The organism is Candidatus Brocadia sp., assembly GCA_021646415.1.
Taxonomy (GTDB): domain Bacteria; phylum Planctomycetota; class Brocadiia; order Brocadiales; family Brocadiaceae; genus Brocadia.
Map to the genome: position 1 here is coordinate 57,672 of SOEU01000008.1, position 99,683 is coordinate 157,354.

The following is a 99,683-nucleotide window of genomic DNA, read 5'->3' on the forward strand; positions in this document are numbered from 1 at the left end:
TGGGACGTACATGGGTTTCGGTGTGTGGACACAACCGAAACAGCGAGGCAGTTGACCCTATTTTTGCAACATGAAAGAATGTTATCTTATCTTGAAATTTTCTATCTTCATTCTTCATTTTCCACTTTATCAATCTCACCTGATCTACCCTCCTGGTTAACTTTTCTTTTCCCTTTGGCAAAGGGAAAAGAATTTGACTTATTTCTCCAAATTTAATAAAGTAAACACCCGTAAATATTTGTTCTACAAAGGGCATAAAATCTCCCTTAAAAGTAGTCCGCCTTTGGCAGCGACTTTTAGATACACGACAAATGCCGGTTAAAAACAACCCCCTCACCCCCTTTATTAGGGGGGATTTTTTAGTAGAGACGACCCGGCGGGTCGTTTCTACCGGCCTCCTATAGGAGGCCAGGGGGGGATTCAGGGGTTGTCTGTTATGCTATGATACAAATTTTGAAATTTCTAAACATGAACACGACTACCATTAAAAAGTCAAAAACAACCGAATTAACAAATGAGCTAAATCGGCTCATCGGAAAGGAAAATGTGCTTCACAAACTGGAAGACCGGATATGTTATTCATACGATGGCTCCAAACAAAAATGCGTACCGGATGTTGTTGTGCGGCCACAGTCTACCCAGCAAGTCTCCGACACATTACGATTTGCAAACGAACACGAAATCCCTGTTTATCCACGTGGTGCCGGCTCAGGGCTTACCGGTGGCGCTGTACCGGTAAAAGGCGGGATTGTGTTAGATTTCACCAGAATGAATCACATGCTGGAGATCATTCCTGAAGACCTCACAGCTACCGTGGAACCGGGAGTTGTCACCCAAACATTACAAAATGAGGTAGCAAAATACAAACTCTTTTATCCACCGGACCCTGCAAGTGCTCCATTCTCCACTATAGGCGGCAATGTCGCTGAATGTTCAGGCGGGATCACAGGTTTAAAATATGGGGTTACCAGGGATTATATTCTATCACTGGAGGTTGTCCTTGCCGACGGAAGTATTATCCATACGGGCCGCAAGACCTTGAAGAGTGTTACGGGTTACGACCTCACTCGTCTTTTCGTAGGTTCAGAGGGTACGCTGGGTGTTTTTACAAAGATCACGGTAAAACTGATTCCACTTCCGGAAAAAATTGAAACACTTTTGGTCTTTTTTGCGGAGCCACAGGACGCAGTTTTAGCCTCAAACCGGATCATCTCCAATAATCTCTTGCCTCGAGCACTTGAATTTATTGACAAATCAAGTATCGACTGTGTGAAGGGGTATAAGCAGGAAATCCAAATCCCTGCAGAAGTAAATGCCATTTTGCTCATAGATATCGATGGAAAAGATACCAGTGTTAAAACAGAAGTTTCTCGCATAGAGAAAATTGTCGCAGAAAATCATGCACTGAAGATAAGTTCCGCAAAAAACCCTCAGGAGCGGGACGCACTCTGGGAGGTGAGGCGCGCCATCTCTCCGGCACTTTATCATATAGCCCCTTATAAGATCAATGAAGATATCTGCGTTCCACGGAGTCAAATATTAGAAATATTGCACAGAATAAATGATATCAACAAACGATATCCTTCTTTAAAAGTTGCTTCCTTTGGGCATATTGGAGACGGCAATATTCACGTGAATGTTATGTACCACGAAGGAGAGCAACAACGGTTATCGGCAGAAAGGATGATCGAGGAGATTCTCCGCAATACTGTCGAACTTGGTGGAACAATTTCCGGCGAACATGGCATTGGGAATGTAAAATCGGCCTTTCTCTCCCTTGAGATTCCGCCCATGGAATTAGGAATCATGAAGGATATTAAGCACATCTTGGATCCCAAGGGTATATTGAACCCCGGGAAAATGTTTTTAGAATAAACACTGTTTTAAACCACAGAGACACAAAGGCACAGAGAAATTTATAAAAGTATTTATTGTTTAATATTTCAGCTTCTGTTCTCAGTATCTCAGTTCATCTGAGTTATTTTATTTACTGAAAAAAGCATATAACCAGAAAAGGAGATTTTTGTATATGGCGTTATCCAGAATTGCCAGGGAGGTAAAGACATCGGCAACACTTGCCATCACCGCCAGGGCCAAACAATTAGTGACAAAAGGCGTTGATGTTATTGGCTTTGGTGCGGGAGAACCTGACTTTGATACACCTGAAAATGTAAAAAATGCTGCCATCAAGGCTATTAAAGACGGCTACACGAAATACACCCCTACCTCAGGCGCACCGGTATTAAAAGAGGCCATCTGCGAAAAACTTTTTAAAGATAATCACCTGAAATATAACCCCTCACAAATCATTGTGTCTGCCGGAGCAAAGCAAGCCATTCTGAACATTGTTCTTGTTTTATGCGACACAAGAGACGAAGCAATTATTCCCACACCCTATTGGGTAAGTTACCCGGAAATGGTGATCATGGCGGGTGCAACACCGGTATTTCTAAAAACCACAGACAAAGAACATTTTAAAATTAGCAAAGAGTCTCTCGCAAAGGTTATCACACCAAGATCTAAATTACTCTTTATAAACAGCCCCGGTAATCCGACAGGTATGGTTTATACAGAAAAAGAACTACGGGAAATCATAGACTTTGCTGTAGAAAAAGGACTTTATGTCATCTCCGATGAAATTTACGAAAAGATATTATACGATGGCGCCCGACATTTTAGCCCGGCATCTTTTCATGAGGAATGTTATAAAAAGGTTATTACAATAAATGGTTTTTCAAAGGTATATTCCATGACCGGCTGGCGTTTAGGTTATGCCGCAGGCCCCGAAGAAATCATCAAGGCAGCAACCAATATACAGGATCATACAACTTCCGGAGCCAACTCTATTACCCAACTGGCAGGCGTAGAGGCACTCAAGGGCAATCAGGATTCCGTAGGGATGATGGTTCATGAATTTGATAAACGAAGAAAATATACCGTTGAGCGGCTCAATAAGATAACGGGGGTGTCTTGTTTACTCCCGCAAGGGGCCTTTTATGCCTTCCCCAATGTGTCTGATTTGTACAAAAAGAAGATTGGCGGACAGTTGGTAACGAACTCATTCGATTTAGTAAACCTGTTACTTGAAAGGGCACATGTCGCCTTTGTCCCCGGCGCCCCTTTCGGGTCAGATGAATACATCCGGATTTCCTACGCAACCTCCATGGGGAATATTGAAAAGGGGCTTGACCGGTTTGAGAAATTTTTGGGCTGCTAGTGTTTGTTCTAAGTGGAGTACTGCTGCAATCCAGGCGCTGTCCAAAAGTATTCTGAATAAGGTCGAACAGGAAAGGATTATGGAACACCTGCGTGAATATATTGCAGATTCAGAAGATGAGAACCGATGGGACATTTTATTCACGGATACGCAATCAGAATTATCAACACTTGCAGAAGGTGTAAGAGAAGAGATAGCCGAAGGTAAAGCTAATGTAAGAAATGACTAACAACTCACTTCTGTAGACATACTCCCGCACACCACTGAATTTAGCAGATTTGAGCGTGACATTCACAATCCCGTGTTAGAAAATGCCGACAATTATAGAATAAAGATAAAAATGAATGTTGGGCATCAAATAAATTATCATGGACTACAAAATTAACAGACTTTCCGATTACTCCGATGACAGTTTGCTCAATGAACTCAAGCGAGTTGCAAAGCTGATCGGGAAAGATATCCTGACCCAAAAAGATTTTAGTCAGCATTCTAAAACAAACCATAGCACTATTGTTAAAAGGTTTGGATCATGGAACTCTGCCTTAGAACGAGCAGGGCTTCATGTTGGCAGAAAAGCTAACATATCTACTGAAGACCTATTTAGCGAAATCGAGAAGGTTTGGAATCGCCTTGGACGTCGACCACAATATAGGGAGATGGAGCGATTTGGAAAATTCTCATTGAAACCCTACGAGAATAGATTCGGAAGTTGGATAAAAGCAGTCGAAAAATTCGTTAAGTGGAAAGAAGATAAAAGACCTATAGTCGAAAAAGAATTGAATACCATTAGCCCAGAAATTCTAATTGATACTGTTAAGGAACGAAAAAAAGTCAAAAAAGTTGAATATGGAGAACCAATAGATTTCTTAGGCCTTCGCCATGCACCATTAAATGAACAAGGTGTTGTATACCTATTTAGTATCCTCAGTAGAAAACTGGGATTCATTATCGAAGCTGTTAGAACGGATTTCCCAGACTGTGAGGGGAAAAGGGAGATACCAGGGAAACCAGGTAGGTGGGAAAGGGTGTCTATTGAATTCGAGTTTAAAAGCTCCCATTTCAAAGATCATGACCATAACCCTGACGAATGTGATGTCATTGTTTCCTGGGAAAATGACTGGAAAGATTGTCCTATTGAGGTAATTTCATTAAAGGAAATAATGCTAAAGGCAAAAAAGTGACATTTGCCCAACAACTGCATGCACAAGGGCGCCCTTAAACTCGTGCCTGTGATGCAGGACGTATGCCGTAAAATTATTTCACTTAAGAAAACTAATGAATTTGCCTAATGTGAATTAGTCATTGGATAATAGAAAAACAGTCTACAACACCAAGATTGATTACTGCACACCCAAAATAGGAGGAAACCATGATAAAAGAACATGATCGAATTGTTTTGTTGAAAGACTTACCGGAAGATGGTTTACAGGCTGGCGACGTCGGTACGGTTGTTCATATTCATCGTCAAGGTGAAGCATTTGAAGTCGAATTTATGACACTTGACGGTGGAACAGTTGCTGTTATAACTTTGCTTTCATCTCAAATACGAGCAGTTAATAAAAGGGACATCACGCATGTTAGAGAACTTACCGTCTCTTGATTAAAAAAGGATTTTTCTTTCATTTTAAAAGGAAAAAGGCTTAATCCATTTTTTGGATTAAGCCTTTTTGTTTATTTTCCAGAAACTTGTTCTTTTGAAAACTTATTCAACCAGGCAGTTTTCTCCCTCATGCATACATGCTGATTTGTCTACGTCACCCGGCTTTCGCTTCCACCCCAGGAGCAAATCCGTATACTCACCATGCTTCCAGAAGTCGTATGCCTTATGCTGTATACCTACCTGATCCTCCAGCGCTTTAAGTCTCCTCAGTCTGCTGGCCTCGGCCTTAATCTGAACAAGCCAACGATCCTGTAAGAAGGCGCCTTTCCCGTAAGTTGCACCGTACATAGCCCCGTGAGCCATGGCCTTATATACGGCATTGGTTATATAGACCAGCATTTCAAAGGCAGTACGTTCTACATCAGAAACGTTGTACATCCTGCCCTCACCACCGAGCAGACTGAAGGTATAGTGCCCAGCATAGTCTGGAGCCAGGTCACTTGGCATGGGATCTAGCATGCCATCGTTATAAAGATCGACCACGATCTTCATGGCCTCACGCCACTTGGTAAAGCTGACCTTTACTGCTTCATCCATAGCCTCTAACTGGTCTGTCGCCCACCTAGGGGAGTGACAACCCTTGCAGGTATTAATCCAATTCTGTCTGGCCTCCTTAAATTTCGGCGCCCCTCGATCCACGAGTGCTGTACCCATGTGGCTGTTTATTGTGGAGGCTTTCTGTGCGTTATGTTCGCCGTCTTTCATGTGACAATATGCACAGGTGGGGGTTTTATAATTTGCTGGTTTCATGGGTTTTGTCCAATCCCAGGTATGCTGCTCTGATTCATAAATCATCCCATGATATGATTCTTTGTACATTTCATATTCATAGTGATCAAGACCGGTATGGCAGATACCGCAGTTGTTGGGTTTTCTTGCCTCAGCCATAGAAAAGTCATGTCTTGTGTGGCACCCATCACATCTGTTCTCGGCTATACCATGACATGTGGCACATGCCGTCACCTCCGCCGCCGGCTTTGCTACCTGCCACGGAGTTTCTATTACGCTTACATGGAATGCGTAAGTGTGGGACCCAATCTTGCCAGCACGGTGACCATTCTTCTGGTCCGGATGACACTCACCGCAATGCTTCCAGGAAGGCATGTGCAGTTGCTGGTGATTATTCCCATGACATTTGTCACACCCCACAACACCCTTTTCTGTAGATGCGTGTTTGCTCTTTTTCCATTGTGCAACGATACCCGGTGTTTGTACCGTATGGCACATAATACACTCTTCTTGCTTAAACTCTCCTGATACATTCATATTTGGTGTATAGTAATGATCGGGGTCATACCATCTGATAAGAGGTAAAAACCCAAACAGTTTTCCAAATTTCCCCTCACCAGGCAACACCTCTTCCGGCCCTGTATACGTTGCCGTTAATCCACCGTGGTATAAGTCACCTGAATTGTCAGCGCCAATCTTTTCTCCTGTAACCGCAGAAATGATTTGTTGAATGGTCCTTTTATCTTTTGGATGGGACGCCATTTCTTCTTTCTTTATAGGGAAAGGAGATTTCTCCTCTTTTTGCATCGGGGTAGCAGTCTCAGCCTTCAACTCTTCTTGCTTAGCAGCCGCCTCCTTTTCTTCTCCCTGTTTGATGGCAACGACTTCTGCTTTTTTCACAGCCGCCTGTTCGCAACCAAGCTGGATACAGCCAAACAGGGTGAGTATACTCATAGAGATAATAAATTTTATCCCCTTGCTCATATCCTTCACTCCTTCTTATCCAACAATGTTCTGTTAAAATACATTATTATGCCAAAAACTTATTTCAATAGTCATACAGTTCTTGTTATTTTTTTGCTATTTCTACCTTCCAAACTTCCGGCCCCTGTTCAACATATTTCCAGTCCAATTGCCCACTCCGTTCTGCTTCTAATTGATATTTCAAAGGTTTAGGGTCATGGTCGTTTATTAAGACCATAATCTCTCCCTTTTTCAGACTATCAAAGGTATTAAATATCTTTGGGTGTCTCTCCCGGGGCACAATATTTCTCACATCTAATATGACAGGCTGTGTTTCACTCATGATCATTCCTTGTTAAAATATTTCATTATTCGTTACCCAACACTAATGGCTAAAACAACCATTCTTTCCACACACTTCATTCCTCTTGACGCTCCCTCCGGGGCGACAATGATCATTTCTTTTTTCATATCAATCTTCTGATCGTTCAGTGTAAATATTCCCTTACCTTCTTTTACATAAAAGATACCTACACTATGCCCCTCATGCGGTGGTATTTCTTGACCAGGTTCCATGCAAATCAGCGGTATTTTCACCTTTGGTGAAGCATAAAGAATGTTTGGAACAAAATGATCTTTATTAAACTGTATCTTTTTTTCTATATCGATTGGTTCCAAATGTTTTTATTGCCTCCTCAATTGTTCTTAAATAATTAATCTTGTTTTTTAATTACTATTACAAAATTTCCTCACTTCACACGAACAATGTTCAGTTATTCTTCGACATTCTATTCTAGACCTTTTTACGAAGTCTTGCTCGCCTCTTGATTTGCCACTTCATTCAACTCATTAACAAATTTATCAACGTCGGTATTATGCATCATGCATGCAAGATTTATATCCTCCGTACCAAAGGAAGGACAATCGAAACATCCTTTTCCGAAATACTTTGTAAAAACCGCCTTTGTTGCAGGATATTTCTTCGTCACCTCTCCTGTGCTCATTTTCTTCGTGATGAGAATCTCACTGCCCATAATTTCCCTCCCATAAAGATAAAAGAACGCTGAAATAAAAAATATTATTTAATGACATTATTTAAGTAAAGTTGTTCAGGAAACGAATCACTAGCTTACCCCTGCAAGGTTCGTCTCCAGATCAACCAATTCAACCGGCGCAATATCCTCTATTTTTACGGGCAGCCGCACATTTTTGGGAAGTGGATCAATATATTTTTTCCTGTATGCCTTGCTCTGCATACGGCAAGTGGGGTATCTCTTGCTAAAATCCGGATGCGTTACCATCTTTTTCCATATGTCCTGGATGGACATTTCACGCACATTCCCAAAGTTGATCGGGTTAAAATCACAAGGGTTGATATCACCGTATGCAGTCATATAGAATTGTGATTGGGCCCCATAGCAACCCACGCCCCTCGGAGAATTAATAATGGACATACAGTTTATTCCCATCGGATGGTCCATCTCGTGATACTTCTTTGTGAGGGCAATCAATTGTTTTCGGTCTTCTGCAGTTAGGATTTTTGACGTATCTTTTAAGAATCGGCCCGAAGGTATGCAATCAAAGATTGTGACCTCTGAAAATCCCTGTTCTTGCGCAATCCTTAAGAGCTTTTCAACCTTTCCGGTTTTGATACTCTCGCTGGTTGCATATGTGGAAATTCCGGTCAAGATACCAGCCTTTCGACAACGCTCGGCACCTTCAAACGCCTTTTGATAACAACCTGGCACTGCCCTGAACTCGTTATGTAATTCAGGCTCACTGCTATCTATAGAGATGTTTAAGGAAAATAAACCTGCCTTAGCAAGCTTTTGAACGTTTTCTTCTGTCAGGAGCAATCCATTGGTAAATATCATCGGGATGGCCTTGGTTTTATCCACATAGCTAATAAGATCATAAAGTTCTTCCCGTAGCAGTGGTTCGCCACCGACATAGATAATAAGACTGGCGCCAAGGTCCAATGCCCCATCCACTACAGTTTTTATTTCCTTTACGGTGAGCTCTTTTTTGGTAGGATCTATAAATGGATCTGCACTACAATGGATACACTGACACTGGCATTTATGAGTTATCGCCAGATTCGCAGTAACTGGGAATGCCATCTTATACAACATCATCCTCAACTTTCTCTCGAGAAACCGCATACCTGCTTGGCTAGGAAACGGCGGATTATAAAGGTTGTACACCTGCATACCGTCCACCCGGGCAATTACCTTCAAGGAATTAATCTTTTCAAAAAACTGGTCCACATAGGGTTGCAGCATCTTGCCGAGCACCCCTCCCGCCTTCCCAACAACCTTCCCTTGAGCAATTTCGGCATCGATATGTAAAAAATCAAATGATGTCATATTTTATCCTCCATACTCCCCATTGTAAGCGACTTTTAGATTTTTCTCTATCTCGCACAAAATATCATTTGCAACCTCAATAGCTTTTAAGCCTTCCTCGCCGGAAACAACAGGCTCTTTCCGCTCCACAATGCAATTCACAAAAGATTCAAGCTCCTTTCTGAGTGGCTCATAATCGTCCATTTTTATATGTTCTATTTTTAACAGGTCACCAAATACATAACTTTTCAAATCTGCAATAGTCGAAACATCCATTTCAGGGATGTTCAACGCCTTCAATGTTAATTGTGGCGATTTCTTATATATTAATGCATCTTTTTTCTGATAATCAATAGAAATATATGAATCCTGAGAAAACAACCTCATTTTACGCATGGATGTAAGAGATACCCTGCTTGCGGTTACATTTGCCACACATCCGTTCTGAAATTGAATGCGGACGTTAGCAATATCCTCTTTATCCGAAATAACATTTACTCCCACGGCATCAAATTTCTTTACCTTCGAACCGGTTATGTGCAGGATAATATCTAGATCATGTATCATCAAATCCAGCACCACACCAATATCAGCGGAACGAAAGGTAAACGGGCTTAACCGATGACACTCTATAAACCTTGGATTAATTGAAAGTTTTTTAATTGCAGCGATAGCAGGATTAAATCGTTCAATATATCCTACTTGAAGTACCAATCCATTCGCCTTGCTAATATTTATCAATTCTCTTGCCTCCGATACCGTTCCCGTCATAGGTTTTTCGATCATGACATGAATTCCTTGTTTCAGGAATTCTTTTGCTATGACGTAATGCGACTTTGTGGGTACCGCAATGCTTACAGCTGCGACTTTATCAATTATTTCCTTGTGATTTGAGAAACATTGCGTGTTGTACTGCCGGGCAATTTTTTCTGCCTGTTTACGCTGTATATCAACTACTCCAACCAACTCCACCCCAGGCAACTCTGTATAGACCCTTGCATGCTCCTTCCCAAGATGACCAACACCGACTACCGCGACCTTTAATCTGGACATATTTACGTTGCCGCTACCATCGAATATCGAAAAGACTCCCGATACCTTCCAAACTTGCCCTTGTCAATATTTCTCAAAAAAGCAATAAGATACTGAACCTCAGGGGAAATATCTTTTTTCTTTTCTAATTCTTCCAAGGCCTTGCTTTTATTCAATTCTCGGGAGCGAAATAACGTTCGAAATGCCTCTTTGATTTCGTTAATCTGCTCTTTTGAGAAACCCTCTCTCTCCAATCCAATGACATTTACCTGACGTAGCTTTGCCGGATGACCTTCAATCATGACATACGGAGGAACATCTTGAACAATCCTGGTATGACCTCCCACGTATGCATATCTCCCAATAGTCACAAAAGGTTGGATACCAACAAGTCCCATAAGCTTGGCACCTCTCTCTACCACAACATGGCCGCCCAGTAACACCCCATTCGCCAAAAGGACATTATCCTCTAGAATGCAATCATGGGCAATGTGTGCACATGCCATGAAAAAATTGTTATCACCTATTACGGTTCTTTCTCCGCCACCCGCTGTACCTATATTAATGGTCACCCCTTCCCGCACCACGTTGTGATCCCCCAGCACAAGAGAAGTACGCTCGCCGCGATATTTAAGGTCCTGCGGTTCTGCACCCAAAACGGCATTGGGATAGATAACATTATTTCTTCCAAGTGTTGTATTTCCAATCACGGTAACATGGTTTTTTATAACAGTCCCATCCCCGACTGTAACGTCCGCACCTATTATAGAAAAAGGCCCGATTTCAACATCTTTGCCCAAAACAGCGTTGGGGTGCACGATTGCCGACTTATGAATTTTCATCTCGCATTCCCCTTGTATGTTTCCTATTTTTTCCGCAATGCTATCATCATACACCGTTCAGCTGAATCATGCTACTCCTGCAATCTTCTCTGCTAGCTGAACGTTCAGCGAATGACCAGACCTGTTCGCAACAATACGCCCTTGAATGAATACATTGGCCAAATAAAGGTCTCCTATGAGGTCTAAAATTTTGTGCCTTACAAATTCATTGGGAAATCTCAATTCGGCTGGTTTCATAGAAATCGGCTTAGTTAACTTTCCGTCTTCATGCAAAATAATACTATTGTCATCTGTAACCCCTTTTCCCAAACCAAGCTTCTCGAACTCTTCAACATAGGTACTCAATCCAAATGTCCTTGCTGGAGCGATTTCTTTGCAGAAATTTTCTTCCGTAAACTCGATATCATACGTTTGTTGCTCTATAAAAGAGCCGTTAAAATCCAACGTGTATGAAAATATCAATCCCTTTTCGTAAGGCATTGCCATAACACTTGCGTTTCCACTACTCACGACAATCGGAGATTTTACGGCAAAAACTCTCTTTTTACCACCCAGTTCAACAATACCTGCCTTTTTAAGAATTTCCACAAACAGTTTGGCGCTCCCGTCCCCTGCTGGAATTTCCCGTCCGTTGATTTCGATTTCAATATTATCGATCCCTAATCCCGCCAAGGCTGCCATTAAATGTTCTACACTTTCAACCTCCGCTTCTTTATTTTTCAGAAATATGCGTTTATAATTATCTGATAAGGCATGAACATGTGCTGGCACCCGCGGCCGTCCAGGCAAATCTACGCGAACAAAACAGATACCCGAGTTTAACGGTGCTGGTTTTAAACGGAGTTTTGTCGTTCCCCCCCGAAACATCCCCACACCTGTGCACTCGACCTCTTGCTGGATTGTCTTTTGTGCACTATCCACGAACTACTTTCCCTTGCTCGCTGCTGAATATTTCTTATTCAAATTATCAATTACCTGACTGGTAATATCGACTTCATTGGAATGGTACAAGACTGTTTTTATTCCGACTTTAAACTGCAATTCACTAATTCCTCCGCTCTGGAGTTCCGGTTCTTCTTTTTTGATAATGAGATCATATTGTCCACGCTTGCCTATATCTTCTACTTCCTTACAAACTTCCGTATAAAGGCTTTCAAAATAATCTTTGTATTTTTTCATGAGACTCTTTTCTGCAAACTTTGCGTACGATTCCAATTCCATATTCTTTTTTTCAAAGGCCTCTTCGTCTCTTTTTCTAACCTCACTTCCTAAATCCAACAATTGTATCTTCTCACTCAAACTCACCAGCTCTTTCTTTTTATCATTGACAATCTTCTGGTATTGCTTTTCCTGCTCTTTGAGCTGGGTATCATACAATTTCCTTTTTTCATACTTCTCAAATACTGTATTCAGATCAACGACTCCCACTTTTAAACCTTTTGAAGGAGAACTGACTGAGCCAGGTTCTTTTGCTTGTATGCTATTCAACGAAAAAAGGTACAAACACACAACACTTGCCACAGCAAAAAGAATCTTTATCTTTTTGCCATTCTTCTTTACTGGTTTTTCTGATTCCATAATTAAAAGCTACTGCCTCCTCCGAAATTAAATGAAAACGACTGGGTTTCATCCCCATCCTCTTTTATAACAGGAATAGCGTAATCAAGTGAAATGGTAGAACGACCAAGAAAAGGAATACTCAATCTTAGTCCAAGACCTGTAGATAACCTGAAGTGATCAAAACTGATATCACTGATTGCCTCATCGGCCTTTCCACTATCAACAAAAACTGCCGCTCGAATAATATCTCTATATATAGGTACAAGATATTCGGCATTCAACAAAAGCAATATATCCCCACCAATCTGATCGCCGGTTTTTCTATCGATTGGAGAAACACCCCTATACTCAAACCCTCTGATAGAACCATAACCGCCAGCAAAAAATCTCTCAAATATAGGAACTTCTGACCCGGATGTTGATTCTACAACTCCAAAAGAGCCACCATAGGCAATAACGTGTTTTCCCCATTTGGGAATTTCAAAGAGCGTATTGTATTTTGTTGTCTGAAATTTATATTTAACGATATCCACGTCCAGCCCGGCAACTTCAACTGAAGATTCACCTTCATATCCTCTCGCAGGCATAAATATATTATCAATTCTGATTATATTTGCAGATAACGTAACGCCAGCTTTCAAATGGCTCCCTTCAACATCCAATACGTCTTGCGGAGAATCTTCCTTATCATCCCTTCTATCAATATCTATAATATCAAATTCCGGACTCAATCTCACAAAAAAATCTCTCTGTATTTCTCTTCCTGCGGAAACCCTCGATCCTATAATCTGCTGCTGATATTCACGATACCATCTGAGATAGTCAAACAAACTTATTCCTGCGCTATAAGGAGAGTCGAATACGGAAGGATTAGTCAAAGATGCCATAATTTCTGTCCTGAAAAACCCAGGACTAAACCGCAAAGTCAATATCTCACCAGCACCCCGGAAGGCGTTACCCTGTAAAAAATCGTTCAGGCTTTTCGGCAAATCAGTAACATCAAAATTCCTGTCTGTATATGAAACATCACCGAATGCCCCAACATTTGCTCCGTAACCTCCACCAAACCGCAACATTCCCGTCCTTCCTTCTTTCACCTCAACCAGAATATTTTGTTTATTTGGCTCAGAACCTTGTTCAAAATTAATCCCGGCCGGCATACCTGATTCCATATCAAAATATCCTGTATTGGCCAAACGTCTCTGGCTATCACGGATCTTCTCTGTATCTAACTTTTCACCGGGATAAAAGGTCAACTGTCGCCGAATAACATTATCTCTCGTCTTATCATTTCCAGTTATTTTGATCTTTTCAATATAATGCCTATCTTTTTCATCTATCGCGAAAGAAACGTTTACCTTTGCACCTTCAGAACTAAAGGTATGTTTCTCCTTCACAACGGTTGTAATGTACCCTTGTTCCCCATATATTAAGCGGAGCTGATAAGTGTCTTTTTCAACAGCGTCCAAATAGAACGGGCCGCCGTCTTTCAATTTCAACTTTTCTTTTAATTCATCTTCCGTAAACAGGGCGGCGCCATTTATCTGCAAGCTTTCCACGTAGTACCTTTCACCTTCTTTTATATGAATCGTAAGGTACATCTTACTATTATCATCACCGTATGTTATTTCCCAACCGACATCTACATCCAACCATCCATTGTTCATATAGAATTCTTTTATTTTGTCAATATCGGACCGGAACTTCCTTTGGTCAAACCGGCCAGGAAAGATAAAAGTTGGAAAATGCTTTTGCCTGGTTTCCATCTGTTTCAGGAGTTTTCTTCGCGTAAAACCAGTATTTCCCCTAAATGCTATCTTCGCTATGCGTATCTTAGGCCCCTCTTCAATATTGAAAATCACCACCATTTTCCCATCAACGAGTTTACTTTCGGCATGTACCTGCACTCGATAGAAACATTTCTTAAGGTAAAGTTCTTTTATTTTGTCTTCATCAAATTTCAGAAGATACGGCTTTAAATAATCTCCCTGCTTTATCTCAATTTGCTTCTTCAGTTTCTTTGTCTTAATCCGCGTATTGCCCTGAAACTGTATTTCGTCAATAACAGCCCGTTCAGTTACAAGAAATATCAGCTTTAACCCTGCCGGTATCTCCTCAAGCACCACTTCAATGTTGTCAAAGAACCCTAGCGACCAAATCGCATCTACATCCTGACTTACCAGCTGTGGGTCATAAGGATCACCCTCTTTTACCCGGATACTACTTTTTATTGCGGCAGTGCTGATCCGTTGATTTCCTTTGATTTCAATCTTTTTAATAATTCGAGTCGTCTTTTCTTGCGGTGCCGCACAAAGAACTCCCGCATACCCAAAACACAAGATTAGAACAAGCACTACGATTAAACTCGCAGCCTGCAATAAAACCTTGTGAAACTTCATTTGTTACCCACTGAGGCTAAATTCTCAAAACGCATGAACTGTGAAAGAAATGCCAATTTTATCACGCCTATGGGTCCATTACGCTGTTTGGCAATAATGAGTTCTGCCGTGCCGTCCTTTTTCTCAGGATCGTAATAATCCTCCCTGTGCAAAAGGATAACAACATCTGCATCTTGCTCAATTGACCCCGACTCGCGCAAGTCAGACATCCTAGGCCTATGGCCCTCTCGCGATTCTACAGATCTGTTTAACTGAGATACGACAATTACCGGAATTGACAATTCCCTGGCAAGCGATTTTAAACCACGGGATATTATGGAAATTTCTTGTTGCCGATTTTCTGCGCGAGAGGATTCCATCAACTGTAAATAGTCTACTGCAACTAATTGAACATTATACTGAGCTTTCAATCTCCTTGCCTTTGCACGTAATTCCAATACGGTAAGACCCGGCGTATCGTCGATAAAAATTGGCGATTCGGAAAGCGATCCCAATCCATACGAAAGATTACTCCATTGCTTGTCCTCTAAAAAACCCTTTCTCAACTTGTGAGCATCTATCCGTGCATGGGAACAAAGCATATTTTGTGCTACCTGCTGCGCTGACATTTCCAGGGAAAACAGTACTGCAGGTTTCTTGTCCACTACCCCCACGTGTTCGATTATATTCAGAGCAAGACTTGTCTTGCCCATACTTGGTCTTGCTGCAACAATAATGAGTTCCGATGCCTGCAGGCCGCACGTAAGGTCATCCAGATCATAGAAACCGGTCGATAATCCTGTTAATCTGTTTTGTCTGTCATGGAGATTTTCAATGCGGCTAAATGTTTCTTTAAGGATTTCGTTTAGTTTTGTGGATGCGGTATTAAACTTCTTCTGGGTGATATCAAAGATAGCCCTTTCTGAGTTATCAAGCAGGTGTCCGGTATCGCAAGCCTCATCAAAGGCCTGTTTTTGGATAGTTGCTGCAACTTCGATGAGATTCCTTTTAATGGCTTTTTCACGTACGATATTCGCATAAAATTCCACATTTCCTATTGTGGGGACGGTCTCCTCCAGCTCCATTAAATATTCTACACCACCGACCTTCTCCAGCAATGAACGTTTTTTCAGTTCTTCCCTGAGAACGACGAGATCAACCGTTTGCCCCTTATCATAAGCCTCCACTATTGTCTGATATAATTCCTGGTGGGCTGTTTTATAAAAGCTATTCTTATTCAATATTGGTATAACCAGGCTAATGACCTCATTATCCAGCAGCATCGCACCCAGAACACTCATCTCGGCCTCGATGCTCTGAGGTAACGTGCGTTCAAGTATCGACTCAACAACCATTGTCACTTCCTTCAAAGGAAACTATGCCTGTTCTGGCTGACCTACATCCTCTTTTACCACTGTCACTTTACACTTCGTCTGCAACTCCAGATTCAGAGCAATAGTGACATCGAACACTCCACAGTCTTTTATTGGGCTATCCAGTCTTATCATTTCCTCGCCCACCGGGTATCCTTCTTTTGCTAACGCATCCGCAATCTGAGCAGCCGTAACGGAGCCAAAAAGTCTTCCTTCTTCATTTGCCTTTGCTGAAATCGTACAAGAGGCAGCAGAAATTTCCTCCAATACCCCCTGCAGCCGCACTCTTTCTTCCTTTAGCTGCAATGCCATCTTTATTTTTTCTTTTTCTATCTGCTTGAGATTGGCAGGAGAAACCGTAGTCGCCAACCCTTTTGGCAACAAATAATTCCTTGCATAACCTTCCTTCACCTTTACCACATCACCAATCATGCCAAGCTTATCTACATTTTTTTTCAATAACAATTCCATTATCGTCTCCTCCTAAGTCACATATGGAAGCAATGCCATAAATCTCGCCCTTTTAATAGAAGTCTTCACAGAATGCTGATGATGAGCACAATTCCCGGAACGCTTTCTCGAAAAAAGTTTTCCCTGCGTTGTTGTAAGTTTTTGTAAATTTTGCGTGTCTTTATAATCTACCTCTTCGATTCCCATCCTGCAAAATCGGCATTTGCTTGTTTTATTAAATCTTTTTTTACTCATAGTTCTCTATCCTATCTGAAAATTTTACAAAACAATTCTAAAACGGTATTTCTTCACTATTAATATCAAGATTAATATCTTCAGGCATTCCCTCCGGTGATTTGCCTTCTTTCGATGAGGCACTTACACCTATATCAGGACGTTTGGCCATGCCTCCGATAAATTGGAAATTATCCGCAACGACACGAAGCGTACTCCGCTTTTGCCCGTCTTTAGTTTCCCATTGATTAAACTGCAAACGACCCTCAATGAAAATCGGATTTCCCTTACTGAAATACTCACCAACAACCTCCGCTCTGCGCCCGAAGATATTGATTTCGACATAACATACTTCTTCCTTTTGTTCTCCAGTTTTGGCAGTCCACGCCCTGCTGATCGCAATTCCAAAACTTGCAACCGCCAATCCCGCAGGGGTATATCTCAGTTCCGGGTCCCGAGTGAGATTTCCCATGAGAAATACTTTATTAAGGCTTGCCATACTTTGCTCCTTTTGAATAAACTTTTTATCAACCTCTTTATAAGATGCATTTATAAACCGCCATTCAGACGCTATGAACCCATAAGCATGGCCTGCGTCTTTGAAATTCTATCCTTCACCAGTAACACCTACAGACACATCAGGCTTTTCCAACATACCAACATCTGTGCTTTCAGGTATTTTGCTGGTATCCTTTTCTGCTGCCACTGCTTCGGTTACACCTATCTGAGACAACTCTTCAATCTTGTCATCTTTTACAATAAGAGAACGGACAATATAATCAGAAAGCTGAAAATCTCTTTTGATCATTGCTACGGCTGTATTTTTTGCATTAAAATGGATCAGCAGGTATGTACCACGCTTATGCCCCTTGATCTTGTATGCCAACTTTTTTTCACCCCATTTTTCAGTTTTCAGGATCTCCGCACCATTCTTTTGCAGGATATCATGGATATGTTTGACCACATTATCCCACTCCATACTGGCATGTGCATTATCGATTAAAAACAATCCTTCATACATCCTCAAATTCTTATCCTCCTACTTTTAATATTTTTATGAAAACTCAAAATTCCTTTATGCCTTTGCATATAAAACAACGAAAGGTACATTTAATTAAATTTATTCATGCATGCTTCGATCCCTTCAAAAATCCAGGTTCTCAGGGCCAGACAAGCCTTCTCGATAATTTTCGCTGCTACGGCTTCCTCTTCCCCTGAAAACTTGGAAAGTACATAGTTGCCTGGATCTCCTACCGGCGGGCGTCCTATCCCAACCTTTAATCGGGAAAAACCTGCGGACCCCAAACTGGCAGCAATGGATTCCAAACCTCGGTGCCCCCCGCTACCACCGTTGCGCCTGATACGTATTTTTCCCAAAGGCAAATCTAAATCATCACATACAATCATGAGGTTTTGTAACGCACATTTATACATATCCACAGCCTCCCTTACAGCAACCCCGCTCAGGTTCATAAATGTCTGCGGCTTTAAAAGTATAATTTCTTCCTGTTCCACACTCTTCTTACAAAAGAAAGACTGAAATTTTTTCTGATTACACACCATTTCAAGCTGCTGTGCAAGTCGGTCAATTATCATAAAACCACAATTGTGTCTCGTCTTTAAATACTTTTCTCCCGGATTACCCAGTCCAACAATAATCTTCATTCATACACACCACGCTAAACCTTTTTCTCCGGCTCTGCTTCTTCCCCCTCTTTCGGTTTCCTGGTAATAACCTCAGGCTCTGCCAGCAGTTCCTCTTCAGGTACGGCTTTTTTCTCCACAACCTGATGAACAGACACGACAACTGCCTCACTATCCGACGTATACTGTACACCCTCTATTTCGGGTAATTCTTTAACATGGATTGCCTTGCCCAGGCCTAATTCTGATATATTTACTTTTATCTTTTCAGGTATTGCAATTGGAAGACATTCTACTTCAATGTCTTTCCCGACATGGGTCAATACACCACCTTCTTTTACTCCAACCGATTCCCCAACCAACTCAATTGGTACTCGCAGCCTTACCCTTTCATCCAGATCAATACGCGAAAAATCCACATGAAGTACACGGTCTGTAAGATTATCATATTGTACCTCTTTTATAAGTGCAGATTCCTTCTTATTGTCAACTGTTAAACGGATCATCCTTGTTCCGGTATGCAATATACGCGCAAATTCATCTTCCTTCAGACAAAGCATCACGTTATCTTGTTTATGGCCATATAACATAGCTGGAATTTGTCCAGCCATTCTTAGTTTTTTAACTCCTTTACTTCCCTGCGTTGTCCTTTTTTCCGCTTTTAAATCGAAAATCGCCATCTATCATACTCCAAAAATATAAATTAATAAACAAAGAGGGAACTCACCGATTCGTGGCGGTGAATTCTCATAATCGCGTCCCCTAAAAGCCCAGAAATAGACAATACTTTTATTTTCCTGTCTAATCCTTTAGCTTTTTCGTTAAGGGGTATCGTATCTGTTACTACAATTTCCTTAATCGGTGCAACTGATAATTTATCCACTGCGGTACCACAAAACACCGGGTGGGTGGCACCCACATAAATATCTTTGGCACCTTTTTCTTTCAGGACGTTTGCAGCCTGAGCAATCGACCCCCCCGTGGCTATCAAATCATCGATCATTACAACATTTTTATTAGCTACATCACCTATTACAAATCCAACCTCGGTCTCTTCCGGCCCCACCCTTCGCTTATCTACAATCGCCATCTTGATTTCTAATTTCTTCGAATAATTTCTGGCCAGTTTTATACCTCCGACATCGGGCGTCACCACCACCAAATCCTCTGATTTTAACCTTTCAAAATATTTTGAAAGTACAGGAAAAGCCAGTAAGTGGTCAACCGGAATATCAAAGAATCCTTGAATTTGAGCCGCATGTAAATCCACGGTAAGCACACGGTCGGCACCCGCTTCGGTAATAAGATTTGCTACCAATTTTGCCGTTATAGGTACGCGGCCCTCATCTTTTCTGTCTTTTCTTGCATAGCCATAATATGGCAGCACAGCTGTAATACGTGCAGCCGATGCTCTCTTAAGGCAATCTATAAATACGAGCAGTTCCGTCAAATTCTCATTAACAGGCGGACATGTCGGTTGTACCAAAAACACATCGGCCCCGCGAACGTCTTCATTTACTTTCAGGTCAATTTCTCCATCAGGAAAACGGCCAACATAAGCATTTCCAAGTGGAATCGACAGGTGGTCACAAATTTTCCTTGCCAGAGCAGGATTTGCATTTCCTGAAAAAATCTTTAAATGGTTTATTTGCTCCAGTCTTCTTTTTTTATCCATTTTATCTTTCTATCTCTCACAGAAAAAACCACTACCTTTTCCCAGCATATTTCGGACATCTGTATCATCTTCTATCCTTACACCGGACTTTAAATATGCAAAAGGCCAAATACGACACAGCCGACCAGCGGCCACATTTTTGCAAATACAACCCGCCTTTTTTATTATGGGACGAAATAGCATCTCTAGGCATTCCAAAAGAGATGGTACTCTGAATACACGCCCACATTGATTTCTCTAATATTTAATTCGCCTGCACCCTCCTCACTCTCTTCGATAATTCCATTAATATATTCACGGACATCACTACCCACTCAACTATTTCCTTATCCTTACATCCTATTCAAACAGGCGGTTAAGAATTACTACATCTGTATTAGCTCAGCATGCGCAGCAACCAACCTTTTCACTGCCTGTGGCTTAACAAGAGGAGATTCCCCTTTTAATGCCACGACAACACCGTTTATATCCGAAAGAAAATGCCTTACAACCATGAGCATGCACCATTCCTAATTGCTCTTACTGCTCTACAATTTAACCGGCAACCCCTTCAAGAAACCCGCTGTGGTTTTTCCCATCTTTATCCTCTTTAAAAAAGAAGACACAAAATCACCGAGCGTTATTTTTTTCCTATATAAAATACAATGGCTACCCGGGGAGGACTCGAACCTCCAATGAGAGAACCAAAATCTCTAGTGTTACCATTACACCACCGGGTAGCATCCACTTCAGGAGATTTATATATAGAAAACTCCTGTACGACCTTTTTATTCTACCACCAATACCGCCCCTTTGTCAGCAGAAGTTACACATTTTGCATATCTCGCCAACAAACCCCGCATTACCTTCGGCTTGGGCGGTACCCATTTTGCCTTGCGCTTTACGAGCACTTCTTCCGGAACATTTAAATCCAATCTTCGTTTGGGAATGTCTATAATTATTTCGTCTCCATCCTCTACCAACGCGAGAGGGCCACCAACCATAGCCTCCGGGGATACATGCCCGATACACGGCCCCTGCGTACCACCTGAAAAGCGCCCATCTGTAATCAACGCCACAGACTCCCCCAAACCCATACCAACAAGCGCAGCGGTAGGAGACAACATCTCTCTCATTCCGGGCCCCCCACGTGGCCCTTCATAACGTATCACCACAACCATACCACTACTGATCTGCGAACCCATAATAGCCGCCATTGCAGTTTCTTCACTATCGAATACCTTCGCCGCACCCCTGAATTTCATCATCTTCTCGGATACTGCGGTCTGCTTAACCACAGCGCCATCAGGCGATAAACTTCCATACAAAACAGCAATTCCACCTTCCTTATGGTAAGCCCCTTCTTTTGTTCTGATAACATCTTCATCATAAACTTCCGCTGCCCTTGCAATTTCTTTTATACTTAAACCACTAATCGTTGCACAGTCGTTCAAGCCGTCACACAAACGTTTCATGACCGCAGGGATACCCCCTGCATAATATAGGTCCTCTAATAAATATTCACCCCCTGGCTGTAAGCTTGTTATGTGAGGAGTCCTCGCGCTGATGGAATCACACAACTTTAAATCAACTTCTACCCCTGCCTCTTTTGCAATTGCCGGTATATGTAAACAGGAATTGGTAGAACCACCAAGTGCCATATCAACCATTATGGCATTCTCAAACGCTTCCCGAGTCATAATCTTCCTGGCAGTAATACCTTTCCTGACCAACTCAACCGCCTGCTGCCCGCTTTTATAAGCAATTCGTTCCTTTTCCGAAGAAATTGCCAGAGATGCGGCACATCTTGGTAACGACATCCCTAATGCCTCTGACACACAGGCCATAGTATTTGCGGTATAGAGCCCCTGACATGAACCCGGCCCAGGACAAGCATCCATCTCCAGACAAGACAATTCTTCGTCATCAATCTCCCCTTTGCGCCTTCTTCCAACTGCCTCAAAGGTGTCTTTCACCAACGACAACTTCTGCTTACCATAGCGCCCAGAGACCATAGGACCCGCAGTCACGACAATTCCAGGGATATCCAGCCTGGCAACCCCCATCAACATGCCCGGTGTAATCTTGTCACAATTTGTCAGCATTACCAATCCGTCTAAACAGTGAGCACTCACCACACACTCAATGATATCAGCGATAAGATCTCTTGAAGCAAGGGAATAATGCATGCCGGCATGACCCATCGCAATCCCATCACAAATGCCTGGAACACCAAAAATAAAGCTAACGCCTCCACCCGCATGAATCCCCTTTTCGATTGCCCTCTCAAGCGACCTCATGTGCACATGGCCTGGGATAAGATCTGTAAAGCTGCTCGCAATTCCAATGAACGGCTTACCTAAATCTTCCCTGCTTAAACCCGTTGCATACAAAAGAGCTCGTGCCGGAACGCGTTCAATTCCCTTTGTAATTTTATCACTTCGCAAAGACGTATTTACCTTTCTTATCAGATGTAACCTATTACCAATATGTAATATTAAGCCTTTTCATTATATCGAAAAGCTTTGTATTGTCAAATCAAAACTCTCACACCCCTGGTTGGATTTTGCCTGACTTCCTCTCGATATTAGGACGAAAATACCGATCCCATCCCTTTTGTTAAAAGCGAATTGCAGACAATGAAGTACCAGAATACTATAAAGGATAACAGGGAGAACGCTTTAAGAGGTCAATTTTAATACACAAATCAACACACTATTCAAACCGTTGTCACCACACAAAGGCCTGCCATGCACTTCTGTATCCGGAAAAGACATATCTGAAAAAATCAGGAGATTTTTTCTCATATGAGAAAACTTGTTGTTATAAAAATTTAGTGACTGAAAAGACAATTTGTGATATTATATTTTTTTATGAAATTATCGAACTATTTTCTTTTTACCTTCGATTTTTACTTGTTCGACCCATGAAAATTTTCATTCTATAAACTTTTGAAAAAATACTAAGGAGTTTTATGAATCATACCGAGCAAATAGGATTATCTCAGGTCAAAAAGGCCGGGCTGCACAGAAGGCTTTACGACTGGACTATGCACTGGGCTCATACCCCTTATGGAACTATTGCCCTTTTTGCATTAGCTTTTTGCGAATCCTCCTTTTTCCCGATCCCTCCTGACGTGCTCTTGATGGCACTTGCATTCTCGGTTCCCAAAAAATCTTTCAAATACGCTGCAATCTGTTCGCTAGGCTCAGTTTTAGGTGGCTGTTTTGGTTATTTTATTGGATACCAATTCTTTGAATATGTAGGATTGCCGATCCTTAATTTTTATGGCATTATGGACAAATTCAACTTTGTCAAAGAGAAATATAACGCCAACGCTTTCGCTGCTGTATCTGTCGCCGGATTTACCCCAATTCCTTACAAACTCTTTACCATTGCGGCAGGGGTATGCAAGATCAATCCATGGACATTCATCGTAGCCTCAACAGTCAGCCGATCGGGAAGGTTTTTCATTGTGGCTGGCCTTGTTTATCTTTTTGGACCAAAAATCAAGGAATTCATTGATAAGTACTTTAATATCATCTCTATTGTATTTGTAGTATTACTGATTGCGGGCTTTTTCGTCGTCAAATTATTCAAATAAGGGAATATACCAATGAAAACAGCACCCCCATTCGTCATTCTCTTAATGATCATATTATCCACTGCAGTATTGTTTGCCCAAACGGAACCTGGGCAGGTTTGGGAAGCACAAGCGGCAGGACGCTTTTATCCCGGTAATGAAACTGCTTTGAAGGATCAAATAAATACCTTTTTTAAAAACGCCCACAAACAAACATCAAAAGGAAAACCCATTGCCCTTATTTCACCGCATGCGGGATACCAATACTCTGGCCAAGTAGCAGCTTACGGATATCATGCAATTAAAGATTTTGGGTTTACAAGGGTTATTATCCTTTCGCCCAGTCATTTTAAAAGCGGCAAGCGATTTCGAGGCGCCTCTATTCTTAATGTAAACAACTTTAAAACACCTCTAGGGCTCATTCCTGTTGATCAGGAGGCATGTAAACAACTCATAGATACTTCCGACACATCATCAAATGAGGCGCACAAAACAACACTCTTCGGTTCTTATGAAGGCGCTTATCAGGGAGAGCATTCACTGGAAACCCAATTACCTTTCTTACAAATGTCTCTAAAAACCTTTAAATTGGTTCCTATCATGGTAGGTATATTAATACACGATGATTTCGAACGTGTTGCAAAAGCAATACGGCCTCTGATAGATGATAAAACTATCGTAGTGGTAAGTTCTGATTTTACCCATTATGGTGAAGGGTACGGTTACGTTCCTTTCAGAAAAAACATCGAAAAAAATATTAAAGCCCTTGACTATGGCACATTTGACAAAATCCTGAATAAAGACTTTGAAGGACTTAAGTCCTACCGAAAGGAGACTGGAATAAATGCTTGTGGAATAATGCCGATCGAATTGCTTTTGAAATTATTACCTGATAATGCATCGGGAGAAATTCTAAACTACGATACCTCCGGGCGCCAATCAGGGGACTTTTCCTTTTCTGTAAGTTATGCCTCCATTCTATTCACAAAACCTTCAGAGGCCAAATCAGGGCTGCATATTCCAAAGAGAGACCAGACTAATAACCAACAATTCTTTTTAACCAGCGATGAAAAGGCATTCTTACTATCTCTGGCCCGAAATACTCTGGAGATCTACACAAAAACTGGCGCTTCTCCAAAACTAGATCAGGTAAACGACAAATTAACCCTGAGATTAAAAGAAAAATACGGAGTTTTTGTAACATTAAAAAAATCTGGCGAATTGCGTGGTTGTATTGGACACATAATACCCAGAACTTCCCTCTTTCAGGGCGTTATTGAAAACACAATCAACTCCTCTTCAAACGACAGGAGATTTCCCCCTGTAGACGCTAAGGAGGTCTCTGATATCACCATAGAAATTTCGGTTTTAAGCCACCTGAAAAAGATACATAGACCTGCAGAATTTACAGCAGGCAAAGATGGAATTATCATTCGCAAAGGACATGCTAGCGCCGTATTCCTTCCGCAAGTTGCAGTGGAACAAGGATGGGATAGGGCAGAAACATTGTGCCGCCTTTGTGAAAAAGCAGGGTTATCACGCGATGCATGGAAAGATGAAGGCATGGAATTTTATGTTTTTACCGCAGACGTATTTCATGAAGCAGAAAAAACCTGAAACATGCTTCTTTTAAAACTTATTTTTTGTTTTCCATCAAGTTTTAATACTGAAAATACTTATTTCTTTGGACGAACAAGCCAAAAAAATCCTTTTAGACATCGCCAGAAAGAGCATCGAGGCTGCTGTAAAACAGAAACCCAAACCAGACTTTTCTTGTGATCATGCAGACCTCCAGGGAAGACAGGGGGTTTTTGTCACCTTGAAAACTCACGGGCAACTCCGCGGCTGTATAGGTCGTTTCGTATCTGATATGCCTCTTTATCAATCAGTTTCTGAAATAGCAATTTCTTCGGCAACGGAAGATCCCCGATTTGAATTCAACCGGATCAAACCTGCAGAGTTAGACCATCTGGAGATTGAGATCTCTGTGTTATCCCCGCTAAAGCCAATTGACAACCCACTCGATTTTGACCTTGGGAAACAGGGTATATTTATCAAAAAAGGCTTACACGTTGGATGTTTCTTGCCTCAGGTAGCGGCAGAAACTGGCTGGAGTAAAGAAGAATTTTTGTCCCATTGTTGCGCGAGCAAAGCAGGTTTACCCGCCACTGCATGGAAACAGAAAGATGTGGAGATTTATACCTTCACCACAGAGACAATCGAAGAAAAAAAATAATCTTTTGCTTTTTCTGTTATTAAAATATGCGACGGGTATAATAAAAATTACCGGATTGCAAAAATCACTAATCCATCGCAAGATCAGTCACCTCTTTTTCTCGACGATACGCCCCACATAGAAAATCATTCCACCAATGAATAAAAGAAGAATTTCCAGTTTCATAGAGTCCTTCGCAATACCAAAGTAAAGGGCATCGAGTACAACTATAATACCAATGATTTGTAAGATTTTAGCGATGCTCATTCAAATATCTCTCTAATGTTCCTTTCGCACTTCGTGAAAGTACGCGCAATATGATACCTATGATCCAAAATCAGTAAGAGCCGATATGACCTTTGAAGCAACACTGATGGTTGTTTTTTCGTGCCAGATCTCTTGAATACTGCCCTTCACATTATCTTTTCAGCAATTTCTATCGCCTTTAACAATCCTTTAGCTTTATTTAAAGTTTCTTCATATTCCCGTTCTGGTATAGAATCTGCCACAATTCCAGCGCCTGCCTGAATATAGGCATCGGTACCCTTCAATAAAATCGTTCGTATTGTTATGCAAGTATTTATGTTGCCAAAAAAATCGAAATATCCCACCGCGCCCCCGTACGGCCCGCGCTTTGTCGGCTCAATTTCATCAATAATCTGCATAGCCCTTATTTTGGGCGCCCCAGAAAGAGTACCAGCCGGCAAACATGCCTTCAATGAATCAAACGCACTTTTTCCTGCCTCCAATTCACCGCATACACTGGAAGTAATGTGCATCACATGTGAATATTTTTCAATCACCATCTTTTCATCAATATGCACACTGCCATAACGCGACACCCTTCCCACATCATTCCTTCCCAGATCCAAAAGCATAATGTGCTCTGCTCGCTCTTTGGGGTCGGCAATCAATTCCTGGGCAAAATACGTATCCTCCATATCATCTTTTCCCCTTCTCCTTGTTCCAGCAATAGGCCTTACGACAATTTTCTTCCCATCGACCTTCACCATAACTTCAGGAGATGACCCAATAAGCTTCAGGTTATTCATTTTCAGATAAAACATGTAGGGAGAAGGATTGATCACTCGCAAAACGCGATAAATGTTAAATGGGTCAGCATTCGTCTGTGTCTTAAATCGCTGAGAGATAACCACCTGAAATACATCCCCAGCACGAATATATTCCTTACACCGCTCTACCGCCCTGAGAAAATCAGTTTTTTCAAAGTTTGAAGAAAACGAGATACTAATTTCCTTCTCTGTCGTGATGTCATCGCTTAAAGACATCACGGGTGTTCGTACTTTTTCAATAATGCGGTCAATTTTATTAATTGCTTCAGCATACATGTTTTCCAGAAGCTCCCCGTCAATTTTTGCAGTACAAACGACCTTCATGGTTTTTGTCAAATGATCGAATATGATAACTGAATCATAAAACATAACCTGAATGTCTGGAATCAATAAATCGTTCTTTGGTGTATTAGGTAATGACTCATAATACCGTATCGTGTCGTATCCAACATATCCTACCCCGCAGCAGAAAAAATTAGGCAAACCGTCCACCTGCACGGGGATAAATGACTTCATCTCCTTATTCAGAACCTCCAGGGGGTCTTGTGCGTGGAATACTTCTTTCCCCTTGTCTCCCTGTTTTATCTCAATCCGAGACCCAAAACAGGTAAATTCTAAAAACGGATTTGTACCAAGGAAAGAATATCTGGAAATCTTTTCTCCACCCGCCGCGCTTTCGAGCAAAAAGGCATATCCTGTATCTGAAATCTTTTGGAATGCAGAGACCGGTGTAAGGGTATCTGCAAACAATTGTCTGTAAACGGGTATAATATTGCCTTTTGCAGACAATTGTTTGAACTCTTCAAAGGTCGGATAATAACGATTTACCATTTCCATAATTTTTTCAAAAAAAATGGGTGTTGCTAAAGCAACACCCATTATGCATCATATTAAAAAGACTACAACGCCAAACAACTATTGCCGACAGAAAACAAACGACAATCTTTCACACTTTAAAATGTGACTGTAGTCTGCAAGTATCCCCAGCTCGTATCAATGTCATCTATGTTATCTTCAATCCAGTCCTCAGCCTTGAAGAAGGAATAACCAGCAAGGATACCTATGTTTTTATACAATTGATAGCTTACAGTCAGATCAATTTCTTGAGCTAGATCATTCTCATCATCATCATAGCCTGCGCCAGGCCGAGGGATGGCCAAGGCTCCGCTAGCAAGATACCAACCGTCTTCCTCTTGAGCAAGCAAATAGTAGTGGTAGTCCACCTGCACGGTCAACTTATTCGTTGGCACAACCTTTACATTCGCCCTGAAGTCATGCATGTTCTGCCAGGAAAGTAAATCGATGAACCCATAGTTACCCTGCCAGTGGTTTGTAGGATAAAGGTTATCAAAGGTTTCATGGTCGTTATCATCTTGATCATCATCACCGGATGCGTAATCATATTCAATACCAAAACGTGGCGTCCATGCCAACTCTTTAAACGTATACCCAGCCCTACCAGCAAATGCCCAAGCCTTTTGATTCTGATCACCATAATCACCAAACTGACCATGTGACTCAAGTGTATAATCTATAGCATCGAGGTTGGGAACCTTTCCGTCAATTCTTACACCGACATCATGGATTTCGATAGGACCGTCGCCCGGTGCCGCATAACCACTTCCTGTGGCGACATTCGCTAAAGTATCCTGGTCGTTTTTATGAATATACATCAATTCCAACAACGCCCCTGGAACCAGCTTTTTAAATGCCAACTGGGCTGCATATGCAGTTTCATCTGAGCTATCGTCGCCATCTGTGGCAAAAAGCCCATCCTCATCTACCTTTACAGCAAACGTTTCAGCATGAATGGCATCGGTATCCCACATTATCCTGCCACCATCGAATACACGGCCTACGTTTGACCATACAAAGTTACCGATAACCCTGTGATCACCCCAGATGATTTCTTGACGGCCAACCCTCACAGTTAAAGGAAGATCAAAAAGCTGTTTTATATCAAAATACCCTTGGTGAAGATCAAAAATGCTATTTTCTACGCCTGGATTTGCAAACCCAACAGTGGTTCCTTCAGCACCAAACACCCTTGCATCTTGAAGCTGAATAAATACCCTCAAGTGCTCATTCACATCGGCATCCGCCCAGAGCCTTGTCTGATTCAGCACGTAGTCATCATCGGTTGATTTCCCACGACCAACGATGCCCGTTGCACCACCTAAGGTTGCATTACTCGTTGGGACTTGATAAAAGCCATTGGCATACTCTGCCCTTGTTCTAATTTGCCCACCCAATTTTACCTTCTTAGCAAATTCAGAATATACATTACCTGCGATGTCTTCTGCCTTTACTGCTTGCTCAGCCTGTGCGGCAGTCTTCATCTCTTCTTTTAGCGTGCTAACCTCGTTTTTTAACGCCTCAACATCATTTTTCGTGTCAGAAGATGCTGCGGCAACTGTTTTATCCTGCTTGACAGTCTCTATCTGTTCCGACAAAGCAGAAACAGAAGCCCTTAGCGCATTCAATTCCTTCTCCATTTCCTCTAACGACTTAACATCTGCCCCAAACGACTGGGCGCCAGTCACAACGCAGAAGACGGCAGTAACAAACCCACCGACACAGGTCTTCCACAATTTATATCTCATTTTATACACCTCCCTTTATTAATGTCTATTGGACCCCAACGTACAAATACAAATAACCAGAAAACCTAAATCACTGCTAAACGTCAACTAAGGTATTTGGCCTCCTTTCTCCTCCTCCTGGCATTTTACCCAAAATACTTCAATTGCATAAACATTCGAGCGACATATCTTAATAATAAAACCAAACGATGTCAAGCAAATATATTTTATTCTTATTAATATTTCCCAAAAGCCGCTTTGTTTCTATTTATTACTGAATAGATATCCGCAAAATCACCACTCTACACCCACAAGCATATCCATTAGTAGTAGAACACAACAAATATTATTCCAAAAATACAGGATGTTGCAAATCCGACATTAGTATTTGCAATAGATACTACTTACAATAAAATATTGACGCAACATGGTAAAAACTTAACACCGCACCGCAATTACGTCATATTGCAAAAATGAAACTTATTTTACAATTTGCACTGCCTTCACAAATCCACATGGATTTATACACTAAAATATATCACAAACAAAACATCTGACAACTCCCTGATATTCATTGCGGCTTGATTTATAAATACTGAAAAACATTCCGCAGCAACGTCCAAGACCATTCTTTTTTTACTTTTTTATTGACGTTACAAAGACTTCTTTTTATAATGCCGAGCTAATTTTTACAAACAAAAGGCATTAAAATACTTCGGCAATAAACACCTTAAGCAGAGAAGGGTAATTATGGATAAGCATTTTCAACCAAAAACCAAGCATTACCACATATACAGAAAAGCAATCATAGTAGTGATTATCATAATGATAATAATTGGTGGTATATATGGTGGCAGGGAATTAAGCTGGAAAGAGATCGCCGCTGACGAAGTAGCTGTAATTGTAAACAATCTTACCGGTGGCATTAAATTAATAAACAGGGCCGGCGCCGTCCTTTATTACCCTTTCATTCAGGATATATATGTGTTAGATAAACGCGAGCAGGTTTTAAAAATGACCTCAGCCGAAATTGACGAAAAACATCCGCAGGGTAACCCAATAACAGTCAAATCAATTGACGGTGGCGATGTAGTGTTAGATTTGCAAATACAGTACATGTTAAATCCCGATTACGCCGTACATGTTGTTCAGAACACCGGCATAGGGGATGTCTTCAAACAAAAATGGCTGTACGATTATGCACGAACTATTTGTTATTACTGCTATGGGGAATTGACATTAGACGAGTTTCCGATCTCTTCCAAGCGTGATGTCAAGGCTCAAAAGGCGCGAGACGAGATCAACAAGATGCTGGAACCCCACGGTTTTTTTGTTACATCCATAAACTTAAGCGACTATCGTTATTACAGGGAATATGCAGAAAAGATCCAGGAGCGAAGATTGGCCGACAAAGAGGTTGAGGAACAAAAAACCAGGGCTTCCGCTGCAAGAGAAAACCAGAGAAGGGTTGTTGTTGAGGAAACGAAAAAGTTGGAAGTAGAAGTAGCAAGATTTCGGGGTGAATGTGATAAGCGCATCATGGATGCAAGAGGTAGTGCTGAGGCCAAAAAACAGGATGCTGATGCGTATCTTATCCGAGCAAGATTTGAAGCTGATGCTGCGTATGAAAGGCTTGCAAAAGAGGCAGAAGCTATTCTTGCTACACTAAAGACAGAGGCAGAAGGCGTTCGATTATTACGTAACGCACTGGAAGGAGAAGGGGGACGGAATTTGGTCAGGCTGGAATATGCCAGACGTCTAAAACAGGCAATTATCAGAAGCACCCCAATTATCAGGCAAGGCGTTGAAACACCGCAAAGCATACAAAGATTTAAGTATATTGAGGATGCACCCAAGATCGATTACATGTTCCCAGAACCTCCAGATGCAGCTTTGGTTAGTCCACTAAAGCCAGGGCCGGATAAGTCCCCATAATTAACTTTACCATTTTCAATTAACGTCGATCAATAAAGAGGTGAAAATGCACATAGGCAAGATTACCGCAAAATATATTATTCCTATTGGAATCGTCACATTTATTGCCGCGTTTATCATTGGTGTCAAATTCTTTGTTATCAAAGTAGGTGTTGATCAAGTAGGTGTAAGAACAATCATCTGGGGTGTAAAGCGAGGTATCGTACAGAAGGATTACGGGCCTGGATGGCACAGGGCAGTTACAGCTATCGATCAATGGGATCTTTATGACAGCACGGTACAGACCCTCGAACTTGCCAAAGAACCTTCACGTTTGGGACATGACGAGCGGAAGGAAGCTGCTATCAGAACTGCAGATGATTATGATGTCTCAGCTGACATCATCGTTAAATATCAGATCAAAAGGGGAGAGGCGTGGCAGCTGCGTCAAGATATTGGTGTTGGAGAACGGTACAAAATCATCGTGGAAAATGAAACGCGCGATATCGCCAGAAGTGTGCTCGGTAAGATGGTGGAACGAGATTTATACAATCCGGAAGAAAAGCGGAAAAGGGCAGCAGAATTTAAAATACAACTTACGGAAAGGTTAGTTCCTCGTCATGTAGATATAATTGACGTGCTCATTTTAGAATTGAGATTTGACCCACAACTGGAAAGAAAGATTAAAAATATTAAATTGGCTGAACTTGATAATGTTCTAAACAAATCAAAGGCGCTTGCCGCAGAACAAAGAGGTATTACCCAAACGATCGATGCAGATACAGAGGCTATTGCGCAGAAAATTGGCGGCGACAAAGAGAGAGCAATCACCGTACTCGATGCTGAAACCACAAAAAAGACAATAGAACTTCTCGCCGAGGCTGATAAATATTTAATCCAGAGGAAGGCAGAAGGCGACCTTTACAAGGAGCAAAGGATAGCAGACGGAAATCTTTTAATTAAACAATCACAAGCAGAGGGAGAACGGTTGCGAAGAGAGGCAATTTCAGGCATGGGAGGAGACATTATTGTAGCCCTTGAAGCAGCTCGCAACGTCAACCTCGCAGATGTAAATATTTCAAGCCTTGATATAAATCTTCTCGATGTCGATGATATGGCCACACGATTGGGTGTTTCAGATACCAAGGGTAAGCTTCGTGTTGATACAAAGACGTTTCAAGAAATTCAGGAAATGTTAAACCAGCCAAGAGGTACAGACACCGCAAGAATTAAATAAGTCTATTGTCCCTTTTTTTCTCGCGGCATAAAAATGGTGTATTTGCACCATTTTCCCCCTCGTAAAATCGTTCAAAAGTATATTCATCTCTGCTATAGCACTGTGTGATAAATACTTAAGATTTAGACCGACAAAGGAATAAGGTTTGCTAGGTTTATAAAAACTGAATTAATTCATATTTATTAAACTTTTTTTTCAACAATATTTTTTTGAGAAGACTATATTATGCGACATATACAAAAAATGTTACGGAACTGTTGCTTCATCATTGTATTACATCTGTTATGTATCGTAAGTATAACAACAAATGACTCTCTTGCATCAGATGAGTCAACTGGTAAAATACAAACACAGAAAACCGTTAAGTATTCAACTTTTTTTGACAAAAAAACACATTGGTGTGATGCGATGGTAATTACTTGTACAGATTTCCGGTTCACAACTGCGACACAAGAATTTATAAATAATCGATTAGGACTAAAGGGTAATTATGACTACATATCTATCCCCGGTTCTATACGTAATTTGCTTGATTCAAAGACAAGAGACCTTGTTTTAAACACCTTTGGTGTTTCGGTCCATTTACATCACGTAAAGCGTGTAGTTATTCTTGGGCATCAAGACTGCAGCACTGGCTATGGAGGGTCAAAAAACTTCTCAGAACCACTCGTTGAGTATAAAGCCATTTGCAAGGATTTAAAAAAGGCACGGAGACTCATGAAGTTAAGATTTCCTCACCTAAAAGTATTTCTATATTATGCCACGGTACTGTATAAGGACCACCAGCGCATATATAATTTTAAGCAAATTTTGTGAGCATTAAATTTTAATGATGCACCCGCAGAATTGAGAAAGAGGGAAAATACGAAAAAATTTAAAATAAAGGAACCTGAAAATGCTCACAGATAGCCCCATGTATGTACGGAATATGCGTAAACAAAAACATACCAGCTTAAATATAAATCTTTTCATTGTGAAAAAAAATTGGATGGCAATGTGTCTTGCTTTTGTCTCATTTTTTGCAATCCCTCTTGGGTGTGCATATAACAAAACGCCTTCACCTGACCTTTTGGTGGATAGTCAACAGATAGCTATTACTGTACAACCTGAGGCAGCAAGACCTGATTGTGATACCTTAGCAATTACCTGCATTGACTATCGTTTTGCCGTTGCAAACCAGGAATTTATAAATGAAACTTTAGGACTGAAAGACAATTACGATCATATTTCCATACCGGGGAGTATTTATAATCTTGTAAACCCGGAAACACGGGCGCTCTTTTTTAGCAAGTTTGCCCTCTCAGTAAGGCTTCATCTCATAAATCGAGTTGTCATTATTAACCACAGAGATTGCGGGGGATATGGAGGTTCGGCATCTTTCGGGTCGGAAATTGCGGAGTATGAAACACAAACGGGAGATTTAAGAAAAGCAAGGGCACTGTTAATAGAAAAATACCCCACTCTTCAGGTGGATTTGTTTTTAGAATCCTTAGTGCAGGAAGGAGGGGAAATGAAGGTTCATTTTGAAAAGATACCATAATCGAAACAAGGCCTTCTCTTTCATGCAACAGTTTTATTCTTCAGCTGTTTTTGCACAACGAAATCCGATTTGAGGGCTTTGCGCATACCATGGCACCCGATAACGGGCGGCACATCGTGCATAATGCCCGAAGTAAAGGAAGCCGCCGCCGCGGACAACCCTTTGCAAGCCAGAATCTGAGCCAGAAGGATTTTTTGACGGAGATACAGCATAATAATTTTGGTCATAATAGTCGGCACACCATTCCCAAACATTTCCCGCCATGTCGTAACACCCATAGGGACTTTTACCTTTCTCATATTTCCCCACCGGTGTTGTCCCCCTAAGTCCGGCCTCACGGTAATCTGATTCCCACACAGTGCACTTCTCTTTATCAAATTTATTTCCCCACGGCCATAAACGCTTGTCGGTACCTCGTGCCGCTTTTTCCCATTCAGCTTCTGTTGGCAACCTTTTCCCTGCCCATTTTGCGTATGCAGCGGCATCCTCCCAGGTTACCCCTACAACAGGATAATTTGGCCGATTGAACCTGGCATCATTCCAGCAACTTGGCCTATGGTACCCTGTCTCTTCAACGAATTTTTTATACTGCTCATTAGTCACTTCGTATTTATCCATGTAAAAGGCATCCAGATAGACCGCATGTTCAGGTCCGTCATAAATATTATACGCCAGCAGAAAACTCCAGTTATAGCGTGTATTATCACCCATGGTGAATTCACCGGATGGTACATAGACCATGCCTGGATACTTCTCTTCAGAAGCTGTTAGTTCATCAACAACAAGAATACCCAAAAATAATATAAACAAAATCATGAAACCTTTTTTCGTAATCAACTTTTAGTATCTCCCCTTTGTGACAATTTCATACCTGGCAATCTCCAGAGGTGAATATCCGGAGACAATTTCATTGAAAGTCTTAACCTCACCCTTCCAAAAAGTCTTGATTGAAAAATCCTGCGTAAACAACAGTGAATCAGAGGTGTTAAAAACCCGAATTGCAAATGTTGCGATACTTCGGTCTTTATCTGACAAATTTTTTATCTCACCTTTAATCTGTGAAGATGACCCAAAGGGAAGGAGTCTCACATTTCGCATATAAAACCCGTCTCCTATCTCTTGAAAACCCTCTTCTTCCGGCGTAGGAATGTGTTCTTTTACTACTTCCACTGTTTCCGTACCCTCAGCAATCGTTACGGTTTCGGTTCCAGCAGGCACTTGTGCTGGCGTAGTTGGTAGTACTTCGGCAGTTACTGTCCCCGCAACGCCAACCCCGGCTTTTTCCACTTTTTTTATCCGCGTTTCCAAATCTGAAATAGTCTTCAATTGTCCTTCAAAGGTTTTTACCGAGGAATCCAAAGAAGCCACCCGTGTTTTGAAACTTTCTTCAACGGTTGCAATCCTCTTCTCTTGGTCACCTAATTTTTCGGTCACTAATTTACTCAAATCATCAATAGCCTTTTTAATGGGTTCCAAAGGTCTTTGCGCCTCCTGATATCTTTTCTCGAGTACAGCAGTTTTTACTTCCTGATCCTCAACCCGCTTTGAAAGATCAGACAATAACTTTTTTAAGACATCCAGGGTCTTGCCAAAAGAATCCAGCAACCCTTTGACATCTGCCACAGACGAAGTCTTCTCTATCGCCTCTAATCTTGAAACGATAGAATTCAATTTTTCTTCATTCCCTTTTATTATCTTATCGAACTCTTTCGAATGGGTCTCACTCACACTTTTTTGAAGTGCAGTAATTTGCGACCCCAGGTTATCGAGGTTCTTCATCCAGCCCGAAAGTGACTTTTGAAAATCATCAAACTCCTTCATGACTTCCTGCGCTCCTCCTTGCCCATTAGCATTCTTTGCACCAAAAAGGGAGAAGACCAGAACTATGCTTACTGTGACGAAAAGTATACCTTTCATGAATAGTACTCCATCTTAAAAACGTGTGGTTCTAAATAGATGGTAAGTAGTCTATCAAAAAATCTTATCCACCGCAAATATTTATCTGCTCCTCGGCAATACAGAGTTTGGAATTGATTTTAAAGGATAAAATTGTTATAATACATTTTTTTACAATAACTGTTAAAAGATAATAATCTCGAGAAAGGATACTATGCAGGTTTTAATTGCAGATGAACTTCCGGACATATGCATTGAAATACTTGAAAAAGCAGGAATTGATGCCCTGAATAAACCCGGTATAAAAGCGGATGAATTAAAGACTATAATGACAAGCTGCGATGGAATTATATTGCGCAGTGGGACAAAAATTACCGCACCTTTACTGGAAAAAGTAGATAAACTAAAGGCCATTTGCCGGGCTGGCGTTGGGGTTGACAACGTAGATGTAGCGGCAGCCACCAAAAAAGGCATTGTGGTCATGAATACGCCAGAAGGAAATATAACTTCAACTGCCGAACATACCGTAGCATTGCTCTTTTCCCTTTCACGTTTTGTTCCCCAGGCCTGCGCATCAGTCAAGGCTGGTAAATGGGAAAGGAAGAAGTTTACCGGCATTCAAATTGCCGGAAAGACTCTTGGTATCATCGGACTCGGCCGGGTAGGAAGACAGGTTGCAAAACGCGCTGTTGCCTTAGAGATGAAGGTCGTTGGTTATGACCCTTTCATCTCTCCCGAAATGACATCACAATACAGCATACACATTGCAAAAAATCTCAAAGAATTACTCTCTCAAGCCGATTATATTACGATTCATGTCCCTTTTAACAGCGAGACAAAGAATCTTATCACACAAAAGGAATTTTCGATAATGAAACCGGGAGTTCGTATTATCAATTGCGCGCGGGGCGGAATTCTCTCCGAAGAAGATCTCTACAATGCCATAAAGAGTGGCCACGTTGCAGGAGCCGCCCTCGATGTGTTTGATGTAGAACCACCCACAGGTAATAAGCTCCTGGAACTAGACCAAGTTGTCGCAACGCCTCACTTGGGGGCATCTACGGAAGAGGCCCAATTTGCGGTTGCTGTAGAAGCAGCTGAACAAATGGCTGACGCGCTTACGGGAAAGGGGTTTCGAAATGCAGTAAACCTCCCCCCGTATAACATCGAAGAATTTAACATCCTGAAACCCTATATAACATTGGCGGAAAAGATGGGTTCTCTCCTCATCCAACTCGCCGCCGGAGGTATTCAGTCGGTAGATATTGTTTATACAGGAGAAATTACCAAGAGAAATATTTGCCTTGTTACGGACAGCCTCATGGTTGGACTGCTCAAGCCCGCCCTCGAAGACGGTGTCAACCTCGTCAGTGCACCACATCTTATCGCAGAACGAGGTATCAAGATCAATATTACCACCAGCAGTGGTGTGAGCGATTTCACGAGTCTCGTTAGCGCAAAAATAAAAAGCGCTAACGGTGAAACCACCATATCTGGGACGGTTTACGGTAAAAATGAACCACGGCTTGTGAATGTCAACGGATACGGCATCGAGGCAGTACTCAACGAACACATGCTTATTCTCTTTGGTAAGGATAAACCCGGTTTAATTGGAAATATTGGTCGGGTTCTTGGTGACAAAAAGATAAATATTGCCCATATGGCATTTGGCAGGAAGGAGACTGGTGGCAATGCCATTACGATCATAAACGTAGATGCCGCTGTACCGCAAGATTGCATCCGGGAGATGGAACGGCTTGACCACATAGAAGCAGCTTATTTAATACATCTTTAAAATTAGAGAACGTCGAGGTACACAAACCAAAACGGGAAGGCCAGACAATTTGCAGAGAAGACAAGAGCAGATGTAAGCACTGAAGACAAAAGGACTTACCCCATAAGGCGCAAGGCGTTTATCTCTGGTAACCCTGCCATATAAATCTTATTTACGGCATCATGAATATTGTATTTAGTGCGTTTAATTTGTGCAACCTTTTTTTCATCATCATAAATAGCATAAGACGCCCTGATGTCCCAATCTCGCGGCTGACCTACACTCCCCACATTGATAAGCACCTTTTCGGCGTTATTTAAATCAAAAACACACCCTCTATCCACACGGATGCTTCCGCTCTCCCCAAAAATGGCTAACGGCACATGGCTGTGACCATAAAAACAAATCTGTGTTTTTAAGATATCTAAATTAAGTTGTGCATCAGCCCCTGTCGTAATATAATCAAAGAATTCGGGATGATTCAAAGAGGCATGCACGAGGGTAATATCGTTTAGCTCTACAACCAAAGGTAAATTTTTTAAGAATTCTATACACTCGGCCGAGAGGTGCTTTGCCGTCCACAAAATTGCAGCCCTTGCATCGGCATGGAAATAACCTGCTGGAAATTTTCCCACCGCTGCATAGTCATGGTTTCCCGCCACAACGATACAGTTTAATTCACGTATTAAGTCTATACACTTTATCGGTTCGGCAGCATAACCAACGATATCTCCTGTACATAATACCTTGTCAACACGCTCCTTTTGCAATTCATCAACAACTGCCGTTAATGCCTCATAGTTACTATGTACGTCTCCGATTACTCCATATATCAACAACAAGTCCTTTCCAATATTAGAGATGCGTAAACTCAACGACATTCTTTGCGGTCGAAAAGCAAGAATGCTAATATGATAACAAACATAATATACAGCGCAGCATATATCAACAACAATACCATGTGATATAAACACAACGACTCTAACTTGTTTTCCACTCCAATAGCACTGAATTCCTCAAGATTTGGAAAAAAGATACCCAAAAACGTGAGGTACCATCGGGTTCCGCCCCCATTTTGCTGAAGCACATCCTGAAAAAAACTTATTACATTCCCAATGGCATAGATAACCATGCAACAACTCAGGTTGGATATCATAGGCAAGTATACAGAGCCGGCAGTTGCTATGGCACACATTATGGCAACTTGTAAAAATGCAAATATCAGTTGAAAAACCGTTGAATACCCAACCCGTTCAAATGCCGTTAATAAACCCGTATGATAATCGAAAGACTCCCTCATGCACAACGAAACAGTCAGGAAGAGACCCATCGTCAGGAATACCGACGAGACAGCTACCAGTATCCCTAAAAATTTGCCAAAGAGGACAGACCCCTTATCTACGGGTTTAGACAATAAAGTCATAATAGTGCCTTTTTCCATTTCTTTGGATATTGTATTTGCGGCACTCAGCGATGCAAGACACAGGCAGCAAATCGTAATTGTTGATATCCCCATCTCCTTTATCATCCGCGTTTCCTCACCAAAAGCAAACAAAGTAAAGGAAAAGGATAAGAATATGAGCAAAATTCCTCCGCATCCAATTAAATAAAATATTGTCTCCCGGCTAACTTCTCTTGCGGTATTCGCGGCAATAGTAAATACGCACCTGCGCATAAAAACCCTTGCAAATTCAAAAAAATCTCATACACTAATTTAAGGTGTTTCACGTGAAACATCTTTTCCCTTAAAAGTGTGTTAAATACTAGCATTCCTTATCAGGAAATGCAATTGAAAACCCACCAGAAAAAGGAGCCAGGACCATGTCGAAAAAGGAAAAACTCAGCCGCAGCTTACAATCACTCCTTGGCGGAGTTATTGGAATAGAGGCCGATGTAGGACAAGATGTAATTGTGCGGCTTAACCCCGAAGATGTTCAGCCCAACGACCTCCAGCCTCGAGACCTCTTTAACGAAGAAGAGATGCGGGGGCTTGTGGAATCCATCAGAAAATACGGTATTTTACAACCCATCATCGTAAGACCACTCTCGCACGGATACATGCTCATTGCAGGAGAGCGACGCTGGCGGGCGGCAAAACAACTTGGATTAAAAGAGATACCTGCCATCGTTCGACACGCCAACGGAGAAAATATCCTGGAAATCGCCTTGATAGAAAATATTCAAAGGGAAGACCTCAATCCTATTGAAAAGGCCAAAGGATTCGAAGAACTGATCACAAAGTTCGGACTCACCCAGGAACAGGTTGCGAAGGCCATGGGAAAAGACCGCACATCTGTAACCAATTATCTCCGGTTATTGGACTTGCCGCAGGAAATCCAAGATAATGTTTCACGTGGAACATTATCCATGGGACATGCGCGGGCATTATTGGCCATTCAAGACAAGGAAACACAGACGAGGCTTTGCGAACGCATTATACAAGATGGGTTATCCGTAAGAGACATAGAGGAGATTGTTTCGATAGAAAAGAAACAAGTCAAACCTGGAAAAACAATCACAAAAAAGACATCTCCCCATATCGAAGACCTGGAAGACCGATTCCGCAGGTTTTTTGGGGCAAAGGTTACTATCAGGGAAAGCAACGGCAAGGGGAAGATTCTGATTGCATTTCATTCAAGCGAGGAATTCAGCAGGATTGCAAATACCTTGGGAATTCAGATTTAATTATCAGAAACAAAAAAAATGAAGAGTCCCCACAACCACGTTTAATAGACCAAGGATGCCCGTATAAATTCCCTGAATAACGAATGAGGCTTCGTAGGCTTCGACTTAAATTCCGGGTGGAACTGTACACAAACAAACCAGGGGTGATCTTTGAGTTCCACGATTTCCACTAATTGCTCATTCGGCGTATATCCGCTAAAAACCGCACCATTGGCTTCAAATATTTCTGTATATCTATTGTTAAATTCATATCGGTGCCGATGCCGTTCCGATATCTCCTGACTCCCATATGCCTGAAATGCTTTTGTGCCTGGCCGAAGGACGCAAGGCTGCGCCCCTAACCTCATTGTCCCACCCTTACCAGGCACTGTTCGTTGTTCTTCCAATAAACTAATTACAGGGTGAGGCGTATTCATATCAAACTCTGTGCTGTTTGCCCCCTTAAGTTTACACACATTCCTTGCAAACTCGATTGCTGCACACTGCATTCCGAGGCAAATTCCGAAGAAAGGAATCTTGTTTTCCCGTGCATACCGTATCGCCTCGATCTTACCCTCAACACCACGCACACCAAAGCCCCCTGGCACAAGAATCCCCTGCACCCCTTCAAGATGTGCTTTGGCCCCATTTTTTTCAATATCCTCAGATTCTACTCTGCGCATCCGCACCCGCGCATTGTTACCTATTCCCCCATGGATAAGAGATTCATAAATAGACTCATAGGCCGACTGATGCGCTATATATTTTCCCACAATCGCTATCTCTGTTGCCTGGCTCGGATTTTTTAGTATCTCCAGTATTGACAACCACTTATCAATATTATTACCGTTTGTTTTTAACCTTAATTTCTGAATGATAAATGTATCCAAGCCCTGATCAACGAGGATCAACGGTATCTCATAGAGATAAGGCTTCACATCCCGCTCCTCAATGATCGCATTTTTGTCCACATTACAAAAAAGGGATAACTTTTCTTTTATCTCAGCGCCAAGATGTTTTTCCGTCCTACAAATGATGATATCGGGTTGAATGCCCGCCTGTCGCAACATACCAACGCTGTGCTGGGTAGGTTTCGTCTTTATCTCCTCTGCGGCACTTAAATAAGGAACAAGGGTGAGATGAATATAGAGCACATTCTCCCTGTCCACCTTTTGGCCAAACTGCCTGATAGCTTCCAGGAAAGGCTGGTTTTCTATATCTCCCACAATACCCCCGATTTCGGATATAACCACATCCGTATCAGGTCCATCCAGTTTCTGGATACATTCTATGATTTCATTGGTTATATGGGGGATTACCTGCACCGTCTTGCCCAAATACTCCCCCTTGCGTTCCTTCATAATAACAGAATAATAAATTGAACCTGTCGTAAAGTTGCAGTACCGGTTCGTCTTGCTATTGGTGAATCGCTCATAATGCCCCAGATCCAGGTCCGTCTCAGCACCATCATCAGTCACATATACCTCCCCATGTTCATATGGACTCATCGTCCCCGGGTCGATATTTACATAGGGATCAAACTTTTGAAGTCTTACTTTAAGCCCCCTGCTTTCCAACAACATACCGATGGAAGCAGAATTGAGCCCTTTACCAAGAGAAGAAACCACACCACCCGTAACAAATATGTGTTTAGTCATGCCTGTATCTTTCCAAAAATGCCATCAAATCATCCTGCGTGTCAATACCCCTGGAGATATACTGCGTAATTGCCACCTTAATTTTGTATCCATTAGAGAGTGCCCTGAGTTGCTCCAACTTTTCAACATATTCCAAAGGCGAGGCTGGAAGCCTGGAATATTGTAACAGAAAGTCCTTTTGATATGCATAAATCCCCAGGTGCCTCAGAAATGTAATACCTGGCTCATTAACCGGATCTCTGCTATCACGTACGTAAGGAATCTGTGAGCGGGAAAAATAGAGTGCATATCCGCGATTATCCAGCACAACCTTTACCACATTCGGATTGCTCAATTCTGCAGCATCTGTTATCACATTTGCCAGGGTCGCCATTACCGCAACATCGTCTCCCACTAAAGTATCTATGACCTGATCAACCACAGACGCCTGCATCTCTGGTTCGTCACCTTGCACATTCACTACAACATCAGCTTCTAATCTCCCCGCCACCTCTGCAATTCGGTCTGTCCCTGAAGCATGTGATACGGAAGTCATTTCAGCCTCGCCACCGAACCCTTTGACGATATCGTATATAAGCTGGCTATCAGTAGCAACGATAACTTTATGAATTCGCCTCGCCTGCTTTACATTTTTGTAGACGTGTTCTATGATATACCTTCCCGTGAGAGACTTGACTTCTGGCAGGATTAATTTAGAAGGTAGCCTGGTCGATGCATATCGGGCAGGGATTATGACAACTGCCTTCATACGATACATTCAACCACGTGTTTATTCAATCCCATATTTTCATAACAGGACACGGAGTTCACGGAAAATCGGAAAAATTACGAACTATTTTATAAAATCGTTAATTTTATTGAACAAATCTTTCGGATTCAAACATTTTTTGAAATAATTCATGTAAACTATTATGTAAATATTTCCAGGGAAATATCCATGGCCTTCGCCGAGTGGGTAAGAGCACCAATAGAAATTCTGTCTACGCCCGTTTGTGCCACAAGATGGACATTTTCCAGGGTAATATTTCCGGACGCCTCGGTAAGTGGTTGGCGTTTTCCTTCGCCATATTTCCACCCTTTAACCACTTTTACAGCATCGTTCAATAGCTGGATGCTCATATTATCAAACAGTATGATATCAACCCCTGCTGCAAGAGCATCCTTTACTTCTTCCAGCGTCCTTGTTTCTACCTCGATTAAAATATCCTTCTTTATTCGTTGTTTTAAAAAAGACACAGCTTTTTCAATAATGCTATCATGGGAAGATATGCTAAACAATACTTTGTTTTTTATAATATCCAGGTGATTGTCTTTTATCAGCACCTGGTCATAAAGACCCATCCGATGATTGGTCCCACCACCTACTCCCACTGCGTATTTTTCCAAATATCGCCAACCTGGGATAGTCTTCCTTGTGTCCATAATGGAGGTTTTTAAAGTTTTGATACGCTCGACAAACTGTGATGTTAGCGTTGCGATCCCCGAAAGCCTTTGAAGGAAATTTAAGGCAATCCGTTCGCCGGAGAGGATGGCCTTTGCTCTGCCATTTACTACAGCAATGGTCTCACCTTTATGAACGAAGACTCCTTCCTTAACCCAATGTTTAAAAAAAACGTTCTTATCGAGTTTTGAAAAAAAGTATTCAACAACCGGCAATCCGGCAATCACCCCGGCCTCTTTTGCAATAAATGATCCTTCAATCATCAAATTATCTGGAACGAGGTTTTCAGTTGTAATGTCCCCGGTAAAGATGTCCTCCTGAATAGCTAATTGAATAAGGACATCTATCTTTTCAGATTCAAAATTGATTTTCATGTCCACAGCAACTACCCATCTTTCATCTTTTGTTTTTTGCCTGCCAACACCTCGATAACCCCATTTAATTTTCATTATATTAGTGTTTCGAAGAGAACTCAATATCAATCCTTATTTTTTTCTTGACATTTAACGATACAGTGCTATTTTAAATACCAACCGATAATACGAGTTTTTCATAAAGTAAAGGAACAGACAAAACATACGATAAAGGCAAACTCCGAGCAATTGGGGGGACGCAAAGTAAAGGGTCTTTCAACGCACAGGGAAGTGAGTTTCGTAAGATAGCCTACTGCATAAGAAAAAAGACAGCCTTACTGCCGAAGATGTTTAGCAAAAATCTTTGCAGTAAGGCTTTTTTTATTTTTTACGGCAAAATATTTCTGAACTTTAATCAAATATTTATGATCTTGCTTCACCTTAAAAAATTTACTGGATTAAGATGAGCGCAAACAATAATCAACAATTATGGAGGTGGCTATGGTAAAACGAAAGAATAACCGTTTAAAACTCATATCCCTAACGTTAAAAGACTCTCTTGCCAAATATCGCGTTACATTGTCAGATACATCCCTTGGTGTTGTCGCTCGTGATTTGACCAAATCTCTCGGCGATTGTAGTCGCGGTTGCGCGTTTGATTGCAAAGATGGTTGTATAGACGGGTGCAAGGATAGCAGAAAAGGATAGTGAAACAACTAAATGAACCAAAACAAGATTTATTGAAAATGCAGTTTGTCGTTTAATATTTATGGTTAGAAGGGAGGGAGCTATGCCTGTGAAAAAAAAAGTTGAACCCCGTGTAAGGACTATCTCTTTGTTATTAAAAGACTCATTGGGAAGGGCAGGGATTGATCTGCCAAACAATGTAGCCATTTCAACTGCAGGCGAAATACTTCAGGGGATCGATTTAGGTGACTGCCGGGAAGGCTGTAAAGAAGGCTGTAAAGACGGCTGCAAAGACGGCTGCCAAAGTAATCAGAAAACGAGCTGATACCTTCTAGTGCTGCGAAGCCGCAACCAAAAAAGATACAATAAGCAGTAAGCAGTTGACAGTGAGCTAAAAATGATAAATTCCTTTACACTCTGTATGATTTCATGATGGAAAACATTTTATAAACATACACTTAAAAGGAGGAGGATCATGGCAAAAGGGGCCGATCCGAGAATACAGCCTCTCAGGCTTTCCCTGAAGGAGTCGCTCACCAAACAGGGCATTAAGCTGGATGCAGGTAAGATTAACGCAGTAATAACTGACGTGCTGGATGTTAATTCACTGTGGGACTGCGGAGGCGGCGGATGTAAAAAATCATGCAATACCGGCTGTTCTGACGGGTGTAAGGACGTCTCAAAAACAGCGTGAGATAACATTAATGAACCGAAATGAGATTTATGAAAAGCAGTCTTTTTTGATATTTACGGTAAGGAAATGAATTATGTCTCCTGGAAAAAAGGCCGATCCCCGTTTAAAGATCATTTCTTTGATCTTAAAAGACTCATTGGAAAGGACAGGGATTGATCTGCCGTATAGTGTAGTTGTTTCGACTGCCGGTGAAATAATTCAGGTGGATGGCCTATTTGGATGGGGCTGTGGGAGTAGTTGCAAAGAATGGTGCAAAAAAGCGTGCAAGGAAGGCTGCAAGAATAGTCAGAAAGAGTAATAAACAAGGTTGTTTGATCTTCTGATGATAATCGTTTTAAGAAATTTTCATGTAGGGATGAAAGATATGCTAACGAACCCCGGAGCGAAACCTCGGATAAATACCCCCTGGCGTATTAGAAATGACAAAACGAGTGTCATTGTCTACAAATGTGTTACTGATACGCTGACCCATAAGGTCCTGACACCGGTGGAAGCTACTCTGCTCCCCTTTCTTGATGGGACATTTACCCTGAGTGATATCGAAGAGGCGTGGAGCGACGCACTCGCCATCGCAGACAAAAAAGAGGGTCCCCATTCGAACCTTTTCCAAAGTACGTTAACGCATCTTATTTCGCATGCAGGCATAGTCACTTTTGATGGTGAACCAAGCCCATCCTTCCGTGAAACTAATCAGCATTTATTCCCTGACTTTTCCTCATATCAATATCCGTTGCAGCGGCTTGCACGGCCCATCTCAGTGAATATTGCCATTACAAACCGATGCGGGTGCGATTGCATGTACTGTTACGCAGAAAGACGTACCTGTGACGAGGCTGATTTTGAACGGTTAAAGGATATCTTCTGCGATCTCTCAGATAATGAAATTTTTATGGTCGACATCACCGGAGGTGATATTTTTACCAGAAAAGACGTGCTCAGGATACTTACTGAAATGGTAAAACGGGAGTTTGTGTTCTTTCTCTCAACGAAGAGTTTTCTCTCTGAGGAAACGGCATCCAGGTTGAAAGAATTGGGGATTGGCATTCCGGATCCGCCACCGCACCTCAGACGTGATATTCAGGTGAGCATAGACAGCCCTGATACAGCAGTAGCGGAAATGCTGACCCGCAGTTCCCGGTATGTGGAAAATGCCACTGAGACCATAAAAAATCTCATCGCTGCCGGATTAACACCGAGGGTCAAATGCGTCCTCACCAGTTATAACTTTGATGCCCCTGATGGGCTTGTGCGCCTTTTCTCCAATCTGGGTGTAACCAACTTCCAGTTCGTGCAATATGGTCGAAGCCATTATCGACACGACGATGCGCTCTTTCTGACACATGAACAAAAGCTTTACATTAAAGAGGCTATTGAGAGGATACGTGAGAAACACCCTTCAGTATCTATTACAGCACAGGATGATACCAGTGTCCAAAGCCAGACGAGAAAGAATAGAGAGGATTGGGATCGACGCTCTATCTGCTCTGGCGGTAGGGTGAGTATGCTTATTCAGCCAAACGGGGATGTTACCCTCTGCGATCAGATCCCTCACGCTGAAAATCATATCGTAGGAAACGTGTTTGAGAAGGGTGTTGCCGGTGTATGGAATTCACCTAAGCTTTATAATTTCCTTTATCCCTCCAGGGAACAGTTTAATGGAACGGTGTGCTACACCTGTTCTGAATTTGATCTCTGCCACAAATGGCAGGGATATTGTTACCGCGATTCCCTTTTTTATTTTGGAACCCTTTTGGATGCACCGCCTGATTGTCCTCGCCAGACGAAGACAGCCCCCCGCCAGATATAATAATATTGCAGTAAAGTTAAAGGTTGATGAAACTAAGGAGATAGAGGGTATAGAAACCAGAGTTATGGAAGAAAGAGAAACCCTTGACGGTGAATTAGTAGAGGTCTCAAAGAATTACGTTGCAATATGTAATCGGAATAACAGCGTATTCTATTTTGGAGAAGACGTGAATATATATGAAAATGGAGAGATAGTGAGTCACGATGGTTCCTGGCAATCAGGCGTTGATGGGGCAAGAGCTGGTATTATAATGCCGGGGACTATTCTATTGGGTTCAAGGTATTTTCATGAAATAGCGCCGGAAGTTGCAACGGACAGAACAGAAATCGTGAGTATAAATAAGGTTGTTGAGACTCCATGAGGGAAGTTTGAAAATTGTCTGAAAACGATGGAGACTCACTCTTAGAGCCAGGACTCAAAGAATTCAAGTTTTATTTCCCGGGAATTGGGCTCATACAAGATGGTGTGCTAAAACTTACCGAGGTAAATGAGTAGTGACAAAATCGAGAAAAACCTTGTGAAAAACCTTCCGGCAGAAAATGGCTTATCAAGGTAGCCCCCTTTGGATGAAGGTTTATGTGGGTCACTTAATAAAGGCAATCCTTTCAAAAGGGAAATTTATGAAATCTGTTTTCTGCCTTATTGAATATATCAGCCTTTTTTTATTACTGACTCTTTTGCTTTTTACGGGCTGCAGGAGAGACGACCATTCGATTTCTGGTGCTTTACCTGCCGTTGACGTCAGTGTATCACCACCCGTCAACGCCGCCGATCCTTGCACTATCGCACTCACACCGCATACAGGCACAGACCGGATAGATCAGCAAATCATCCACCTGCAACAAAAGGCACGCTGTGCCGAGGAACCGTGGCGTACGGCGTACCTGGAACGGCTCGGTTGGGCATTTGTTACCAAAGCGCGCATCAGTTTTGATCCGGGCTTTTACAAATTGGCCGAGCAATGCGCCCTGTGCGTCGAATCGAAGGAGCCGCACAGCGCCGAGGCTATGCTGTTACGCGGACACGTGCTCCACAATCTGCACCAATTTAAAGAGGGAGAAGCCCTGGCACGTGAACTGGTTGCCCAGCGTGGACTGTCATTTGATCACGGATTGCTGGGTGATCTGTTGATGGAGCAAGGCAAGCTCGACGAGGCGATCGATGCCTATCAAAAAATGATGGATCAAAAGCCCGGCCCGCAGGCATACAGCCGCACCGCTCACGTCCGCTGGCTGAAAGGTGATCTGCAGGGAGCAATCGCAGTAATGGAAATGGCCACAGGAGCAAGCAGCTCGCGCGACCATGAATCGGCAGCATGGGCATACGTGCGTCTCGCCTTATACGAAATGCAGGCAGGTAATATTTCAAAGGCATCAGACATTATTGAGACAGCGCTTGCCTTACAACCCGATTATCCCCCGGCGCTTCTGGCGCGCGGACGTATGTTGCTGGCAAAAGGGAAAAACACGGAAGCCATAGTTCCACTAACACGCGCCACTCAGTTAAACCCCCTTCCTGAGCACCAGTGGGGTCTTATTGAAGCCCTGCGTACGGCCGGCCACAGGGATAAAGCGGGCCAAGTCGAGAAACAGCTTATGCAACGCGGTGCTTCTGATGATCCGAGGACCTTCGCCCTGTATCTTGCCACGATTGGCCATGACACCAAAATGGCACTGTTGCTGTCGGAAGAGGAACTAAAAGTGCGCGCAGACATCTTCACGCTGGACACACTCGCCTGGGCACTCAGGGCTGTGGGGAGGATTCAGGAGGCGCGCTCGTTCAGTGAGCGGGCACTGGCTGAGGGAACACAGGACGCACGCCTGTTCTATCACGCAGGTGTCATTGCAGCGGCAGCGGGACAACATAAAGAGGCTGAGGTTTGGTTCGAAAAAACCACAGCTATTCAACACATGCTCTTGCCTTCGGAACGAGAGCACCTCTTTAAAGAAACTGCGGCATTACAGGCGCAGAAATCGATTCTGACATCGGGCCAATCGAATTAACCAGGAATACCTATATTCAAAGAAAGGAGGCTGTTTATGAAAACAATCAGTAAGATGTTGAGCGTTTATGGAGTAATTGCTTTGCTTGTACTGGCAAGCGGTTCCCTATTTGCATCCAGCCATATGGATGCGCCGCTGATTACCCTTGACCCGGCTGCTAACACCACCGATGTTTACGCATTCGTCGACGAAGACAACAGCAACAAAAACCTCGTTGTAGCACTTGGCGTGTACCCGTTCGAGGAGCCGGGTATCGGCCCAAACAAGTATAACTTTGACGATAACGTGCTCTACGAGATCCACGTTGCGTTAGGTGATGACGTTGCCGCTGGACGCAAGACGTTAAGCTACCAGTTCTTGTTTGAAACTAAGTTTAAGAATCAGAACACCATCCTCCAGTCATATCTGGGTGTCATTAACGATGTGGATGACGCAAATCAAAACCTGACCCAAACCTATACGGTCACTAAAGTCGATCACCGCACGAAAAAGAAAACCGAAACTGTCCTTGGCTCCGGTATCGTTCCCCCGAACAATCAGGGAATTGCCACACCCTTTTATAACCAGGACGACGACGGTGAGAATCCCGCTAAGGGTGGTGTAGCCACGGAAGCAGAACTCGATAAGTACACAAAGCAGGCCATTGCCACGCTGAGCAACGGCTACGTTGCATTCGCCGGACAACGGGATGATGGTTTTTACGGCGATATCCAATCTATCTTTGACCTGCTGGAACTGCCAGACTGGGTCAAATGGGCAATTTTATCCTATTCAGTGGGATTTATTCCCCATTTTATAGGCTAAAAAGCGACAAAACGAGTACAAAAATGGTAATTTATAGTAGTTCTTACCCACTTTTGAAGCAAAAAAGTTCATTTGACCCAGTCTGTGCGCGATCCCGGCAAAGATTCCCAGGGCGGGTTCAACCTCCACCTTATGGCCCTGGAGATTCCCGTGAGTGAACTTGGCGGTGACCAGCAGATCGTTGGAGTTTATGCCACCACCAGCCGCCGTAAAACTACAGTGCTGAGCACGAGGCCCGAGAAAAAAGATGATAAGATCACGGGGCCGTTTGTTCAGGTTGGACGGCAAGGCAATCCTCTGTTCAACGAAGGTCTGGTCGCTATTGCGGACAAGGACTTGTACAGCCGAACGAGTCCCACAAGAGATAGTGTCATCTTCCGCAAATACGCGGAGAGCCCAGAGCTGGCAAAGCTGATCAACCTGCTCGTTATCCCTGGAACAGGCCTCGTGCCAGCTGTTGAAACCGGTCGTACCGATATTGCTGGCATTTACATTCCCGATTTGATCAAAGTTGACCTCTCGACCAGTGGTGTTCGGCTTGCGGGTGGAGGACCAGACGACCCCAACAATCCTGATGATTCTGGCTTCTCACGGTTGAGCATCTTTGGTAATGATGTGTTACAGAGCGATATTCAGGATCCGTTTGACAACGGTGGATTTATCGCCGGTGGTTGGCCAAACGGCAGGCGTTTCGGTGACGACGTAGTGGATATTGCAATCTCGGCCCTCATCAGCGACCTGCGCACACTTCCCCTGTTCGTACAGGTGGCGGGTGACGGAGTGAATCAAAATGACATTGTATTTAACAAGGTCTTCCCATACGAGTCCACACCACAAAACGGCCGCATCCACGGTCATCATGGTGTAGCACCTTAAATCAGGCTGCCTTTGGCAACGACTTTTTAGATACACGACAAATGCCAATTAAAAACAACCCCCTCTCCCTCTTAATAAAGGGAGAAAAAGGGGGTTGTCTGGGATGGATAAGGGATGGGTGATTAGTCTTTTTTCCCTAACCGCCTCTATCAAGGGGCAGTGTAGTGGCAATTCATGAATTGCCACTACGGATCTTTTAAAATTCCTTGTACTTTAAAGTATGCATCACCTGCGTCTTAGAACATATACCCTGGTTTTTGGTTTGCTCTTCGGACTCGCGGATACCGTTCATGCCCACGATCCGGGACTGAGTACAGCAGACTTGAGAATAACCGAAAGCCAGATCGCTGTGCACTTCACGTTCGCCCGACGTGATATCGAATCTCTCATACCCATCGATGCCGATCGTAACGGCTCAGTCACCGCCGCAGAATTTGATGCTGCACGCCCCCATCTCCAAATCCTGGCGAGCGGCATGACCAAGATCAATGTTGATAACCAGCGTGTCGCCGCACAGGTCACCACGATTGAACTCGATCAAAGCGATGCGCTGCATTTTCATTTAAATTCTTCTTGGAAGGCATGCTCACGACTCAGCGTGAGCATGCCCATCATTTCAGAGCTTGCCCGTAGTCACAGGCAGTACGTTTCGGTTCGGAATGAGGAGAAAAATCTCGTAACCGAACGTATCCTCACTGCAGATAATCCGGCCTTTGAAGTTGCCATCACAAATACTGTTACGACTGCTAAAAATTCGTTATCATTCCGCCAGTTTCTCATCCTCGGCATTGAGCACATTATGAAAGGATACGACCACCTGCTATTCCTTTTTGGGCTGTTGGTCATAGGCGGTAACTTTTGGAGCGTGGGACGGATCATCACATCGTTTACTGTAGCTCACTCCATCACGCTTGCATTGGCAACGTTCAGTGTAGTGCAACTTCCGCCGGGCATTGTAGAACCGCTCATTGCAGCGTCAATCACGTACATTGGTATGGAAAATCTTTTTTGCCGGAATCTGCATCGTCGCTGGCTGTTAACGTTCGGATTCGGCCTGGTGCACGGTTTAGGTTTTGCGTCGGTGCTGCGCGAATTAAGCATCGGTGCAAAGGGCGACGGAATGGTTATACCGCTTCTGGCGTTCAACCTCGGAGTTGAAATAGGTCAAATAGCGATTGCGTTGCTGGTGCTGCCATTGATTTGGAAATCGCAACAACTTCCGAATTTCTTCCCACGCCTTGCGACCGCTTGCTCTGTATTCGTATTACTTGCCGGGACGTATTGGCTATTCGAGCGCACTTTGTTTAATTAGGTCCTCGGCACCTTCCCCCCCTGTTTCTCCCGTTTACGGGGGGATTATGGGGGAAGTTTGAAATTCCTAGCATCAAGATACCAGACCCAGAAGAATCTGCCTCACAATAAAAACCACGAAATAGCCTAACTCATATGTCCACAATGGGATGTCAATCAAGCTACCTTTATCCAAAATTCAACGAATTCCTCTTACATAATTTTAAAAAGAAATCTTGTGTTAAAAACCGGAGAAACTTAAGGTCATTAGTTGACTTTTTATCATTAAATTGATATATATGTAGTATCCAAAGACAATCCTATATCCCTTAAACCCTCTTTACAAGAGTTTGAATTTATGAATACACCATTTATAGATTCAATTACATCAGAGTATATTAAATCCATTACCAATAATGGCGTCTTTAACCGTGGACTTTCGTATTACAAAAGTGGCCGTGTACATAATCTAAGCTATGATAATGATGGAGAATTAACGGCGGAAGTCGCGGGTAGTGAATCGGTTCCCTACAGTGTCTTCATACTTTCGAATGAGGAAGAAATATATGAAATGGATTGTGAGTGTTTGTATGCCTCGGATGGCGAGATATGCAAGCACATTGTTGCTACTCTATTAGAGTGGATTGAGCATAGAGATAAAGCAAAACGCCATAGACCGCTACCCTCTCGACAAAAAGCACTTTTTGACCCGGACGATATTTTTAGGAAGATTTTGCCATTTTCTTCTTACGAGCCGAGTCCTGTGGATATTTTAGGTGAAATCTTTTCTGGCTTTGGTCATTTCAACATTAAAGTGGATTTGCTCGATGGCGGGCCACGACTCGAACTCAAGCTGGTTTCTCCTCATGGCGGCGGCGAAACGGTGTTCCACCTCTCAGCAGAAAAAAGTCCCCATGTTTTTGAAAAATTAACGAGATTTTCCGGCAATACTGTGGAATTATCCGAACGGGCAAAACGAACAAAGCTCTATAAGAGCCCGCTCGTCCCCTATCTTCATGCCGATATAAACAACGATGGGCATATTGAGTTGTCCCCTATCCTGAAATTCAAGAGTTCCGGCAAAAAAGAGGAGCAGGCCTTTCTGTGGGAACAATTAGCCGAGCACCGGATCAGCGAAGGATGGGTATGGTTAAACAATTCCTACAGGCCTATCAATCCCATTTCCTTCAACCTGAAACCCTATTTTCATAAACAAAAGCCGCTTGTTTATAAAGAAAAGGATGCGATTGATTTCCTTAAACACGATCTCAACCTATTACTCAATGACTCATCCTTTAAACCTTCAGAACGATTGAAGGGCGCGGAGGTTCATGACAAGCCAGATGTTTCCCATGTGCAGGTGGAGGCTTGCGATAATGACTGGCTATGGCTGGATCCTACCTATACCGTAGGAAGACACACCGTCACCCTTTCTGAGATTTTGTCATGCATTGATAAAGAACGCTGCATGAGAAAAGATACGGATTATCTAGAAATTCCTAAGGAAATCATGGAACTCTGGCAGCGTGGCAACGGTGTCATTGAAAATGGGCGGATCAAGATGCCCAAATTGGGATACCTGCGCACGCGGGCTGAATGCAGCAAGAAAGCAAAGATAACTGCATGTCATGAGACGCAGAAATTTTTGGCGAGTTTTGATCGCATCACACCACCACAGCCGGCGCCAGCCGTCACTTCATACAGGGGGAAATTGCGTACCTATCAGCAATCCGGGTATGACTGGCTCTGGTTCCTGCATACGAACAACTTCAACGGCATCCTGGCCGACGAGATGGGGCTGGGCAAGACACATCAGGCGATGGTGGTAATCCTCTCTGCGTTACAAACTGAACCGAACATGCCTAATCTGGTCATCTGTCCCACATCTGTGCTGGATCACTGGAAATCAAAATTTCAGACCTATGCACCCGAATTAAAGATAGCCCTGTTTTATGGAAAAGAAAGAAATATCCTCTTTTCAGACGACCTCCCATCAGTTGTATTAACAACTTATAGCATCCTTTCCCGCGATATGGAAGGTCTTAGCAAGATTCAATGGAATTACGTAGTACTGGACGAGGCACAAAAGATCAAGAACCACAACACCCAGATGTGCAAGGCCACAAAATTCCTCAAGGCACGGCATCGCCTTGCGCTGACAGGCACCCCTATTGAAAACCGATTAACAGAATTGTGGTCGATCTTTGACTTCCTCATGCCAGGCTATCTGGGGAGCATAGATGATTTTAGGAAACGATACGAGAACCCCATCACGAAATATCAGGACAATGAAAAACGCGAGGTATTAAAGAAGATCATCCACCCCTTTAAATTAAGACGGCTCAAGAAGGATGTCTTGACCGAACTGCCACCAAAGACGGAAGAAAAGCGGTATTGCACACTAGCGCCAGCCCAGGTCGTTATGTATAAAGACATCATTAGTGAACGGGGAAGCAAGCTTATTGCGAAGCTCAAGGATGAAAGTCAGCCAGTAGAATACATCCACATCTTTGCATTACTCACCAAATTGAAACGACTCTGTGACCATCCCAAACTGGTACTGAATGGAAATTCTCCCAAAGGGGCTACCTCGGGCAAATTCGAACTCTTCAAGGAGATCATGGAAGAGACGCTGGAGTCTGGAGAAAAGGTTGTCGTGTTCTCTCAATATCTGGAGATGCTGGATATCATTGGTGACTGGCTGAACAGCATCGACGTCAGATACGAAACCTTGCGAGGTAGCACTTTGAACCGTGGTAAGGTTGTAGAGAGATTCCAGAACGACCCCAACCGCAACGTCTTTTTGGGGAGCTTGATGGCAGGCGGTTTAGGAATCGACCTGACCTCCGCCTCTGTGGTTATCCACTACGACCGGTGGTGGAACGCCGCACGGGAAGACCAGGCCACCGACCGCGTCCACCGCATCGGCCAAACCCGTGGCGTCCAGGTCTTCAAGCTCATCACCAAAGGCAGCCTGGAAGAAAAGATCGACGCCATGATCACCACCAAGGCCATCCTCATGAATTCTGTGGTCGAGTCGGACGATGCCATGTTTAAGTCATTTTCGAGGAAGGAATTGATTGAGTTGTTGACGTTTTGAGATTGAAAGGTTATTATGCTCGGGCAAAATATGCTAATATGCTGAATTTTAAGCATTTTTATATTACCTACAGTATTATTTATTATTTTTGTATAAACAATAATTATCTGTAAATCATCACAATTGATGTACACACAGTTTACAGTAAAACGAGATAAGTGTCCGTAGACCAGTTACCTAAATTTATTAAAGATCACTACGAAGTTCACGAGTGGCGCCATGCTTTAGCCATACTCCGACACGATTTCACGTCCGAGTATGACGACATCTGTGATGTTTTGACACGGTTTCAATTAAGAAAAAGTTGGATTACGGTTGGAGGGGGACGCAAGTCGAAAGTAGCCGACTGGATTGATTGTGAACTGTTTCAGAAAGGATGGAAACCAAAGAATTTTGATACGAAAATTACTGTTGATGAAAAGGTAATGGAGTCCCCGACACATGAAGTCGATTGTTTTAAGAACCGGGTTGCACTTGAAATAGAGTGGAACAACAAAGATCCATTCTTCGATCGCGATCTGAACAATTTTCGTTTGCTATTTGACCTTCGTGCAATTTCCGTTGGAGTAATAATAACTCGTTGTGACGAGTTGCAGGATATTTTTGATAGCCTCGGTCGTGGGGCATCATATGGCGCCTCGACCACACATATGTCTAAGCTTCTTCCAAGGATTCAAGGCGGAGGCGGTGCTGGATGTCCTCTTCTTGTCTTTGGCATTAGGAGAAATCTTTATGCAGAAGATTGTTAACATTACTCAGCCCACAGCTGCACAGGATTTCATGTCTAAGGTCTGTGGTCTTTATTCAACCATTCTTGCCGATCCTCCATGGCGTTTCGAGAACCGTACCGGGAAGATGGCACCGGAGCATCAGAGACTCCTTCGCTATCCAACAATGACCCTTGAGGAAATCTGTGAGATTCCGGTATCTCAAGTAGCTGCAGCTAACTCGCATCTTTATCTTTGGGTCCCAAATGCCTTGCTCGCCGAAGGCCTCGAAGTGATAAAACGTTGGGGTTTTACTTATAAAACCAATATTGTCTGGTATAAGATCAGAAAGGATGGGGGCCCTGACGGTCGGGGGGTTGGATTCTATTTCCGAAATGTTACGGAACTCGTCTTGTTCGGTGTTCGTGGACACATAAGAACACTTCAACCGGGGCGGACTCAGGTGAACATCGTCTCGTCACGGAAGAGGGAGCATTCACGAAAACCAAATCAGATTTACGACGTTATCGAAAACTGCTCGCCCGGTCCTTACCTGGAGTTGTTCGCCAGATTCAGACGGGAAGGATGGGATCAGTGGGGCAACGAAGATGTGGAGGAAAACAGCTTAAATGGTGTTGCCCAAAGAAAAGGCCATGTTGCCACCCAAATGAGATTGTTTGAACGGCCAGTTCAATATGGGGCTAACAAGTCATTGAACAAATCCTCCACTAAGAAACGTAAATTGGTTTAAGTGAAAAGACCTACACTGAATGTGCCTAAAAAATGATACGATATCGCATATCACAAAAAATTGTTAACATTTTTCAACGCCACGTGGAGAATAAGGCAATCGACCGCGTCCACCGCATTGGCCAGACCCGAGGAGTGCAGGTCTTCAAGCTCATCACCAAAGGCACATTAGAAGAAAAGATCGATGCCATGATCACCACCAAAGCCACCCTCATGAATTCCGTAGTCGAGTCGGACGATGCCGTGTTTAAGTCATTTTCGAGGAAGGAACTGATTGAGTTGTTGACGTTTTGAAATGCATTTGATTAACCGCAGAGAACACGGAATCTATAGAGATTTGTTTCGTAGAGCATAACGGTTCACCTTCACCGAACCTCCCTCATCGAGGGGGGATGAAACATAGGAACAAGGTTATTTCCATGCCAGGCGAGGAACTTGCACCAACAAGTGTTTCCCCGCCCCTGGTGGGAGGGGTTAGGGGAGGGGGTGATACACTGTTACAGTAGCGCGAATCCAACGGTTAATATCTCAAGCATGTTCTTAAGCCCGTAATAATTTTCTAATTTATCTTGAGAAAATTCTCAAAGTAGCTTACATTTACCCGTAAATAGACATATAAAACAATAAAGATTGGACAAGAAAATAAACTGTTTCTAATAATAAATATCGAAAGGGAGTCGTTAATGGCAGGAATAAAACAGCAAGTTATTCAGATGATTCAGTCCTTGCCTGATAATATCACCATTGATGATATTATGGCAGAACTTTATTTCAAACTACAGGTGGATGCAGGTTTGAAGGAATTGGATGAGGGGAAAGGGATATCCCACGAGGAAGTTGAAAAAAGGATGTCCAAATGGCTTACAAAATAAGGTGGTCACCACGGGCTGCTTCTAATTTCGAAGACATCTGCAACTATATTGGGAAAGATTCCAAATACTATGCCTCTCTATTTGCAAAGAAAGTAAACGCCCTCATTAAAGCCATCCCTCAATTTCCTAAAGCCGGACGAATCGTTCCCGAATACGGAAATGAAAATATACGGGAAAAAATCTACGAAAATTATAGAATTGTCTATCGTATTAAAGAAGATTTCATTGAAATTGTTGCCATCTGTCATGGTGCAAAATCATTAGATTAATAGTCAATACTTCTTAGCGATGGAATTCCGCACGGGAAGACCAGGCTACCGACCGTGTCCACAGCATTGGCCAGACCAGAGGAGTGCAGGTATTCAAGCTGATCACCAAAAGGTACACTGGAGGAAAAGATCGATGCCATGATCACCACCAAGGCCACCCTCATGAATTCCGTAGTCGAGTCGGACGATGCCATGTTCAAGGCATTTTCGAGGAAGGAGTTGATAGAGTTGTTGACATTTTGAGATTCTGCAATACCTGCAAGGTAAATAAGAAAATACACTATAATGGATAGAATAAATAATTTCCTGTTCTTTAGAAGTGATCTTGAGGACACACTCAGGTATCGCTTTGGACAAATATCTACCAAAGTAGATTTGATCCCCAAGGACCAACTACTCGCAACGCCTGAAGACGTTCTTGTTGATCACATTTATTCATCAATCAAGATCGAGCCTATTGTTTTGCATGAAGATTCAAAGGAGATGGAACATCACGAGACTAAAATAGATGTAAGTGGACATCGAGACCGAAATCCATTCGGAGATCGAGGTCCGATTTATGTTTCTGGTGTAAAGGTTGTTATAAGCATCCCTTACACAGGAGATACTTCTCTTTGGAATCTCCGACCCAATCGCAGCCAGTCGGTATTTCCCAGAGGTGACATTCGGCAATCCAACAGAGATGGAATTGGTTATCTTGATATTATAATTGAACTGCCGGTAGATGAACAACGCGAAAAATTCAGGCGACGTTTAGACGACGAACTTAAAAGCATCAGGTTTTACCTTGACTCCCAAAAATCACAGGTAGAACTATATAACTCGACAGCTCCCGAAGACATACTTAGAGCTATGCAAGCCAGAAAAAAGCGTCTAAAGACACAAGATGGTATCGCAGATTTATTAGGCATACCCTTAAAGAGACGCGAAGATGCACCGCCAATAGAACCTATCCAGATAAAGAGAAAACTAATTAAACCGCTTCCACCTCCTCCAAAGTCTGGGTTCAAGCCAGAACCTGGTATTACCGACCAAGATTTCGAGCATATTCTTGCTGTAATACGGCACGAGGGAAGGAGCTTCGAAGCTACGCCAAAAACATACGCTGTTCACAATGAGGAAGAACTTAGAGATATTCTAATAGCACATCTGAACGGACACTACGAAGGTGGAGCCACAGGCGAGACTTTTAGAAGAAGTAGGAAAACGGATATTCGGATTGAAGATCAAGAAAGAGCTGCCTTTGTCGCTGAATGTAAAGTCTGGAGAGGGCACAAAGAACTTTTGAAAGCGGTTGATCAGTTGCTTAACTATCTTACATGGAGAGACTGCAAAGCGGCCATTATCGTCTTCAACAAGCACAACGCAAAATTTACCGAATTGCTGACAAAGGTGCCTGATACTATGCGTTCTCATCCAAAATTCAAGAAAGAACTTGGGCAGCATAAAGAAGGGGAATGGAGGTTTATCTTGACCTCACTCGAAGATGAACTAAGGCAAGTCTTTGTTAATGTATTTGTGTTCAATCTATTCGTTGCCTAACAGGGAACTCCAAGGTGTGTAGTTGGGTTGGGTTTTGCTATACCTAACATAAGTTATTTTTTGTTTTGATTACAAAATTATTTCTGTATATTGAATAGTCTGGTGTATTACGTAGTACTGCATACAATCCTAAAGAAGGTGTAACCTAATGTTAACTCTGTCCAAGAAAGTTACAGTCGTACCACAAAAAATAGCTTTAAGCGAGATTGAACATCTTGATCAGGAGTTATATCATCACTTCAAGGACAAATTTCACCTCGATATTTCTTTATCCCGTTCGATCGTCAGTTTTCAGGATAATAAAACCAGAAAAGTTTATCGATGGTATAAATTCAAAGAAGCTTTTTCTGCTTCCTTAGTTGAATATCTGCTTGAAAAATACAACATTGTTAACGGCATAATCCTTGACCCATTTGCAGGCAGTGGAACAGCCTTGTTTGCTGCTATTGCACAAGGAATAAATGCCGATGGGATTGAATTGTTGCCGATTGGTCAACAAATAATCAACACGAAAAAAATCCTCACGTTAGAATTCTCGAAAGATGATTTTAACACCCTCAAGCGGTGGTCGCTTGAACAACCCTGGAAAAAATCTGAGTTACGAATACCACTTAACGAGTTACGTATTACGAAAGATGCATATCCAGAACAAACAAAAGGTGCTATCGAGAAATACTTAGGCGCATGTGAGCAAGAAAATGAACGCGTTCGGGCAGTTTTGCAGTTTGCTTTATTGTGCATTTTGGAATCGGTGAGTTATACTCGCAAAGACGGTCAATATCTACGCTGGGATTACCGGTCTGGAAGGCGACAAGGTAAAAAACCCTTTAACAAAGGAACTATTCTTAGTTTTGAGAAGGCTATTTGTTGCAAAATAGAAGAGATCATTTTCGACTTGCAAACCAGGGGAAAGCAAAAACCACTTTTTACCTCAAAGCATTCAAAAGGTGCAATTAATCTATACGATGGCTCGTGTCTTGATATATTGCCAACTATTACCGCGGATACGTACGATGCCATTATTACTTCCCCGCCATATTGTAATCGGTATGATTACACACGCACTTATGCTTTAGAACTTGCCTTGCAAGGGATAAGCGAACAAGAACTATTACATCTCCGCCAACAAATGCTAAGTTGCACGGTCGAAAATCGCGCCAAAGACTTATTAAAGATGAATCCACAATGGAGAAAGGCTATTACTGCCGCTGATCTCCAAGAACTGTTACAGTCCATCTTGAAATACTTAGACGATCAAAAAGCGCAAGGTATGCTCAATAACAATGGTATTCCCAGAATGGTTCGGGGTTATTTTTATGAGATGGCTTGTGTAATCGCCGAATGCTCAAGAGTAATGAAACCAAATGCTATGCTATTCATGGTGAATGATAACGTCAGATTTGCGGGAGCAAGTATTTCAGTGGACATGATACTCTCCCATATTGCAGAGAAGTTAGGATTTTATGTAGAAAACATTCTCGTTTTACCTAATGGTAAAGGAAATAGTAGTCAACAGATGGGTAAGCATGGACGCGAATTGCTTAGAAAGTGTGTTTATGTTTGGAGAAAAGGTGGGTGAAGAGACCGAATCTTCAGCACTTAAAATCAAGCAAAGACCTTGAGACCACATATGAAGCGGTTCGGGCTGGTTTCGTTGCACAGGCATTGGAAAAGAATAGGCAGGCTACTCCGTATGTTGAAGAAGCAAGGGCATTGAAAGTTGCTGCTTCAACCGCTAAAACACCAAGCGATTTGCTTACCATTCCAGACATCCAATCAGCCCTGTTGACTGCCGCTGGTGTATCCGAGAAGGCAAACAACCATTTATTGCAAAGAGATAAGGAAGATGCGATAAAAGGGCTTATCGATAATTTTCTTGAACCGGCAGGGAAAAAGTTTGTAGAAGAATTGGTTTTCAGATTTTTGTTGATACGCGGAGATTCCCTGGGTGGTTCGATGCGGAATATTGGAGGAGTTTTAGCCCAACGCAAGTTAACGCGAGCTATTATTTCTGCACTCAAGGTTGCTGGTAAATCTTATGAGTGGCTTCACTCTGAAACAAATGTATGGGTGCCGATACCAGAGAGTGATGCAGAAATAGAGATATTTGTAAAAGGTATAAGTTGGAAAGGCGATAGTCAGAGTCGCACAGCACTTTTTAATTTGTTCGTACCAATCGTCGGCAACAATGTGGATTTGTGTTTATTTAATCGTGATCCAAAAGATTTTTCCAATAAGAAAATTGCCAGAGATATACTTATTTCGCCTCCTTCGTATATTGCCCTTGGAGAACTAAAAGGTGGAATAGATCCAGCAGGTGCTGATGAACACTGGAAAACTGCCAGAACACATCTTAATCGCATTCAAGACTCGTTTAAGAAGATAGGACATAAACCACATCTTTTCTTTATTGGGGCGGCTATTGAAGCAAAAATGGCAGTTGAAATATGGAATCTGCTCAAGAAAGGTATACTTTCAAATGCAGCGAACTTAACTGATGATAACCAAATCGCATCAGTTTCACGTTGGTTATGTAATCTATAATCATGTAAAGAGGTATCAGGTATGATTGATCCAGAAAAAATTATTTATTCTATTAACATTGAAGACGTTCAAAATGTCGCAGAACAGGAATTGGAAAGAAAACTAACGGAAAAAGAATTAAAATTAGTCGAAGGCAAAGTTGGTGATTATATCAATTGGTATGAAGCTATCCTCCATGCAATTGATGATGCAAAAATTAAACCTCATGGATGAGTTTTGTAGTGCAGATGGCAGCAAGATATTGTGGGATAAAATTGTTAAGTTAAATTCTGGCGTAGAAACCACGAAATAACGTAACACTTTAGTTTTTTGAAAACTATCAAGGCAAAGCCTTGTGCTGATTTCGCCCCGGAGGGGCAAATTGCTCATAGGCAGGCAATTTATTGCCTGTGTTAAGAGAAAGATAAAAATAAGCCCTGTAGGGGCGAATGAAGATTATGGATACAAAATCGTCTCAATCGTCCCTGCGGGACTGTATTTCTAGATAAAAATACAGGCAATAAATTGCCTGCCTATTGCCTCACATCCTTATAGGGACTTAAAAAGCACAACTCATCTTTCAAAAAACTAAACCGTTTCGAAATAACTATCTTTGAAATTTATTGATTGACATAAAATTTTAAAGATGCTTATAATATTGATAATCAGTGATTCAGAAAAAAATAAATATTTCGATAAAGGTAAACCCTGAGTAATCAGGGGGCGCAAAGCAAAGGGTCTTTTAACGCAGCGTTAAGAAAAGATTGCCTTACTGCCGAATGTGTTTTCCATGAACATTTTTGCAGTAAGGCTTTTTTGTTTTAATACCATAGAAAGGGAGCCAATATATGAGAAATATAATTAAAATTCCCCTCATAGTAATTCCTTCAATAATTCTTATCGTTTTTATTTTTTTCTCACTCTTTATCAACACCATTGTTAAGAAAAGTGTTGTATCCTTTGGACCAAAGATTACCCAAACTCCCGTAAGTCTTCAAAAAGTTAAGATGTCACTTCTTTCCGGACATAGCGAAATACACGGACTTGTCATAGGCAATCCAGAAGGCTTTCATACTGATTCCGCATTAAAATTTGATACCGTTGTAATAGATATCAGCCCCCTTTCCATTTTCTCCGATAAAGTAATCATTCGGGATATTCTTGTCGATGGCCCTGAGATAACGTATGAAACATCTGTTGAAGGAAGCAACGTTGGCAAGATTAAAAAAAATGTTGAATCATATTCCTCGTCATCCCGTTCACAAACAAAAGAGCCTGGTGAAACGAAACAAGTGCAAATAGACACATTTTTACTTCAAAATGGAAAAATTCGGCTGGGCGCTACATTATTACAAGGGAAAACGTTGGACATTCCGCTTATGAAAGTGCAATTGAACGATATTGGAAAAGAGTCCGGCAGCGCAAGCTTTCCCGATGTCATTGAGAAGTTGGCTGATGCAATATACAAGGCGATTCTCGAAGCAGTCAAGGAATCAGGCAAAACCATTGAAAAGGGAGTTGACGCCGTGACTGAGTCAGCCAAAGAGATAAAAGAGATAGATGAAAAAGCAAAAGAGGGCTTGTCGGAAGCAATTGAGGGAATGAAAAAACTGTTTGACAAAAAGTGACACTCGCCAGAAAAAACACTTCTTGAAGCCAGCATCGTCACCTGGTGAGAACCTTCGTTCGTTATCAATTAAGAATATCCTGCACTACCCACGTGTAAATAAAGACCTCTTTGACCGTTTAAGGAGGACTATGAGGGATTCGTTACATGGTTCAACAAGAAGAATAAATGGGCCGTAAAGAAAGGCACAACAATAAAGTCCAGAAGGCCGCAGCCGTTACAAAAATCCCGTATGGCAAATCCTCTTACAGCCTTGCGTTTATCTTGAACACAGCGTCAAAATGCCCCCCTTCGTTCAGACTTCAAATTTATCTTGAGAATATTTTGCGAATCGCTTAAATATACAAGGAATCACAAAGTTCCGATTATAGAGCGAAGAGGATACGGAATCTACGTAAGTTGGTTGAATTGAGAGAACCCAAAGATTACTATTATCAAGCATGCTCTTAATCCCTAATAATTTTTAAATTTATCTTGAGAAAATTTTCTGTATAGCTTACATTTACCCGTAAATAGACATACAAAGCGATACAGATTGAACAAGAAAATAACCATACTTTGGTAAATAATCAGAGAAGGTAAATCGATAACAATTCCCCGGTGCGTTGGCAGTTGATTAAGAGTTATTTTAGCCACAGCTTTTACCGCTATGTAAAGAGGAAATAGGGCATGAATAATTTTGAATTGTTGGGTTTCGCTTCACTCAACCCAACCTACTGAATTAAAATAATGTTTATGCATAAAAAAAAATTTATCCACTCAGTTAACATTGAAGATATTCAACATGTTGCAGAACAGCAATTGGGCAGAAAACTAACGAAAGAAGAGCTAAGATTGGTTCAAGACAAACTCGGCGATTATGTAGGCTGGTACGAAGCGATTCTTCATGCAATTGATGAATTAAAACTTAATCATTGAAATTGTTATGAAAGAAATTAGCCTGAAAAATAGGTGACAATCCGGCTCACCGCAAAGACACCGAGACTTCTTCGTGCGTCTTCGGCGTGAGCTCAGACGAACGTTCGGTCGGATGATTGCGGGGGTTGCTGGAGAATAAGCAGAAACATCCTGCGAATTTTTCTTTTTTCATTTATTTTTCTCTGCGTTCTCCGTGCCCTCTGGGTGAACTATTACAAAAATGGAATCAATATGGAAAAGATACTATGGGGTGAAAACTTTAGTGTCGGCGTCCGGGTCCTGGATAAACAACACCAGCAAATCGTCATGATGGTAAATACCTTAATTGAGATGAACGACACAAAGGTTGATTCAGAAATTATTTCGGACACGTTGACTAAAATGACCCAATACGCCAGCGATCATTTTAGGACAGAAGAGCAATACATGCTCGATTATGATTATCCGGAGTATTCGTCACAAAAAAAACAACACCAGGAATTTAAGAAAAAGACCGTTGATTTCTGCGTGGAAACTATGGTTCATAAAGTAACTGTCCCGGAGGAAATATTCACGTATTTAAAATCGTGGTGGACAAATCACATCCTGAAAGAAGACATGAAGTACAAAGAATTCTTTAATGCAAGAGGGCTGAGGTAATCAAAAACCAGACAACCCACATGTTTTCTCAGAAAGATAAAATACCATTGCAATTGCACATGATGCATCTGGCAGCCGGCCACTTTCGGGCCCAAGCCATTTATGTTGCTGCAAAGCTTGGTATTGCAGACCTGCTCAAGGATGGGCCAAAAACCATTAATGAACTAAGCAATGCCACAAAAGCTCATGCATATTCACTTTATCGGCTCCTGCGGGCCCTTGCCAGCATAGATATTTTTCAAGAAGAGGAGGAAGGTCGCTTTGGTCTTACTCCACTCGCAACCACACTCCAGAGCGATAGCACGACTTCCGTACTACCGGGCGTGCTCCTGGCAGGTTCAGAGTTTCATTGGGAAGCCTGGAGCAATTTGTTCCATTCAGTAATGACAGGAGAAAGCGCATTTGAACACATAAACGGCATACGTTTCTTTGATTATCTTGCAAAAAATCCGGATGCCGGAGTAACCTTTGATGCATGGATGACGCGGTCATCGGAAATGCAAATTCCCGCAATCGTCAATAGCTATGATTTCTCTGGGTATCAAACAATTGTTGATATTGGCGGTGGGCATGGCAGCCTCCTTGCTGCAATTTTGAAGGCGAATCCTCACCTGAAAGGCATTTTGTTCGACATGCCTGAAGTATTAAGATCAGCAAAGAAGATCAGAAATACCGGAATCGAAGCACGATGTGAAATGGTCAGCGGTGATATGTTCAGGTCTATACCACCGGGTGGCGATCTTTATATACTGAAAACTGTTATACACGACTGGAGTGATGAATTATCAATAAAGATCCTTAGAAATTGTCATGCTGCGATGACAGACCAGACACGGTTACTGGTAATTGAGTCTATCGTCCCCACGGGTAATCAACCTCACTTCAGCAAATTCATGGACCTGAATATGTTGGTACTGAACCACGGCGGACGGGAACGCACTGAAGCTGAATATCGGTCACTATTCCATTCAGCCGGTTTCAGACTTACGAATAGTATCAAAACACCTTCACCGTTGAACTTAATTGAAGGTATACGGATAGCGGAAGGTTTTTCTTCAAGTTAGGTTTTAGGAAAACCGACAGATTGAGGATGCCTGTTCACATCTTCCTTCCTTCCACGATGCTTGTCCCGAAGTTGTCGTTGAGCGGTGTGATGGATGCTATCCGAAAACCAGCCGCGTGGTAAATCGCCTCCCATTGTTTTTGAGTTCGTTCCTTGCCCACATGAAAGACCATCATATTGATGTCAAGAAATTTTGCAAATGTACCGCTAGTGTCTCCCATTGGCGGAAGTACTGCATCTACGCAAATCACACGGCCATCACCAACCATTGCAGAATGACAATTTCTGAGGAGTTTGATACAGAACGTATCGTCCCAATCATGGATGATGTGTTTTAAGATATAAACCTCTGCACCGGGCACCCCATCAAACATATTTCCGCCGACAAACTCGATCCTGGAGACAATATCCTTATTCTCCCCTGCGAGATGCTTCTGAGCGATAGGAATGAGGTCTGGCATTTCAAGAACGATACCATACAGATTCCGGTACTTTCTGAGAAGCTCGATCGTAAGATGGCCAAAACTACCCCCGATGTCTGCAACTTTCCTGATACCTGTCAGGTTGCAGTACTTAAGCACGCCGCGTATGGAATTATGGCTGTTTGATTTCATTGCTTCGCCGAAGTCTTCCATTTCCTTCTGGTTGGCTTTACAATACTCCCAGTAATCCATACCAAGTTGTGCACTTGCTTGTGTAAGCCCTGTCCTCAATGCATCAGGCAAGCCCGACCAGACCTTCCACCACGAACCACCAAAAATTTCGGTGAATTTCTTGGCAGATACGGAGGAACTTGAAGTAAGAACATCCGAGAGTGCGGTTGTCCCAAAAAACCCCCCAGAGTCCTCAGTAAAAATTCCTACGCTGGCGCATGCGCGCAGTGCTCGTTCAAGGGCATCCGGTTTTGCATCGACACCATAATTTTGAATTAATTTCAGGGCAGTTTGTGGACCGTGTTTTTTGAGGAGGTCGGGGATATCGAGACGGGTTACTGACGAAATTGTCTGCGATATCCAAGCACCCACAACCATCTGCATAACAATTGCTTGGGGCGGAAGCGCACTTCCTTCACCCTCTTTATCCTGTGTTGCAGCCATAATTTTTTCTCCCATTTGATAATTCGTTTACCATGTTTGGACTACTATACGCCAACAACTCCACATAATCTCACTTTAGAAAGGCAGGCCAAAGGGAATTTTACTTACTTTTGCCGCTCACTGTAGAGAAGTTTTATATTTATAAATAATCTAACATTAGAAAAATACCTGCTTTAAATGTCAATAATAAATATTTGAAAACGGGTAATCTGTAATTTGGATGCTTAACATATTTTTATTGTAATATTAGAGCCGGATTGTTAAAAAAGACGGACAGTAAAGAAAAGGAGTTCGTCGTCCATGAAATATGGCTGGTGGCCTCATTCTGGCTTAACTGTCTTGAGAAAGGAAAAAGACGTGTTCATTACTATTACAGACCGGGAAGACAAAACGACAGGAAAAGAAGAGTTGTTCCTGGACAATCAATTCAGGGTTGTCTCCCGTTCTGGTCTGAATGTTACAGAAATACAAATTATTGGAGTTCTTAAAGAACTTTCCAGTCCGAAAAGAATTCTTTTTCTTGAAAACAGGACCGGTGTGTGTGGAATTGTTGCAAGTGCCTTGTATCCTGAAGCAGAGACAACAATCCATTGCCTGGATTTATATTATGCCAATAAAATAAAGAGGAACCTGTCAAAAAACGGAGTTTCCTCTGTAACGGTTTGTTGTAAGCCATATGTGGCGCAGAGAGAGTGTTTTGACGTGATTTTTCTCCAATTATCTAAGGGGAGTGCCACTAAGGAATTGGTACTGGATTTCATTCAGCAAATCCATCAGGCATTACAACCGGGAGGGAAAGGATTTTTTTCTCTTGAAGGGAATGACCCTTGGATGCAAAATCAGATTAAAAGGATCTTTGGCGGATTTGCTTTTTCTTCCCGGAGTAAAACAGGCTACTGTATCGTTGCGAAAAAGAAGGAAAAACTCAAACGAGTAAGGAATTTTCAGGCAGAGTTTACCATGACGATTTTTGGGAAAAAGCCCATCAAACTCCTCACCATTCCTGGCGTCTTTTCGCACAGGGAAGTCGACCAGGGTACATTGGCCCTTGCAGAAATTGCGGTGGGAGAATCTCAAAAAAACGATGCGGTACTGGACATGGGTTGTGGATGCGGGGCTATTGGGATTTCGATTGCTGTAAACCAGGATGTAAGTAAAGTATGCTTTGTAGATTCAAACTCGCGTGCCGTATACATAACGGAAAAAAATTGCATGCTCAACGGCCTGGAACGTTATAAAGTGCTGTTGCGTGATACAGGAATAGAGGAAGAACAGGGATTCACCCTTTTTACAGGCAATCCACCCTATTTTACCCATTACAAGATTTCCGAACTCTTCATTAACACTGCATACAAGGCCATGAAACCAGGTGGGAGGGCCTATATTGTAGCAAAAACAGCAACATGGCACCATACCTATATGAAAAATATTTTTGGCAATGCAGAACGAATCAAAAGAAGAGGTTATGAGATTATAAAATCGCTGAAGTAAAACGGTTTAAGCGGCGCGAAATGCAATTTCTTTTAACATTTACGAAAGTCACAGTGGTTATGAAGTTATTAGGACGCAAAAGTATTTCTTTAACAGGGGAAAAATACCTATGAAGAAACAGATACCAATGACTATTGAGTTAGAACCGGGTACGTATCAGTGGTGTGCGTGCGGGAATACGAAAAACGAACCATTTTGTGATGGCTCACACCAAGGAACGGACAAAGCACCATATATGTTTAAGATTGTACTGAAAAGAAAATATGTAATTTGCAATTGTTATTTAACAAAAAATCCGCCATTTTGTGATGGTATATGCCGTCGTGTCAAAGTTTCTGACGCATGAAATTGCAATTCACAGATAAAATAATGTGGGTAGAGGTAGCCAAACGACTATTGGAAGAACTTCGAACGGGAAAGGAAAATATTGCTTTTATTTGTATACACCGGGCGAAGTGCTTCCCGGAAGTGAGCCTTCCTCCGGGTCGATCTCACAGATGCTGCCAAGACAGGCAGATTCTTTTGCTCCAGATGTGGAATCTTCTCTCTCATATATCACAATATGGGAAAAATCAATCCCGGGAAGATTTTTGGTCCGCATTCTGTATTCATCTGCCGTAATTTCTTCAAATGGAGCAAGCTGATATACCGTTTTCGACTTCGGTAAGAATGACAATCCACCGAGCATGTCCCAGTTTTTGTAAAGCCAATGTGCCGTCTCAATCCATTCATCATCTGCCACAGAAACAGTGACCGAAGGATTGTGATCGGTGTAGCTTTCCTTGACCATTTTCCAGTATTCAAGCTGATCAATAGCATTGAGATCATCCCTTGTTATGCTCCCTTCCGGTGATTGTACAGGAAATTCTAATACATATGTGGTGGCCGTTGCCACATCTTGTCCAACTTCAGGATAGCACGGGAACTTCTGTTCTTTTAACATGATAAATAACGGGTCCTTTGCAGAAATACGTACCCTGCGAATATAATATCTTGCAAAACGCGGGTGCATGCCTGAGGCGGCATCTACAAGTTGAGAAACAGTTCCGGAAGGCTTAACACAGGTTACTGCGGTAGATTCATTGATACCAAACCGCCGGGCATACATGCGATTCATTTCGACAGCATGGTCTCTCAATTTCATCGAAATATTTGGATCACGCACTGCAGGGGAATCCCATTGTCCGGTAATAGAAACCCCCAGGAGCCGTTCTTCTTCACAATTCGTCTTCCACTCTGGTGAGAGATAGGGAAAGTTTGTTAGCATGGATTGGTAGGTACCCAGTATTGAAGCGATCCTGATTTTTTTCAGTAATACGGTTTCCGTATCTTCCGGGCGGGCAACTACCTCACTCACGTTACAAAACTGCTTCGAACGCAAAATAATCTCCCCGCACGGATTGATACCGCTTGTCATCCAGTATGGCTCGAATTTCTTTAAGCGACGGGCAGGGATCTGTTTCAGCAGACCACTACGATTAAACAAACCGCGTTCACCAGTCCCGGCAATTGCCAGGGCAAGCCACTCTTTCAGAAAATCGGTGGCTTTCGGTTTTACAATATAAACGGCTGAGTTGTTCGCCATCATACGCTGTGGTTCATTAATATAAAAATAGCCGCTCTTGGCCTGGCGCATATCATCATCGTCGAGATCAGATAAAGAAATCAAGGCAGCGCGGCGTACCCCTCCCATCTCTACAACCTCACCGATCTTGCAGACGATATCATGCACGTCAATGTTCCGCAAGCGTTTGCCCTGGGCACCAAGGATTTTCGTGCGCGCGTAATCAAGTAAGGATTGCAGTGGTCCTGGACCGGAACTGCGTCCACCCATAGTGCGCAAACGGGACCCGGCCGGTCTGACCTGTGAGTAATCAAATTTGATATCTTTCCCTTCGTACCATGTATGCAGTCCAATTTTAAGTGCATTTGCCCAGCCTTCCTTGCTATCTCCAACTTCATATAGAGGAAGTAATTCTCCTTTTTGCCTTTGTATTATTGCCAGTTGTTGAACATTCTGACTCTCAACAGAGAAACCTACCCCAACACCAGACATTAGAAGGTACATGATTTCAGCCAAATCCTCGAGACGTGAAGGGGCAATGAACGAACAATTGTATGCCGCAACATTATTTGTTCGGGCAGCTTCGCCGGCAGACCATAAAAGCCGCATGGAGGGCATCACCTGTTGATTCAGGATTGCCTGCCTGATTTCTTCGTATTCCTGAGAGTTTAAACGGCCGCCTAAATTTTCCTGCATGAAATGTATGTATCGGTCTACTGTCTCTATCCACGTCTCGCGTCTGCCTTCCTCCTCGATCCAGCGCGAATACGTCCGGTAATAGATAAATTCAGCGAGGGAGTTCGGGAAATACTTTTTGCTTTCTGCCACAAGTTGTTTGACCCGGTCAGGAATGGCCAGGGCCTTCCTGCGTATTTCTGCCCGCTCATGCCGATACAGAATGTAGGACTTGGCTGTTTTCGGGAATTCAAGCAGGATCAGTGTCTCTTCAACAAGATCCTGAATTTCCTCGACATGCGGAATATGAGTTGCCGGATAAAGCCTGTTGAGACCTGTTACAACTTCACGTGAAACCCGTATGGGGTCATTTTCCAGATCGCCTTCTTTACTTGCCTGCATAGCCCGGTAGATTGCGTTGGTAATCCGTGCCTGATCAAAAGGTACAATTCTTCCATCCCGCTTTTTGACATGAGTAAATTTATTCTTTACTGAGCCGGACATAATTGCCTCCATCAATTAGGACATTGGTGTGAGAAGATAATATCTGGAAGATTTCAAAGGTTCGTGGTGTTTCTCCGGATCGCACATTGAGAGGAAACCAACGCGATTGTGACAGCGATCTTGGTGGGTTCAAGTTTGTAACTTGAAAAATAATGGGTTCAGGTACAAACCTGAACCCTCTCGAGAACCCGCACGAAGACCACGCCAGTATAGGTGGATAAGGGCCATTCTTCGTCATGGGCATCATCACGAAAAATCTGTGAAAAAGGTGGAGATATTATTCCTTTTCCTTTCTCTGACATGAACTACTGAAGCGTCTCAGTTTTTTACCCAGCTTCAACACCGACAAAAAACGAGGCAAGACCTGACTAAAGATATGAGAAGGACCATTTCCTCTCAACGTTTTGGTTTGCCTTACATTAACTTTCTTTCGTGGATCAAACCGGTCGACAGGATCATCAAAGTGTTTGTCTATGGTTTTGTCCCGGCCGTCATCAGAGCCAAAAGAAGGAACACGATCTGCTGTTACCAGCTCCCTGCCGCTCTTTATTTTAAAACGCCTTTCTGCTTTAGCAATGATCCTGAAGTCAAAGTTTTTTGCCATTTCCGGTGTAACGCCAAAGGCGAAGTCCATGCAGTCGTGATGTAACGATACTACACGGGACAGTTCTTTTAAGCCATTTTTATCAAACGAAATATACAATGGTTCATCTATGGACAATTTTTCAGTAGATTTTGGCGTTTTCGTTAACTCTGCAAGCGATTCGTCCAACTGATCAAGCTTAAAGGAGTGATCTTTTGATATGCGATGCACGATATCATCTGCATCAGGAAAATCTATGTTTTTCCAGGTATTTAATAAACCTTCACTCCCGTGGTTGGCTACTATCCAGGGAAGTATAAACCAGAAATGCCTCTGGTATTCTTGCGCAATACTTATTCCCTGCAAGCAATAAATATCGCGACCTTCCTTGTCTCTGTGGTTTGATAAACCGCAACTCACGAGGAACGTCGCTTCTGGTTGGTTTAAGCAATAGAGAGGCAAAACCGGTGATTTACTAAAGGTACTCTTATATTTGTCATACAAATTGTAAAGTTGATTTAATGCCTTAAGGCTTTCTGGTGAAACCTTCGGAGGGACGATCATCCACCGGTAATCTTTGGACAGTGAGCGAGAATATAAGAGTTCCTGGTATATCATGCGATCCGTCTCACCCTTTCCAATGCCTTATTGAGAAGCGGTTCTATGTGTGGCTCAAACTGGCTTAAAACCTCATAATCCTTATTTTTTTCTTCCAGAATAGCCCTGGCAACGCTTTCGGCATCAGGTTTACGCATGATCAGTGACCAGATTTTATTCACCAGTCCTGCCTTTTTCAGTACCTCAGAAAGTTCTTTTTCACGTTGTTTTATACTCTTGTGGGCCTCCACTTTCATCTGTTTTAATGTTTGTCCCAAACAGTAAAATAACACATGTTCCGCATTCAGAGGCGATGGAAATCCTATAATCTTATCCTCGGATTTAAAAGGATGTATCATATCTCCAGTGGGAATAACAGTCCTCCTGGCATTCCCTTCACCTACCGCGGAGACCGGAACAATACCGCCCTCCCAGGTCGGATTTTGTTTACATAAAGACACCATCTGATTGAATACTTCCATCCCACGCTCTATCAAGGGTGCATAATTATCACTTTTCCATCTGGGGTCAACCGTATCGGCTTTGGTCAGCATTATTACGAATGTTAAATTTCTATTGGGATACAACCTGCTATAGGTCGTAAATATCTCGTGAATCCTGCGGGCCCCTGACCGATGCCTTGCTTCTTTAATGTTGGAGTAATACGTCAGGGCAAATGCATCGGCGACAAGGATAACGGCGTTACTAAGCTCAATGTGAGAAGCCAGTTCACTAATTTCGGATTTTGTCGCCTCTGAAGTGTCGTTCGTATCAAGGATATCGGTAATTTCTGTTAGAATACCGCCCCTGTAATCAATCCAATCAAAATACGTTACCGGCTTTGAATTATAGTAAACGGTGAAAGGCCATACCGTTGTCTGTTGTGTACCGTCCGGCCATTTGAATTTATCGACAAGTGAGAATCTGCTAAAATCACCGACACTCAGTATCGCTTTATCAAATTGTTGGACGGTACGCGGGGCAAGGTAAAAACCTGCGTCATTTTGACCCGCATCCCCCAATGTCTCGTAAAGCGATGACATATACGTTGTTTTGCCAGATCCTGATATTCCTACCATGGTTACTTTCATTTCTCATTACCTCTCATAAATCATTTAATAAATACTTGCAATTAAACCTTATACTTCCGTCTTATCATTTCGATGGCTACACCAAAAAATCCAGCTATGAAGGGCAGTGTAATTGTCCATTTTGAAAAACCTGCGATAATCCAAATTACCACAAAAATGGCAAACCCCACTATTGCACCGAAAGAAAATATGTATAAGAGTTGCATTGGCGCCAGTTGAATTTGACCAGTTGCCTTTCGCGCGGCTGGTTTGGGTTCACCTGGAATTAAAACTCTTTTACTCAGTTCTTTCTGTCTTTCAAAATTTTCCGACATCTATTTCCCTTCCTGTTTCTTCAAAACCGATTCTTTTGTTTTATCACGCATAAATTTTATATCTCCTAATCTTACCGAATATCCTACTTTTTTCGCAATAATTTTTGCATTTTCCTTAAGGTAAGTGCAAAGCATTTCCTTCACACTTTCATAATAACATTGTGATTTAACAAAGATTTTAAAGTCGTAAAGATACGACATTATTTACATTGATGGTTATTGAATTCGCTCAGTATTATGCTGTAAGTATCTTTAAATATTATTGTTACAAAAATTAACCGGCAATGACATAAAATACCTCTTACGTTGGTTTGCTTTCTGAAAAAAAGTATTTTATAAATAAATTGAGAGATAAGAAAATGAAAAACATATTTTTTAGAATTGTGTATAGTTTGTTCGTAGTTTGTGCGATTTTTGTTTTGAGCCTATCCTTAGCGTCGATTGAAGATTTGAAGTTAGCACTTGCACAAACTACACCTACGATTACGGTAACGCCAACACAACTACCTTATGAACCGCCTTTTACAGTACACACACAACCAGCAACTAACATAATATCAGACTCGGCAACTTTAAATGGGATACTTTGTTCAGTGGAATTATCAACTCCCGCAAGAACAGCCGTATACTCTGAATACGGTACAACAAGTGGGTTGTACACAGAGAGGGTATTTGTGGCTGGGGCACGCGATGAAAGCAGTACTGATTCTATCGATCTAGTTAAGGTAAGTATAAGAATAAGAGGGCTGCAAGCAGCGACAACTTATTACTATAGAATATATACAAGGTAAACAGTGCTTAGTGAAGAAGAATATAAATTCTTTTTGTATGGAAGTGAAAAGTCGTTTAGGACGTTAGATACTACAATTACACCAATTTTTACAGTAACACCTGAACGTGTCGGAAAAAGACAAAAACCGAAGCATGAAATTCGTGAGTCAACCCTGTCAGGGTTTTAAATCCTGACAGGGTTAGTTTTATTTATATTTTTGCTAAAAATGTCAAAATTATTTTTTAAAGATACTCATAGCAGGCACCTCAAAAACGTTAAAATTATTGCAGACATTTATCTTTACAGATGGGGCAAGTTTTGAAGAGTAGCTACCGGAACCACAGATTCAGCAATTATCCTTGTCAGCTTAAAATATAAGCCTTTCGCCGTGTATTTTCAAAACAAATTCAGGTAGTTTTTGGATTAAGGTGGTTAAAATTGAGGTGAATTAACAGGAAGGATATGTAGCGTAAACATCAGTTCGCCAGACAGCGATATAAATTAGGTTGGGTTGTAAAGAACCAAAACCTAACGACTTTCTTGTCATTCCAAACAAATATGAGGAATTTTGACATCATAAGATTTCTCTTTGCGATAATGACAGGCAAGGATGCCTGTCCCAACGAGGGCAGCTTGAGTAGGGTGCGTCCTACGCACCATCCATACGATACGATGGATTGTTTTGGTGCGTAGGATGCACCCTACACTGGCTTGAAGGTTAAAATGCCTACGGTAGGAGCCGTCTCCTGACAGCGACCGGCAATTCATGACGGTGTGCAAGCGCCACAAGTCGCCAACGGGAGTTGGCTCCTACTGCATAACTTTGAATTTCCTTAACGTTTAATCAGACTGCCTTTGGCAGCAACTTTTAACCTCCCCCTCTGAGAAGGGGACATAAGGGAGGGATGCTGGCAACTTTTTCGTGCAACCGAGACGGTTGCGCTACCAGTATGAAATCATGATTACATGTCATACTACGTGTTCCGCTCGTTCGGTTTGAAATAATCCCCCAGCTTACCGTACAAGGCAAGATCTGTTGCATCATATATCATAACGTCTACCAGTCTTCCAACCAGATCCGCCGGGCCATGGAAAATGACAATGTGGTTTTGCCGTGTCCGACCGGACAACTTATTTGAATCGGATTTGCTGGCGCCCTCGACAAGTACCTGCACATTCTTGCCTATTATTTCCTTATTCTCTTCCAGGCTGATACATTTTTGCAATGCCAATAACTTTATATTTCTCGTCCTTTTTACCTCATCGGGCACATCATCTTCCAGCCCGGCCGCCTTCGTACCGGTACGTGGCGAATATTTAAATATGAAACAGTTCTGGAAACGGATATCTTCCATCAAATGTACCGTTTCATGAAAATCCTGATCTGTTTCTCCCGGGAAACCCACAATAAAGTCGCTGGCTACCGCAATATGAGGAATTAATTCCCTTGCATAAGAGATCAAATCACGGTAGTAACCCGCTGTGTAACCCCGCCGCATTCTTTGGAGGACATGATCAGAACCTGACTGGGCAGGCATGTGCAAGTGTTCGCAGACCTTGCTCAAACGGCTCATAGTACGAATGAGATCACGGGACATGTCTGCCGGATGGGAGGTCACAAACCGTATTCTTTCGAGCCCGTCTAAATCATTCAATTCGGAAAGCAGGTCTCCCAGTGTAACATTTCCACTCAAACCTTTCCCGTAAGAATTTATATTTTGCCCCAGCAAGGTTACCTCTTTACAACCATTCGATACAAGTGCTTGCACCTCTTTTTTTACATCGTCGATTGTCCGGCTGATCTCCCGTCCCCGCACGTAGGGCACAATACAATAGGAACAAAAGTTATCACAACCCCGCATAACCGTGACAAATGCCTGATAAATATTCGGCCGGTAGGTCACTGCCCTCTTTACATTAACAATTTGATCCTCATCTATGGCAAGGACATGCGAACCATGATTTTGAATCTTTAAAAGCAGTTCGGGTAACCGTGAAAACATACGCGTTCCGCAGACGAGGTCTACATGAGGCATACGTTTAAATATAGCCTCACCATCTTTTTGAGCCATGCATCCAAGAACACCCACAATAACTTCGGGGGATCTTTTCTTGAGTTTTTTTAATGCCCCCAGATGGGAATATACCTTATCCTCGGCATGCTGGCGCACGCTGCACGTATTAAACAGGATGACATCGGCTTCGTCAGCCTTGTCAACAATTCTATAGCCTTCTTCCTGCAATAGCCCTAACGAAAGCTCGGCATCGAGCTTATTCATCTGGCAACCGAAGGTTTCAAAAAAAACGGTCTTGTATTGTTGGTCTTTATGAGAAAAAATAATAGAATCCATCATGGCATTTATCTATACAAACGGTAAATGCATTTTACATTTGAGTTCAGTTTTAAAAGCAAATACAAATCCTGTAAGCATCAGTTATCAGTTGTCAGCAAGCAGCATCTGTCTGACTGCTAAAGGGTGGCAGTTAGGCGCTTAAAGCTGTAATTGTAACGAACCTCGGAATGTAATCCAAGTACTTTTTGGATATCGTGTTACTTTATGATCCAAATTCGAATTCTTTTATAGAACTGATGGCACGGGTGCGGGCATTGATCAAAAGGGGAAAGGTTCATTGCCAAACTCGATTAACGGTTGCAGACCTTTCTCTGGATACTGATTCATACGATTAAGGGTGTAGGGTATATCATGAAGGATGGAAAACCATGAACTCATGGTCAATTCGCACAAAACTCCTGCAGGAAATCTTTTGATTCTTCTTGGAGTGGGGATTGTCGGAAATTCCCTCCTGTTCCTTTTATTTGGGTTCCCGTTTCTTCTCTTCGCCTATCTATCGATCATCTGCGCAGGGGGAAAACGACTTGAAGACCGCAAAAATAGATTTTTGGCTGACATGATACTGATGGCCAGCCCACTATTCCTTTTCATTTCCCGGTTATGTATCACGGATATGCTACTGACCTTTTTTGTCTGTGCCAGCCTTTACCTTTTCTTCATTGAATATGCGGAAACTAATAAAAATAACCTCAGAAAGTTATTTCTTTATTTTCTCCTGAGTATGGTTTTTCTGGTAAAAGGGCCGATATGTATCTTGTTGTTTATCCTGATTACCATGGGTTTTCTCTTATGGATACGCGACTTTCAACATATCAGGTGTCTTTGGTATCTACCGGGATTCCCGATTTTCCTTGGTATTATTTGTGCATGGGGTATTCCCTTCTGGTTATCTCTAACAAGTCCTTGCATTACTTTCGCAAGAAATGACCTATATCCTTCCCATTTCCCCTTCCATTGCATTACTGACCAAGTCACTTTCCCGATGGGATACGGAAGACACTTTCGGGAAAAGGTACTTATGGATATTGTGGCTTGCATTGTCCGTGTCTGCAACGATTCCCCTGGTGTTAATTTTTGTCATGCTAAAATGGGCACTAACCGTGCGTGGTTTATCCACAATTCAGTTGGTCGTTCTCATTATGGTTCTTTTCATCGGGACTGTGATATCGCTCTATACTTTCTTCATGAGCAGGCGTTTTCTCCAAGCCATAAAGGTCTTTTGTCTCAGAAATTGCTTCGTTCTGGGTATTGCCATGGCTTATTCAGTGAAATACTTAGGAACCTTTCGGTCCACAAAGGGATTTGTGGAAAATTGTCTTTCAGACAAGAAGAATTATATGCTTTTCAGTTACGGGCGAACTATGCCAAGTCTTGTCTTTTACAGTGGGAAAAAATGTGCTGGAAATAGAGGCAGATACCAGATTTAAAAAACGTATTTCTGATCAAGAATGTCCTCTTTATGTCGTAATGAGTATAAATGATTATCAGAAAAAGCAGGAATGGATTCATAAAAAGAAGTTTCATGCCATATGTCAGAATAATACGCATGTCGTATTAGAAAAAGACTGAATGAAAAAAGGAAGTTCTGTATGCAGGAAAATTCCAGAAAACGGCAAAAAAATTTCTTTGATATACTCGCATTGGTTGTCGTTTCCGGTTTGGTTATATTTCCAGCCCTCGGTCAGGAGAGACATCTTGCGAGCCACTAGATCCGCCATGCAGAGATTGTTCACGAAATGGCAGAGAGCGGTGACGAAAGGTCTCTATGGGATTCTTGTCCCAATCTTTTTTGCAGTCTTTGCACCATTCCGCAACCAAGACTTTACACGGCCCTGATACGGTACAAGCTTTTAAATAAGCTGATATTGAATAAACGCTTTAGAAAAGAAGATGCATCCGGTATCCTCCGGTAATAACACCCGGACAATAGCAATCTGCTACAACTCTAAACAAGGAAACATTTGCAACAATTAACGAAATATGCTACAAATCTATCTTCCAAAATCTTTCTGCTCATCTGTATATCTTTGCAATACCACCAAGCATCTACTGTTGGTTGATGATTGATTTATGGCAAAAAGGAGATGTGATTAGATGAATATAAAAAATGCCCTATACCCCTATACCTATAAGCTACAGATCATCATTTTTGCAGTTGCCATCATAGGGTTCTCAGCTGTCCCCATCACCAACTATTTTCGCAGCCACACCCATGATCACATGAAAGACTACGGCAGATGGTATGAAGTTGGACAGATCGCACTTCACCATGGCGACATATACCAGAAAGGCGGAGATGAAATGTTTCATTTCATGTATCCGCCCACAGCAGCCGTCTGTTTCGCTTTTCTGAGTGTATTTGGACTATTACCGTTCATTGGGATTCTTGTGCTTGTAAACTCAGCGGCATGGGTCACAAGTATTCTCTTATCACTATATCTTACTACAGGGAAGGCACTACGACAACATCCGCTCCTATACATGATACCAACCGTATGCTGCACACCGTACGTCTGGGACATTTATCTGCTGGGACAACCCAATTTATTGCTATTGGCGTGTATGCTTGGAGCATTTGCCTGTCTTCGACTGAAAAAAGAATGGTGTGCAGGAGGATTGATTGCAGCGGCTGTGTCAATCAAAGCGTTCCCTATCCTTTCCATTGCATACTTCGTGTACCGTCGGCATTGGAAAGCAACACTGTTTACGCTTGCGTTCCTGTTCTTTTTCCTCGTGCTCTTGCCTGCTCCATTCCGGGGGTTTCAGCGCAATCTTCAGGATCTTATGACCTGGAGTGAAGGCATGGTATTTCATTATGATGCAGATTCGATTGCCCAACGCCCCAGCCGCGGGTACAGTTGGAAAAACCAGTCGCTGATTGCTGTTGCCAATCGGCTATTGCGCCCTGTGGATGTCTCCCGGTCAAAAGAGAACCCACGCTACATAAACTTGGCAAATCTTGATTTCAAGTACGTCAATATGATTATTGTCGTTGTAGGTCTTGCTCTGTGTTTATTTTACGTTGCATCGATGCCGCGCTACACACAACGAACGGCATGCAGTGACTCAATCGAGTACGCAATGCTGATATTACTAATCCTTATCTTTACACCACTTTCTTTCACGTACTTTTATGTCTGGCTTTTATACCCACTCACAGTTGCCTTGAATATCCAGCATACTTTGCCAAATCCGTCCCGAACGAGGAATATGATGTTAATATGGTTTATCGCTTGTTTGCTCCTTCTTAGCTTCACACTACCTGTGCCCGGATTTGAGATGTTTAAGGCAATGGGCAATACCTTCTGGGCTTGCGTGTTATTGCTGGTAGGACTTGGCTGGAAACTGCGGCAGTTAAGGACGGTACATAAGAATGAGCGCCGCTAAGATGATCGGAATTCTCTAAAACACCCGGAAGATGAACGATGCAAAATGCCCGGGAAACATCGCAGGCCAGCACAAAACCTAAACTGCACGCTTACCTTTCTGCCATATATAAATTCATTCAAAAAATCATTGAAGGTTACTTTTTGATTTTAACGATATTTTTTGTATAATGCTTCAACTGGAAACCTTTATCCGGAAAATTACAATGCCTTAGGGCATAGGAGTTCCTTCAGTAGCATAATCAACTTAACCTCTTATCACTACAGACACTTATGTATCCATGTAATCTGAAATCTGCAGTTGCTTTTAAAAATGAGTTCAACAACCACTGTTAGCAATACCCGAATAATAGCAACGTGTATCATATTGTTTACAGCAATTCTCTTCCTGTTCAATATTGGGAAAAGGGACTTGTGGGCACCCGATGAACCTCGCTATGCACAAGTTTCCAAAGAAATGAGGGAAAGCGGTGACTTTATCGTCCCTCACTTAAACAGTGTGCCTTATCCTGATAAACCCCCGCTCTTATTTTGGCTCATCAATGTATTTTCAGTTCCTTTTGGAAAGATTACGGCATTATCTTCCCGCCTGCCTTCAGCCTTTGCGGGTATCGGTTGCTGTCTGGCAATATTTTATTTTAGTAAAAGATTATATCAAAACACACGAATAGGTCTATTATCAGCACTCATCCTTGCCACCAGTTCGAAGTTCCTCTGGATGGCTCATCGCGTGGCCTTTGATGTCCTTCTTACGTTTTTTGTAACAATGGCGATACTGTGCTTTTATAGAGGATATACCGAACAAAAAAGCAGGGGAAGAAATTATACACTTTTTTATATTTTCATGGCCCTGGGAGTTCTTACGAAGGGGCCTGTTGGTTTTATCCTCCCTTTTTGTGTTGTATTAACGTATCTCCTCTTGAAAAAAGATATCGGGATATTAAAAAAAACATATCCCTGGATAGGTGGGTTGATATTTGTCTTTATTGTATTCACCTGGGTCTATCTGGCAAGTATCTATGGCGGCAAAGAATATACTTACCAAATCCTTTTCAAACAGAATGTCGGGAGATTTGCCAGTTCATTTGCCCATAAAAGACCAATGTATTATTATTTCATAAATTTTCCGATTAACTTTTTACCCTGGAGTGTCTTTATCCCGAGTATTGCAATATATCTGTTTTCAAAAAAAGGACAGGAAAAGATCCGGAGTATCCTGTTACCTCTTATTTGGTTTACCGTTATTTTTGTTTTCTTTTCTGTTGTGTCGGGAAAAAGAGACATCTATGTCCTTCCCCTTTATCCCGGTGCAGCCTTGCTTACAGCCTGGTTTTTGAATGAATTTGTTGAACAATTCCGGGAGAAACCTTTTAAAAAAATAGGTTATTATCCGTGCTATACCCTGTGTGTTGTATCGCTGGCATCTGGAATTATTTTACCGATCGCGGTGTACAAAATCTTCCCTCAGTATACGACCACAACAATTCCGTTTGTAATCATTCTCCTGATTGGCGGCTTTACCATGTTACGTTTTGTGAAGTACGCAAGGATAATTCCTTTCCTTTTTACCCTCATTTTTGTTATTTTTGCCGTTTTTAACATAAGCACCTTGCAGGTTATCCCCGTCCTGAACCAGTATAAATCAGCAAAAGAAATTTGCGATAAGGCCAATTCCATGATAAACTCCGGAGATAAATTGGCCATGTACAATTTCTTCAGGGATCCCTATCTGTTCTATACAAACAGGAATTACATAGAAGTTATGCATGGGCTGGATGACTTAAAACAATTTCTGAATACAAACGAACGGGTGTTTCTTTTTATACAGGAGAAGGATTTCAGGAAGGTATCAGAATGTCTTGAAATGCCTGTATTTGTGCTGGGAAAAGATTCTGTAGGGCACAGAAACATCCTTTTTATCTCAAACAGGGAAATGTAACCATGATGTGGCGTAGCCGTTACCAAAAAAGAGTTACCCGGTACCGGGTAACAAATGTTATCGTTTGTTTTTTTTGACAAATTCGAAATTCAACTACCGAAATCCGACCCCCCCCTTTCAATTCCCATTAGTTTCCTCTCTTGTTTTTCTTTTCTCTAATTTGTTTTAAAATTGACATGGGAATAAAATATGAGTAGTATAACTTTTTTTATAAAATTCTTGATGTTACCCCTATGAGTATTTCACATATAGATACCGATATATTAATCATTGGCGGTGGAGCAGCGGGATGCTTTGCCGCTGTGGAGATTTACAAAAAATCCCCTACCTGTAATGTTGTTGTAATGGAAAAGGCACATATCGAGCGCAGCGGTTGCCTGGCCATGGGGTTAAATGCCATCAATGCTTATTTACATGCCGGACAAACCCCCGACTCATATGTTGCGTATGTTGAGCGGCAGTTTGAGGGCATTATAAGAAAAGACCTGGTTTACAGCATTGTCCAAGGACTCAATAAGGCCGTCAAAGATGTTGAAGATATGGGGCTTCCCATTGAAAAGAACGAGGACGGTACTTACAAGATGCGCGGAAAACGCAGTATCCGTATTTTCGGTGAGCGGTTAAAACCCATCCTTGCAGAGGCTGTACAAAAAACCTCTGCCCTGGTGTTAAATCGTGTTGTAGCAACAAATTTTATTTACGATGGTGACCGCGTCCGTGGGGCATTTGGATATGGAGTAAAAAACAGTACGTTTTACGTAATCAGGGCCAAAGCTGTTATTGTGGCGACTGGCGGTGCTTCGGGTATCTATAAACCAAACAATACCGGGGAGGCACGGCATTTAATATGGTATTGCCCCTGGAATGTGGGTACTGGGTACGCCATGGGAATACGCATCGGAGCGGAAATGACGAGTTTTGAGAATCGGTTTGTTGCTTTACGGGTAAAGGATGTAAATGCACCAACTGGTACCATTGCCATAGGAGCGCGTGCAAAACAGATCAATGCGCGCACAGAGGATTATCTGGAACTCTACTACAAACACCTGGGGGGGAACAAGTGCCTGACACAGCACAGGGTTCTGGCAACAATAGAAGAGAAGAAAATGGGGCGGGGCCCCTGCTATCTGGATACAACTACTTTGAACGAGTCCGACGAAAGAAGATTAAAAGAAGATTTCTTGAATATGAATCCTCAAATCATCCTTTTGTGGGCGAGCAAGGGCATGAATCCCCGGCATAAACCCGTGGAAATTCAGGGAACGGAACCTTTTATTGTGGGTGGCCATTGCCAGGCAGGATATTGGATTGATAAAGAAAGAAGGACAACCATTCCTGGTCTTTACGCTGCTGGAGAGGTTGCGGGTGGTGCACCGAAAAAATACGTTAGTGGAAGCTGGGTTGAGGGGCGTATTGCGGTAACGACAGCCATGGAAGACATAAAAGATGTAACATTGAAAGATATAGACACTGAGGTAATTCAAGGAGAAAAAGCCCGGGCCCTGGCACCTTTAACGAAAAAAACAGGCATTTCACCCCAGGAGGTACGGGAACGACTCCAAAAGATTATGGACGAATATGCCGGCGGTATTTCCATGAATTACGCGCTTCATGAGGAAAGGCTGCTGGAAGCAAGACGATTGTTGAAATGCTTGCGGGACCGCATAAAAGATATGACAGCCGTAAATAATTATAATTTGGTTGAGGCATTGGAATGCATAGATAGAATTGATGTTGCAAGGGTATTGGTTGAACATCTGATCTACCGCAAGGAGTCGCGATGGGCATGCTATCAGACCCGATTGGATTATCCAGAAAAAGATAATTGCCGATGGCTTACCTTTGTTAATTCTCTCTATGATTCAACTACGGACGAAATAAAAATGGTGGAAAGGCCTTTGTGCTCATGAGTATCTTCATCGATGAAAATATTTGTAACGGATGCAAAGGATTACCCGAGGCACGATGTGAACGTATCTGTCCCGGAGACCTATGTTATCGTAAAGAAAATATGAAAGCAACTATTCGTGATCAGTCTGCTTGCTGGACCTGTGCATGCTGTGTGAAGGAATGTCCGGTGCAGGCAATTGAACTGAGACTACCTTTCCAGGTATGCAGTGGTGGCTCTTCTTTGAAAGCACGGCTGAAACGCGACAAAACGATTTGGACAATATGGGACGCCGAGGGGCATCAGGAAGAATTTATTATTCAGGCAAGATATTTGAAAGGAGATTAAAGAATGACGGTTAAAAACATTGCCCCACATGGGGGTAAGCTTGTTAATAGAATTGTTTCCATGGAAGAACGGGAAATGTTCCTGGATAAAGCAACTCATTACGACATGAAAAAAATCCAGCTAAATTCCCGTGAGATGTCAGACCTTGACATGATTGCGGTTGGTGCAATGAGTCCTCTGGAAGGATTTATGTGTAAAGCTGATTACGATAATGTGGTAGACAACATGCGGTTGGCCAATGGATTGCCATGGTCAATTCCAGTTGTTCTCGCAGCTACAAAAGAGGAAGTCGAAGGGCTCAAGCCAGGCAAAGATGTTGCCCTCGCAGATCAAGCCAACGAGGTGATCGCCATTTTACATCTGGAGGAAATCTTTCATCACGACAAACCGAAAGAATCCATGGAAGTCTATGGTGTGGATGATAGAAAACATCCTGGCGTGGATGCTGTTTATAAAATGGGAGAATATCTTCTGGGTGGCAAGGTTAGCGTAGTCAATCGAGCAAAACCTTCCGATTTTTTATCATATCGGTTGGATCCAGTTGAGACAAGGGAATTGTTCGTGAAAAAGGGTTGGAAACGCGTGGTTGGATTCCAAACTCGTAATCCCGTACATCGCGCCCATGAATATATCCAGAAATCCGCACTGGAGATCGTGGATGCCATCTTTTTGCATCCTTTGGTAGGGGAAACAAAAAGTGACGATGTACCTGCAGATGTGAGGATTAAAAGTTATGAAATCCTCTTAGAGAAATATTACCCAAAAGATAGGGCAATGTTGTCGGTATTTCCCGCAGCTATGCGGTATGCAGGGCCTCGGGAGGCCGTCTTTCATGCTCTCGTAAGAAAAAATTATGGCTGCACACACTTTATTGTGGGTCGAGACCATGCAGGCGTCGGGAATTATTACGGAACATTCGACGCCCATTACATCTTTGATGAATTTGATCCGCAGGAGATAGGAATTACACCGTTATTTTTTGACCATACGTTCTACTGTAAAGCCTGCAGCGGTATGGCTTCTTATAAAACATGTCCCCATGACTCGTCCAATCACGTCATTTTGAGTGGTACAGAAGTCCGTAAAATGCTGAGTGCAGGACAAGCTCCACCACCCACTTTTACAAGACCAGAGGTTGCAAAGGTATTGAGTGAATATTACCAAAAGTTAAAATAGCTTTCGTAATTATTTTGCACGAAAGTCCGGTGTGATATAAATCCTCCCCAAATAGACAGGGGCGAGCGGCCGTTCGCCCCTGCACTTTTGAGAATACCCAATCAAAGGACATCTAAGATTATAACCCTTTCGCAACAGTAATACCTCTCGTCGCAACAAATGATTTGACGGTAACAAGGTCATGATCATCGCGTGCAACGATCGTTACAACATTAGGCCCTTCCTTCAAAAGGAGGTTTGTATTGATTTCCAGTCGGGCCTGTTCTTTCGGTGTAGGAAATTTATTGGACTTGAAAAAGACCTTGTCGTTATTAATCAACACATAGGCATGTTTCACATAGATATCGTCTTCTATGGCAGCCGCTAGCGGTAACTGATCGTTTCCAAATAATATATTTGATAAGGATTTGCTCAAGGTAATCACAGGTGGCACACGTTGCAGATAAGGTTCTACGGCAGTCGGTTCTGTCCGTGCACCATTCGATTCGACAACCTCTTTTGCCGATACCCACCCGTACCGGTCACCTGGAAGCGTTATGCGGAACCATTCATGGGTTTTTGCATTATATGCCAAACGGGTCCCATCCTTCATCATTGATAATACCGGAGAATCAAAAGACATTCCGCCATACAAAGGAGTATGATTTCTCCGCACCTTTACAAGGCCGGAAGTCTGGGTCATTTTAGACTTGCTTGCTATGACGGGGAAGGTGAGTTTATCGGTTATGAACGTCCCGAAAATCATCTCAGAGATAACCACATCCACACTGAACTTATCCAAATGCATTGTTTCTTTTACAACGAAAGACAGTTTTACCTCTTTTATTTCCCCAGGACTTAATGTCCCTATTTCTGCCCTGCCATTTTTTATAAAAACTTCTTTGTTGCTTAAATCTTTTAAGGTAACTACATTTTTTTCGGCAGCTCCTTCTCCAATATTTTTTACAAGGACAAGCAGATCAATATCCTCTCCACTCTGTATTAATCCATCCCCATTGTTTTTTGAGGAGTTCTTTACCGTATCCAGAATCTGATATGAATAAGCAAAAAGTGGCCTTGGGAGCGCCTCTGTAACAATATTAAATTTGATATCCTTAGGATTACATTTATTTAATTCTTCAAACTTGATAGAGACTTCGTCTTCTCTATCGAGAGAATTTTTGGGGATTTCTATTGTTGTGGAATATGATTTCGTACCTTCCGGTTCTATCTTCCCAAGGATAAACTCGAGCTTGTCGAAGAGTCCGTTTTTGCTCGATGATATACCCCGCAACTGATACAATGGTGTTTCTCCAACGTTTGTCACATTTATGGTAAGAGTAATCTTGTCACCACCCTTTACCCGTCCGTTTGCAGGATTTGTGGAAAAAGAAACATTCGTTTTTGCCGTCCCTGTGCTTATACCGGCAGACCAATCAATATCAAATTTTTGAAGTGCCTGAGCAATTTTCTTTTCTTCCGATCGGGCAGTTTCTTCAATAATGGATGAAGAATTTCGTAAAAATGCTTCCCGCTGCCAGGCAGTTGCGTTTGTGAGTAATTTTTTGGCAAAAATGACATGAAAGTCCGTATTAAAATCCGGCAGCTTATAGGGATCTTCCGCCTCCTCTTCTGCCTCTTCAGTTTTATCCTTTTCTTTAGTTTCTAAATAATACCTGAGTGTGGCAAAAGAAGTTTCATCTTTGCGATGTTCATCGAGATGCTGTTTGAGGTCTTCCTCGCGAAGGGCAACAATCCCCCGGAAGAGGTTGATATTGTCTTTTGCAACGGTTACAGGAACAAGTTTAATATCGGGAGTAATACCAACCGACTGAATATCTGTAGACAAAGGGGTGAGATATTTAGCAATGGTTAATTTTAATGCTGAACCATCCATAAGTTCAATGAGCTGCTGGACAGAACCCTTGCCGAAGCTTCTGTCACCGACAATTATTGCACGGTCGTTTTCCTTAAGCGCCCCGGCAACAATTTCTGCACCCGAGGCGCTTCCGGCATCGACAAGCACCACTATGGGGTAAAGCTCTTCATCTGTATCCGTTTTTCTCGCTTCTTGCACCTCTCTTGGATGGCCACTTGGACCAACCGTAATTACAATAGCACCTTTTCCGAGAAATTTATCGGCAACCTCAATGGCTTGATCCAATAGCCCCCCAGAGTTATTTCTCATGTCGATGATCAACCCTTTTAATTTATTAGTGGATGTTTTCAAACGTTTTAAATGCTCATTCAGACATTGAGAGGTATCATCCTGAAAGTTTCTTATCTTTATATAGCCTAAATCGCCTTCCAGAGATGCGGATTCTACCGTTGGAATAACAATAATTTCACGTTTGAGCGTTACCAGCTTGGGTTGGGTTGTCTTTTCGGTGAAAACTGAGAGCGTAACTTCAGTTCCGGGGTCCCCCCGTAATTTTCCAACGGACTCTGTAAGGTTCATGTTGACCGTTGACTCTCCATCAATTTCGATAATCTTGTCTCCAGCCTTCATGCCAGCCCTTGCTGCCGGAGTACCCTCAATCGGTGATATTACCGTAAGTACGCCTTCCCGTAAACCGACTACCATCCCCAATCCGCCAAACTTACCTGTAGTACCTATCTTAAACTCATTAAACTCCTTGGGTGGCAGGATAACGGAGTGGGGATCCAGTTGTGTAAGCATACCGTTAATTGCAGTATATTCAATGTCACTTGCGGTAAGGGTTTCTATGGGTTGGCGGTTCGTATTAATGAAGGTAAGGGCATCATTGAGAATCTCAACCATATCTTTAGGACGGTGAATTTTAGAAAGATCATATGTTTTTGAAAGATCGTCAACAGCAACCTTTCCTGTGTTGGTACTTTCAGGAAAGTCGACCAAAACTTCCGGTATAATCCTTTCCTCCCACGAAAGTGCCTCTTTGAGCATTTCCGCCGTTTTGATGCGCTCAGGGTCTACATACAATCTATTAACATAGGAACTAACAATCCCTGATAATCGGAACTTGTAATTCGTATCTTCTTTTGCTGCCCGCTTTTCAAACCTGGGTTCCAGACCAAAGGTAGTATTAAAGCTGTTGAAAAGGCAGGAAACAGAAAATAAGGAAAGGAATATTGTCAGCAAATAGTTAAATGTAAATTTTGATTTCATGCGCTGTTCCTTTTGGCAAAAAAATGGTATTCTCGTGATTATTCACAGAAAAAGCAAAATGCCTTTTTTTCTTACATATCAGGCATGGATAAGGGATTTTTTATACTTTTTCTTCTTATAATTCTAAAGTTTTTCTTTTACTCCTAAGTATAAAAAGAGAGGAACTATTTATCAAGGAAATACTCACGGTATAATCTTTCCCATTATAACCGCTTCCCTCGCCCCTGTAACGCCGGGGATATTATTCGGGTTTCCGGAAATTGTTTCATTAGCCAGAATGGCAAAGGCGAGGGCTTCCTTGACGTTTGGTGCAATACCAAAGGTACTGATGGAATGTATTTTCACAGAGGGAGGAAAATATTGCATAAGATATTTTATAAGGGTGGCATTATAGACTCCACCACCTGAAACGATTATTTCAGATATATGATGCTTTGGTAAAATCCACTGCTTGTAACTGTCTGCAATGGTGCGCGCCGTAAACATGGTAACGGTTGCCAGGATATCGAGGCCGTCGATGCCGGAACGTACGGCATCTTTGTGGAGATTGTCTGCAAACTGTCCCCCGAACACTTCCCTTCCTGTAGTCTTTGGGGGAGACTCAACCAGATACGGATGAGCAAGGAGGGCAGCCAAAAGCCTGTCATTCACTGATCCCGCAGCTGCGAGTCTGCCACCTTCATCGAAGTGAGTTGCGTTGTTTGTGACAAGCTCCGTGATACGATCAATCACCATGTTGCCCGGGCCTGTATCGAAGGCGATAACGTCATGAATACCGCAGTCACGAGGCAGGAAGGTAACGTTTGCAATTCCCCCGATATTCTGCAAGGCACGCCCCTTTTCTATATCCCTGAAAAGGAGGAAATCCACATAAGGTACGAGAGGCGCCCCCTGGCCTCCAGCCGCTATATCACCCGGGCGGAAATCAGCAACAGTAGTAACACCGGTTTCATGGGCAATGACAGAAGGCTCACCAATTTGAAGAGTAGAGCGAAGCACGGATCCGGCTTTCCATGTATGATCCCTGACCCCTGACCCTTGCCCCCCAATCCCATTTTCGTACTGAGTTAAAGGTTGCTTCACTATTGAGCCAGGCAAGTGATAGATAGTCTGCCCATGTGAGCCAATAAGGTCAATATCCGTAATAGGAACATGTACCTTGTTCGCAATGGATTTTGCTGCTTCCGCAAAAAGTTTCCCCAGGTAAACATTGAGCTGGCAGACCTTATCTACGGTACCCGTTTCCCGATTGCTGGTTTCAAGGATGGCGTTGCGGGTTGCATCGCGATACGGATAGGTCTCAAAGTCCAGAATGTTTACCTTTGTATCTAATCCATTCCCGGTAATTTCCACAAGGCAGGCATCTATACCATCTGCGGACGTCCCCGACATGAGACCAATAACTCTTTTGGGATCTTTCTGCTGCAACAGCAGGAGTTTATTTAACATTTTTTGGGTTTAGTGGTGCGGGCTGGACCGGCTTTTGTAAAGTTCTGCCTCACGGTCAGCGTCACCCAGCATTCCCTTGGAACGATACAATTCTTCGAGTACCTTGTGTACCTCTACCATATTGGGATTAACCTCGAGTGCCTTTTTGAGAGACCCCTCGGCATTATTGAAGTCCCCCTTTTCTTTATGTACCAGTCCAATGGCATAATGAAAGTCTGCCATGTCTGGACGTACCTCCAATGCCTTTTGCCATACAGAAATAGCGTCATCCATTTTCCCGAGTTTCGTATAGGCAATACCCAAGTTGTAATATATCTCTATTTTTTGCGGGTTAATTTCAATAGCCTTTGTCCATTCTGCAATGGCATCATTGAATTGTGTCTTTTTTGTATAAAGAATACCAAGATTGTATCGTGAATTCACTAAACCCGGATTCAGATCAATGGCTTTACTGAATGATTTGATCGCATCATCCTCCTGTTTCTTGTGGACATACACAAGTCCCAAACCTTCGTGTGCCTCTGCATAATGGGCGTTAATATCAAGGGCTTTTTTGAAAAAAGAGATTGCTTCGTCTGATTTCCCTTTTTTGTTGAGAATATTCCCTTGCCCAACAAGAGCTTCTACCATAGAAGGGTTGATCTCCGATGCCTTTTTGTAAGCAGCAAGAGATTCGTCAAGCATACCTTTTTCATCGTATAAGAGACCCAGATTATAATGGGCCACTGCATCGTTTGGATTGGATTCCAGAAGTCTTTTGTTTCTTTCAATTTCTTCGTCTGCCATGGTTTTCTTATGGACAGAAGGCACTTCTCCCTCAAGCCTGAGAGAAGTAGCGCGTTGGGTTTCAGATTGTGTGTCTGATTCTTTTTTACCACAGCCGAGGTTACTGCTGAAGAGAAACGTTATAACAGGAAGCAATAAGAGAATATAATTTCTAAACTGCACCATAAAAATCCTTTTCTTTAAAATATTTTATAAGGTATCTTAATAAAGGGCATTGATTCCGGATTCCCGCTTTCAGAGGAATGACAATTGTTTTATTATATAGTGTAATGGCTATTCGTCAATCCGAAATTATAAACCGTTAGCGAAAGCAGTTTCATATGCAAAATCACAGTCTAACAAGGGCTTTGGGATTTTTTGATGTCATTTGTTTAGGCATTAATAGCATCGTGGGTGCCGGTATTTTTTTATTACCAGGGCAACTTTCCGGTCTGGCCGGAAGCTATGCTTTATGGATGTTTCCACTATGCGGTATCCTTTGCTTCGCTATTGCCCTGTGCTTTGCAGAAATGGGCGGCATGTATAATAAAACCGGTGGCGCATACCTTTATGCCAAAGATGCCTTTGGCCCATTTGTGGGTTTTTTCGTGGGCTGGATGATATGGCTTTCATCGATCGTTGGCTGGGCATCGGTTGCAAGCGGCTTTGAACTTTATTTGAGATATTTTTTACCAGCAGAAAATGGATGGTTAAGCAAGGCCATCGTTACCATCCTGATTGTAGGGTTAAGTACCATTAACTATTTTGGGGTAAAACCGGGGGCAAGTATTATTAATTTCTTTACTGTGGGAAAACTCATGTCATTGCTCATCTTCATTGGCGTGGGCTTATTTTTTATCAACAAAAATAATTTTTCTTTATCAACTGGAAATGAATGGGAATTCATGAGGAATGAAGGGCTGACAGTATTTTCTCATGAAAATTTTAGTGCTGCTGCGATTATGGCTTTGTATGCCTATACCGGGTTCGAGTTTATCGTAGTACCTGCCGGAGAGATGCGGCATCCCCAAAAGGATATTCCGCGTGTACTGTTTTTAGTACTGATGCTCGTTACCGGTTTGTATGTTACCATTCAGATCGTAGCCACAGGAACGTTCCCCGGACTTGCCTCATCAGACAAACCTTTGGCAGACGCTGCAAGATATTTTATGGGAGAGGCGGGTGGCGTCATTATTGGTACCGGGGCTTTGCTTTCTATTGGAGGTATCAATGCCGGGATTGCCCTGACCAGTCCCCGGAGTCTTTATGTGCTTTCTGTCGATGGATTTCTTCCCCGAATATTTTCCAAAATACATCCGACATATCATACCCCTTATTGGGCTGTTATCGTCAATACGGGTTTAACGCTTGTATTAAGCTTAACAGGCAGTTTCAAATATCTGATTGCGGCAAGTGTTATGGTAAGTATCCTCCAGTATATTCCCACCTGTTTGGCTGTCATTATACTGAGGAGACACAGGCCCGAATGGGAAAGGGGCTATAAGATACCCGGTGGATATGCTATTCCCATTTTAGCGCTGTTGATCTGCGGTTGGTTGATATCCCATGTAGAGACAAAAGTGATAGCGGCAACTGCAGTAGCAATCGTTGTGTCGTTACCGTTTTATTTTAAGAGGAAAAGGGAATGAAACCATTTCTAAAAAAAACTTGAAAATAGCATAAATATTCATGCTAATATATGCAATAAATTTGCGAAGGAAATACATGTCCAGAACAACCATAACATTGCCCAATTCATTGTTGGACGAATTGCTGTCAGAAGTTAAGGCAAAAGGCAAAACCGAGGCCGTTGTAAAAGCCATTAAAGATGAAATACGGATGAAAAAGATGGAAAAAATAAAGGTAATGGCTGGCAAGATGGAATTCACAAAATCCGCAGACAAACTCAGGCATAAAGATGAAAGACTCAGATAAGATTCTGGTTGATACCTCAGCATGGATTGAGTTTTTTAGAAAAAACCCCCCTATTATAAGGTTGTTTTGGAGTTAATAGATAATGCCAGGGTTTGTTGTGCGGGGATTATATTTGCTGAGTTGTTACAGGGTGCAAAGTCCCAAAAGGAGCTTGATGTCTTAAAGGAGTTTTTGTATGTATTTGATTTTCTTCCCGATACTACAGAAATGTGGAGAAAAGCTGACGAATTGTCTTATTTACTCCGGCAGAAAGGCAAGATGGTTGGACTTTCGGACTGTTACATTTCTGTAACTGCAAGTTCAAATAATGCAAAACTTTTAACTCTGGATAGACATTTTGAGGTCATTGGAAAAGAAACCGGGTTGAATTTATATGAATTTTAAGCACTCATTTGATCATGATAAGGATTTTACAGATATTACTCGTTAGTGCACTGGCGGTTATCACTTTTCTCAATTCACTCGACAATGCCTTTGTCTACGACGATGTCTTTACCATCACCAATAATTATTTCATCAGAGATTGGGGAAATTTTCCGGTCTTATTTACCAACGATTATTTCAGCAGTTCGGGAGAAGTAACCTATCGCCCTGTCGTTACTCTTTCCTATTTCATTGATTATTCGATATGGAATCTCAACCCACTGGGGTTTCACCTCACCAATATTATACTCCATACAATGAGTGCGGTACTTGTTTACACGTTACTTTCTATCATTACCAGGAACAGTGCCGTTTCATTTCTGACGGGTATCTTATTTGCTTCTCACCCGGTATTAACGGAGGCGGTAAATGCAATTAGTTACCGTGAGGACCTCTTAGCCGCTGTCTTTTTTCTTGTTTCCTTTTTGTTATTTATTCAATCAACATTCCGAAATCCGCAATCTAAAATCCGCACTTACCTGTATCCCCTTTCCCTATTTTCATACCTTTTGGCATTGTGTTCTAAAGAAATGGCTATTACCTTACCTTTGATTATCTGCGTTTTTGACTGGGTCTTTGATGGCACCGGAAGGATAAAGAAAAATATCATCAAATTGTATTTGGGGTTTCTCTTTGTGAGCGTTTTTTATCTTTTTTTAAGATTCGTATGGCTTCACAATCCTGTAGAGAAACAGTTGATGTATCCCGGCAATAGCTTTCTGGTAAACCTGCTAACCATGCCAAAGATTCTTGGTTCATATATAAAACTATTATTCCTTCCCGTCTGTTTTAATGCTGACTATATTGTACCGCACACCCAAAACCCGCTTGCCGCAACTTTTATTTGTAGCATTGCGCTCTTGAGCGCGATCGGGGTAATTACCTATAAATTTTATAATCATGCAAAGCATCTGTTTTTTTTTATCCTCTGGTTTTTCATTACCCTGGTTCCCACCATGAATATCATTCCTATAGCCAACATTATGGCCGAGAGATACCTTTATCTCCCTTCGGTAGGATTTTGTATGGTCCTATCTTGCATCTTGATAAGCATCCCGAAATGGGTGCGCCCTTTTATTTCATGGGAAAATGGGAGTCTTGGCATCCTAATATCAAATGCTCCTATCCGCTCAAATCCTAATCCCCGCAAGGCGCTTTCCCTATTCACAACATGCCTGACAGTAATCCTTGCTGTCCTTTATTCACTCTCCGCAATGAAGAGAAATGAAATCTGGAGGGACCAGCGTACGTTCTGGTCAAAAACCATAGAGGCATCACCTGATAGTTCCAGGGCCCGTAATAATCTGGGTATGATTTACCTTCAGGAAGGTAAAACTGATTTAGCAATTCGTGAGTTTCAGGCGGCAATAGCTATTGAGCCAGATCCTGAGTATCATCACAATTTAGGAATGGCTTACCAGAAGAAGGGCTGGAGAGAAGAAGCACTGGGAGAATACCATCATGTTTTAGCAATAAATCCTAACTCAGCCATTACCCATAATAATATGGGTAATATCTACATTGACAAAGGACTTCTTGATGAAGGAATTTTGAAATTCAAAAGGGCTCTTCTATTAAAACCAAATTATTACGACGCACACTTTAATCTTGGGCTTGCTTATTTCAAAAAGGGGCTTTTCGACGCCTCGATGGATGAATTTAAGCTAGCCATCCATTATGAACCAGATCATGCCGAAGCGCATAGTTGTCTGGGTACAGTCTATGCCAATAGGGGACTATTCGACAAAGCAATTATGGAAATTGAGGAGGCCTTGCGACTAAGACCCGATTATCCCAATGCTTACAAAAATCTGGGAATAATCTATCTCAATCACAAAAGGGATGTTCAAAAGGCTTTATACTTTTTCAATGAATTCCTGAGACTCGACCCAAAGAATGTGGAAGCGGATGCGGTAAGAAAGACTATTGAAGAACTTCAGGCGTCACGCTAAAAACCGTTTACAGTGCAGGTTTTTAAAAAGCGCACAGAGTTACAGAGCCACAACGAAACAGACGTAGTATGCAATAAACAGTTGGCGGTTGGCAATAAAAGTGCCACCTTCTGTCAACTACTTACTCTGCCTACTGCCAACTTGAGCGTGCAAATCGAATAGTTTGTGCTAAATGTGGTACTTTTTTTGTGCTTTCTGGAATAGCAATTCAATTTCCTTCTTTCTCTGTTCAAATCCCTTTTTGCCAAGCATCGCAAAGGCATTGATCTTTCCTGCCTCAACGCCGACTTGACCAAAGGCATTTTGCGTTATAAAACTTTCCTCCATAATTCGAGATAAAGACTTTTATAAGTTTAAATTCCCGTTAAACAGCAGACGTTTATCGACCTTATTTCTCAATTCCTCTTCATCCAGGGCAAAGCAAGGGCTAATCTCGATTAAGCCAATAACATTGCCTTGAGAGTCTGTAGGAATAGAAACGCCTGCATCTCGCAGCCAACGTCCAAACAGATTAACCATATCTTGTTGCGATGCAGCAGGGGAGTTTTCCCCCTCCATGTTTTTTACGGGGGAAAACTCATCTTCCCGAGGAACTTCCATAATCACACTTTTCTGTACGTATTTTAGTATATCAAAGATAAAGCTCTCAAATTTAATGGCATTATTTTCCTTGGGATCGATCATGCCGCCATCTTCACCCAGGTATGGTACCTTTTTTATTGCAGCATGATATGGGAGAGACTCTCCTTTCTGATATACTTTTTCAAGGAAATCAATATTCATCATGTGCACTGCAATGTTCCCGGCATTGTATTTCAATGTGCCATCTTCATTTTTTGCATACATATCCTTTTGGCTTAGTTCGCTGTATTCAATCATGTGTAAATGACCATCAATATGTACTACAATTCCTACCTTCTCTTCAGGTTGTCTTTTTTTAACCACTTTTAATGATATATCTGCCTCATCTCTCAAATGAAATCCAACGAAAACGGGATCGGCAATTTTTATTAAAACGTTGTCGATCTGATGATAGAAGATATTTTTAATACCGCGACTCTTCATATCATCAAGAATGCCCTTTCCTTTAAGGGCAACAAGTACTCCGCCGTGACCATTAGGGCTCATTATGATATTTGATCTTGAATCCATAAGTAAATTCCCTTGAAAATCCACGACGGGAAGCATTCCTTGTGTGAAAAAGCATACCTGTTGGGGTTCTAATCCGAAGAAATTATGAGATTTGAAAAAATTTTGCGTTACAGAGTCGTTTTTTTCGCTGGTCATGATGTACCATGGAATCCTGGTGTTGTATCTTTTCTGAGCTGCAATTATTTTTTCTGCATGAAGTTGGAAAATACTCTTTCTGCTAACTGGTGCGACGGGAAATGTTCCTTTCGGCCCATTGATTCCTAATCTTGTCCCATCCCCACCGGCGACCGTAAGGATAGCAACCTCTCCTTTCCGTAAAGAACCTTCGCCAATCCGTTTTGCCCTTTGTGCAATTTCTTTTTCAGCATCATTTTTAGGAATAGTTATAATTTGTGGTGGAATTAAATTACTTCGACTTGTTTGTGTGGTTTTCATTACTGCATCATTGAAGATCTTCTTTACAAGGAGAAAGTCAATAGAGGATATCTGGATGAGCAGATTCTCCTTTTCTGAAGGGGTTATTTCGTCCCACCATTTGAAGATATGGGCTTGCCCTGCTTCAAAGGCATTCTTAATACAGCTTTTATAGGTCGGATATGCTTTTTCCAGCGCTTTTCTATTCGTGGTTTCGTTATTAACGGGAGGTTCAATGAGAGAATTAGGAAGCTTCATGAGTACTTCTCCTGATAACGAGTTAATAAGACAAATATAACTATCTGATTTTTTATTGAATATCTATGTTTTATCATCTTTTCTTTCGTGTTGTAATCACCTTTAGCTTCTTGTGGTTTTATTAATAGCTCACTTTTTCAAAAAGTCCACAAGATAAAATTAAAATCTTTGACTTATATGACCGGAGAGGTATTAAAAAGTTTTTGGTGATCAGGGAAATTATCGGCAAAAATTCTAAGATTTTTATAAGAATGATTATAGGTTTGAAATATTTACAGCTAAACGCAAAATACCTTTTGCAAATATCCTTTAAACAAAAAAGCCTTACTGCAAAGATATTTATAAAAACATCTCCGGCAGCAAGGCTATCTTACAGCACATCCTTGTACGTTTAAAGACCCTTTACTTTGCGCCCCCTGATCGCTCAGGGTTTGCCTTTGTCGTAATGTCTCTTTACATTTTAAAACTTGCTATTTTATATCATTTATAAAATCATATGTCAAATAAAAATTTAAACACTTTCAATCGTAGGACTGATTTGTTTAACCCAACGGGTAATTTAACCAAAAAGGGGTTGTACTTCATTTCCACACCCCTTTTTGCGAGCCAAAGGTTGAATAGGTCAATTCATAATTTGATGCATTATATCTAATTTCTCACGAACGGCAAGAATTTTTATATCAATGAAATGACGAGGAGCATAAAGATACCTTTCACCTGAAAATACCTCCTGTGCTGTCATATGAGCCCTTCGCTTTTTGTCATTTTCACTGTCCTTTGTGAGCCAGAGGCTCATATTTCGTAACTATTCAGCGAAAATATTTTAGAATTTACTTGACACTCAATTTGAGAAAAGTAGGCAGTCGGTATGGTTGGAGGTATATAGGGCTGTAAATGCGGCCGCCATAGTCCATCGGAAGCCTTTGCAAAGAGGGATGTGGGGTTTGTTCAGCCAGAGAATTCCATACTTTTGTGGTGCGGTATAGAGTGAAAGAAATGGGTGAAAAAGCCTGTGGTATAATAGCCGCAGTAGGAGATTTGAAGCTTTTACTACAGGTATTATCATCCATTGACGATAGAGAATATAGACATAGATGCAACGCTCCAGAAGGTAGAGAAGCTTCTTTCGGAGGAGAAAGGGTTGTCACCGGCGATGAGGTCAATGGTAGAGTTATTGGTGTTGGTGATAACTCTGCTGGTGGGACGTCTTAACCGGAACAGTCGCAACAGCAGCAAGCCGCCCGCAAGCGACCCGAATCGCAAGAGAGAAAGCAGGGCGAAGGGGGAGAGAAAGGCGGGTGGGCAAAAGGGACGTGAAGGGGTGACGCTGGAAAAGGTTGGTAAGCCTGATAAGGTGGAAGTAATAAAAGTAGACCGGAGGAGGTATCCGCGCAGCAAATACAAGTTGGTAGGTTACGAAGCGCGCCAAGTGTTTGATATAAAGATTTCAAGGGTAGTAACGGAGTATCGAGCAGAAATAGTTGAGGACGCAGAGGGGAATCGGTTTGTAGCGTCATTTCCGGAAGGGGTAACAAAGGCGGTGCAGTATGGGCCGGATTTGAAAGCGCATGCAGTATATATGTCGCAGTATCAATTGATCCCCTACAAGAGGATCCAGGAGTATTTTGAAGAGCAGATGGGGATACCGCTGAGCGAAGGCTCTCTTTACAACTTTAACAAGGAGGCCTACGAGTTTCTGGAAGCTTTCGAGGGGAAAAGGGAGCGGGTAAGAAGGACAAAGGCACGGAATCTCCTGGAACGATTACGGGAGTATGAAGGTGATGTGCTGAGGTTTATGGACAACAAAAACGTTCCCTTCACGAATAATTTGGCTGAAAACGATATCAGGATGACGAAGGTTCAGCAGAAAATATCGGGCTGTTTTCGTTCTCTGGACGGAGCGAAGATTTTCTGCCGCATTCGTAGTTATCTCTCGAGCTGTCGAAAACAAGGGGTAAATTTGAGCAAGGCATTACAGATGTTATTCCGTGGCGAATTGCCTGATTTTGCCCGCTCGTAGCGGCAGTAGGTGAAAATACGCTGAATAGTTACTCAAAAACACCCCTGCCTCAATATTGCCATTGGTTACTGGCCCTAGTATATTGACTTTTTAATAACGAAACATATAATATGATGTATGAGACAAACCGAAATACATCTTACCGAAGAGGATAAGGCGGAACTGAAGGCCTTTCGTTCGAAGGGGCAGCACATGGCCAGGGAAATCAACCGGGCGCACATTTTATT

Annotated in this window: 86 protein-coding genes, 1 tRNA gene, 3 pseudogenes and 3 riboswitches; of the genes and pseudogenes, 51 read left to right on the forward strand and 39 right to left on the reverse strand. The window is 42.2% G+C overall.

The window, feature by feature from the left end; all coding sequences use genetic code 11:
• The first annotated feature begins 468 nt into the window (after positions 1-468).
• The 5 genes from E3K36_08220 to E3K36_08240 all read left to right on the forward strand — a co-directional run bounded on the left by E3K36_08220 (position 469) and on the right by E3K36_08240 (position 4,817).
• Positions 469-1,875, forward strand: a complete 1,407-nt coding sequence (locus E3K36_08220; GenBank protein MCF6155225.1) for an FAD-binding protein — start codon at positions 469-471, stop codon at positions 1,873-1,875.
• 154 nt (positions 1,876-2,029) lie between these two features.
• Positions 2,030-3,217 carry a pyridoxal phosphate-dependent aminotransferase gene (locus E3K36_08225; GenBank protein MCF6155226.1) on the forward strand — a complete coding sequence of 396 codons (1,188 nt, stop codon included), beginning with the start codon at positions 2,030-2,032 and terminating at the stop codon, positions 3,215-3,217.
• Positions 3,218-3,245: 28 nt separating this feature from the next.
• Positions 3,246-3,446, forward strand: coding sequence for a hypothetical protein (locus tag E3K36_08230; protein MCF6155227.1), 201 nt, complete (start codon positions 3,246-3,248; stop codon positions 3,444-3,446).
• 139 nt (positions 3,447-3,585) lie between these two features.
• On the forward strand, positions 3,586-4,398 hold the full coding sequence (locus E3K36_08235) for a hypothetical protein (protein MCF6155228.1): 813 nt from the start codon (positions 3,586-3,588) through the stop codon (positions 4,396-4,398).
• 188 nt (positions 4,399-4,586) lie between these two features.
• Positions 4,587-4,817 carry a DUF4926 domain-containing protein gene (locus tag E3K36_08240; protein MCF6155229.1) on the forward strand — a complete coding sequence of 77 codons (231 nt, stop codon included), beginning with the start codon at positions 4,587-4,589 and terminating at the stop codon, positions 4,815-4,817.
• Between the two features lie 102 nt (positions 4,818-4,919).
• Here the strand turns inward: E3K36_08240 and E3K36_08245 are convergent, their stop codons facing one another.
• From E3K36_08245 to ilvD, 20 genes are all read right to left on the reverse strand, one after another.
• Positions 4,920-6,590: a hydroxylamine oxidoreductase gene (locus E3K36_08245; GenBank protein ID MCF6155230.1), complete on the reverse strand. Its 1,671-nt coding sequence runs from the start codon at positions 6,588-6,590 to the stop codon at positions 4,920-4,922.
• Between the two features lie 85 nt (positions 6,591-6,675).
• Positions 6,676-6,912 carry a DUF2249 domain-containing protein gene (locus E3K36_08250; protein MCF6155231.1) on the reverse strand — a complete coding sequence of 79 codons (237 nt, stop codon included), beginning with the start codon at positions 6,910-6,912 and terminating at the stop codon, positions 6,676-6,678.
• Between the two features lie 32 nt (positions 6,913-6,944).
• Positions 6,945-7,247, reverse strand: a complete 303-nt coding sequence (locus E3K36_08255) for a cupin domain-containing protein (protein ID MCF6155232.1) — start codon at positions 7,245-7,247, stop codon at positions 6,945-6,947.
• Between the two features lie 125 nt (positions 7,248-7,372).
• Positions 7,373-7,603, reverse strand: coding sequence for a DUF1858 domain-containing protein (locus E3K36_08260; protein MCF6155233.1), 231 nt, complete (start codon positions 7,601-7,603; stop codon positions 7,373-7,375).
• A gap of 90 nt (positions 7,604-7,693) precedes the next feature.
• The gene (locus tag E3K36_08265; GenBank protein ID MCF6155234.1) at positions 7,694-8,935 is read right to left on the reverse strand and encodes a radical SAM protein; all 1,242 of its coding nucleotides are present in this window, start codon (positions 8,933-8,935) and stop codon (positions 7,694-7,696) included.
• Positions 8,936-8,938: 3 nt separating this feature from the next.
• Positions 8,939-9,967: a Gfo/Idh/MocA family oxidoreductase gene (locus E3K36_08270; GenBank protein ID MCF6155235.1), complete on the reverse strand. Its 1,029-nt coding sequence runs from the start codon at positions 9,965-9,967 to the stop codon at positions 8,939-8,941.
• 2 nt (positions 9,968-9,969) lie between these two features.
• Positions 9,970-10,788, reverse strand: a complete 819-nt coding sequence (gene lpxA / locus E3K36_08275) for an acyl-ACP--UDP-N-acetylglucosamine O-acyltransferase (GenBank protein ID MCF6155236.1) — start codon at positions 10,786-10,788, stop codon at positions 9,970-9,972.
• A gap of 66 nt (positions 10,789-10,854) precedes the next feature.
• Positions 10,855-11,709, reverse strand: coding sequence for a UDP-3-O-[3-hydroxymyristoyl] N-acetylglucosamine deacetylase (gene lpxC / locus E3K36_08280; protein ID MCF6155237.1), 855 nt, complete (start codon positions 11,707-11,709; stop codon positions 10,855-10,857).
• Positions 11,710-11,712: 3 nt separating this feature from the next.
• Positions 11,713-12,366, reverse strand: coding sequence for an OmpH family outer membrane protein (locus E3K36_08285; GenBank protein ID MCF6155238.1), 654 nt, complete (start codon positions 12,364-12,366; stop codon positions 11,713-11,715).
• Positions 12,367-12,368: 2 nt separating this feature from the next.
• The gene (gene bamA, locus E3K36_08290; GenBank protein ID MCF6155239.1) at positions 12,369-14,747 is read right to left on the reverse strand and encodes an outer membrane protein assembly factor BamA; all 2,379 of its coding nucleotides are present in this window, start codon (positions 14,745-14,747) and stop codon (positions 12,369-12,371) included.
• Positions 14,744-16,081 (reverse strand): replicative DNA helicase, encoded by a 1,338-nt coding sequence (gene dnaB, locus E3K36_08295; protein ID MCF6155240.1) that lies wholly within the window; start codon positions 16,079-16,081, stop codon positions 14,744-14,746. Before dnaB ends, bamA begins: the two co-directional genes overlap by 4 nt.
• A gap of 21 nt (positions 16,082-16,102) precedes the next feature.
• Positions 16,103-16,570, reverse strand: coding sequence for a 50S ribosomal protein L9 (locus E3K36_08300; protein MCF6155241.1), 468 nt, complete (start codon positions 16,568-16,570; stop codon positions 16,103-16,105).
• Between the two features lie 12 nt (positions 16,571-16,582).
• Entirely contained in the window at positions 16,583-16,804 is a 222-nt protein-coding gene (gene rpsR / locus E3K36_08305) for a 30S ribosomal protein S18 (protein ID MCF6155242.1), read from the reverse strand.
• A 37-nt stretch (positions 16,805-16,841) separates the two neighbouring features.
• Positions 16,842-17,282: a single-stranded DNA-binding protein gene (locus E3K36_08310; protein MCF6155243.1), complete on the reverse strand. Its 441-nt coding sequence runs from the start codon at positions 17,280-17,282 to the stop codon at positions 16,842-16,844.
• 108 nt (positions 17,283-17,390) lie between these two features.
• Complete coding sequence (gene rpsF, locus E3K36_08315) at positions 17,391-17,804, reverse strand: 30S ribosomal protein S6 (GenBank protein MCF6155244.1); 414 nt, start codon at positions 17,802-17,804, stop codon at positions 17,391-17,393.
• 89 nt (positions 17,805-17,893) lie between these two features.
• Entirely contained in the window at positions 17,894-18,448 is a 555-nt protein-coding gene (locus E3K36_08320; GenBank protein ID MCF6155245.1) for an aminoacyl-tRNA hydrolase, read from the reverse strand.
• Between the two features lie 14 nt (positions 18,449-18,462).
• On the reverse strand, positions 18,463-19,107 hold the full coding sequence (locus tag E3K36_08325; GenBank protein MCF6155246.1) for a 50S ribosomal protein L25: 645 nt from the start codon (positions 19,105-19,107) through the stop codon (positions 18,463-18,465).
• A 23-nt stretch (positions 19,108-19,130) separates the two neighbouring features.
• Positions 19,131-20,102 (reverse strand): ribose-phosphate pyrophosphokinase, encoded by a 972-nt coding sequence (locus E3K36_08330; protein ID MCF6155247.1) that lies wholly within the window; start codon positions 20,100-20,102, stop codon positions 19,131-19,133.
• A 645-nt stretch (positions 20,103-20,747) separates the two neighbouring features.
• Positions 20,748-20,821: transfer RNA gene (locus E3K36_08335), tRNA-Gln, on the reverse strand.
• Positions 20,822-20,869: 48 nt separating this feature from the next.
• Positions 20,870-22,528, reverse strand: a complete 1,659-nt coding sequence (gene ilvD / locus E3K36_08340; GenBank protein ID MCF6155248.1) for a dihydroxy-acid dehydratase — start codon at positions 22,526-22,528, stop codon at positions 20,870-20,872.
• A 527-nt stretch (positions 22,529-23,055) separates the two neighbouring features.
• Between ilvD and E3K36_08345 the strand changes: the two genes are divergently transcribed.
• The 3 genes from E3K36_08345 to amrA are packed head-to-tail and all read left to right on the forward strand — an operon-like array spanning position 23,056 to position 25,900.
• Positions 23,056-23,685, forward strand: coding sequence for a DedA family protein (locus E3K36_08345; protein MCF6155249.1), 630 nt, complete (start codon positions 23,056-23,058; stop codon positions 23,683-23,685).
• Between the two features lie 12 nt (positions 23,686-23,697).
• Positions 23,698-25,281 (forward strand): AmmeMemoRadiSam system protein B, encoded by a 1,584-nt coding sequence (gene amrB / locus E3K36_08350; protein ID MCF6155250.1) that lies wholly within the window; start codon positions 23,698-23,700, stop codon positions 25,279-25,281.
• Positions 25,282-25,330: 49 nt separating this feature from the next.
• Complete coding sequence (amrA, locus tag E3K36_08355; protein ID MCF6155251.1) at positions 25,331-25,900, forward strand: AmmeMemoRadiSam system protein A; 570 nt, start codon at positions 25,331-25,333, stop codon at positions 25,898-25,900.
• A 392-nt stretch (positions 25,901-26,292) separates the two neighbouring features.
• Here amrA and trpE read toward each other — a convergent pair whose 3' ends face one another.
• Together trpE and E3K36_08365 are read right to left on the reverse strand one after the other, a co-directional pair.
• Positions 26,293-27,783 (reverse strand): anthranilate synthase component I, encoded by a 1,491-nt coding sequence (trpE, locus tag E3K36_08360; GenBank protein MCF6155252.1) that lies wholly within the window; start codon positions 27,781-27,783, stop codon positions 26,293-26,295.
• 122 nt (positions 27,784-27,905) lie between these two features.
• A complete protein-coding gene (locus tag E3K36_08365) occupies positions 27,906-29,555 on the reverse strand; it encodes a hypothetical protein (protein MCF6155253.1) in 1,650 nt (549 codons plus the stop codon).
• A 729-nt stretch (positions 29,556-30,284) separates the two neighbouring features.
• Between E3K36_08365 and E3K36_08370 the strand changes: the two genes are divergently transcribed.
• From E3K36_08370 to E3K36_08380, 3 genes are all read left to right on the forward strand, one after another.
• A complete protein-coding gene (locus E3K36_08370; protein ID MCF6155254.1) occupies positions 30,285-31,469 on the forward strand; it encodes a hypothetical protein in 1,185 nt (394 codons plus the stop codon).
• A 46-nt stretch (positions 31,470-31,515) separates the two neighbouring features.
• On the forward strand, positions 31,516-32,685 hold the full coding sequence (locus tag E3K36_08375) for a hypothetical protein (protein ID MCF6155255.1): 1,170 nt from the start codon (positions 31,516-31,518) through the stop codon (positions 32,683-32,685).
• Positions 32,686-33,580: 895 nt separating this feature from the next.
• Positions 33,581-34,225 carry a hypothetical protein gene (locus E3K36_08380; GenBank protein ID MCF6155256.1) on the forward strand — a complete coding sequence of 215 codons (645 nt, stop codon included), beginning with the start codon at positions 33,581-33,583 and terminating at the stop codon, positions 34,223-34,225.
• A 33-nt stretch (positions 34,226-34,258) separates the two neighbouring features.
• Here the strand turns inward: E3K36_08380 and E3K36_08385 are convergent, their stop codons facing one another.
• Positions 34,259-35,062 (reverse strand): formylglycine-generating enzyme family protein, encoded by an 804-nt coding sequence (locus E3K36_08385; protein MCF6155257.1) that lies wholly within the window; start codon positions 35,060-35,062, stop codon positions 34,259-34,261.
• 3 nt (positions 35,063-35,065) lie between these two features.
• Positions 35,066-36,142, reverse strand: a complete 1,077-nt coding sequence (locus E3K36_08390) for a hypothetical protein (protein MCF6155258.1) — start codon at positions 36,140-36,142, stop codon at positions 35,066-35,068.
• Between the two features lie 193 nt (positions 36,143-36,335).
• Here E3K36_08390 and E3K36_08395 point away from each other — a divergent pair, with 193 nt between their 5' ends.
• On the forward strand, positions 36,336-37,916 hold the full coding sequence (locus E3K36_08395) for a phosphoglycerate dehydrogenase (protein MCF6155259.1): 1,581 nt from the start codon (positions 36,336-36,338) through the stop codon (positions 37,914-37,916).
• Positions 37,917-38,011: 95 nt separating this feature from the next.
• On the opposite strand, the gene E3K36_08400 is transcribed toward E3K36_08395, so the two are convergent.
• Together E3K36_08400 and E3K36_08405 are read right to left on the reverse strand one after the other, a co-directional pair.
• Positions 38,012-38,776: a metallophosphoesterase gene (locus E3K36_08400; protein ID MCF6155260.1), complete on the reverse strand. Its 765-nt coding sequence runs from the start codon at positions 38,774-38,776 to the stop codon at positions 38,012-38,014.
• A complete protein-coding gene (locus tag E3K36_08405) occupies positions 38,767-39,570 on the reverse strand; it encodes a hypothetical protein (protein MCF6155261.1) in 804 nt (267 codons plus the stop codon). Before E3K36_08405 ends, E3K36_08400 begins: the two co-directional genes overlap by 10 nt.
• A gap of 146 nt (positions 39,571-39,716) precedes the next feature.
• Here E3K36_08405 and E3K36_08410 point away from each other — a divergent pair, with 146 nt between their 5' ends.
• Complete coding sequence (locus tag E3K36_08410; GenBank protein MCF6155262.1) at positions 39,717-40,580, forward strand: ParB/RepB/Spo0J family partition protein; 864 nt, start codon at positions 39,717-39,719, stop codon at positions 40,578-40,580.
• Positions 40,581-40,621: 41 nt separating this feature from the next.
• Here the strand turns inward: E3K36_08410 and E3K36_08415 are convergent, their stop codons facing one another.
• From E3K36_08415 to nadC, 3 genes are all read right to left on the reverse strand, one after another.
• The gene (locus E3K36_08415) at positions 40,622-42,217 is read right to left on the reverse strand and encodes a CTP synthase (protein MCF6155263.1); all 1,596 of its coding nucleotides are present in this window, start codon (positions 42,215-42,217) and stop codon (positions 40,622-40,624) included.
• Positions 42,210-42,965, reverse strand: a complete 756-nt coding sequence (gene kdsB / locus E3K36_08420) for a 3-deoxy-manno-octulosonate cytidylyltransferase (GenBank protein ID MCF6155264.1) — start codon at positions 42,963-42,965, stop codon at positions 42,210-42,212. The genes E3K36_08415 and kdsB overlap by 8 nt, the downstream gene beginning before the upstream one ends.
• Positions 42,966-43,126: 161 nt before the next feature.
• The gene (nadC, locus tag E3K36_08425) at positions 43,127-44,032 is read right to left on the reverse strand and encodes a carboxylating nicotinate-nucleotide diphosphorylase (GenBank protein ID MCF6155265.1); all 906 of its coding nucleotides are present in this window, start codon (positions 44,030-44,032) and stop codon (positions 43,127-43,129) included.
• A 202-nt stretch (positions 44,033-44,234) separates the two neighbouring features.
• Positions 44,235-44,357: riboswitch (cyclic di-GMP riboswitch) on the forward strand.
• Between the two features lie 155 nt (positions 44,358-44,512).
• Between nadC and E3K36_08430 the strand changes: the two genes are divergently transcribed.
• The 25 genes and pseudogenes from E3K36_08430 to E3K36_08550 all read left to right on the forward strand — a co-directional run bounded on the left by E3K36_08430 (position 44,513) and on the right by E3K36_08550 (position 66,183).
• A complete protein-coding gene (locus E3K36_08430; protein ID MCF6155266.1) occupies positions 44,513-44,719 on the forward strand; it encodes a hypothetical protein in 207 nt (68 codons plus the stop codon).
• Between the two features lie 82 nt (positions 44,720-44,801).
• Positions 44,802-45,023: a hypothetical protein gene (locus tag E3K36_08435; GenBank protein MCF6155267.1), complete on the forward strand. Its 222-nt coding sequence runs from the start codon at positions 44,802-44,804 to the stop codon at positions 45,021-45,023.
• Between the two features lie 150 nt (positions 45,024-45,173).
• On the forward strand, positions 45,174-45,392 hold the full coding sequence (locus E3K36_08440; GenBank protein MCF6155268.1) for a hypothetical protein: 219 nt from the start codon (positions 45,174-45,176) through the stop codon (positions 45,390-45,392).
• Positions 45,393-45,465: 73 nt separating this feature from the next.
• Entirely contained in the window at positions 45,466-45,690 is a 225-nt protein-coding gene (locus E3K36_08445; protein MCF6155269.1) for a hypothetical protein, read from the forward strand.
• Between the two features lie 24 nt (positions 45,691-45,714).
• Positions 45,715-47,199, forward strand: a complete 1,485-nt coding sequence (locus E3K36_08450; GenBank protein MCF6155270.1) for a radical SAM protein — start codon at positions 45,715-45,717, stop codon at positions 47,197-47,199.
• Positions 47,147-47,560: a hypothetical protein gene (locus tag E3K36_08455; GenBank protein MCF6155271.1), complete on the forward strand. Its 414-nt coding sequence runs from the start codon at positions 47,147-47,149 to the stop codon at positions 47,558-47,560. Before E3K36_08450 ends, E3K36_08455 begins: the two co-directional genes overlap by 53 nt.
• Positions 47,561-47,738: 178 nt before the next feature.
• On the forward strand, positions 47,739-49,202 hold the full coding sequence (locus E3K36_08460; protein MCF6155272.1) for a tetratricopeptide repeat protein: 1,464 nt from the start codon (positions 47,739-47,741) through the stop codon (positions 49,200-49,202).
• Between the two features lie 36 nt (positions 49,203-49,238).
• A complete protein-coding gene (locus tag E3K36_08465; protein ID MCF6155273.1) occupies positions 49,239-50,006 on the forward strand; it encodes a DUF4331 domain-containing protein in 768 nt (255 codons plus the stop codon).
• Between the two features lie 72 nt (positions 50,007-50,078).
• Complete coding sequence (locus tag E3K36_08470; protein MCF6155274.1) at positions 50,079-50,882, forward strand: DUF4331 domain-containing protein; 804 nt, start codon at positions 50,079-50,081, stop codon at positions 50,880-50,882.
• A 220-nt stretch (positions 50,883-51,102) separates the two neighbouring features.
• Positions 51,103-52,194, forward strand: coding sequence for a HupE/UreJ family protein (locus E3K36_08475; GenBank protein ID MCF6155275.1), 1,092 nt, complete (start codon positions 51,103-51,105; stop codon positions 52,192-52,194).
• Positions 52,195-52,530: 336 nt separating this feature from the next.
• A complete protein-coding gene (locus E3K36_08480; protein MCF6155276.1) occupies positions 52,531-55,272 on the forward strand; it encodes a hypothetical protein in 2,742 nt (913 codons plus the stop codon).
• 158 nt (positions 55,273-55,430) lie between these two features.
• Positions 55,431-56,021, forward strand: a complete 591-nt coding sequence (locus tag E3K36_08485; GenBank protein ID MCF6155277.1) for a restriction endonuclease — start codon at positions 55,431-55,433, stop codon at positions 56,019-56,021.
• Entirely contained in the window at positions 56,005-56,730 is a 726-nt protein-coding gene (locus tag E3K36_08490; GenBank protein MCF6155278.1) for an S-adenosylmethionine-binding protein, read from the forward strand. Before E3K36_08485 ends, E3K36_08490 begins: the two co-directional genes overlap by 17 nt.
• A gap of 83 nt (positions 56,731-56,813) precedes the next feature.
• Positions 56,814-56,933: pseudogene (locus E3K36_08495) on the forward strand (DEAD/DEAH box helicase).
• A gap of 479 nt (positions 56,934-57,412) precedes the next feature.
• The gene (locus tag E3K36_08500; protein ID MCF6155279.1) at positions 57,413-57,601 is read left to right on the forward strand and encodes a hypothetical protein; all 189 of its coding nucleotides are present in this window, start codon (positions 57,413-57,415) and stop codon (positions 57,599-57,601) included.
• A complete protein-coding gene (locus E3K36_08505) occupies positions 57,586-57,870 on the forward strand; it encodes a type II toxin-antitoxin system RelE/ParE family toxin (GenBank protein MCF6155280.1) in 285 nt (94 codons plus the stop codon). Before E3K36_08500 ends, E3K36_08505 begins: the two co-directional genes overlap by 16 nt.
• Positions 57,871-57,890: 20 nt before the next feature.
• Positions 57,891-58,002: pseudogene (locus E3K36_08510) on the forward strand (DEAD/DEAH box helicase).
• A gap of 153 nt (positions 58,003-58,155) precedes the next feature.
• A complete protein-coding gene (locus E3K36_08515; protein ID MCF6155281.1) occupies positions 58,156-59,412 on the forward strand; it encodes a hypothetical protein in 1,257 nt (418 codons plus the stop codon).
• Positions 59,413-59,560: 148 nt separating this feature from the next.
• Positions 59,561-60,991: a site-specific DNA-methyltransferase gene (locus tag E3K36_08520; protein MCF6155282.1), complete on the forward strand. Its 1,431-nt coding sequence runs from the start codon at positions 59,561-59,563 to the stop codon at positions 60,989-60,991.
• On the forward strand, positions 60,961-61,956 hold the full coding sequence (locus E3K36_08525) for a restriction endonuclease (GenBank protein ID MCF6155283.1): 996 nt from the start codon (positions 60,961-60,963) through the stop codon (positions 61,954-61,956). Before E3K36_08520 ends, E3K36_08525 begins: the two co-directional genes overlap by 31 nt.
• A gap of 21 nt (positions 61,957-61,977) precedes the next feature.
• Positions 61,978-62,169, forward strand: coding sequence for a hypothetical protein (locus tag E3K36_08530; protein ID MCF6155284.1), 192 nt, complete (start codon positions 61,978-61,980; stop codon positions 62,167-62,169).
• A 456-nt stretch (positions 62,170-62,625) separates the two neighbouring features.
• A riboswitch (cyclic di-GMP riboswitch) is annotated at positions 62,626-62,715 on the forward strand.
• 68 nt (positions 62,716-62,783) lie between these two features.
• Positions 62,784-63,563, forward strand: coding sequence for an AsmA family protein (locus E3K36_08535; GenBank protein ID MCF6155285.1), 780 nt, complete (start codon positions 62,784-62,786; stop codon positions 63,561-63,563).
• A 734-nt stretch (positions 63,564-64,297) separates the two neighbouring features.
• A complete protein-coding gene (locus tag E3K36_08540) occupies positions 64,298-64,480 on the forward strand; it encodes a hypothetical protein (protein ID MCF6155286.1) in 183 nt (60 codons plus the stop codon).
• A gap of 231 nt (positions 64,481-64,711) precedes the next feature.
• Positions 64,712-65,119 carry a bacteriohemerythrin gene (locus E3K36_08545; protein MCF6155287.1) on the forward strand — a complete coding sequence of 136 codons (408 nt, stop codon included), beginning with the start codon at positions 64,712-64,714 and terminating at the stop codon, positions 65,117-65,119.
• A gap of 20 nt (positions 65,120-65,139) precedes the next feature.
• Positions 65,140-66,183: a methyltransferase gene (locus E3K36_08550; GenBank protein ID MCF6155288.1), complete on the forward strand. Its 1,044-nt coding sequence runs from the start codon at positions 65,140-65,142 to the stop codon at positions 66,181-66,183.
• A 34-nt stretch (positions 66,184-66,217) separates the two neighbouring features.
• Here the strand turns inward: E3K36_08550 and E3K36_08555 are convergent, their stop codons facing one another.
• Positions 66,218-67,294 (reverse strand): hypothetical protein, encoded by a 1,077-nt coding sequence (locus E3K36_08555; GenBank protein ID MCF6155289.1) that lies wholly within the window; start codon positions 67,292-67,294, stop codon positions 66,218-66,220.
• Positions 67,295-67,579: 285 nt separating this feature from the next.
• Here E3K36_08555 and E3K36_08560 point away from each other — a divergent pair, with 285 nt between their 5' ends.
• A complete protein-coding gene (locus E3K36_08560; GenBank protein MCF6155290.1) occupies positions 67,580-68,770 on the forward strand; it encodes a hypothetical protein in 1,191 nt (396 codons plus the stop codon).
• A gap of 109 nt (positions 68,771-68,879) precedes the next feature.
• A complete protein-coding gene (locus E3K36_08565) occupies positions 68,880-69,116 on the forward strand; it encodes a CDGSH iron-sulfur domain-containing protein (protein ID MCF6155291.1) in 237 nt (78 codons plus the stop codon).
• Positions 69,117-69,203: 87 nt separating this feature from the next.
• Here E3K36_08565 and E3K36_08570 read toward each other — a convergent pair whose 3' ends face one another.
• From E3K36_08570 to miaB, 5 genes are all read right to left on the reverse strand, one after another.
• A complete protein-coding gene (locus E3K36_08570) occupies positions 69,204-71,513 on the reverse strand; it encodes a ribonucleoside-triphosphate reductase (protein MCF6155292.1) in 2,310 nt (769 codons plus the stop codon).
• A gap of 277 nt (positions 71,514-71,790) precedes the next feature.
• Positions 71,791-72,714 carry a hypothetical protein gene (locus tag E3K36_08575; GenBank protein MCF6155293.1) on the reverse strand — a complete coding sequence of 308 codons (924 nt, stop codon included), beginning with the start codon at positions 72,712-72,714 and terminating at the stop codon, positions 71,791-71,793.
• A complete protein-coding gene (locus E3K36_08580; protein ID MCF6155294.1) occupies positions 72,711-73,784 on the reverse strand; it encodes a hypothetical protein in 1,074 nt (357 codons plus the stop codon). The genes E3K36_08575 and E3K36_08580 overlap by 4 nt, the downstream gene beginning before the upstream one ends.
• A gap of 41 nt (positions 73,785-73,825) precedes the next feature.
• Positions 73,826-74,098, reverse strand: a complete 273-nt coding sequence (locus tag E3K36_08585; GenBank protein MCF6155295.1) for a hypothetical protein — start codon at positions 74,096-74,098, stop codon at positions 73,826-73,828.
• Between the two features lie 1,746 nt (positions 74,099-75,844).
• Positions 75,845-77,221 (reverse strand): tRNA (N6-isopentenyl adenosine(37)-C2)-methylthiotransferase MiaB, encoded by a 1,377-nt coding sequence (gene miaB / locus E3K36_08590; GenBank protein MCF6155296.1) that lies wholly within the window; start codon positions 77,219-77,221, stop codon positions 75,845-75,847.
• Positions 77,222-77,582: 361 nt separating this feature from the next.
• On the opposite strand from miaB, the gene E3K36_08595 reads away from it, so the two are divergent.
• The 6 genes from E3K36_08595 to sat all read left to right on the forward strand — a co-directional run bounded on the left by E3K36_08595 (position 77,583) and on the right by sat (position 85,961).
• Positions 77,583-78,632 carry a hypothetical protein gene (locus E3K36_08595; GenBank protein MCF6155297.1) on the forward strand — a complete coding sequence of 350 codons (1,050 nt, stop codon included), beginning with the start codon at positions 77,583-77,585 and terminating at the stop codon, positions 78,630-78,632.
• Positions 78,633-79,318: 686 nt separating this feature from the next.
• Positions 79,319-80,611, forward strand: a complete 1,293-nt coding sequence (locus E3K36_08600; protein ID MCF6155298.1) for a DUF2029 domain-containing protein — start codon at positions 79,319-79,321, stop codon at positions 80,609-80,611.
• Positions 80,612-80,923: 312 nt separating this feature from the next.
• Positions 80,924-82,549, forward strand: coding sequence for a glycosyltransferase family 39 protein (locus tag E3K36_08605; GenBank protein ID MCF6155299.1), 1,626 nt, complete (start codon positions 80,924-80,926; stop codon positions 82,547-82,549).
• Positions 82,550-82,782: 233 nt separating this feature from the next.
• Positions 82,783-84,459 carry an adenylyl-sulfate reductase subunit alpha gene (locus E3K36_08610; protein MCF6155300.1) on the forward strand — a complete coding sequence of 559 codons (1,677 nt, stop codon included), beginning with the start codon at positions 82,783-82,785 and terminating at the stop codon, positions 84,457-84,459.
• A complete protein-coding gene (locus tag E3K36_08615; GenBank protein ID MCF6155301.1) occupies positions 84,456-84,785 on the forward strand; it encodes an adenylylsulfate reductase in 330 nt (109 codons plus the stop codon). Before E3K36_08610 ends, E3K36_08615 begins: the two co-directional genes overlap by 4 nt.
• Before the next feature lie 3 nt (positions 84,786-84,788).
• Entirely contained in the window at positions 84,789-85,961 is a 1,173-nt protein-coding gene (gene sat, locus E3K36_08620) for a sulfate adenylyltransferase (GenBank protein ID MCF6155302.1), read from the forward strand.
• A gap of 118 nt (positions 85,962-86,079) precedes the next feature.
• On the opposite strand, the gene E3K36_08625 is transcribed toward sat, so the two are convergent.
• The 3 genes from E3K36_08625 to E3K36_08635 form a co-directional block, all read right to left on the reverse strand.
• Positions 86,080-89,088: a PDZ domain-containing protein gene (locus E3K36_08625; GenBank protein MCF6155303.1), complete on the reverse strand. Its 3,009-nt coding sequence runs from the start codon at positions 89,086-89,088 to the stop codon at positions 86,080-86,082.
• Positions 89,089-89,271: 183 nt separating this feature from the next.
• A complete protein-coding gene (locus E3K36_08630; protein MCF6155304.1) occupies positions 89,272-90,537 on the reverse strand; it encodes an anhydro-N-acetylmuramic acid kinase in 1,266 nt (421 codons plus the stop codon).
• A 9-nt stretch (positions 90,538-90,546) separates the two neighbouring features.
• Positions 90,547-91,488: a tetratricopeptide repeat protein gene (locus tag E3K36_08635; protein MCF6155305.1), complete on the reverse strand. Its 942-nt coding sequence runs from the start codon at positions 91,486-91,488 to the stop codon at positions 90,547-90,549.
• A 155-nt stretch (positions 91,489-91,643) separates the two neighbouring features.
• Between E3K36_08635 and E3K36_08640 the strand changes: the two genes are divergently transcribed.
• From E3K36_08640 to E3K36_08655, 4 genes and pseudogenes are all read left to right on the forward strand, one after another.
• On the forward strand, positions 91,644-92,951 hold the full coding sequence (locus E3K36_08640; protein MCF6155306.1) for an amino acid permease: 1,308 nt from the start codon (positions 91,644-91,646) through the stop codon (positions 92,949-92,951).
• Positions 92,952-93,027: 76 nt separating this feature from the next.
• Complete coding sequence (locus tag E3K36_08645; protein ID MCF6155307.1) at positions 93,028-93,237, forward strand: DUF2191 domain-containing protein; 210 nt, start codon at positions 93,028-93,030, stop codon at positions 93,235-93,237.
• Positions 93,221-93,621: pseudogene (locus E3K36_08650) on the forward strand (PIN domain nuclease). The gene E3K36_08645 and the pseudogene E3K36_08650 overlap by 17 nt, the downstream one beginning before the upstream one ends.
• A 14-nt stretch (positions 93,622-93,635) precedes the next feature.
• A complete protein-coding gene (locus E3K36_08655) occupies positions 93,636-95,612 on the forward strand; it encodes a tetratricopeptide repeat protein (GenBank protein ID MCF6155308.1) in 1,977 nt (658 codons plus the stop codon).
• Between the two features lie 345 nt (positions 95,613-95,957).
• Here E3K36_08655 and E3K36_08660 read toward each other — a convergent pair whose 3' ends face one another.
• A complete protein-coding gene (locus E3K36_08660) occupies positions 95,958-97,436 on the reverse strand; it encodes a UDPGP type 1 family protein (GenBank protein MCF6155309.1) in 1,479 nt (492 codons plus the stop codon).
• A gap of 352 nt (positions 97,437-97,788) precedes the next feature.
• Positions 97,789-97,882: riboswitch (cyclic di-GMP riboswitch) on the reverse strand.
• Between the two features lie 623 nt (positions 97,883-98,505).
• On the opposite strand from E3K36_08660, the gene E3K36_08665 reads away from it, so the two are divergent.
• Positions 98,506-99,456 carry a hypothetical protein gene (locus E3K36_08665; protein ID MCF6155310.1) on the forward strand — a complete coding sequence of 317 codons (951 nt, stop codon included), beginning with the start codon at positions 98,506-98,508 and terminating at the stop codon, positions 99,454-99,456.
• Positions 99,457-99,683: the final 227 nt, after the last annotated feature.

What these genes read in the sequence shown, in the direction of transcription:
- E3K36_08220 (MCF6155225.1), top strand. Translation starts at nt 469, where the DNA reads ATGAACACGACTACCATTAAAAAGTCAAAAACAACCGAATTAACAAAT.
- E3K36_08225 (MCF6155226.1), top strand. Translation starts at nt 2,030, where the DNA reads ATGGCGTTATCCAGAATTGCCAGGGAGGTAAAGACATCGGCAACACTT.
- E3K36_08235 (MCF6155228.1), top strand. Translation starts at nt 3,586, where the DNA reads ATGGACTACAAAATTAACAGACTTTCCGATTACTCCGATGACAGTTTG.
- E3K36_08240 (MCF6155229.1), top strand. Translation starts at nt 4,587, where the DNA reads ATGATAAAAGAACATGATCGAATTGTTTTGTTGAAAGACTTACCGGAA.
- E3K36_08245 (MCF6155230.1), bottom strand. Translation starts at nt 6,590, where the DNA reads ATGAGCAAGGGGATAAAATTTATTATCTCTATGAGTATACTCACCCTG.
- E3K36_08250 (MCF6155231.1), bottom strand. Translation starts at nt 6,912, where the DNA reads ATGAGTGAAACACAGCCTGTCATATTAGATGTGAGAAATATTGTGCCC.
- E3K36_08260 (MCF6155233.1), bottom strand. Translation starts at nt 7,603, where the DNA reads ATGGGCAGTGAGATTCTCATCACGAAGAAAATGAGCACAGGAGAGGTG.
- E3K36_08265 (MCF6155234.1), bottom strand. Translation starts at nt 8,935, where the DNA reads ATGACATCATTTGATTTTTTACATATCGATGCCGAAATTGCTCAAGGG.
- E3K36_08270 (MCF6155235.1), bottom strand. Translation starts at nt 9,967, where the DNA reads ATGTCCAGATTAAAGGTCGCGGTAGTCGGTGTTGGTCATCTTGGGAAG.
- lpxA (MCF6155236.1), bottom strand. Translation starts at nt 10,788, where the DNA reads ATGAAAATTCATAAGTCGGCAATCGTGCACCCCAACGCTGTTTTGGGC.
- E3K36_08285 (MCF6155238.1), bottom strand. Translation starts at nt 12,366, where the DNA reads ATGGAATCAGAAAAACCAGTAAAGAAGAATGGCAAAAAGATAAAGATT.
- bamA (MCF6155239.1), bottom strand. Translation starts at nt 14,747, where the DNA reads ATGAAGTTTCACAAGGTTTTATTGCAGGCTGCGAGTTTAATCGTAGTG.
- dnaB (MCF6155240.1), bottom strand. Translation starts at nt 16,081, where the DNA reads ATGGTTGTTGAGTCGATACTTGAACGCACGTTACCTCAGAGCATCGAG.
- E3K36_08300 (MCF6155241.1), bottom strand. Translation starts at nt 16,570, where the DNA reads ATGGAATTGTTATTGAAAAAAAATGTAGATAAGCTTGGCATGATTGGT.
- rpsR (MCF6155242.1), bottom strand. Translation starts at nt 16,804, where the DNA reads ATGAGTAAAAAAAGATTTAATAAAACAAGCAAATGCCGATTTTGCAGG.
- E3K36_08310 (MCF6155243.1), bottom strand. Translation starts at nt 17,282, where the DNA reads ATGGCAAGCCTTAATAAAGTATTTCTCATGGGAAATCTCACTCGGGAC.
- rpsF (MCF6155244.1), bottom strand. Translation starts at nt 17,804, where the DNA reads ATGTATGAAGGATTGTTTTTAATCGATAATGCACATGCCAGTATGGAG.
- E3K36_08320 (MCF6155245.1), bottom strand. Translation starts at nt 18,448, where the DNA reads ATGAAGATTATTGTTGGACTGGGTAATCCGGGAGAAAAGTATTTAAAG.
- E3K36_08325 (MCF6155246.1), bottom strand. Translation starts at nt 19,107, where the DNA reads ATGGCGATTTTCGATTTAAAAGCGGAAAAAAGGACAACGCAGGGAAGT.
- E3K36_08330 (MCF6155247.1), bottom strand. Translation starts at nt 20,102, where the DNA reads ATGGATAAAAAAAGAAGACTGGAGCAAATAAACCATTTAAAGATTTTT.
- E3K36_08345 (MCF6155249.1), top strand. Translation starts at nt 23,056, where the DNA reads ATGAATCATACCGAGCAAATAGGATTATCTCAGGTCAAAAAGGCCGGG.
- amrB (MCF6155250.1), top strand. Translation starts at nt 23,698, where the DNA reads ATGAAAACAGCACCCCCATTCGTCATTCTCTTAATGATCATATTATCC.
- trpE (MCF6155252.1), bottom strand. Translation starts at nt 27,783, where the DNA reads ATGGTAAATCGTTATTATCCGACCTTTGAAGAGTTCAAACAATTGTCT.
- E3K36_08365 (MCF6155253.1), bottom strand. Translation starts at nt 29,555, where the DNA reads ATGAGATATAAATTGTGGAAGACCTGTGTCGGTGGGTTTGTTACTGCC.
- E3K36_08370 (MCF6155254.1), top strand. Translation starts at nt 30,285, where the DNA reads ATGGATAAGCATTTTCAACCAAAAACCAAGCATTACCACATATACAGA.
- E3K36_08375 (MCF6155255.1), top strand. Translation starts at nt 31,516, where the DNA reads ATGCACATAGGCAAGATTACCGCAAAATATATTATTCCTATTGGAATC.
- E3K36_08380 (MCF6155256.1), top strand. Translation starts at nt 33,581, where the DNA reads ATGCTCACAGATAGCCCCATGTATGTACGGAATATGCGTAAACAAAAA.
- E3K36_08390 (MCF6155258.1), bottom strand. Translation starts at nt 36,142, where the DNA reads ATGAAAGGTATACTTTTCGTCACAGTAAGCATAGTTCTGGTCTTCTCC.
- E3K36_08395 (MCF6155259.1), top strand. Translation starts at nt 36,336, where the DNA reads ATGCAGGTTTTAATTGCAGATGAACTTCCGGACATATGCATTGAAATA.
- E3K36_08400 (MCF6155260.1), bottom strand. Translation starts at nt 38,776, where the DNA reads ATGTCGTTGAGTTTACGCATCTCTAATATTGGAAAGGACTTGTTGTTG.
- E3K36_08405 (MCF6155261.1), bottom strand. Translation starts at nt 39,570, where the DNA reads ATGCGCAGGTGCGTATTTACTATTGCCGCGAATACCGCAAGAGAAGTT.
- E3K36_08410 (MCF6155262.1), top strand. Translation starts at nt 39,717, where the DNA reads ATGTCGAAAAAGGAAAAACTCAGCCGCAGCTTACAATCACTCCTTGGC.
- E3K36_08415 (MCF6155263.1), bottom strand. Translation starts at nt 42,217, where the DNA reads ATGACTAAACACATATTTGTTACGGGTGGTGTGGTTTCTTCTCTTGGT.
- kdsB (MCF6155264.1), bottom strand. Translation starts at nt 42,965, where the DNA reads ATGAAGGCAGTTGTCATAATCCCTGCCCGATATGCATCGACCAGGCTA.
- nadC (MCF6155265.1), bottom strand. Translation starts at nt 44,032, where the DNA reads ATGAAAATCAATTTTGAATCTGAAAAGATAGATGTCCTTATTCAATTA.
- E3K36_08430 (MCF6155266.1), top strand. Translation starts at nt 44,513, where the DNA reads ATGGTAAAACGAAAGAATAACCGTTTAAAACTCATATCCCTAACGTTA.
- E3K36_08435 (MCF6155267.1), top strand. Translation starts at nt 44,802, where the DNA reads ATGCCTGTGAAAAAAAAAGTTGAACCCCGTGTAAGGACTATCTCTTTG.
- E3K36_08440 (MCF6155268.1), top strand. Translation starts at nt 45,174, where the DNA reads ATGGCAAAAGGGGCCGATCCGAGAATACAGCCTCTCAGGCTTTCCCTG.
- E3K36_08445 (MCF6155269.1), top strand. Translation starts at nt 45,466, where the DNA reads ATGTCTCCTGGAAAAAAGGCCGATCCCCGTTTAAAGATCATTTCTTTG.
- E3K36_08450 (MCF6155270.1), top strand. Translation starts at nt 45,715, where the DNA reads ATGATAATCGTTTTAAGAAATTTTCATGTAGGGATGAAAGATATGCTA.
- E3K36_08455 (MCF6155271.1), top strand. Translation starts at nt 47,147, where the DNA reads ATGCACCGCCTGATTGTCCTCGCCAGACGAAGACAGCCCCCCGCCAGA.
- E3K36_08460 (MCF6155272.1), top strand. Translation starts at nt 47,739, where the DNA reads ATGGCTTATCAAGGTAGCCCCCTTTGGATGAAGGTTTATGTGGGTCAC.
- E3K36_08465 (MCF6155273.1), top strand. Translation starts at nt 49,239, where the DNA reads ATGAAAACAATCAGTAAGATGTTGAGCGTTTATGGAGTAATTGCTTTG.
- E3K36_08475 (MCF6155275.1), top strand. Translation starts at nt 51,103, where the DNA reads ATGCATCACCTGCGTCTTAGAACATATACCCTGGTTTTTGGTTTGCTC.
- E3K36_08480 (MCF6155276.1), top strand. Translation starts at nt 52,531, where the DNA reads ATGAATACACCATTTATAGATTCAATTACATCAGAGTATATTAAATCC.
- E3K36_08490 (MCF6155278.1), top strand. Translation starts at nt 56,005, where the DNA reads ATGCAGAAGATTGTTAACATTACTCAGCCCACAGCTGCACAGGATTTC.
- E3K36_08500 (MCF6155279.1), top strand. Translation starts at nt 57,413, where the DNA reads ATGGCAGGAATAAAACAGCAAGTTATTCAGATGATTCAGTCCTTGCCT.
- E3K36_08505 (MCF6155280.1), top strand. Translation starts at nt 57,586, where the DNA reads ATGGCTTACAAAATAAGGTGGTCACCACGGGCTGCTTCTAATTTCGAA.
- E3K36_08515 (MCF6155281.1), top strand. Translation starts at nt 58,156, where the DNA reads ATGGATAGAATAAATAATTTCCTGTTCTTTAGAAGTGATCTTGAGGAC.
- E3K36_08520 (MCF6155282.1), top strand. Translation starts at nt 59,561, where the DNA reads ATGTTAACTCTGTCCAAGAAAGTTACAGTCGTACCACAAAAAATAGCT.
- E3K36_08530 (MCF6155284.1), top strand. Translation starts at nt 61,978, where the DNA reads ATGATTGATCCAGAAAAAATTATTTATTCTATTAACATTGAAGACGTT.
- E3K36_08535 (MCF6155285.1), top strand. Translation starts at nt 62,784, where the DNA reads ATGAGAAATATAATTAAAATTCCCCTCATAGTAATTCCTTCAATAATT.
- E3K36_08540 (MCF6155286.1), top strand. Translation starts at nt 64,298, where the DNA reads ATGCATAAAAAAAAATTTATCCACTCAGTTAACATTGAAGATATTCAA.
- E3K36_08545 (MCF6155287.1), top strand. Translation starts at nt 64,712, where the DNA reads ATGGAAAAGATACTATGGGGTGAAAACTTTAGTGTCGGCGTCCGGGTC.
- E3K36_08550 (MCF6155288.1), top strand. Translation starts at nt 65,140, where the DNA reads ATGTTTTCTCAGAAAGATAAAATACCATTGCAATTGCACATGATGCAT.
- E3K36_08555 (MCF6155289.1), bottom strand. Translation starts at nt 67,294, where the DNA reads ATGGGAGAAAAAATTATGGCTGCAACACAGGATAAAGAGGGTGAAGGA.
- E3K36_08560 (MCF6155290.1), top strand. Translation starts at nt 67,580, where the DNA reads ATGAAATATGGCTGGTGGCCTCATTCTGGCTTAACTGTCTTGAGAAAG.
- E3K36_08565 (MCF6155291.1), top strand. Translation starts at nt 68,880, where the DNA reads ATGAAGAAACAGATACCAATGACTATTGAGTTAGAACCGGGTACGTAT.
- E3K36_08570 (MCF6155292.1), bottom strand. Translation starts at nt 71,513, where the DNA reads ATGTCCGGCTCAGTAAAGAATAAATTTACTCATGTCAAAAAGCGGGAT.
- E3K36_08575 (MCF6155293.1), bottom strand. Translation starts at nt 72,714, where the DNA reads ATGATATACCAGGAACTCTTATATTCTCGCTCACTGTCCAAAGATTAC.
- E3K36_08580 (MCF6155294.1), bottom strand. Translation starts at nt 73,784, where the DNA reads ATGAAAGTAACCATGGTAGGAATATCAGGATCTGGCAAAACAACGTAT.
- E3K36_08585 (MCF6155295.1), bottom strand. Translation starts at nt 74,098, where the DNA reads ATGTCGGAAAATTTTGAAAGACAGAAAGAACTGAGTAAAAGAGTTTTA.
- miaB (MCF6155296.1), bottom strand. Translation starts at nt 77,221, where the DNA reads ATGGATTCTATTATTTTTTCTCATAAAGACCAACAATACAAGACCGTT.
- E3K36_08595 (MCF6155297.1), top strand. Translation starts at nt 77,583, where the DNA reads ATGGAAAACCATGAACTCATGGTCAATTCGCACAAAACTCCTGCAGGA.
- E3K36_08600 (MCF6155298.1), top strand. Translation starts at nt 79,319, where the DNA reads ATGAATATAAAAAATGCCCTATACCCCTATACCTATAAGCTACAGATC.
- E3K36_08605 (MCF6155299.1), top strand. Translation starts at nt 80,924, where the DNA reads ATGAGTTCAACAACCACTGTTAGCAATACCCGAATAATAGCAACGTGT.
- E3K36_08610 (MCF6155300.1), top strand. Translation starts at nt 82,783, where the DNA reads ATGAGTATTTCACATATAGATACCGATATATTAATCATTGGCGGTGGA.
- E3K36_08615 (MCF6155301.1), top strand. Translation starts at nt 84,456, where the DNA reads ATGAGTATCTTCATCGATGAAAATATTTGTAACGGATGCAAAGGATTA.
- sat (MCF6155302.1), top strand. Translation starts at nt 84,789, where the DNA reads ATGACGGTTAAAAACATTGCCCCACATGGGGGTAAGCTTGTTAATAGA.
- E3K36_08625 (MCF6155303.1), bottom strand. Translation starts at nt 89,088, where the DNA reads ATGAAATCAAAATTTACATTTAACTATTTGCTGACAATATTCCTTTCC.
- E3K36_08630 (MCF6155304.1), bottom strand. Translation starts at nt 90,537, where the DNA reads ATGTTAAATAAACTCCTGCTGTTGCAGCAGAAAGATCCCAAAAGAGTT.
- E3K36_08635 (MCF6155305.1), bottom strand. Translation starts at nt 91,488, where the DNA reads ATGGTGCAGTTTAGAAATTATATTCTCTTATTGCTTCCTGTTATAACG.
- E3K36_08640 (MCF6155306.1), top strand. Translation starts at nt 91,644, where the DNA reads ATGCAAAATCACAGTCTAACAAGGGCTTTGGGATTTTTTGATGTCATT.
- E3K36_08645 (MCF6155307.1), top strand. Translation starts at nt 93,028, where the DNA reads ATGTCCAGAACAACCATAACATTGCCCAATTCATTGTTGGACGAATTG.
- E3K36_08655 (MCF6155308.1), top strand. Translation starts at nt 93,636, where the DNA reads ATGATAAGGATTTTACAGATATTACTCGTTAGTGCACTGGCGGTTATC.
- E3K36_08660 (MCF6155309.1), bottom strand. Translation starts at nt 97,436, where the DNA reads ATGAAGCTTCCTAATTCTCTCATTGAACCTCCCGTTAATAACGAAACC.